Origin of the sequence: Rhizobacter sp. Root1238 (assembly GCF_001425825.1) — a bacterium.
GTDB lineage: Bacteria > Pseudomonadota > Gammaproteobacteria > Burkholderiales > Burkholderiaceae_C > Rhizobacter.
On the sequence record NZ_LMDM01000020.1, the window covers coordinates 1 to 115,343 of the forward strand.

Sequence of the window (115,343 nt, forward strand, 5' to 3'; positions counted from 1 at the left end):
GGCGGCGACTACCGCTTCGGCCAGAACCTGGTGCGCGCGCAGTACGTGCAGAACAAGGCCAAGAACGTCAACGAAGGCAAGACGCAAGCCTTCGGCGTCGGCTACCAGTACGACCTGTCCAAGCGCACGGCGCTGTACAGCGCGGTGACCCGCTTCAAGAACGAAGGCGACGGCTACGCCGACCGCTGGGCCAGCGCCGTCCCGGCCGGCCTGACGACTGCCNGCACGGCGCTGTACAGCGCGGTGACCCGCTTCAAGAACGAAGGCGACGGCTACGCCGACCGCTGGGCCAGCGCCGTCCCGGCCGGCCTGACGACTGCCGACGACCGCAACATCACCGAGTTCACAGCGGGCATCCGCCACAGCTTCTGATGTCCCACCCCCGAGGCGCTCACGCGCCTCCCCCTCAAGGGGGCGCCGCCAGCGGCCCGGCAAAGCCGGTTCCGCGGCGGCCGCTGGGGTTGTCTCGCTGAACGCTCGACAACAAAAAGCCCGCTCGTTGAGCGGGCTTTTTGCTGGTCACCGTGGTTCGAGTCGGTCGGGTTCCGCCTCGCGTGCGAATTGGGCAAGCACGTCTTCCTTGACCCGCGAGAACGCGAGGCCCACGCGGTCGCGCGGATGGTCGAGCTCCACCGGCACGATGCGGCGGATGCGGCCCGGCCGCGGCTCCATCACGACCACCTTGTCGCCGAGGTAGACGGCCTCCTCGACGTCGTGCGTCACGAGGATCATCGTGATCCCCTCGGCCTGCCAGATGCGGTGCAGCTCCTGCTGCAGGTGGGCGCGCGTCAGCGCGTCGAGCGCGCCGAAGGGCTCGTCGAGCAGCAGCACCTCGGGCCGGGTGACCAGCGCGCGCGCAATCGCCACGCGCTGCGACATGCCGCCCGACAGCTGGTGCGGCCACGCCGTCTCGAAGCCGCCGAGCCCGACCAGCGCGATGTGCTCGCGCACCGTGTCGGCCTTCTGCTTCTCGCCGAGCTCGCCGTTCAGCAGCCCGAGCCCGATGTTCTGTTCCACCGTCAGCCACGGGAACAGCCGGTGCTCCTGGAACACGATGCCGCGGTCCAGGCTGGTGCCGACGATGCGCTCGCCATCGAGCAGCACCTCGCCCTGGTAGTTCTCCTCCAGCCCGACGATCAGCCGCAGCAGCGTCGACTTGCCGCAGCCGCTGCTGCCGACGATGCTGACGAACTCCCCCGGATTGACGGTCAGCGTGATGTCGTCGAGCACGGGCAGGGGGCCGCCCTGGACCTCGTACTGCTTGCTCAGGTGCTGGATTCGAAGGGTGCCGGTGTGCGCCATGTGCAGGATCCTGGCGGCAGCGGCAGTCGCCGTGAACTGCGCTTTTCGCGTTTGCTTATCTGCGCGGCGCGTCAGGGGCGCGAACCCGGCCGCATCCGTCCCATCAGCGGATCGCTGATGCTGTCGTCGCCGTTCTCGATGTGGCCGGCGAAGCGCGCGGCGAAGGCCGCATCGCCGTCGACGGTGATCTCCAGCTCGTACCAGCCGCGGCTGCGCTCCAGCGGCCAGTACTTCGAGGTCGACTGGTTGACCTGGAGCCGGTCGCCCCAGCGGCCGTCGCCGTGGCCATCCTGGTGCTCGTGGTGCTCGCCGCCGGCATACGCGTCGCGCATCCGCAGGCTCACCGGCTGCAGCCCGAGGTTGGTGATCGTCAGCGTGATGCCGAGCCGTCCTTCGTCGTAGCTCGCGCGAACCAGCAGCTTGCTGCTGTCGGCCCGCACCTTGCCCTTGAACGCGCGCAGGAAGCCGTTCGGCCCGCTGACCGACAGGTCGTAGGAGCCGTCATCGGTCGCCGCCGCCCAGCTGGCCGACAACAATCGCTGCGGCTCGACCGTGAAGTTCCGCGGCGCCTGCGACGCCAGCCCCGATCGCACATGGAACACCGCGGCCGCCTTGCCGGTGTTGCCGAAGTTCAGCTGGAACGACGCCGCCGCGGTGTTCGCCGCGCCGTCGGCATGCAGCACATACGGCAGCGCGCGCGCCGGCCGCACGCCGGGCTCCTGCACCGGCAGCACCGGCGAGGCCGGCGGCACGATCGTGTAATCCGGATGCCGCACCAGGTCGGCCGGCATCAGCCCGGCGGTGCTCGGCAGCCGCACGCGGTCGCGGTCGGGGCGCGAGAAATCGAGCGTCGACGTCAGGTCGCCGGTCACCGCACGGCGCCACGGCGTGATGTTGGTCTCGACCAGTTGCGGATGCGCCTTCGCATGGCGCGCCTCGATGAAGCGGATCACCGACGTGTGGTCGAACACCTGCGAGTTGACCCAACCGCCCTTGCTCCACGGCGACACCACGATCATCGGCACCCGCATGCCGAGCCCGTACGGCGCGCTCGGGTGGGCGGCATCGCCGGCCGGGTAGATCTCGTTGATCGTGTCCACCGTCGACCCGCCATGCCCGGCGAACGGCGGCGTCGGCGGCACCATGTGGTCGAAGAAGCCGCCTTCCTCGTCGTAGTTGATGAACAGCACCGTCTTGCCGAAGACGTCCGGGTTCGACGCCAGGATGTCGATCACCTGCGAGCTGTACCAGGCGCCGAAATCGGCCGCGTGGTTCGGGTGCTCGCTGAAGGCCTCGGGCGCGACGATCCACGACACCGCCGGCAGCCGGCCGCTGCGCACGTCCTCGCGCAGCGTGTCGAACAGGCGCGCCGGGTCGCGGTTCAGCGCGTTGACCTGCGTGCCGGTGCGCGCCCCGAGCGCCAGCGGCGAGCCCTCGGCGGCGTTCTGGTACTGGTGGAAGTACAGCAGCGCGTTGTCGCCGTAGTTGCCGATGTACGCGTCCGAGGTCCAGCCCCAGTAGCCGGCAGCGTTCAGGCCCACGCCGATGTCCTGGTAGACCTTCCAGCCGATGCCGGCCTGCGTCAGCCGCTCGGGGAAGGTGGTCCAGTCGTAGCCGGCTTCGGCGTTGGTGATGACCGGCCCGCCTTGCCGGCCGTCGTTGCCGACCCAGCCGGTCCACAGGTGGTAGCGGTTCGGATCGGTCGGTCCCATCACCGAGCAGTGGTAGGCGTCGCAGATGGTGAACGCATCGGCCAGCGCGTAGTGGAACGGGATGTCGCGGCGCGTGTGGTACGTCATCGTCACCGCGCCCTTGTTCGGTACCCACTGGTCGAAGCGGCCGCCGTTCCAGGCCGCATGCGTGTCGTTCCAGCCATGCGGCGGGTCGGGCAGGAAGGTCAGCCCGACATCGGCCACCGGCGGGCGGAACGGCAGCAGCGTGCCGGTCGGTGTCGGCTGGTACCACACCGGCTTGCCCGACGGCAGCGTCACCGCCCGCGGATCGGCAAAACCGCGCACGCCGCGCAGCGTGCCGAACAGGTGGTCGAACGAGCGGTTCTCCTGCATCAGGATCACGATGTGCTCGACGTCTTCGATGGTGCCGGTGCGGTGATGGGCCGGCACGGCCAGTGCATTCGCGATGCTGCCGGGCAGCGCGCCGCCGAGGCCGCTGGCGCCGATGAGCTTGAGGACCTGGCGTCGATCGATGTCTGTCATGCGGAGGGTCTCCTGGAAGGGACGCTCACCGTAAGCGGGCCGCATGACAGCACGGTGTCGTGCCGGGTAGCTGATCGGATCAGTCGATCAACGGGCCGTCATCGTCGTGAAACGAGGATGTGCCCGCGTCATGGGATATGCAAAGGTTGCATCTGATGGGGCTAACCCGGATGCCGCGACCGCACGACCCGTCGCACACTGGTTGCGTTGAAATCGATTTCAACAGCAGTTGTAGACAGACCGTCCAGAACATCAACGGCGCGCCGTCGCGAGACCGCCGCGCCGAGGAAAAGGAGACACGGAATGATGCAGTTGCAGTCCCCCCGCCGGCCATCGGCCACCCCAGAGCGCCCGGGCATCCCCAGCCCGTCCTGACGCGCTCGAACGACCCGCGAATCGTTGTACCCGCCGCTGCGCCCTGGCGCCGCGGCGGCGCTGTGCGCTTGACCGCAGTTTCATTGCAGTGAAAACGTTTTCACAACAGGAGACATTTCGATGAAAAGCAGACTTCCCTTTCTGTCGGCCATTGCGGCCGCCGTGCTGGCCCTGTCGCTCGCCGCGCCGGCGCGCGCGGCCGATGCCGAGTACACGCAGCGCTTCCTGACGCAGTACAACAAGATCAAGGACCCGGCGAACGGCTACTTCAGCAGCGACGGCGTGCCCTACCACTCGATCGAGACGCTGATGGTCGAGGCGCCGGACTACGGCCATGAGACGACCTCCGAGGCCTACAGCTTCTGGCTCTGGCTGGAGGCGCAGTACGGCCGCGTCACCGGCGACTGGGCGCCGCTGAAGGCCGCCTGGGCGAAGATGGAACAGACCATCATCCCGCCCACGGCCGACCAGCCCACCAACAGCTTCTACAACCCCGCCAAGCCGGCCACCTATGCCGGCGAGTTCCCTCTGCCCAAGGACTACCCGGCGCCGCTGGACAACGCGGCGACGGCGGGGCAGGACCCGATCGCCACCGAACTCGCGACGGCCTATGGCACGCGCGACATCTACGGCATGCACTGGCTGACCGACGTCGACAACTGGTACGGCTACGGCCGCTGCGGCGACGGCAGCACCAAGCCGGCCTACATCAACACCTTCCAGCGCGGGCCGCAGGAATCGGTGTGGGAGACGATTCCCCATCCCTCGTGCGAGACCTTCCGCTGGGGCCGCAGCGGCGGCACGCAGGGCTTCCTGAGCCTGTTCATCGGCGACCAGAGCTATGCGAAGCAGTGGCGCTACACCAATGCGCCGGATGCGGATGCGCGCGCGATCCAGGCCGTCTACTGGGCCTCGGTGTGGGCGAAGGCGCAGGGCAAGGGCGCGGACGTGGCCGACCTCGTCAAGAAGGCGGCCCGCATGGGCGACTACCTGCGGTACTCGATGTTCGACAAGTACTTCAAGAAGATCGGCAACTGCGTCGGCGCGCAGACCTGCGCAGCCGGCACCGGCCAGCCGGACGCGAACGGCTTTCGCGACAACCAGACCTACCTGATGAGCTGGTACTACGCCTGGGGCGGCGCGACCGACACGAGCGCCGGCTGGGCCTGGCGCATCGGTTCCAGCCACAACCACTTCGGCTACCAGAATCCGCTCGCGGCCTGGGCGCTGTCGACGCAGGCCGATTTCAAGCCGGGCTCCCCGACGGCGGCCGGCGACTGGGGCAAGAGCCTCGCGCGCCAGCTCGAGTTCTACCGCTGGCTGCAGTCGGCCGACGGCGCGATCGCCGGCGGTGCCACCAACAGCTGGGGCGGCAACTACGGCGCGCCACCCGCCGGCACGGCCACGTTCTACGGCATGGCCTACGACGAGAACCCGGTCTACCACGACCCGGGTTCGAACGAATGGTTCGGCATGCAGGTGTGGTCGATGCAGCGGGTGGCCGAGTACTACCGCGCGAGCGGCGATGCGAAGGCGAAGGCGCTGCTCGACAAGTGGGTGGCCTGGGCCTCGGCGCAGACGCTGCTGAACGCCGACGGCAGCTACGCCGTCCCGAGCACGCTGAAGTGGAGCGGCCAGCCCGACACCTGGAATCCGGCGGCGCCGGGCGCGAACGCCAACCTGCGCGTCACGGTGGCCGATCGCACGACCGACATCGGCACCACCGCGGCCTTCGCGCGCACGCTGATCCACTACGCCGCGAAGTCGGGCAACGCCGCCGCCAGGACGCTGGCGAAGGAACTGCTGGACCGCGCCTGGACGCGCTACCAGGACACCAAGGGCATTGCCATCGCCGAGAAGCGCACCGACTACCTGCGCTTCGACGACGCCTACGACGCGGCCACCGGCTCGGGCGTCTACGTGCCCTCCGGCTGGACCGGCACCAACGCGCAGGGGGCGACCATCGATTCGAACGCGACCTTCCTGAGCCTGCGGCCGAAGTACCAGCAGGACCCGCAGTGGCCGAAGCTGCAGGCCTACCTGGCCGGCGGCGCGTCGCCCGACTGGGTCTACCACCGCTTCTGGGCGCAGGCCGACATCGCGATGGCCTTCAACGACTACGCGAACATCGACGGCGACGGCAGCGGCGGTACACCGGCCATCGTGCTGAGCGCCGGCACGCTGAGCGTGGCCGAGGGCGCCAGCGCGAGCGTCGGCGTCAGCCTGTCGCAGGCGCCGGCAGGAACGGTCACGGTGACGGTGAGCAAGGCCGTCGGCGGCGACGCCGACCTGAGCACCGCGAGCACCGCGCTGACCTTCACGCCGGCCAACTACAACGTGCCGCAGAACCTGGTGATCGCCGCCGCCGAGGATGCCGACCAGGCCAACGGCAGCGCGAGCTTCAACCTGGCGGCGACTGGCCACACCGGCGCCGTCGTCACCGCCACCGAGGTCGACAACGACGTGGTGGTGGCCGACTGCACGATCAGCTTCGACACCAGCAACGACTGGGGCGCGGGCCAGGTGCCGACGGTGAAGCTGGGCAACACCGGCACGACGCCGATCACCGGCTGGTCGCTGAGCTGGACCGAGTCGAACGACTTCACGCTGTCGAATTCCTGGAGTGCCACGGTGACGAAGAACGGCCGCGGCGTGGTGGCCACGCCGGCCGGCTGGAACGGCACGGTGTCGCCGAACGGCAGCGTCGAGTTCGGCATGCAGATCGGCTACAGCGGCGCCAAGCCGATGCCCACCGGGCTGGCGCTGGCAGGCCACAGCTGCACGGTCACCATCAAGTGACGACAGGGGGATGCGATGAACCACCTTCACACCGCATCGCCCCCAGGCCTGTCCCGGGGCCGGTTCGCCGCGCTGGCCCTCGGGCTGGCGCTGGCGGCCGGCGCCACGGCCTGGGGCTCGCGCCTGGTGATCCGCCTTGGCGAGGCCCGCACGGCCAGCACGGCCGCGTGGGACGAGATCGGCGGGATCTACGCCGAACGCCACCGGCTCGCCGTACCGGCGCTGCAGGCGGCCGGCCACGCGCCCGACCTCGACCCGCAACTGGTCGAGGCGGCACGCGGCGCGCTGGCGCGTGCGGCGGCGCTGCCCGGCAGTCCGGGCCTGCTCGACGACCCGCGTGCACTCGATGCCTTCAAGCGCAACCAGGGCGAACTGACCGGCCTGCTGTTCCGGCTCGTGCTCGCGGCGCAGCGGCAGCCGGCGCTGCGCGATGACGCCGCGGTGCTGGGCCTGCACCGGCAGCTGCTGGAGTCGGAACCCCAGCTGGCCCAGGCGCGCGAGCGCTACAGCCGTTTCGCCGACCACTACAACGCGCTGACCCGGTCGATGCCGGATGCCATCGCCGCCCGCCTGGCCGGCTATGCCAGCGTGCCCACCCACCTCTGACCTGATCCAGGGAGACGACCATGAACGAGAACCTCTTCCAGCGCCCGCGGCGCGCGGCCCTGACCCGCAGCGCCGCGGCCGCGATCGCGCTTGCCTTGAGTGCCTGCGGCGGCGGCGACGCCCCCGCGCCCGACGACACGGCAACGCGTGGTGAGTCGCATGCCCGCGCGATGGCTGCCCCGTCGGCCGCGCCGCACTTCAACTATGCCGAGGCGCTGCAGAAATCGGTGCTGTTCTACGAAGCGCAGCAGTCCGGCAAGCTGCCGGCCTGGAACCGCGTCACCAGCTGGCGCGGCGATTCGCGCCTGTCCGACGGAAGCGACATCGGCCGCGACCTGACCGGTGGCTGGTACGACGCCGGCGACCACGTGAAGTTCGGCTTCCCGATGGCCTTCAGCGCGACCCAGCTCGCGTGGGGCGGCCTGCGCTTCAAGGCCGGCTACCAGGCCGCCGGCCAGTACGACGCGCTGCTGGCCAACCTGCGCTTCGTCAACGACTACTTCATGCGCGCGCACACCGCGCCGAACGAGCTGGTGGTGCAGGTGGGCAACGGCGGCACCGACCACAGCTGGTGGGGCCCGGTCGAGGTCTACCCGCTGGCGGCACCGAGCTACAAGATCACGGCCAGCTGCGGCGGATCGGACGTGGCGGCCGAGACCGCGGCAGCCATGGCGGCCGCGTCGATGCTGTTCTCGCCCAGCGACCCCACCTACGCGGCGCAACTGCTGACGCATGCGCGGCAGCTGTACACCTTCGCCGACACGGTGCGCGCGAAGTATTCCGACTGCGTCACCGACGCGGCCAACTACTACAACTCCTGGTCGGGCTACTACGACGAGCTGGCCTGGGGGGCGGCCTGGTTGTACCGCGCCACCGGCGAGGCGGCCTACCTGCAGAAGGCCGAGTCGTTCGTGAGCAGCTTCGGCACCGAAGGGCAGACCGCCTACCTGCCGTACAAGTGGACGCTGGGCTGGGACAGCAAGCTCGTCGGCGTCTACCTGATGCTGGCCGAGAGCACCGGCAAGGCGCTCTACAAGGACGCGCTGGAGCGCAACCTCGACTACTGGACCACCGGCACCTCCGACGGGCAACGCGTGACCTACACGCCGGGCGGCCTGGCCTGGCTGGACCAGTGGGGCTCGCTGCGCTATGCGATGAACGAGGCCTTCATCGCGCTCGCCTATGCCGACGTGGTGGGCGACGCGGCCAAGCAGCAGCGCTACCGCGACTTCGCGACGCGCCAGGTCAATTACGCGCTGGGCGACAACCCGCGCCAGGGCAGCTACCTGATCGGCTTCGGCGCCAACCCGCCGCAGCATCCGCACCACCGCACGGCGCACGGCTCGTGGCTGGACAGCCAGGCGACGCCGGCGAAACATCGCCACCTGCTGTACGGCGCGCTGGTGGGCGGGCCGGGCGCCGACGATTCGTACAGCGACGACATCGGCAACTACGTGTCGAACGAGGTCGCGACCGACTACAACGCCGCGTTCACCGGCGTGCTGGCGAAGATGAACGAGCTCGCGCCCGGCGGTGCGCCGCTCGCGGACTTCCCGCCGCGCGAGGTGGCCACCGAGGACGAGTTCTTCGTCGAGGCTGGCATCAACAGCTCGGGCGGCATCTACACCGAGATCAAGGCGCTGTTGAACAACCGCTCGGGTTGGCCGGCGCGCCACGGCGACAAGCTGTCGCTGCGCTACTACGTCGACCTGGGCGAGGTGATCGCCGCCGGCGTGCCGGCCTCGGCGATCGCGTTGAGCACGAACTACTCGCAGGGTGGGACGGCGAGCGGGCCGTTCCGTTGCGGCAGCAGCAACGTCTACTACGCCGTCGCCGATTTCACCGGCACCGACATCTACCCGGGCGGGCAGTCGGCGCACCGCAAGGAGATCCAGTTCCGCTTCTCCGCGCCCTCGGGAACGGCGTACTGGAACCCGGCGAACGACCCGTCGTATGCGGGGCTGGCGGCCGGCAGCACGGTCAAGACGCTGGCGATCCCGGTGTACGCCAATGGCGTGAAGATCTTCGGCAATGAACCGCCGGCCTGCGGCGGCAGCCCGGTCCTCCCGCCGGCCGCGCCGCAGGGGCTCACGGCCACCGGCGGGGCCGGGTCGGTGACGCTCGCGTGGACGGCGGTGGCGAACGCGACGAGCTACTCGGTGAAGCGCTCGGCCAGCGGGGCGGCGGGCAGCTTCAGCGCCGTCGGGTCGCCCACCACGGCGGGCTACACCGACACCGGCCTCGCGGCGAACACCACGTACTGGTACCAGGTGACGGCCGCGAATGCGGGCGGGGAGGGCGCCGCCAGTGCCACCGTGTCGGCCACCACGCAGCAGGGGACGACGCCGCCGGTCGGCTCGTGCGCGGTCAGGCTGGACGTCAGCAACGACTGGGGCGCGGGGCAGGTGGTGGCGATCCGCCTGAGCAACACCGGCACGCAGGCCTTGAGCAACTGGCAGCTGTCGTGGACCGAATCGAGCGACTTCACGGTGACCAACTCGTGGAGCAGTGCGGTGACGTCCAGTGCGCGCACCATCACCGTCCGGCCGGCGGACTGGAACACGACGGTGGCGGCAGGCAGTGCGGTCGACTTCGGGATGCAGCTCGCGTACAGCGGCGCACGGCCGATTCCATCGAACGTGCAGGTCCAGGGGCGCGACTGCAGCATCGCCGTGGTGACGGCGCAGTGACGCGATGCCCGGCGTGACGGCTGGATGACAAACGCCCGGTTCGGCCCGTCGACGGCCGACCGGGCTTCGCATTCGCGACAGGGGCTTCGGCGCGCCCGGAAAGGTGACACCGACGCCCGAAGACAGTGCGTCCATTCGATCACTCTCGCGTTCCACACCATGTCGATGCCGACGCTCCCGAAGCTGACCGCCACGCCCAGCCGCGCGCCCTCGGTCAGGACCCCGTCCGACCAACCTCATCAACCCGACACCGGCACGCGGTCGTCCCCGCGATCGCTCGACGGCGACCGTCCTCCGGTCTCGCGTCCACCGCGCGCCCCTGCAGGCACGCGCCCGCGCCAGGCAGCCAACCTGGCCGCGCTGGGCACGATGGGGTCGCCGCCCGTGGACGTGAGCCTCGCGCGCAACCTGCCCGATTTCGAATGCAAGCTCGCCGCGCAGCGCGCGACCACGCCGGGCGACGCGCAGTTGAGCGCCGCCGCGACCCTCGTCAACCAGGTGCGCCACAACCCGCTCGCGTCCGGCAGCGGCGACGGCACGACGCCTTCGCACGACCAGCTGGCCCAGCTGCTGTCGCCCGCGGTGATCCGCCGGTTCCTGAAAGAGGCGTTGCAACTCTCCGACGCGAAGATCCAGGCCATGGACGACATGGCGACGAAGGGCGGGCGCTACATCCCCAGCAGCGGCTCGCTGTTCCAGGCGGTGCTGTACGGTGCGATCCCGTTCGCGGCGCTGGAGAGCACGCCGACCAAGGTGCTGGGCGGCAGCGTCGCGGCGCTGGCGGCGCAGCCCTTCGTGACGGCGGGCCTGCAGACCCCGATCGTCTCGGCCATCACCGTGATGCGGCAGAAGGGCGGGCCGATGGGCAAGATGCCCGGCAACATCAAGGCCAGCACGACCCTGCAGCAGATCGAGGCCGATCTCGTGGCGCTGAAAGCCCTGGCGCAGAAGGATGCCACCGCGATGGGCGACCTGCTGCGCGACCTGGCGAGCCGGCATCCGGAGCACGCGCTGCCGGCCGATGCGGCACCCACCGAAGAACAGCTGCGGAACTTCCTGCGCGCGCTGACCCCCGACGAACACCGGGACCTGGAGAAGATCCAGAACGACCAGACCGCTCGCGCCGTGCAGGCGGCCGGGCTCGTGCTGGACGGCCTGCGCCTCGAAGGCATGCAGAAGCGCCAGAAGAACTCGACGGACGCGCAGGTGTTCTGGCGCACCTTGCGCGGCCTGAGCGGCATCCTGGCGCCGGCGATGCAGTCGAAGCACGTGCCGGCGGCGGCCATCACCGGCGTGTCGGTCGCGATCGCGCTCGGCGCGCTGCTCGGCCAGCACGTGGGGGCCGGCCAGGACGAGCGCACCGCACAGGCCGATGAAATGCGGCTGGGCATCCTGTACGGCGACATCTTCAACGCCGAAGGGCAGGCCGACTGGAACGCCGGCCAGCCGATCCGGCCGACCGGCATCGACCCGAAGAAGCTGCAGGGCCTGGTCGTCGAGCCCGAGATGCTGATCGCCGGCCGCGTGAGCGCGATGGTCGACAGCCACCGCAAGGAACTGCAGGCACGGCTTGCGGCGCGCCAGGCGCAGCCGCCGGCGCCGGGCACCGATCCCGAGGCCGGCGACCGCGTGGCCACCGACCTCGCGGCGGAGATCGCCGACTGCGACAGCGATCTCCAGAAGATCGCCGACGGCAACCTGGGCGGGCTGGAGGAGAACGGCTTCGCACGCCAGCTGTTCGGCAAGGCGATGCAGAACACCGCGGTGGCTTTCGCGTGGTCGGAGGGCTGGGCCAAGCTGCGTTCGCCGCTGGAGTATTCGGCGCAGGTCGGGCAGCGCCTGTCGCAGCAGTTCACCTTCGGCGTGCTGGGCGGCGCCGGCGCCTTGCTGCTCGGGCGCGGCGTGAACATGGCGGTGTACGAGGTCAACAAGCACCTGGCCGCGCAATCGCACGACCGCGCGCAGGCCCACAAGCCGATCAGCGGCACCAGCAGCCTGCCGGCGTGGGGGCAGGTGATGCTGGCGGCCGGTGCCGGCGGCATCGCCCTCTATTCGGCAATGACGCAGTACAGCGCGGTGAACGTGAAGAACGCGCGCCGCGACATCCAGGGTGGCAAGGACAACGACCCGGGCCTGGGCGACCAGATGGGCAAAGGCTGGATCAGCCCGCTGTGGCAGCGCCGGGCGAACAGCGCCGGCGCGTCGGCCAAGGCCGCCGGCAACGACGTGCTGCAGTCCGACTGGCGCAACACGGCGGCACTGCGCTCGGCGCTGGCGGCCGACGCTGCGCTGGCCGGCGACGACTGACGCCGGTTCGCGCTACTGAAGGCTCAGCGTCAGCGTGTACTGGTCGCGCGTCTCGAAGTCGAGCGGGCCGCTCGACAGCCGGATCCAGACGTCGCGCGCGGCCGCGCCGTTCGTGTACGCCACGCTGACCTCGCCCGAGCTGGGCCATGCGGCATCGCCGGAGAGCTTGTCGCCGTTCGCGTCGACGATGGAGACGGAGAAGAACTGGTGCTGCGGTGTCAGCATGCGCACCGTCAGCGTCTGGCCGGCCGGGATCGTCAGCTTGTAGTAGTCGCTGTCGGTGTGCACGATCTTCGTGGATCCGACGAGTTCGGTCTCGTTCTTCAGCGTGCCGTAGATCGGGAGCTGCACCGACGCCACCGCGTTGGCGGTGGCCAGCGTGTTGTTCGGCTCCGTCTCGGCGAGGCCGGCGGCCGGGTCGACGTTCAGCACGAGTTCCGCCAGCGTCGCGTGGTTGGCGTTGTCGCGCGCGCGGGCGACGACGGTGTGTGCGCCGGGCGACAGCGTCGTCGTGTCGAACAGCACGTAGTACTGGTCGGCCGGATCGGTGCTGATGTAGTGCAGCGAGGCCCAGGAGCCGGTGAGCTTGCCGTCGACCATGAAGTCGACGCCGAACAGCCGGGTTTCGTCCTTCGCGATCGCCGTCAGCTTGACCAGGCCGAAGTTGCCTTGCACCGCGGCGGTGATGGTGGGCGGCACGGTGTCGTTGCTGCCGGGCGCGCTGACCGGGTTGCCGACCGTGAAGCCGGCCGCGGCCGAGGTGGTGCTGTTGCCGGCGGCATCGACCGCGACCGCGACGAAGCTGTGCGTGCCGCTCGTGATCAGGCCGATCGGCAGCGACGACGTGTACGAACCGTCGCTCGGCGACTTCTGCACGCTGCCGGTCTGGATAGCGCTGCCATCGACGAGGAAGCTGACCGACGCGATGCCGACGTTGTCGGTGGCGAGCGCGGCGAGGACCACGGCGTCGGTGGACACGGTGGCCGATGCGGAGACGACCGGCGGCTGGGTGTCGGCGGTCGACGGGCTGGAGGCCGACAGGTCGGGTGGGGCGGGCTTCTGGGCGTTGTCGTTGGTGCTGTCGCCACCTCCGCCGCCACAGGCGACGAGCAGCAGCGTGAGCAGCAGGGCGGGCAGGGCGCGGGTGGCGCTGACGGTTCGGGTCATGGGCGGGGGCATGTTTTGCGACGGGCGATTCTGTCACCTTGGCGACAACCTGTCTGACACGCTGACGGGCCGTTACGCTTTGATCGGCGAGCCGCAGCGCCTAGACTGGGTCGGCACCCCTCAACCCGAACAGGAGCCCACGATGAGCATCTTCAGCAAGATCAAGGACGCGATCTTCGGCAAGAAGGACGAGGCGCCCGCGGTGGCGCAGGCGCCGACCCCGGCCACACCGGCCGCCGCGGCACCCGTCGCGATGAGCGAGGTCGATGTGGAGGCGGTGCTGACGAAGCTGGCCGCGGCCTCGTCGCAGAAGCTGAACTGGCGCACGTCGATCGTCGACCTGATGAAGCTGGTCGGCATGGAATCGAGCCTGGCCGAACGCAAGCAGCTGGCCGGCGAACTCGGCTACACGGGCGATACCGGCGACACCGCGACGATGAACATCTGGCTGCACAAGCAGGTGATGAAGAAGCTGGCGGAAAACGGGGGGAAGGTGCCGGCGAGTTTGCTGGGGTGAGGGCGGCGCCGCTCCCCGGATTGGCATCCGGGCGACATGACGACCCCTCGTCCGGCGGGTACGCCGGCCGGCCCCCCGGCGGGGACGCCCGACAGGGAACCTACAGCAATCGCCAGTCGTGATCGACCGTGCCGCTGTCGGCGAACTGCTCGACGTTCGCCGAATCCGCCGCCGACATCGCATGCACCGCCAGCACCTTGCCGCTGTTCACGTTCTGCAGCCGCAGCGTGCCGGGGTTCGCGGCGTTCACGCGAATGCGCCAGTCATGGTCAGCGGTGCCGTTGTCGGTGAACTGCACCACCTGGGCCGAGTCGGCGAGCGACATGCCGGCCACCGCGAGCACCTTGCCGCTGTTGACGTTGCGGATGCGGAAGCTGCCATCGGCATTCGGCAGGAAGGTCCACGCATGGTCCGGCGTGCCGTTGTCGGCAAACTGCTGCACGCGCACCGAATCGGTGGTCTGCATGTTCTCCACCGCCAGCACCTTGCCGCTGTTCACGTTCTGGATGCGCAGCTCGCCGTTCGGGACGAGCCGCCAGTCGTGATCGGCTGAGCCGTTGTCGGCGAACTGCACCACCTGCGCCGAGTTGTTCAGCGACATGCCAGCCACGCCCAGCACCTTGCCGCTGTTGACGTTGCGGATGCGCAGCCAGCCATCCCCCAGGTCGATCAGCTGCCACAGGTGATCGGCCGTGCCGTTGTCTTCGTACTGCTGCACGCGCGCCGAATCGGCCGTCGACGCCGCCTCCACCGCGAGCAGCCGGCCGGAGTTCAGGTTCTGGATCTTGACCCGGCCGCTGCCGGCATCGACCAGCCGCCACAGGTGGTCCTGCGTGCCGCTGTCGTCGAACTGCACCACGTTGGCCGAGTTGGCGAGCGACATGCCGTCCACGCCCAGCACCTTGCCGGAGTTCCGGTTCTGGATGCGCAGCGATGCGCCCGGCGGCAGCCACGGCCGCGTGCCGCCGGTCTGCGGGAACGAGGTGATGCGCAGCCGCGCCGCGCCCATCGGGATCAGCGTGACCTGCTCGACCGCGGCACTCGACGCGACCGGCCCGTCCTGCAGTGGCGTCACCACGTGTTCCGCATCCGCCTGCCAGCCACCGATCTTCTGCGCCGACGCCAGCAGCCGCAGCGGCGCGTTGCCGGTCATGAACGGATCGGCCAGGTTGCCGCCGGTCGTCACCGTGATGGCGGTGTTCGGCACCAGCCCGTAGTTCCAGGTCGAGCCGGGGTGCACATCCCATTCCGGCCATTGCGCGTTGCCGCCGGTCTGCACCCAGTTCTCGCCGATCTGCAGCGAGAAGGCGAGGGCTCCCTGGTGCACCGACACCGCGTTGTGCTGCGCCGGCCAGCGCTTCACCACCGGCTGCGCCGGAAAGCGCAGCGTCACCACGTCGCCGTTCGCCCACAGCCGGTTCACCGTGACGAAGCGCGGCCCGGCGCCGGCCGCGACCGGCGCGCCGTTGACCCGCAGTTCCGGCGCCGCGCACCAGCCCGGCACGCGCAGCACCAATGGGAAGGTCACGGCCGCGGGCAGTTGCAGCCGCAGCGTCACGCTGTCGGTGAACGGGTAGTAGGTGGTCTCGGTGATCGTCACCCGCGTGCCGCCGGCCACCGATGCGCTGACGGTGCAGGGCCCGTACAGCGCGGCGCACAGGCCGCCATCGGGCGTCGCGAGCCACATCTCCTCGACGTAGTACGGCCAGCCCATGCCGTAGTTGTGCGGGCAGCAGCGGTACTGGTCGATGCCAGCGCGGTACGACTGCATCGCGAAGCCGTTCTGGAACTGGCCGCTGCGCTTCGGCACGTTGTCGAGGTCGACGCTGTTCGCGCTGGTCACGTAGTGCACCGAACGGCCCAGCGGGTCGAGCGCAGCCGGCAGCGAATTGAACGCGAGTTCTTCGGTGCGGTCGCACCAGGCGGCGTCGCCGGTGATGCGCGCGAGGATCTCGTGGCTCATCATGTACTCGACGATGCCGCAGGTCTCGAAGCCCTGGCGCGGGTCGCCGAAGCCCGGCCGGGCGTTCTCGTCGCCCGCGAAACCGCCGCCGGGGAACTGGCCCCACGCGGCCTGCACGCCGTCGTAGCGCGCATAGGTCGCGTTGCGGTGCGCCGCATCGCCCGACAGCACGCCGAACTGCGCCGGCTCGCGGAAGCCCTGCGCGATGTTGACGTTGTGGCGGTCCGGCAGCCCGCCGACCCAGTCGGCCGAGTTGGCGTGGATGCGCCGCACCAGGTCGAGCAGGAAGGCCTCGCCGCTGCGGTTGTAGAGCCAGTAGATCGAATCGATCGCATCGCCCCAGCGCCAGGTGCCCCAGCCGTCGCTGAAGACGCCGTTCGGCTGCGTGGTCAGGAAGCGGAAGAAGCGCGTCAGGAACGGCGCGACGCGCGCATCGCCGGTGTACTCGGCATGCGAGCGCAGCGCGTGCAGCATCGGCAGGTGCGGCCAGACGTCGGCGTGGCCGTTCAGCGCGCTGCGCAGCGCGGTCGGGCCGAAGAAGCCGTCGGACGCCTGCGTCGCGAGCACGCCGTCCATCCAGCGGCGCGCGGTGGCCAGCGCCGCCGCGTTGCCGGTCACGTAGGCGAGGTCGACGAAGCCGCGCAGCCAGTACGGCACCTCTTCCCAGCCGCCGCGCTCGGGGTGGATCCAGCCGGTGCTGTCGTAGCCGAGGAAGTGCGACACCTCCGGGAAGCGCCCGCACAGCCCGTTGAGCTGGCGCTCGAGCTGCAGTTGCAGCCAGTCGCGCGCCTGCACCGCACCGGGCGGCAGCCGCAGGAAGGCAGCCGGCGCAAGCGGGCTGCGGTTCTGTGGGTAGGGGGCCACGGCGGCCTGGCCGGGCAGCGGGCTCAGCGCCACGGCGGCCACGGCCGCTTCGCCGGCGACGGCGACGCTGCCGCGCAGGAAGTCACGTCGATCGAGGGTCATGTCTGTCTCCTGGGGTGGTTCGTCGGAACGCGGGCAGAGCGCTCATCGCCACGACAAACCCCACAACGAGACCTCGCCCTGCGCGGATTGCATCCGAACCGGGCGAGTTGCGGTACTAATAATCAGGTAACAATCGGTAAATTAATGCCGGGCGCCCTGGTTGGTTTCGCAAGAAGAATTAGTAATCTCGCTAGGCCGGCTGCGGCTGCGCGCGTGCCTTCAGCAGGAAGGCCGCCAGCTGCCACGCGATGAACACCGCGATCAGCCCGATCAGCGTTGCGCTGATCGGCCGCGTGACGAACGCGCTGAAGCTGCCGCGGCTCAGCAGCATCGCGCGGCGGAAGTTCTCCTCCAGCATCGGCCCGAGGATGAAGCCCAGCATCAGCGGTGCCGCATCCATGTCGAGGCGCGAGAACAGGTAGCCGCCGAGTCCGAACGCGGCCGTGATGAAGATGTCGTCGAGGTTGTTGTTGACGCTGTAGGTGCCGATGCAGCAGAAGAACAGGATCGACGGGAACAGCACGCTGTACGGGATCTTGAACACCGACAGCCAGTAGCGCACCAGCGGCACGTTCAGGATCAGCAGGAAACAGTTGCCGACCCACATGCTGGCGACCAGCCCCCAGAACAGGTCCGGGTGGCCGGCGATCATGTTCGGTCCGGGCTGGATGCCCTTGATCACGAAGGCCGCCATCATCAGCGCCATCACCGCGTTCTCCGGAATGCCGATGCTCATCAGCGGGATGAAGCTGGTGCGGGCCGCGGCTTCGTCGGCCGCGGCCTGGCCGGCCACGCCCTCGATCGCGCCGGAGCCGATCTCGTGGCGGTACTTGCTGACCTTCTTGTCGACCGCATAGGCAGCGAACTGCGCGATCACCGGCCCGCCGCCCGGCAGGATGCCGAGGAACGACCCGATCACGCTGCCGCGCAGCGCGCTCGGGATGATCCGCTTGAACTCGGCCCAGGTCGGCATCAGGTGGATGGTGCCGTTGAACGGCGAGCGCTCCTCGCGCGAATCGAGGTTCTTCGTGATCTCGGCGATGCCGAAGCAGCCGAGCGCGACGCTGACCAGGCCGACGCCGTCGGCCAGCATCGGCAGGTCCCAGGTGTAGCGCGCCACGCCGCTGTTGACGTCGGTGCCGATCTGGCCGAGCAGCACGCCGATCAGGCACATCGCCATGCCGTTGAGCAGGCTGCCGGTGGTCACGAAGCTGACGCAGACGAAGCCGACCAGCATCAGCGCGCAGTAGTCGGCCGGGCCGAACAGGAAGGCCACCTCGCCGAGGCTGGGCGCGAGGAAGGTCAGCACCACGATGGCCACCGTGCCGCCGATGAAGCTCGACACGCCGGCGGTGAACAGCGCCAGGCCGGTCTTGCCCTTCAGCGTCATCTGGTAGCCGTCGATGCAGGCCACGATGCTGCTGGCATGCGGGATCTTCATCGTGATCGCGCTGACGCTGTCGCCGTACTGCGCACCGTAGTAGATGCCGGCCAGCATGATCAGCGCGCCGTTGGTGGGGATCGAATACGTCAGCGGCAGCAGCAGGCTGATGGTGGCCAGCGGGCCGAGGCCCGGCAGCAGGCCGACCAGCGTGCCGACCGTGCAGCCGATGGCGCAGAACAGCAGGTTCTGCATCGTCAGCGCGTGGCTGAAACCGAAGGCGAGGTTGTGGAGGAGGTCCATCGTCGTCGGCTCTCAGTACAGGTTCAGGCTGAGGCCGAGCAGTTTCTGGAAGGCGAGCGCCACCAGGAACAAGCCGACCGACACCTTCAGGTTGCGGACGATCGAGTATTTCGCCGTGCCGGCGAAGCCCGAGATGAACACCAGCGCGACGATGCCGGCCGTCATGTTCAGCACCCGCGACACCAGCGCGAACGCGCACAGGCTGGACAGCAGCAGCGCGATGTTGACCGGGTTGAACGCGAACGGCGGCCCGTTCCCGGCGAGCCGCGACCGCACGACGGTGGCGACGGCGATCAGCAGCAGCAGGCCGCTCATCATCAGCGGGAACAGCCCGGCACCGGCGCGGCTGAAGTCACCGATCGGGTAGCGCAGCGCGCCGAGTCCGAAGGCCAGCGCGATGGCGGCCAGGAAGAGTCCTCGGGCAAGGTTTCTGTCGATCATGGTGGCTCCGTGAGAGGAGGCCCACTCTAGGCAGTGCGCCCTCCGCAGACGCCATCGGTTTTTACCTACGACAGGTTGGCGACAGGTTCGGGGCTGCAGGGCAGCGTCACGGTGGCGGCCACGCCACGGCCGTCGATGCCGGGCTGCAGCACGGCATCGCCGCCATGCAGGCGGGCGATGTCGCGCACGATCGCGAGGCCGAGGCCGGTGCCCAGGCCGCCGGCCGCGGCGCCGCGGCGGAACCGGTCCCACACCTGCGGCAGCTCGTCGGCCGGCAGGCCGCGGCCGTCGTCGATGACCTGCAGCAGCGACTGCGCGGCTTCCGCGCGCGTGCGCACGGTGATGCGCGACCCCGCGCCGGCATGCTCGACCGCGTTGTGGATCAGGTTGCCGAGCAGCTCGCGCAGCAGCAGCGCATCGCCGTCGACCCAAGCGGGTTCGAGGTCGAAGCCCAGGTCCTGCCCGGCGGCGAGCGCGGGGCGCAGCCAGTCGTCGGCGGACGCGGCGGCCAGTGCCGCGAGGTCGACCCGCGCGAGCGGCGTGCCGGCGCCGAGTGCCGCGCCGTCGGCGCGCGCCAGCGTCAGCAGCTGCTGCACCAGGTGCGCACCGCGTTCGGCGGCCGCGTGCAGCCGCAGCAGCGTCGGCTGCAGCTCGGGCGGGCAGGGCTGCGCCAGCGCCTGGGCCGACTCGACGCGCAAGGTCGACAGCGGCGTGCGCAACTGGTGCGCAGCGTCTTCGACGAAAGCACGCTGTGCCGAGGCCGCCAGCCGCAGCCGCGCGAACAGGTCGTTCAACGCCGCGACGAAAGGCGCCACTTCGCGCGGGACGGAACCGGGCTCGATCGGGTCGAGCCGCTGCAGCGAGCGCGAGCCGATCTCGACCGATGCCCGTTGCAGCGGACGCAGCCCGCGCCGCACCGCCACCACCGACAGCAGGCCGAGCGACAGCGCGAGCAGCACCGCCGCGGCCAGCGCGGCCCAGGCCACGGCGCGTTCGGCATCCTCGCGCTTGCCGAGCGATTCGGCGACCAGGATCGTGCAGACCTGCGCCGGTCCGCCGCAGCGCGCGCCGAAGGCGGCAGCCCGCATGTGCCGGCCGCGCAGCGTGGCATTGAAGAAGCGCCACTGTTCGGCCGCCAGCGGCGGCGCCAGCGCGAGCAGCGCGCCGTCGCCACCCAGCGGCCGGCCCTGGGCATCGCCGACGACGAAGGCCACCTCGTCGATCAGGTCGGCGCGCAGCGCGCGCAGGGTCTGCGCACTGAGCGGCAGCGTGGCCTGGCCGTCGTGCACTTCGAGGATGCCGTTCAGCGCGACCGCGGTGTCGGTCAGCGCGCGGTCCAGCCCGTCGAGCGCCGGGCGCACCGCGAGCGCGTAGACCACTGCGGCCGACAGGGGCACCAGCGCGACCAGCGGCAGGATCAGCCAGCGCAGCAGCGTGCGGCGCAGGCTGCTGGCCGGCAGCGGCGCCTCGGTCATGCGTCGTCTCCGGCGTCGAGCAGGTAGCCGAGCCCGCGCACGGTGCGCAAGCGGACGCCGGCGGGTTCGATCTTCGTGCGCAGCCGCGACACCAGCAGGTCGAGCGCGTTGTCCGACGTGGCGCCGCTCCAGCCCGGCACCAGCGCCACCAGCTGCTCGCGCTGCACCACGCGGCCGGCCTTCAGCATCAGGTACTGCAGGATGTCGCACTCGCGGCGCGACAGCTTCACCGGCTGGTCGCCGACGCAGGCGCGCAGCGCCTTCGGGTCGAAGCGCAGCGTGCCGACCGACAGCACCTCGGCCATGCGGTTCTCGTGGCGGCGGGTGAGGGCGCGCAGCCGCGCCACCAGCTCGACCGGCGCGAACGGCTTGACCAGGTAGTCGTCGGCACCGACCTCGAGCCCGTGCACCCGCTGCTCGACGGTGTCGCGCGCGGTCAGCATCAGCACCGGCAGGCGCGAGCCTTGCGCGCGCACGCGGCGCAGCGTCTCCAGCCCGTCGATGCCGGGCAGGCCGATGTCGAGGACCAGCGCGTCGTAGTCGTCGCGCAGCAGCGAGGCCGGCACCGGCTCGCCGAGCGGACTGATGTCGACCCGCCAGCCCTGCGCGCCGAGCGCGCCGGCGATCGACGCGGCGAGCGGCTGGTCGTCCTCGACCAGCAGGATCAGCATGGGGGCGGGGCGCCGTCGTCGTGGCGTGGGCGGCTCGTGTGGATCGGTGTCTTGCCGACCATGTCGTGTCTCCTGCGGATTGGGATCCTCGGGTCGCCGAGGCGGACAGTATCTCTTCCCGCGCTGCGTCCTGCAGAGGGCGCGCGACTGTTGTTGAGTCGACGAGATCGACGGCACGCGGCCGGCGGCGTGGTTTGCGCCTCTGGAGCGGGGTCGGCGTTGTTGCAGAAGCCGGGCTTGCGCGATCGCGCCAACTTGGCGAGGGGGTGGCTGCGGTGGCGGGCCCCCTTGATCAGGGCCGCGGCGCTGCCGCCGGGACTGCCTCAGCGCCGGCGCCTGCCGGCCAGCACGGCCGCCAGGCCGACGGCCGCCGCGGCACCCAGCGTCCACACCGGCAGCAGCTCGGGCTGCGGCACCGGCGCGAGCGTGCCGCCGGTCTGCGTTTCGAGCCATGCCAGGAAGCGCGGATCGCTGAGCAGCATGCCGCCGCCGATCGTGCCGAAGCGGAAGTCGACGGCCTGGCCGGGGGACGCCGACAAGGTCACCGTGCTGATGCCGAGCAGCCAGCGCCGCCCACCGATCTCGGCATACGCCGCAGCGCCCGAATCGCCGCCGGCGACGCCCGTCTCGACGGCATTGCCGAGGCCCGGTCCGCCCAACGGCCCGGTGCCCGACGGCCCGTCGAAGTCGTACAGGAAGAACAGGCTCTGGCGGCCCGAGCCGTCGACCCGCTTCTGCACTTCATCCAGCACGTTCCGGCCGACGCGCTTGATGCCGGCCGAGGCTCGCACGCCGATGCCGACGTCACCCTGGCCGCTGGCGCCGTAGCCGACCAGCGTCAGCACGGGGCGCGTCGACGGCGCCTCGCGGTAGATCGGCAGGATCTCGACGCCCTCGGGCACCGGGCTGGCCAGCGTGATCAGCGACAGGTCGTCGTACGGGAACGAGGCGCCGGGGAAGGGGGTGACGGCGGCGGCACCGATCTGCAGCGGCGTGGCCTCGTGGTTCAGCTGCACGCTGACCGTGCCGGGTGCCGCGCCGCCCGTCACGTGCGACGCCGTCAGCACGAAGCGCGGCGCGACGACCACGCCCGAGAAGACACCGCCGGGCGTCAGCACCGCGACCGCCGCGGTCCACGGCGACGAGGGCGTGTTCGCATCGATGCGTGCTTCCGGCGAGTCGGGCGCGGCGCCGGCCATCAGTGCATGGACCGGAGCCGCCATCGCCAGCCAGGGAACGGCCGCGAGCAACCGGCGTCGGAGGAGTTCCATCGGGCAAGGGTAGCCCATCATGTTCCGGCCGGCAGCGCGGTGAAGCGGTTGCCGGAGGCCAACAGCGTGGGGAGCCTGGTCAGACCGCGGTCGGCGCACCGCCTGCCGTCGCGCCGGAGGCCTCGGGCGGATGCGTCACGATGCTCTTCAGCTCGGGCCGTGGTGCGCGCAGCGCGTCCAGGTCGGGCCGCGGCCGGCGCAGCGCAGGGCTTGCCTCGAAGCAGTGCTCGAGCGCCTGCGCGGCCGCGAGCAGCGAGGCATCCCCGCGCAGCCCCCCGATCACCTGCAGGCCGAAGGGCATGCCGTGTTCGTCACGCCCGCAAGGAAGCGACAGCACCGGGTTCGTCGCCAGCGTGACCACATAGGTCAGCCCGAGCCAGTGGTAGTAGTTGCGCATCGCCTGGCCGTCGATGCGCCGGGCATACAGCTCGGTCCATGGGAACGGCGTGACCGGCGTGGTCGGCGCGATGATCAGGTCGTAGCGCTCGAAGGCGTGCGCAAAGCGCCGTGCGATCCGCGTCTGCTCCAGGTGCGCCCAGGCGCGGTCGGCGAGCGTGATCGACGCCGCCATCTCGACATTGGCGCGCACATTGGGTCCGAGCGTCTCGGGGGCGCTGCGGTAGGTGTCGGCGAAGGCGGCGACGAAGCTCTCGGCGCGCAGCGTGTCGAACGCCCGGTCGGCGTCGCCCAGCGCGAGGTCGACCGGCTCGCAGCAGGCCACCCACGGCCGGATCGCTTCGACGCGGGCTCGAAACACGCGCCGGATCTCCGGGTCGACGATGCACAGGCCGAAGTCTTCGGTCGTGCCGACACGAAGCCGCGCCAGGTCCACCCCGGCGAGCGGCCAGAACGACGTGCCGTGCTCCGCATGGGACAGCGGGTCGCGTGCGTCGAAGCCGACCGTGGCGGCCAGCTGCAGCGCGGTGTCGCCGACGTCGCGGCCCATCGGCCCGAGCACCGAGAGCACCGACCAGCCGAGCGGCCGCGCATCGTTGGCCACCAGGCCGGGCGACGGCCGCAAGCCGACGACGCCGCACAGGGCTGCCGGGATGCGCAGCGAACCGCCGGTGTCGGAGCCGGTCGCGATCGGCAGCATGTCGACCGCCAGCGCGGCCGCCGAGCCGCCCGACGAGCCGCCGGCATTCAACGCCGGGTCGAAGGGGTTGCCGGTCGCGCCCCACACCGCATTGCGGGTGTTGGCGCCGGCGCCCATGTCGGGCACGTTGGTCTTGGCGGTGACGATCGCTCCGGCCGCGCGCAGCCGTGCGACGAGCGCGTTGTCGTGCGTCGGCACATGGGCACGCCGGCCGACGTTGCCGTGGGTGGTGAGCAGCCCTGCGGTGTCCAGCAGGTCCTTCACGCCGAGCGGCAGGCCGTGCAGCAGGCCCAGCGGCGCACCGCGCATCACGTCGGCCTCGGCCTGGCGGGCGCTCGCGCGGGCGCGCTCGAAGTCGGTGGCGGCGATCGCGTTGACGGCCGGGTTGAACGCTTCGATGCGCGCGATGCAGGCGTCCATCAGCTCGACCGGCGAGAGCTGCCGGCTGCCGATCAGGCGGCGCAGCTCGACGGCGGAACGCTCGGGCAGCGTGGGGTCGTGGCTCATGGTGCTCACTCCAGCGGAATGTTGGCCTTGTGGACGTAGGCCCGCAGCAGCGGCAGCTCCTTCGCCACGCGCGCATCGTAGAACGAGCCCGGCTCGTACGACACGTCGACGCCGGCCTTCTCGAGATCGGCCCGGATGGCGGCGTCCGCCAGCGTGTCGGCGAGCGCCTTGCCCAGCGTCTTCTGCACCGCAGGCGGCAGCCCGCGCGGCGCGACGATGGTGATCCACGGCAGCATCTCGAAGCCGGGGTAGCCGGCCTCGGCGATGGTCGGCACCTGGGGCAACGAGGGCGAACGCCGCGCCGACGTGACGGCCAGCGCCTTCACATGGCCGGCCCGCAGCATCGGCAGCGCGGCGACATTGGTGTCGAAGCTCAGCTGCACCTGGCCACCGATCAGGTCCGTCATCGCCGGCGAGCTGCCCTTGTACGGCACGTGCAGGATGTCGACGCCCGCCACCAGCTTGAACATCTCGCCGGCCAGGTGCGCGGTGGTGCCGTTGCCGAACGATGCGTAGGCCAGCTTGCCGGGTTGCGCCTTGGCGAGCGCGACCAGCTCCTTCACGCCGTGGGCCGGCAGCGACGGATTGGCCAGCAGCACCAGCGGCGAGGTGCCGATCAGCCCGATCGATTCGAAGCTCTTCTGCGCGTCGTAGGGCAGCTTCGCCTTCAGCGCCGGGTTGACGGTGAAGGTGGTGTTGGAGCTGATCAGCAGCGTGTAGCCGTCGGCGGGCGCCTGGGCCACCGCGCCCGCGCCGATCGTGGTGCCGGCGCCGGCCTTGTTGTCGACGATGACGGTCTGGGCGAGCCGCTGCGCCATGCCCTTCGAGATGATGCGAGCCATGGTGTCGGTCGCGCCACCCGGCGGGAAGGGCACGACCAGCGTCAGCGGCTTCTCGGGAAAGCCGGCCGCCAGCGCCGGGCTGCCACCCAGGGCAGCGAGCCATACAGCGAACAACGGGGCGAGGCGGGTGGTGGTACTCGACATGGACGGTCCTTTCGGAGGGTGGTCAGCGCAAGCGTTGCGGCGCCAGTGCGCGCGGGTCGACGCCCTGCCGCACCAGCTCAGGCGGCAGCGCGGCAGCGCGCAGCAGCGAAGCAGCCAGCGCCGCGGCACCGGCCGCGCTCTGGATGCCGTAGCCGCCCTGGCCGGCGAGCCAGAAGAATCCGGGGCAGTGCTCGTCCCAGCCGATCACCGGCTCGCCGTCGCGCACGAACGAGCGCAGGCCGGCCCAGGTGCTGGCGGGCCGGCGGATCGTGAGCGTCGTGACGGCCTCGATCTGGTGGATGCCGAGCGCGATGTCGAGCTCCTCGGGCACCACGTCGTGCGGCACGGTCGGGTCGGCATTCGCCGGCGAGCCGAGCAGCCGGCCGGCGTCGGGCTTGAAGTAGTAGCTTTCGTCGACGCCGACCACGGCCGGCCAGCCCGACACGTCCGATCCTTCGGGCGCGTTGAACGTGAAGGCGCTGCGCCGGTGCGGCACCAGGCCGATCGGCGCCGCGCCGAACACGGCCGCCACGTCGTCGGCCCAGGCACCCGCGGCATCGACCACGGTCCGCGCCTGCACCGCCTCGCCGTCGGCCAGGCGCAGCGTCCAGTGGTCGTTGCTGCGCTGTGCGGCGATGACCTCCGCATTGGTGCGAAGCTCGCCGCCGCGGGCACGCATGCCGCGCAGGAAGCCCTGGTGCAGCGTGTTCACGTCGATGTCCTGCGCGCCGGGCTCGTGGAGCGCACCGTGCACCACCTCGGGCCGCAGGCAGCCGACACGGGCCAGCGCTGCATCGGCGCCGATCCGCTCGAGCACGCTGCCGCTGGCGGCCAGCGTGCGCTGCATGGCGTCCAGCAGGGCTTCCTGGCCGTGCGTGGCGAGGTACAGCACGCCGCGCGGTGCCAGCAACGGGGCGGAGGCGAAACCGTCCGGCGGCGCCTCGTAGAACGCCCGGCTGGCCCGCGTCAGCGCGCGCACGGCCGGCGGGCCGTAGCTCTCCATGAACATGGCGGCCGAACGGCCGGTGGCGTGGTAGCCGGGCTGGCTTTCGCGCTCCAGCAGCAGCACGCTGCGCTCGCCGGCCAGCTGCCAGGCAAGCGACGCACCGGCGATGCCGGCGCCGACGATGGCGACATCAAATTCTCTCATACGAGAATTCTCACATGCGAGAATCGTGCCCGCAACCCCTTCGACCGAAACGATGCCCAAGCTTCGAACGACGAGCCGCCCGCCCGCGCGCACGACGGCAGCCGCCTTGCCCGACCGCGAGCGCGTCGGCGAACGCCTGCGAGCCATCCGCAAGCGGCACGGGCTGACGCTGGGGGCGCTGTCCGCCCGCTCGGGCGTCGCGCTGTCGACCTTGTCGAAGATCGAGCTCGGGCAGATCTCGGTGAGCTACGAGAAATTCGCGGCGGTCGCGCGCGCGCTCGACGTCGACATCGCCTCGCTGTTCGATCCGGGTGCCGACGCGGCGCCGGCCGCGGGGCGCGGGCCGGTGGTCGTGCGCACCACGCTGGACGCGGCGCCCCGCTACGACGCCGAGAACTACGACTACCGCATGCTCGCCACCGGGTTCCCGGCCAAGCGCATGACACCGCTGCACGGCATCGTCGTCGCGCGGCAGATGGCGCAGTTCCCCGACTACATCCGGCACCCGGGGCAGGAGTTCGTGATGGTGCTGTCGGGCCGCGTTCGCATCCACTTCGAGACCGGCGAGGTGATCGACCTCGCGCGCCAGGAGTCGGCGTATTTCGACAGCGGCGTCGGCCACGTGTACCTGTCCACCGGCAAGGCGGACGCGCGCGTCGTCGTGGTGATGGCGGAGTGAGGAACGGCGTGACGGGCGAGACGGAACCCGGCCGGGCTCATCGTCATTCGTGTGGATGGCGTCGCCCCGCAGCGTGAGCAGAATGGGGCGCTTGCAGGGAGAGCTTCCACATGAGCCATGACATCGCGTCGCAGCGCCGGCGCCTGCTGCTGTTGTCCGGCCTGGGCGGATCGGCCTTGGCGGCCGGGCCCGCCCGTGCCGAGGCCCAAACGGATTGGGCCCACGGCGGCCACCACCCGCCCAGCCTGGAGACCCGGCTCACGCGCCACTACGGCGTGCGCCATCCCTTCGTCGGCGCCGGCATGGGCTTCGTCGCGCTGCCGTCGCTGGTGGCGGCGGTGTCGAACGCCGGCGGCATCGGCGTGCTGGGCAACGGCATCGAGCCGCCGCCCGGCACGCAGGCGCTGATCCAGTCGATCAAGGCCACGACAGCGCGGCCCTTCGGCGTGGATTTCATCTTCGACGACTCGGCGTTCGGACCGCTGGTGACGCAGGCGCACATCGATGTCTGCATCGCCGAGCGGGTGCGCCTGGTGGTGTTCCACATGAACGTGCCGCCGCGGGCCTGGGTCGACCGGTTGCATGCGGCGGGGGCCCGGGTGTGGATGCAGGTGGCCTCGGTGGCGCAGGCGCTGGAGGCGGCAGCGGCCGGGATGGACGCGGTGATCGCCCAGGGATCGCAGGCCGGCGGCCACAACAAGAGCACCACGCGCACGCTCCAGCTGCTGCCGCAGGTGGTCCGTGCGGTGCGGCCGTTGATGGTGCTCGCCTCGGGCGGCATTGCCGATGGGCGGGGCGTGGTCGACGCGCTGTCCCATGGCGCCGATGGCGTCTGGGTGGGCACGCGCCTGGTCGCGTCGAGCGAGGCGCATGCGCATCCGGAGTACCAGCGCCGCATCGTCGAAGCCCGCGGGCATGCCACCGTCACGACCACGCTGTTCGGGCCGGAGTACCCCGGGCGGCCGTACCGCGTGCTGCGCAACCGGGTCGTCGACGAATGGGCCGGCAGGGAAGGGCAGGTGCCGAACCCGCCACCGCCACCCGCCGTGATCGGCAGCACGCTGCTGTTCCCGCTGACGCTGAAGCAGAACTACAGCATGCCCAAGTTCAGCGCGATCGTGCCGACACCGGAGACGAGCGGCGACTTCGAGGAGATGGGACTGCCGGCCGGCTCGGAGAGCGTGAAGTTCATCAAGCGGGTGCAGCCGGCGGCCGAGATCGTGCGGGAGATGATGGAAGAAGCGCAGGCGCTCATCCGCGTGGCGTGACGCCAGCACCGGGATGCCCGGCGATCTGCCGCGTTGTCTGCCCGAGGAATCGCTTCAGCTAATGCGTCAGGTGGGCCTGGTCGGTGAATTCGAGCTCGGCGGCCACTTGCGACGGCGCCAGCCCGCGCACCAGCGCCAGCGCCAGCGACTGGCCACGACCGAAGCCCGGGTCCACCGGTTGCGGCCAGCGGGTGGCTGCGAGGCGGCGCTGCAGCTCGACGATCTGCGCTTGCGCGATCTCGATGCGGAACGGGCGGATCGTCGTGTTCATGTCAGCGGGTTTGACACGTGCATTTACTGTAGCTACAGTAAACGATGCGAATCGAGTTCGATCCGTCCAAGGACCGCGAGAACAAGGCCAAGCACGGTGTCTCGTTGGCCTTGGCGGCTGAACTCGACTGGGACGCCGCACTGGTCTGGGTCGATGATCGCTTCGAGTACCTCGAACTGCGCATGATTGCGCTGGCCCCTGAGACCAACACGCTCTACTACGTTGCCTTTGTCGATCGTGGAGACGTGCGGCGCATCATCAGCTTGCGCAGGGCCAATCGCCAGGAGGTCAACCACTATGTCGAAAGCAGTTAAGCGACCCGTGATTGCAGTTCCGACTGCAGCAGAAGACAGGGCCATCACCGCGGCGGCCAAGGCCGACCCTGATGCGCAGCCCCTGACGACCAGGCAATTGAAGGCCATGGTTCCGTTGCGAACCCTGCGCGGTCGGCCGAAGGTGGAGAACCCGAAGCAACTGGTGTCCGTTCGCTACAGCCAGGAGGTGCTGGCGTTTTTCAGGGCCACCGGCGACGGCTGGCAGTCACGCATGGATGGGGTGCTGCGCGAGTACGTGACGCGCCAGTCGCGCAAGGCACAAAGGTAGCGCCCGGTATGCGGGCAGGCTGGGGAAGGGACGAGTTGTCCCGTGGATCGCTTCTTGCTACCGTCTCCAGCTTCACTGACCACGGACTGCAGAGCATCACATGCCAGGAAGTATTTCCCTCGGGCCCGTCGGCCGATCGCTGCTGGCCGCCACCGCGATCGTCGCGGGCGCCTCGTTCGCAAGCGGTGCCGCGGCCCGCGACCTCGTGGTGGCGCTGAAGACCGAGCCCACGTCGATGGACCCGCAATACCACGCGCTGACGCCGAACATCCAGCTGTCGCAGACGCTGTTCGAACCGCTGGTCTGTGTCGATGCCGACCTGAAGCCCGAGCCCTGCCTCGCCGAATCCTGGAAAGCCGACGGCAAGGTCTGGACCTTCAAGCTGCGGCCCAACGTGAAGTTCTCCGACGGCTCGCCGATGACCTCGGCCGACGTGCTGTTCACGATGGACCGCGTGCCCAAGGTGCCCAACAGCCCGTCGTCCTTCAAGGTCTACCTGCAGAAGGTCGAGAAGATCGAGGCCCCCGATCCGCTGACGGTGCGCATCACGACGACCGAGCCGTACCCGCTGCTCGCGATCAACATGGTCGGCCTGCCCATCATGTCGGCCAAGGCCGCCGCCGGCTCGGCCCCCGAAGGCAAGACCACCACCGAGCTGAACGCCGGCAACGGCCTGGTGGGCACCGGCCCGTACAAGTTCGTCTCGTGGAAGCGCGGTTCCGAGGTCATCTTCGAGCGCAACCCCCACTACTGGGGCAAGGCACCGGCCTGGGACAAGGTCATGTACCGCCCGATCAGCAACCCGGCCGCGCGCGTCGCGGCGCTGCTGGCAGGCGACGTCGACCTGGCCGAAGACCCGCCGACCGACGACCTGGAGCGCCTGCGCAAGGAACCCAAGCTGACGGTGGAGACCAAGGCGTCGAACCGCATCATCTACGTGGCGCTCGACCAGAACGGCGACACCACGCCCGGCATCACCGCCACCGCCGGCGGGCCCGTGGCCAAGAACCCGCTGCTCGACAAGCGGGTGCGCGAAGCGCTGTCGCTGGCAGTCGACCGCACGGCGCTGGTCTCGCGCACGATGGGCGGCGTCGCGACGCCTGCCGCGCAGCTGCTGCCCTACCCGATGTTCGGTGCGAGCAAGAACCTCGTCACCGCCGCGAAGCCCGATCCCGAGAAGGCCAAGGCGCTGCTGAAGGAGGCCGGCTACCCCGACGGCTTCACGCTGGTGCTGGGCACGCCGAACGGGCGCTACATCAACGACAGCAAGGTGGCGCAGACGCTGGCGGCGATGTGGACGCGCATCGGCGTGAAGACCTCGATCGATGCCAACGCGCCGGCGGTGTTCTTCAAGAACCGCGACACCTACACCTACAGCGCCTACCTGGCCGGCTGGGGCACTGCGACGGGGGAGATGTCGAACACGCTGATCGCGCTGCTGGTCACGCCCGACAAGGACAAGGGCCTGGGCACCACCAACCGCTCGCGCTATTCGAACCCCGCGATGGACAAGCTGGTGGCCGACGCCTCGTCGCAGATGGACGACGCCGCCCGCGCCGCGACGCTCGCCAAGGCCAGCGAACTCGCGATGGCCGATTTCGCGATGCTGCCGATCCACTTCGAGCACTCGGTGTGGGCGATGAAGAAGAACGTCAGCTTCAAGGGCCGCGCCGACCAGCAGACGATGGTCCAGTACGCGGTGCCGGCGAAGTGACCGGCGTGCGAGCAGGGCAGTACCGGGCACGCTGATGTCGGCTTTCATCATCCGCCGCCTGCTGCAGGCGGTGCTCGTCATGGCCGTCATGTCGGGCCTGGTGTTCGTCGGCCTCTATGTCGTCGGCGACCCGGTCTCGATGATGGCCAGCGCCGAAGCCACCGAGCAGGACCGCGCCGAGATCCGTGCCAGCTTCGGCCTCGACAAGCCGCTGTGGCAGCAGTACGGCATCTTCATGTCGCATGCGCTGCGGCTCGATTTCGGCAAGAGCTTCCTGACCGGGCAGTCGGCGATGGGCCTGATCCTGGAGCGCATGCCGGCCACGCTGGAGCTCGCGCTGGTGTCGATGGGGCTGTCGGTGGGAGTGGGCATCCCGCTCGGCATCTGGGCCGGCCTGCGGCCGCAGGCGATCAGCACGCGCGGCATCATGGCCGGCTCGGTGCTCGGCTTCTCGCTGCCCAACTTCTGGGTCGGGCTGATGCTGATCATGGTGTTCGCGGTGCAGCTCGGCTGGCTGCCGGCCAGCGGGCGCGGCGCCACGGTGCACCTCGGCCCGCTCGACCTCAGCGTGCTGACGCTCGACGGCTGGTCGCGCCTGCTGCTGCCGGCGGTGACGATCGCGCTCGCGAAGACCGCGCTGATCATCCGCGTGACGCGCGCCGCCACGCGCGAGGCGCTGCCGATGGACTACATCAAGTTCGCACGCGCCAAGGGCCTGGGCTGGGGCCGCATCCTGCGGGTGCACCTGCTGAAGAACATCATGGTGCCGATCGTCACCGTCGGCGGGCTCGAATTCGGCCAGGTGGTCGCCTTCGCGGTGGTCACCGAAACCATCTTCGCGTGGCCCGGCATGGGCAAGCTGCTGCTCGATTCGATCATCACGCTCGACCGGCCGGTGGTCGTCGCCTACCTGATCCTGATCGTGTTCTTCCTGGTGATGCTGAACCTCGTGGTGGACGTTCTCTATTCGGTGCTGGACCCGCGCGTGCGGCTGCAAGGGGTCAAGGCATGACGACCGAAGCCTTGGCACCTCTGTTGCCGCCGCCCGAGACACCGTGGCAGCGCCTGCGCCGCGAGTTCATGGCCGACCGGCTGGCGGTGCTCGGGCTGGTGCTGCTGGCGCTGGCGCTGTTCGCCGCGGTGTTCGCGCCGTGGATCTCGCCGCAGAACCCCTACGACATCGGCAAGCTCGACATCTTCGACTCGAAGCTGCCGCCCGGCAGCCGCGACGCTGCCGGCACGATGACCTACTGGCTGGGCACCGACGGCCAGGCGCGCGACCTGCTGTCGGCCATCCTCTACGGCCTGCGCACCAGCCTGCTGGTGGGCGGCGTCTCGGTCGCGGCGGCGCTGGCGATCGGCAGCGCGGTCGGGTTGGCAGCGGCCTATTTCGGTGGCTGGATCGACGCGCTGCTGATGCGCATCGTCGACATCCAGCTGTCGTTCCCGGCGATCCTGGTCGCGCTGATCCTGCTGGCCATCCTCGGCAAGGGCGTCGACAAGGTGATCCTCGCGCTGGTGATCGTGCAATGGGCGTATTTCGCGCGGGCCGCGCGCGGCGCGGCGCTGGTGGAGCGCGCGAAGGAATACATCGAGGCCGCGCAGTGCATGTCGCTCGGCTGGCCGCGCGTGCTGTTCCGCCACATGCTGCCCAACTGCCTGCCGCCGCTGATCGTCATCGCCACCATCGACCTGGCGCATGCCATCGCGCTGGAGTCGACGCTGTCGTTCCTCGGCGTCGGCGTGCCGGTGACCGAGCCGTCGCTCGGCATGCTGATCGCCAACGGCTACGAGTTCCTGCTGTCGGGCAACTACTGGATCTCGTTCTTCCCCGGCATCGCGCTGGCGCTGGCGATCGTCGGCATCAACCTGGTGGGCGACCACCTGCGCGACATCCTGAACCCGCGCAACGCGCATTGACACGATGACCGTCCTCGACGTCCAGGGCCTGCAGACCCATTTCTTCACGCACGGTGGCGTCGTGAAGGCGGTCGATGGCGTCGACCTGCGCATCGGGGCCGGCGAGATCCTCGGCCTGGTCGGCGAATCGGGCTCGGGCAAGAGCATCACCGGCTTCTCGATCCTCGGGCTGATCGACCCGCCCGGGCGCATCGTCGGCGGGCACATCCGCTACCTTGGCGAGGAACTCGTGGGCGCGCCGGAGCGCCGGCTGCAGGCGCTGCGCGGCAAGGAGATCGCGATGATCTTCCAGGACCCGATGATGACGCTGAACCCGGTGCTGCGCGTCGACACGCAGATGGTCGAGGCGATCCACGCGCACGAGAAGGTGACGGCGAAGGCGGCGCTCGCGCGGGCCCGCGATGCGCTCGCGATGGTCGGCATCCCGTCGCCCGACGAGCGGCTGCAGGCCTACCCGCACCAGCTGTCGGGCGGCATGCGGCAGCGGGTGGCGATCGCCATCGCGCTGCTGAACCACCCGCGGCTGCTGATCGCCGACGAGCCGACCACCGCGCTCGACGTGACGATCCAGGCGCAGATCCTGTACGAGGTGCAGAAGCTGTGCCGCGAGACCGGCACCGCGATGGTGTGGATCACGCACGACCTGGCCGTGGTGTCGGGCCTGGCCGACCGCATCGCGGTGATGTATGCCGGCCGCATCGTCGAGAGCGGTGCGACGGCCGACGTGATCGCCACCCCGTCGCACCCCTACACGCGCGGCCTGATCGATTCGATCCCGACGCGGGCCACGCATGGCACGCTGCTGCGGCAGATTCCCGGCATGACGCCGTCGATGCTGCAGCTGCCGCAGGGCTGCGCGTTCCGGCCGCGCTGCGGCCGCGCCACCGAGGCCTGCCTCGCGGTGCCGCAGGCGGCGCCCGGCCCCGACGGCAAGACGGTGCGCTGCTGGAACATGCTGACGCCCGAGCCGGCCTGAGGACCGCATGGACACCGTTCTCGACCCCATCCCCGTGGACCACGCCGGCACCGCCGCGCCGCTGCTGCAACTGCGCGGCGTCTCGAAGCGCTTCGTGCAGGACATCGACCTGGCAGCGCGCATCGCGAACCTGCTGGGGGCCGGCCACCGCGCGTCGGTGGTGCAGGCGGTGGCCGGTGTCGACCTGGAGATCCGGCCCGGCGAGGTGATCGGCGTGGTCGGCGAATCCGGCTGCGGCAAGTCGACGCTGGGCCGCGTGGTCGCCGGCATCACGCCGCCGACCGAGGGCAGCGTCAGCTTCCTCGGCAAGCCGGTGGACGCGATGGATGCCGCCGAGCGCCGTGCCTGGGGCCTGGGCGTGCAGATGATCTTCCAGAACCCGATGGCCTCGCTGAACCCGCGCATGCGGGTGATGGACATCGTCGGCGAGGCGCCGGTGGTGCACGGGCTGGTGAAGGCATCGCAGAAGGGGGAGTACGTCGAGGGCTTGATGCGCCAGGTGGGGCTGGACCCCGGCTACGCGCAGCGCTACCCGCACCAGTTCTCCGGCGGGCAGCGCCAGCGCATCGGCATCGCACGTGCGCTCGCCCTGAAGCCGCGGCTGATCGTCTGCGACGAGGCGGTGGCGGCGCTGGACGTGTCGATCCAGGCGCAGGTGCTGAACCTGTTCCTCGAACTGCGCCGCGAGTTCGAGCTGACCTACCTCTTCATCAGCCACAACCTGGGCGTGGTGGGCCACGTGTCGGACCGGGTGGTGATCATGTACCTGGGCCGCATCGTCGAGGTCGCGACGACCGAGACCATCTTCAGCGCGCCCAACCATCCGTACACGCAGGCGTTGCTGTCGGAGCTGCCGACGCTCGAGACCGCGCGCCGCGCCTACCTGCCGATCCAGGGCGAACTGCCGTCGCCGCTGGCGCCGCCCCCGGGCTGCGCCTTCCACCCGCGCTGTCCGCATGCGATGCCGCGCTGCAAGGTCGAGGCGCCGGTGCTGCGCCCGCTGCAGGCGGGCCACACCAGCGCATGCCACCTCAACGATCCCCCGCCATGACTGCCGTCCTTCCAGGCGTTCCGACGCCGTTCCCGCCGTTCACGCTGCGCCTGCCCGAGGGCGAGCCGGTGCCGCTGGTGTGCGACTCGCCGCACAGCGGCGTGTTGTACCCCGACGACTTCGGCCACGTCGTGCCGTTCGAGCAACTGCGCGGTGCCGAGGACACCGACGTGCACGCGTTGTGGCAGGCGTTGCCGTCGGTCGGCGCGACGCTGCTGGCGGCGAATTTCCCACGCGCCTACATCGACCCGAACCGCGACATCGACGACATCGACCCCGGCATGCTGGCCGAGCCGTGGCCGACACCGCTGCACCCGAGCGAGAAGACGCGCCTGGGCATCGGCCTGATCTGGCGCGATGCGGGCAAGAACGGCACGTGGCCGATCTATGCGCGCAAGCTGCCGGTGGCCGAGGTGCAGCGGCGCATCGCGACCTGCCACGCGCCGTACCACGCCGCGATGCGCGAGCAGATCGAGGCGGCGCATGCGCGCTTCGGAGCGGTGTGGCACCTGAACCTGCACTCGATGCCCGCCGATTCGTACGAAGGCCTGCAGATCCGGAGCGACCATCCGCTGGCCGACTTCGTGCTGGGCGACCGCGACGGCAGCACGGCCGCGCCCGAGTTCACCGCACTGGTGGCCGAGGCATTGCGCCGGCGCGGCTTCAGCGTGGCGCTGAACGACCCGTTCAAGGGCGTCGCGCTGATTGCGCGGCTGGGCCGGCCGGCCGAGCGCCGCCACAGCCTGCAGGTGGAGATCCACCGCGGGCTCTACATGAACGAGACCACGCGCGAGCGCAGTGCCGGCTTCGCCGCCTTGCAGAATGCGCTGACCGCCGTCTCCCGAGAGATTGCCGACTACGTGAAGGACCAGGTCCCATGACGCTCATCGCCGAAATCGAAGACAGGCACGCCGAGTTCACCGCGCTGCGCCGCGACATCCACGCGCACCCCGAGCTCGCCTTCAAGGAGACGCGCACCTCCGACCTGGTGGCCGAGCGGCTGGCCGCGTGGGGCATCGAGGTGCACCGCGGCCTCGGCAAGACCGGCGTGGTCGGCGTGCTGCACGGCACGCGCGGTGCCGGCGAGCGCGCGATCGGCCTGCGCGCCGACATGGACGCGCTGCCGATGCCGGAGCACAACCGCTTCCTGCATGCATCGAAGGAGCCGGGGCGCATGCACGGCTGCGGGCACGACGGGCACACCGCGATGCTGCTGGGTGCAGCGCACTATTTGTCGACGCACCGCGATTTCGAGGGCACGGTGAACTTCATCTTCCAGCCGGCGGAGGAGGGTGGCAATGCCGGCGCGAAGGCGATGATGGACGACGGGCTGTTCGCCCGCTTCCCATGCGAGGAGATCTACGGCATCCACAACATGCCGGGCTTCGAGGCGGGGCATTTCGCGTTCCGCAAGGGGCCGACGATGGCGTCGAGCAACCGCTTCGACATCGTCGTGCGCGGCACCGGCGGGCATGCGGCGCAGCCGCACAAGGCGGTCGACACGATCGTGATCGCGGCCGAGATGGTGGGGGCGCTGCAGACGCTGATCTCGCGCCACAAGAACCCGATCGACGTCGCGGTGGTGAGCGTGACGCAGATCCATGCGGGCGATGCGTACAACGTGCTGCCGGGCGAGGCGGTGATCCGCGGCACGGTGCGCACCTTCAGCACCGAGGTGCTCGACGAGATCGAGAGCAACATGCGCCGCATCGCCGAGCTGCTGCCGCAGGTGCACGGCGGCGCCGGCGAGCTGAAGTTCCACCGCGCGTATCCGCCGCTGGTGAACTGGGACGCGCAGACCGATTTCGCGATGAAGGTGGCGCAGGACACGTTCGGTGCCGACAAGGTCGACGGCAACACGCCGCAGCACGGCGGCGCCGAGGATTTCTCGTTCTACCTGCAGAAGGTGCCGGGCACCTACCTCTTCGTCGGCAACGGCGGCGGCGGGCACCGCGAGGCCACGTACCACGGCATGGGGCCGTGCGAGCTGCACAACCCGAACTACGACTTCAACGATGCGCTGCTGCCGGTGGGCGGGACGTATTGGGTGCGGTTGGTGGAGGCGTTTTTCGCGCGGGGGTGAGAGGGCTTCGGGTCAGTGACGCAGCGGGTGATGCACCACAGCAAAGCGCTCCGACAAGGCCGCCAGCCGCTTGTCCAGCGTCCACAACTCGGTGCCCGGCATCATCAGGGTCGATGCCAGGAGCGTGATGTCGATCAGCCCGCAACCCAGCCCGAACAGACCTTCACTCTCCACGAAGGCCAGCACCTCCCGCATGCTGGCCTGCTGAGCCGGCTGTAGCCGCGCCAGGTCGGCAAGAGTTTGCGCTCGAGACGGCGGTGTTCCGCAGGCCAGTTCGCCCAGGATCATCGGATGGATCAGCACCAGGTCCATCGCAAGCAGGTTCATCAAGGCAGTGTTGCGCTGCCGAAAATGGGCGACCCACACCGATGTGTCGACGAGCACCCGCGTCATCGGCGGGCGCCCTCTCGTTGCCGGGGAATGTCCGGCATGTCCGGCATCGTCGATCCGAGCGCGGAGAGGCGCTTGGCGGCCTGCACCCTCACAAAGGTCTTGATGGCTTCGCGGAACAGGTCGGCCTTGTCCATGTCCGGTTCGGCCACTTCAAGGGCCTCCTGGTACAGCGCATCGTCGATGGTCACGGTCGTTCGCATGGCAGCCTGTCAGCATCAAAAACGATGCCATTTTGAATCAAAAAGTACATCAATTCAACGGGTGCCGGCACCGCTCGACGAGCCCGATCGCGTTCGACGCGCAGCTCCCCAACCCTGTGGATGCGCACGTGCACGGCCTTGCCTACGATCTCGTCAACAAGATCCTCAAGAAGGAGCCGACGATGCAAACCATTGCCCTGGGCTCTCGCTGGCTGAGCCTGGTGTTGCGGATCAAGCAGCCCATCCAGCTGACACAGGGGATGGTTGCCGACGTTGAGGCCGGGCAGCGGACGCTGCAGGTGCTCGGAGTGGCTTAGCTCGGGCTCGCATGCGAATCGCAGTCTGGATCGCCGTCACGTTGCTGGCCGCGACGGGCCTCCCGGCTGATGCGCAGGAACGCCCGCAGCCAGCAAGCACACCGGCGCAGACGCGCGTGGGCGTCGGGCAACCTGTCGCCGTCGTCGCCGCGAACAGCGACGAGGCTGTCGTGCGCGTCGTGTTGCGCGATACGGACGGCGAGCCGTCGAACGAGGATCTGTCGACCGGACTCCTGGTGGCGGCTGGTCAGCCGGGCCTGGTTGTCCGGCCCGGCGTCGTGCTGCTCGACAAGGAGCGGGTGACTGCGACGAAGGGCGATTTCGCCGTGACGCTGCGCGTGACAGGCCTCTTCGCCTTCGGCGAGAGCAGCGCCTCGTTGCTCTACAAGGGAAGGCAGGTCGAGGTGCTGCGCTTCTCGAAGGTCGGGCTTGCGCTCAAAGCCGCGAATCCGCCGCCGTACATCGCGCACGAAGACCACGCGCTGATGCTCTCGCTCGAGAACCCTTCGGGCTTCGAGTACCGGACGGTACGGGTGCGCCTGCGGGTGGCGGACAAGGACGCTTGCCGTCTCGAAGCCGATGCCTTTCCAGGTCTTGTGCCTCAGGGTGCAGCACAGGCGCCGAGCCCGGCGCCAGGGGCCTCGTCGGCTCCGCACCCGGAGTCGGCTGCGTTGTCGGCCGCGGGCGACGATCCCTGCAAATCCCATCTCGCCTGGAACGCCTTCTCGGTACCGCGCTACGCCGCGATGACGCTGCGGGTGCAGCCGCCGGCGGAATGGTTCGTCGACCCGGCCACCGGGTATCTGCGCAGCGCCAAGCGCAATGGCTTGCTGACGTTGCGCTTCGAAGGCGGCACGGGCGGCCTGATTCACGAGCAGAACCTGCCGATCGAGGTGCAGTTCGAGCCGTCGCCGTGGTCGCTGTCGAAGACGCTGGCGCGAGTCGGTGCCTTGTTGCTGGCCGGTGCGGTGCTGTCGCTGTTCCTGCACGTCTCGGTGCCGAACATCAAGCGCAAGAACCTGTTGAAGGACCAGCTGACAGAGGCCGCGAAGCTGACGACCACGATTTCGAGCGAGGTCGACAGCACGCTGCGGGTGCTGCTGCGCGTCGAGCGGCTGGCGCTCGACGAATTGCGGCAGTCCGAATGGCCGATCAGCCCGAGCTATGCCCAGTGCGCCCGCCGTGTCGAGCAGGCGTTGCCGACGCTCAAGCGCCGCATCGATGCCGTGCGCCGCCTCGACGCCACGCTGATCCGCCTGAAGCTGGCAACCACGCAGAATCCGGCGCCGACGCGCATCGAGCAGATCGAGTCCTACATCGCATCAGTGTCCGAGGTGCTGAAGCAGGACAGCCTTTCCGAGGAGGAATGGGTCTTCCTCAACCAGCGGCTGGAGGCGGCCCAGAAGCTTCTCAGGGAGCCCACGCAAGCAGAGAAGGAGGCCTTCGAAGCACTGCTGTCAGGGCGATGGAAAGCGATCAAGGCGCACTTTCAAATCGACGAACCCGGCAAATTCCATCTGTCGTCCAACCTGACGCAGAGGATGTCGGCATGCGTTCCGGACGCGCGCTTGTTGCCCAACGCGGACGACCTGGATGGCATCAAGTGGATTCGGGAAGTCGGGCCGACGCGTGCAGACCTGCAGCTGTACGCGCTGAACCTGCTGTGGGAGTTCGAGTTCCTGTTGCCGACCCAGGCGAAGGACCATTGGCAGAAGGAGCAGGGCGAGCTTGCAGACCTGCTGGCGACGCCGGTGCTGGACAACCTTCGCAAGGCCAAGTCGTTGCTGCGCGAGTTGGCCGAGAACGTCTCGGAAGAGACGGTCGTCGAGGCGCTTCAGACCGGGATGGCCGACATCGCGATGGATCCGGCGATTCCGCGCCCGAACCAGCGCATCCGCTTCAGCGTCCGGTTCCGCGATGCACGACTCAACACCGCGGCGGCCCGTGGGCAGGTGACCTGCCATTGGACGTTCTGCGACCGGCGGCGGTGGAGCCTGGGCAGGGCCATGTCGAGGCAGTTGCATCGGTTCGGGGGCTGGATGGTGGGCATGGAGGCGCCGGTGCCGGAGAAGCCGCTCGGCGAGCAGGGTTGGTCGGTGCACCACTATGTCGAACGCGACATCAAGCGCAGTGACATTTCGGTCAGGTTCAGCAAAGCGAGCGGCAAGTTCATCGACCTTTCGCCCGCAGCCCCGCCCGCCGGGCCGGTCTGGCACACGCAATCCGAACCCGTCTACCGCAGCCGCCGGTCGCGCGAAGGCTCGCAACGCTTCTGGATCGAGATGCTGCAGATCGGCGCCGCCCTGCTGGTGCCGCTCGCTACGCTGGCGTCGCAGACCGTCAGCGAGGGCAGCACCGGCGGGAGCTGGTGGCAGCTGGTCGTCATCGGCTTTGCCTCCGACACGATCAAGAGCATTCTCGTCGGCCGGCAAGATCCGCCGGCCGGTTCCACCCCATGAGTCCAAGGAGGGAGCCGTGAGCCTGCACCCCATCATCTACATTCGTGGCTATGCGATGACCGAAGCGGAGCGCAACGAAACGGCGGCGGACCCGTTCTGCGGATTCAACGTCGGCTCGACCGTCTACCGCGCCACGCCGGACAAGACTGCCCGCGCCGACAAGTTCGTCTTCGAGTCTCCAGTGCTGCGTCTCGTCACCGACTACGGCTATCGCCACGTCTACCAGAATGGCGCGGACATCCTCGACCCCGACTGGGCACCGGCACCCGGGCCGAATGGCGAGAAGCGAGAGGGCATTCCTGCGCAATCGGTGATCGTCTATCGGTACTACGACGACGGATCGGGCGTGCTCGGTGACGGCGAGGCCAAGAGCATCGAGACCTATGCCCAAGGGCTGAGCGACCTGATCCTCAGGATCAAGGACTTGGTGGGCGCCTGGCGCAACGCCGATGGCACGATGATCGCCCCGGAGAACTTCCGCTGCTACCTGGTGGCGCATTCGATGGGGGGCCTGGTGGCGCGGGCATTCCTGCAGAACCCGCAGCTGGGGCACCGCGACGCGCGACGCAGCGTCGACAAGCTGTTCACCTTCGCCACGCCGCACAACGGCATCGACGTCGGCGGCTTCAATGTGCCGTCCTGGTTGTCAGCCGCCGAATCGAACACCTTCAACCGCACGCGCATGGCCGACTTCCTGGACATGGCGGACGTCGCCGAGGCCAACGGCAATCGCGTCGACTTCATCCCCGAGGATGTGCTGAGTGCCGACCGGACCTTCTGCATGGTGGGCACCAACCGGGGTGACTACGAGGTGGCCCAGGGTGCCGTGCGTGCCTTCGTGGGCCACGGCAGCGACGGGTTGGTGCGCATCGCCAATGCGTCGTTGTGGGGAGTGGACCGCGCCACGCTGCGGCCGACACGGCCCGTCGCCACGGCGTACGCCTATCGCTCGCATTCGGGCCACTTCGGGATCGTCAATTCCGAGGAGGCATTCCAGAACCTGGTGCGTTTTCTCTTCGGAGATCTGCGCGTGGATATCTGGGTGGACATCGAAGCGCTGAGGTTGCCGGCCGGGCTGGAAGACCAGGCCGAGAAGGTCGATGCGCTGTACCAGTTTGAACTGCTGGCGGCGGCGCGTGGCAAGCGCTGGTTCCTGAGCCGCAGGGTTGCCGAGGAAGACTCTCCAGCGTGCCGTACGCAACGCCAGCTCGCCGCACCCGAGCGGCCCGAGGACGCGTCGATCTACATGTCGACGGTCTTCCTGTCGAACCGGGCACGGGTCAACACGGACCGCCCCTCGCTGGCCTACGCGATGACGTTCGCCGCCCGGGTGCCCGACTACCAGGTCGAGAAACGCTTCTGGCCCGACCAGCACTACGAAGGCGGCAACCTGTTTCGCGACACCGCGATCATCGAGATGACGCCGCCGCAGGCTGCCGGCGACGGATGGGCGGTGAAATACAACTGGCTCAGCAAGTCGGACGGCGTTGCCACGAAGAAGCTCAGGTATTCCGAGCTGGTCGGCAACGCGGTGCAGATCGAGATCCCGTTCGACAACCCGAAGAAGCCGGGCATCAAGGGAAAGATCAGGCTTGTCGTTCGCCCGTGGAACACTGCGTGAACACGCATCTGTCGGATGAACTCGCGATGGCGCCGACCGGCCACCTGCACCTGCCGATGCCGGTCGATGCCCGGCTGCGCAGGATCGTCGAGATGATCATCGATGACCCGGCCGACCGCGGAACGACGCAGACCTGGGCGCAGCGCGCCGGCCTGAGCGAGCGGACGATGGCGCGCCTGCTCGCGAGGGAAACCGGCATGAGCTTCGGCCGCTGGCGCCAGCAGCTGCACCTGATGCTGGCGGTGAAATGGCTGGGCATCGGCTCGTCGGTCCAGCAGGTCGCCGATCGGCTGGGCTACGAGAGCTCGGGCAGCTTCGTCACGATGTTCCGCAAGGCGATGGGGACCACGCCGGGGCGCTACATCGCGCCGTGAGCCCGGATCGCCGGATCGCCTTCGCGCGATGTGCCCGACCCCCACGGAGGTCCGCCGGTCAGGCCGATGGATGGAGCGCAGGATCGGCGCGCAGCCCCTCGATCAGCAGGTCGAGCAGCGCCCGGACCTTCGCGTTCGGGCGCCGGCCTTGCCGGTGCAGCACGTGGATCGGGACCGGACCGGTCTCGTACGCCGCGAGGATCAGTTGCAGCCGGCCGTCGCGCAGCGGTTCGCGCACCTGGTACGACATCAGGCGCGCGATGCCGAGGCCGGCGGCCGCGGCCGTGATGGCCGCGTCATTGGAGGTCGTCATCAGCGTCGGGCGCAGGTCGCAGACCAGCGTGTCGTCGCCGTCGGCGAAGCGCCAACGCGTGGTGGCGGTCAGGCCGGTCGAAGAGATGATGGTGTGGTCTGCCAGCTCGCGCGGGTGCTGCGGCATGCCGCGGCGTTCGAGGTACGCCGGCGAGGCGCACAGCACGCGGCGGATCGTGCCCACGCGCACGGCCTGCAGCGACGAGTCGGGCAGGTCGCCCAGGCGCACCGCCACGTCGACGGCTTCGTCGTCCAGGTTGACCACGCGGTCGACGAAGAGGCACGCCGCCTGGGTGTCCGCGTGGCGGCCCAGGTAGTCGGTCACCAGCGGGGTGACGTACAGGTTGCCGAACATCGCCGGTGCGGTGATCGTCACGCGGCCGCGCGGCGTGCCGTGCACGCCGGTCACCGCGCTGTCGGCGTCGTCCAGGTCCGAGAGCAGGCGCCGGCCGTCCTCCAGGTAGCTCGCGCCGGCGTCGGTCAGCCGCACGACCCGCGTCGTGCGCGTGAACAGCGGAACGCCGAGGTGCTTCTCCAGGTCGGCGACGGCGCGCGTCACGCTGGCCGGCGAGAGATTGAGCTTGCGTGACGCGCCGGCGAAACCGCCGGCCTCGGCCACCGCGACGAAGACACGAAGTGAATGCAGCTGGTCCATCGCGCCAAGGATAAACATCAACTCGATCGGATCGGCACCGAACCCGAGGGTTGCCGCACCGAACCGCGGCGGGTCGGACCCTAGACTGGACGCGTTCCAACTTCCCGTCCACCGGTCCACGACATGCTTTCAAGCCCGACCCGTCGCACGCGCCCGTTGCCCGACGGTGCCGACCTGGCGCGCAGCCTGCACGTCCGCCCCGGCGTGGGGATCGCTGCCCACGTGCTGCAAGGGCAGGGCCTGCAGATCCTGCGCATGCGCGTGGACCAGCCCGCGCTGATCGTCGTCGACCGCGGCGTCAAGGCCATCCGCACCGAGCGCGGCGCCTCCGTCGAGGCCATGCCGGGACAGGCCGTGGTGCTCGGCGGCAACCAGACCGTCGACTTCACGAACTCGGTGCCGGACGGCACGCACTACGAGGCGCGCTGGCTGCTGTTCGACGACGCGCTGCTGGCCGATGGCCACTACGCCGGGCTGGCGTCGCAGGTCGGCCCACGGGGCAAGCCGCCGGCACCGGTGCACCTGCTGCGGCGGGTGTCGGCCCACCTGGCCGACGCGTTCGAACGAGCCGGTCACGCGCTGGCGCTGGGCGAGGAACTGCCCGCCGCAGTGACGCGCCTGCGCATGCTCGAGGTGATGCAGTGGCTGCTGGAAGACGGCATCGTGCTGCGCCGCGCACCGGTCGATCCCGGTGTCTCGATCCAGCTGCGTGCGTTGATTGCCGGCCGCCTCGACGAGGCCTGGCCGGCGGGCAGGGTGGCCGGCGACCTGGCGCTGTCCGAGGCCACGCTGCGCCGGCGCCTGGCCGCCGAAGGCACGTCGCTGACCGATCTGCTGGCCGACACGCGGATGGCCACCGCGCTGACGATGCTGCAGGCCACGACGCAGCCCGTCTCGCAGATCGCGCTGGCGGTCGGCTACGAATCCCCCTCCCGGTTCGCGGTGCGCTTCCGGCACCGCTTCGGCTTCGCGCCGACGGCCGTGCGCGGCCATGACCGCGCCGGCTGAAGCTTTTCAAACCCCCAGGTCCATCGACGCCCATGATCACGATCCACCACCTCGGCCATTCCCAATCCGAACGCATCGTCTGGCTCTGCGAAGAACTGGGCCTGCCGTACGAGCTGCGGCGCTACGCCCGCGAGCCGGTGTCGCTGCTGTCGCCACCCGAGCTGAAGGCGCTGCATCCGCTCGGCTCGGCGCCGCTGATCCAGGACGGCGCGCTGTGGCTGGCCGAATCGGCGGCCATCGTCGAATACCTCATCGTCAGGCACGGCAGCGGCCGCTTCAAGCCCGGACCGGCGCATCCCGACTTCGCGTCCTTCCTGTACTGGTTCCATTTCGCCAACGGCAACCTGCAGCCGGCGATGGTGCGCATGATCTTCCTGCGCCGCGTGAACCTTCCCGCCGACCACCCCGTGCTGGTGGCGCTGCAGGGGCGCCTGGCCCGGATCTTCGCGCTGGTGGAAGCGCGGCTCGGCGAGGCGCCCTGGTTCGCCGGCAGCGAATTCACCGCGGCCGACATCATGAGCGTGGTGTCGCTCACCACGATGCGCCTCTTCCAGCCGGTCGATCTGGCGCCGTTCCCGAACATCCGGGCGTACCTGCAGCGCATCGGCGAACGGCCGGCCTACCGGCGCGCGATGGCCCACGCGGATCCGGATCTGACGCCGATGCTGGACTGAAGCCAGGCCCGCTCACACCCGCGAGCGCAGCGCCCCGGCGTTCGGCGGGATGTCCTTCGGGTAGGTGAACGGCGTGAACGGCACGCCCCAGTTGACGGCCATGTCCATCACCTCGTGGAAGCGATGCACCCAGGTCGACGAGGTCGGGTAGCACTGGTTCCAGAACGCGAAGATGCCCCAGGCCAGCGCCTCGTACTCCTGTGCCGAGGCGCCGGCCCATTCGGCCATGCGCATCAGCCGCCCGGTCGTCAATGACGGCCCGGCCCACAGCGGGATGCCCTGCACCCGCGCGGCCATCACGAAGCCGCTGTGCTCCTTCAGCGTGTAGCGATCGGGATCGCTCTCGTCGCCCTTGTAGCGGAAGGCCTCGGTGCCTTCGATGCGGCGGCGGCCGTATTCCGGCTTGCCGAAGTCGTTGATGCTGAACCAGGTGCCGTAGAGCTTGTCGCCGGGCACCTTCACGATGTCGGCCTGCTTCTTCTTCATCAGGTCGGACACGTCGTGCAGCGTCACCACCAGGTCCTGGAAGTAATGCGCATCGGGCGCCTGCAGCACCCGCGCGAGGTTCGCGCCCGGCTTCCTGAACAGCGGCTGGTAGGGACCGGCGCCGCAGGTCTTCTCGTCGAGCAGCGTCTTCAGCGCCGACGAACCGGACGGGCCGCGGATCTTCAGCCGCAGCTTGTCGACCAGCGCGGCAAGGTGGGCCGCGATGTAGCGCGAGTTGACCGTGTCGCGCGCCAGACGGGTCTCGGTGCCGTCGAGCGCTTCGCTGGCCAGGAACTCGCCCATCACCGCACGCGCGATGTTGGTGTAGTCGCCGAAGGCCAGCAGGTGGCGTTGCTGGCCGGCCGCCTTGCGCGCGTCCCAGTCGGTCGGCGTGTCGCCCGGCAGCGCGGCGATCCAGGTCTTCAGGATCGGGATGATGTCGCGCTTCGCGTGGATGAAGAAGACCTTGAAGCCGCCCGAGACGTTGTCGCGGATCGCGGCGTAGGCTTCTTCGGCATCGGTGAACTGGAGGGTCTGGCCATCGGCCCCGCGAAACTTCAGCATCCAAGGCTCCTCGATTCGTCGAAGGGTAGGGAAGGTGTCGGCTGCGACCTGGTCCGCCGCATTCTGACCCGAACCACCGATCGAACACAGCCTGCGCTTGCAGGCCGGTCCCCAACTCTGGGGATGCGCATGCGCAGGGCCGTGTCTAGGATCGCGTCGACACGATCTTCGAGGGAAGGCAGACGATGCAAACCGTTGTCCCGGGCGCTCGCTGGCTGAGGCTGTTCGCGGCCGCCGTGCTGGCCGCCGTGCTGGCCGGCATGCTGGCCGCGTGCTCGGGCGTCAAGCTGGTCGCCGACCATGACGCCGACGCCGCCAGGTCGATCACCGACACCTCGGCCGAGGTGTTCGCCTTCTACGATCGCCTGATCGAAGCCAAGGCCCGGGCCAGGACCCAGAAGCTCGCCTACAGCGGCTTCAACGAGGACTGGGGGAAGATCGAGACGCGGCTGCGGGTGCTGATGGTCCGCGAGGAATCCCGTCCGCTGAACAGCGAGTCGCAGCGGATTGCCGGCACGATCCTCGAGTTCTGGCAGAAGTACCGCGAGGCGCATCGCAGGAACGACGACTATGCCGCGGCGCTGCTGCCGATCCACCGGGACCGGTTCCAGCGCCTGTTCACCGCCGCGCTGCTGGCCGAGAAGGCCAAGCGCCTGGCCGACCCGGACAGCAATCCGAAACTCGACGGCAATTGAGGCCGAGGAGACGCGTCCATGAGCATCGACATCGGGGCCATCCTGGAAGGCGCGGTCGGGGCGGCCGCAGGTGCGGTCCGCGAGACGGCACCCCAGGTGGAAGACTTCCTGCGCGAGATCGGCCGCGGCCATGAAGCCGCCATCCGGGCCGTCGCCGAGGCGTTTGCCGTCGGCGACATCGACGAGGACACCTTCGCGTCCGAGATGGACGACGAAGCGAAGACGCTCGAAGCGGAATTGCAGGCGGTGGCCGTGCTCACCAAGGCGATCGCCCAGCGCGCGATCAATGCGTTCCAGCGCGCCCTGGTCGACGGCGTCAAGGCCGCGATCGCCACCGTGGTTTGAACGACAGGAGACGCGACGATGGCAACGGGCAACGAAGTGCTGGCACTGGCGGCGCGGCATGTCGGCGACGCCTATGTGCTGGGCGCGAAGGTGCCGAAGGACAACCCGGGCTGGACCGGCCCGTGGGACTGCGCCGAGTTCGCGTCGTGGTGCCTGTTCCAGGTGAGCGGCCGCCTGTTCGGCTGCGACCAGGACCGCGATCCGCGCACGGCCGACGCCTACACCGGCTACTGGCGGCGCGACGCCGAGGCCAGCGGGCGCGGCACGGCGCTGGTGGTGGCGAAGTCGATCCCCGGCGCATTCCTGCTGCGCTTTCCGGCCAGCAACCTGATCGGCCACATCGCGATCTCCGACGGCACCGGCGGCACGGTGGAGGCCCATTCCAGCAAGACCGGCGTGATCCGCGGCCAGGTCGATGGCCGGCGTTGGGACATCGGCGTGCTGCCGCCGATGCTGCAGTACGCCGAGCCGGACCTGATGCGGCCCGCGGCGCCGCCGGGCCTGGTGCTGCGGCTCAAGCAGCCGCCGATGAAGGGCGCGCTGGTCGAACGGCTGCAGCGGCGGCTGGCCGAACGCGGCTTCTCGCCGGGGGACGTCGACGGCAGCTTCGGCCCGCACACGGCGGCAGCGGTGCACGCCTTCCAGTTGACACAGGGGATGGTGGCCGACGGCGAGGCCGGGCGGCAGACGCTGCAGGCGCTCGGGTTGGCGTGACGCGGCTGCAGCCGCCCGCGACGGGCGCGCTGCGCTGGTGTCGGATTTCTACAAGATCGGAATGCGCTTTTGCCGGACAGTGAAGGCCTCATCACTGATCACGACCAGGAGCCACGATGAACACCACCATCCGCCCGTTTCGCATCGACATCCCGCAGGCGCAGATCGCCGACCTGCGGCAGCGCCTTGCCGCCACGCGCTGGCCTCAGCCGGTGGACCCCGGCTTCGGGCAAGGCCAGGCCTTGTCGCTGGTGCGCGAGCTCGCCGCCTGCTGGGCCGACGGGTTCGACTGGCGTGCGCAGGAGGCCCTGCTGAACCGCCACCCGCAGTTCGTGACCGAGATCGACGGCCAGACCATCCACTTCATCCACGTGAAGTCGAAGGAGGCCGACGCGTTCCCGTTGATCCTGACGCACGGCTGGCCCAGCTCTCCGGCCGAGTACCTGGACCTGATCGGACCGCTCACCGACCCCCGCGGCCACGGCCTCGGTGCCTCGCCGGCCTTCGACCTGGTGATCCCCTCGGTGCCGGGCATGGGGCTGTCGTCGCCACTGGCCGCCACCGGCTGGGACGCGGCGCGCTGCGCAGCGGCCTGGGACACGCTGATGAAGCGGCTCGGCTACACCCGCTACGGCGCGCAAGGCGGCGATGCGGGCGCGCTGATCGCGCGCGAACTGGGCATCCTCGCGCCCGACGGCCTGGCCGGCATCCACGTGCAGCAGATCTTCGCGTTCCCGCAGGGCACCCCCGGCGAGATGGACGCGTTGTCTCCCTTCGAGATGGAAGGCTTCAAGAACCTCGACTACTTCCGCAAGTACGCCGGCTACGTCGACATCCAGTCCAAGCGCCCCGGCACGCTGGGCTACGGGCTGGTCGATTCTCCGGCCGCACTGCTGGCGTGGAATGCCGAGCTGTTCTTCGGCTTCGAAGGAGAGCGCGCCGCGGAGGTCGACCGCGATCGCTTCCTCACGCACCTGTCGCTCTACTGGTTCACCGGCACCGGCGGCCAGGCCGCGGCGTTCTACCTGGCCAACGCGGCCAGCGGCGCAGGCTATCGCGAGCTGCCGAACCCCACGCCGACCGCCGTGGCGGTGTTCCCGAACGACTTCCGCTCGGTCCGGTCCTTCGCGGCGCGCTCGCACACCCGGCTGGTACAGTGGTCCGAGATGCCGCGCGGCGGCCACTTCGCCAACGAAACCGATCCCCGACTCGTCGCCGACGAGCTGCGCCGCTTCTTCGGCGGGCTGCAGGGGCAACAGGGCTCCGATGGAAGGAACGATCACTGAGGAACAGCGCGCGGCGGACTCGCCCCTGGTGGCGAAGGTCCGCCGCGCCCGCTACGACGCGGATGCGCGCGAAATGGCCGTGCCCGACGGCTCGTGGGACCTGCTGTTCCTGCGCCGCGCTGGCGGCCCGCTGATCGTCATCCAGACCGGGCAGATCGCGGCGCCGCTGGCCGTGGACGGCCAGGCCGGCGACGAGATGCTGACGATCGCGTTCAAGCCCGAGGTCTACATGCCCCGCCTGCCGGGGCGACTGACGTTCAACCAGGGCGTGGCGTGCCCGGTCGAGGCCGATCGCCGTTTCTGGATCGGCCCGGAACGCTTCGAGATCCCGAGCTTCGACAACGTCGAACACCTCGTGTCGGCGTTGGCGCGCAAAGGCCTGCTGGAGCGCGATCCGGTGGTCTCGCGCGCGCTGCAGGGCGTGCGGCAGCGGCTCGACGAGCGCAGCATCCAGCGTCACTTTGCCGAGGTCACCGGCCTCGGCCTGAAGGTCTTCCAGCAGATTGCCCGGGCCCACGAGGCGGCGCGGCTGCTGCGCGAGGGCCGGACGCCATCGCAGGTCGCCGCCGAGCTGGGGTTTGCCGACCAGGCGCACCTGACCCATTCGCTCAGGCGGTTCCTTGGGCAGACGCCGCGGCAGGTGGCGCGGCCCGCGGGTCCTGCGCAGCGATGAGCGCGCCGCCCGTGCCGGGCGGCGACCCGCGCGGTTCCCTCCGGCGCCGAGGCCGAGCCGACGCGTTCCTCACGCGACCGTCAGCACGATCTTCCCCTGGATGTGCCCGCGGGCGGCCCGCTCGTGCGCCTCGCGGGCCTGCGCCAGCGCGAACGTGCTGTCGATCGCGACGCGGACCGTGCCGGCGTCGAGCAGTTGCCCGAAGGCCGCGAGCTGCACGCCGTTCGAACGCACCTGCGTCATCGACACGGTGACGCCCCTCTCGTCGGCCTGATCGGCGTCGCGGAAGCCGATGAACACCGGGAACAACGCGCCGCCGCGCTTCAGCGTGCGCAGGAAGCGGCCCGTGGTGGCCGCCGACGGTGTCGACGACGAGGTCCAGCTCGCGCACCGCGTCCTCCGGCGCGCGCCGGGTGTAGTCGATGACATCGTCAGCGCCGAGCTGGCGCAGGAACGACTCGTGGGCGCCCGACGCGACCGCGATGACGTGCGCGCCTTGCACTTCGCCAGCTGCACCGCGAGGTGCCCGACGCCGCCCGCCGCGCCGTTGACCAGCACCTTGCGGCCGGCCAGCGGCACCGGGCGATGACGCTGCGCTTGCAGCGGGTTGGGGTGATCGTGTCCCAGCTCGATCAGGTACTGCCAGGCGGTGAGGCCGGCCATCGGCGCCGCCGCGGCCTGCAGGTGGTCGATGCCGGCGGGCTTGAGCGCCAGGTGCGACGCCGGCGCGGCGACGTACTCGGCATACGCCGCGCTCTCGCCGCCCAAGCTCGGGAACCGGACCATGCCGAACACCTCGTCGCCCACCGCGAAGCCGGTGGCGCCGGGCGCGACGGCCTCGACGACCCCCGACACGTCCCAGCCCGGAATGGCGGGGAAGGGCACCGGCGGCCTCCAGTCGGCAGGCAGGCTCCGGTGGCGGCATCGGCATGACGGCGTCGTGGATCGCGGCGCCCTATGTGGAGCGCGGCCTGCTGGTGCCGGTGCTCGGCGAGTTCTCGGTCGACCGGTCGGCGATCACCGCCGTCTGGCCCGAGAGCCGGCGCGGCAGCCCGAACGTCAAGGCGTTCATTTCGTTTCTGGAAGAGGTGTTTCCGCGCGCTGCAACCTGAGCGGGCCCGGTGGCGACGGCTCAGGCGCGGACCAGGCCCGCCAGTTCGTCGACCAGGATGTCCAGCGCGCGGCGGTCGAGCGCCTGCAGTGCGGCGCGCTGCGTGCCGTCGTCCGGCAGCAGCGATGCCGCCCCCAGATCGCTGAGCAGGGCGCGGCCATCGCCATCGACCAGCAGGTTGTGTGCATAGAGATCGCCGTGGCTGAGCCCGCAGGAATGCAGGTGTTCCAGCGCAGCGGTCGCCGCCCGGGCCACCGACCTGGCGTGGTCGACCGGCAGGCGCTGGTCGACGCCATACACGTCGCGGCTGCAGCTGGCCATGCTGGGCGGGGCGGCCAGCGGCTTCCAGTGCGGCGCCAGGCGCGGCAGCACCAGGCCGGGCGTCCCGTGCGGATGGCCGGCGAGGGCGCCCAGCACGCCGACGAGGTGCGGGTGGCGGCCGGCCGTCAGCGTCGCGGCGATCTCGCAACCAGGCAGCCCGTCGCTGGTCACCGCCCCCTTGAACAGCTTCACCGCCACGTCCCGGGCCGGGCCGTCGGCCGGCTGCCACTGCGCGGCATGGATGTGGCCGGACGCGCCTTCGCCCAGCAGCGCCTGCAGCCGCAGTTCGTGCCACGCGATCGGCTCGACGGTCGCCAGCGCCTGTGCGGCCTGTTCGCGCGCGGCGCTGAACGGGTTGCCGGCATGGGCCAGCCAGGCCAGTCGAGGCAGCGCCAGCAGTTCGTCGGGCAGGGCATGGTCGGCACGCTCGAAGGCGTTGGCCGACAGCCGCAGCAGCTCGAGCCGCTGCAGGCGGCCGATGCCGGCCGGCAGCCGCGCGAGCCGGTTGCCGGCCAGCATCAGCTTCTGCATCCGCCTGCAATCGGTCAAGGTCGACGGCAGGTCCGCGATGCAGTTGTCGGTCAGGATCAGCCAGCGCAGCGTCGGCGCGAGCGACGCGGCCGGCACGTCGGCAATCCGGTTCGCCTTGAAGCCCATCGTGTCGAGCGACGGCAGGCGGCCCAGCACCGGCGGCAGCGCGCCGAAGCGGTTGAAGGATGCAAACAGCGTGTGGAGCCTGGCCAGGCGCGCCAGCCCGTCGGGCAAGGTACTCAGCGCGTTGCCGGACAGGTCCAGCACTTCGAGCGTGTCGGCCAGCGTCAGCACCTCGGGCGGCAGCTCGGTCAGGCCGCAGCCGCGCAGGTCGAGCCGGGTGCAGCCTTGCAGTTCGCCGGCGCGCAGGCGAGCGAGGGTCTGGATCGGGGTGAGGGCGGGCTGGAGGGCGGTGGGATGCATCGGGCGGGTCGTGCAGGCGACCCGCATTCTCGTCGACCGCTCAGGGCGGCTCGCGGTCATCGTTAATCGCCTTTGCATCTGAGCTTCGCTTCGTTGTGCCGGCCGGGGTCGGTGCGTAGCCTGCAGCACCTCCGATTCATCCGACCGAACCATGCCCACCGCTGCGACAGCACGAACCGTTTCGACCCCCCCTGTTTCCACGCTGGCCGCGGCACTGCTGCTGGCCGGGCTCGTGCCGCTGCCGGCCGCCGCGCAGGACGCGGTGACCACGCCCGGCGTGCAGGTCACCGGCTCGCGCCTGCTGCGCGCGCAGGCCGAGGGGCCGAGTCCGGTCACCGTGATCAAGGGCGACGACATCGAGCGCCTGGGCTACAAGAACGTGTTCGACGCGTTGGCCGGCCTGACGCAGAACACCGGCTTCACGCAGGGCGAGGACTTCGGCAACACCTTCACGCCGGCCGCCAACGCGATCAGCCTGCGCAGCCTCGGGCCGAACCACACGCTGACGCTGATCAACGGCCGCCGCGTCGCCGACTACCCGACCGCCTACGACGGCGAGGTCAACTTCGTGAACCTCGCCAACATCCCGTCGGTGCTGATCGACCGCATCGAGATCCTCGACGGCGGCGCTTCGGCGATCTACGGGTCCGACGCGATCGCCGGTGTCGTCAACATCGTCCTGAAGAAGCAGCTCGACGGCCTGCACCTGAACGTGAAGGCCGGCACCACGCAGCAGGGCGGCGGCGAGAACCTGCGCGTGCAGCTCAGCGGTGGCCTCTCGGGCGACGCCCTGACCGGCGTGTGGGGGCTGGAACTCGGCAAGCGCCAGCCGATCTGGAGCCGCCAGCGCGACTTCATGGCCGACACCACGCGGGCCGGTGCCGCGCCGACGGCGATCGCCTCGCGCCGCAACGCCGACACCGGCGCGTATGTCGACCCCGGCACCGGCTGCGACGCGCTCGGCGGCCTGTTCGCCGGCAGCACGCAGCACTACCAGGCGGGCAGCCGCAACTACTGCGCAAGCGGCCGGGCCCAGCCGACCTACTGGACCACGCAGACCGGCAACGAGACCGTCAACCTCGGCGGCCTGTTCGACCTTGCACTGACGCCGAAGACCACGCTGTTCGCCGAGGCCCTGATCGGCGTCGCGAAGACCGAGAACAACACCCGCGGGCCGAGCTGGACCTCGCTCGGCGCGACGAGCAGCTACTTCCGCAACGCCAACACCGGCGACCTGGAGACCTGGACGCGCCGCATCGCCCCCGAGGAACTGGGCGGCGTGACGCGCTTCAACCGCGAGTGGCGCGACAGCACCGGCAACCTCGCGCTCGGCGCGCGCGGCGAACTGGTCGACGGCTGGAACTACGAGGTCGCCTACAACGCGTCGGGCTACCGCAGCAAGACCGTCACGCCGCGCCTGCTGTCCTCGGTCGACAGCTTCTTCCTCGGGCCGCAGCAGGGCACCGATGCCGACGGCATCCCGATCTACGCACCGGATCCGGCGCGGCTGTACACGCCGCTGACGGCCGCCGAGTACGGCGCGATCAGCGGGGCGAGCAACGGCGACAACCGTTCATGGAGCCACGCGCTGAGCGCCAGCGTGCATGGCGACCTGCTGCAGTTGCCGGCCGGCCCGTTGCAGCTGGCGGCGGTGGCCGAGCTCGGCTCGCAGGGCTTCAGCAACCGCGCCGATGCACGGCTGGGGCAGGGCGTGTTCTACAACACCAAGGAGGTGGCCGAGGTGAAGGGCACGCGCCAGCGCCAGGCGCTGGGCGCCGAGCTGAACGCGCCGCTGTCGCGCCAGCTGACCGCCACGCTCGCCGGCCGCTACGACGACTACGCGTTCGCCGGTCGGCATGACGACAAGCTGACCTGGCAGGCCGGGCTGGAGTTCAGGCCGACCCGCGAACTGCTGCTGCGCGCGAACCACGCGACCAGCTTCCGGGCGCCGGACATGAACTACATCTACACCGCCGAGAGCCGCGGCTACTACTCGTCGTCGACCGACTACCTGCGCTGCGCGCAGGCCGGCCAGCCGGTGGCGACCTGCGAGTTCGCGAACGTGTCGCCAGGCTTCAACTACGTCAGCAACGGCAGCGCCGACCTGAAGTCGGAGAACGGCCGCAGCTGGGGGCTGGGCGCGTTCTGGTCGCCGAGTTCGCAGTTCGAGGCGTCGATCGACTTCTGGAAGATCGAGATCGACGACCTGGTGACGACGCTCGATGCCGACAAGCTGCTGCGCGACGAGGCCGATTGCCGCAGCGGTGCGCGGGACCCGGCGAGCCCGAGCTGCGTCGACACGTTCTCGCGCGTGCGCCGCAACCCGGCGAATGTGGTGGTGCGGCCCGGCGAGGTCTACGAGATCGCGGTCAACCCGATCAACGCGGCGCAGGAGAGCACCCGCGGCTTCGACCTCGGCGTGCGCTACCGGTGGGCGACCGACGGCTGGGGCCGCTGGCAGGTGGGGGCGAAGTACACGCGGGTGCAGAGCTTCAGGTACCAGCAGTTCGCCGGCGACGCCGCGATCAACCAGATCGGCACGCGCGATTTCGCCGGCTTCCCGACCAAGCTGATCGCGACGCTGGACGGCAGCTTCGGCGACTGGGGCGCGACGCTCACATCGAGCCGCTACGGCCGCATCGCCGACGGTGACGAAGGGTTCGTGCCGCCGCAGTGGTTGCACAACGCCAGCGGAAGCTACCAGTTCGCGAAGAACACGCGGCTCACGCTGATCGTCAACAACGTCGCGAACAAGACGGTGCGCGACGACACCGGCGGCTGGCCGTTCTACCCGGTGGGCTTCTACAGCCCGCACGGGCGGCAAGGCTGGCTGGAGTTCGAGCACCGGTTCGGCGGGAGCTGAGCCCCGGCGGGTCGGCTCGGCGCGCGCAGGGCCCGCCGGCAGCGGCACGCCGGCCTGCACCGGGTACGGCGTTTGCCCACGCAGGCATGCGCCTCATCGAGGTGACAAGGAGCATCGATCATGAGCAAGTCCCCCGGCCACCGGCAGCATCCCGAGCACAAGGTGCTGGAGTCCCGCGTGCCGCACACGATGAAGGTCGAGGTCGACGGCGTGACGGTGGCGCAGTCCGCCGACGTCGTCCGGGTCGACGAAGACCAGGCGCCGGCACGCTATTACTTTCCGCGGTCCGATGTGCGCATGGAGATGCTGGCACCCTCCAGCGTGACCAGCGACTGCCCGTTCAAGGGCCATGCCACCTACTTCGATCTGAAGGCCGGTGCGAAGCCGCTGGAGGGCGCGGTGTGGACCTACGAATCACCCTACGACGAGCACCTCGCGTTGCGCCAGCGGGTGGCCTTCTACGACGACAAGTACCCGCAGATCCGGGTGCAGGGCGGGTAGCAGGTCAGGCGGCCGAGTGGGGCGGTGGCGCCGTGGTTCCGCGCACCAGCAGCCGCAATTCCAGCGAGCCGATCGGCGTGTCGTTCAACTGCTTGACGCCCAGCAACCGAAGCAGCTCCCGGGCGGCGGTACAGCCCATCTCGTAGATGGGTTGCCGGACGGTGGTGGTCGGCGGCACGGAATACTCGGAAGCAGGCAAGCCGTCGAACCCCACCAGCGAGACCTGCCCCGGCACGTCGATGCCTCGATTGAACAAGACCAGCCGCGCGCCGTTCAAGCTCTGGTCGTTCGCCGCGAAGACCGCCGTCAACCCGATGCCGGAATCGAGCAGCGTCTGCATCGCCTGCATGCCACCCACCTCGGAGAAGTCGCCGCGCACGATGAGACGCTGGTCCACCGGGAGACCGACGTCGCGGTGCGCATCCATGTAGCCCTGCATGCGGGCGGTCGCGTCGGGCTGGTACTCGATCCCCGAGATGTGGGCGATGCGCCGATGCCCCAACTCGATCAAATGACGGGTTGCCATGTAGCCGCCCTGGCGCTGGTCGACATCGAGTGAACGCAGGCGGGGGCCGTGGCATTCGCGGCCGATGACGACAATGGGCTGCTGCTCGGAGAGATCCAGCAACTGCTCGTTGCTGAGCCGTCCGCCGATGACCACGATGCCATCGATCTTGCGCGACATCAGCAGGCGCACGCGGTCGGTTTCGTCGGCGGCGCGGTTCCAGTGGCCCGAGATCACGATGGGGGTGTAGCCACCGCTCATCAGCTCGTCTTCCACGCCTTTGGCTGCACGCGACGCATAGGGGTTGTCGAAATCCTGCGTCAGCACGCCGATGGCCATGCTCACCCCACTGCGCAGGCTTTTCGCCACCAGGTTCGGCTTGAAGCGCAGCTTCTTGATCGCGGCGTCGACGGCCTCGCGCCTGGGCGAGTCGACGTGGCCGTTCAGGATGCGCGACACGGTGCTGGCCGACACGCCGGCCAGCCGAGCCACATCCTGCAGGGTCGAACTTTGCTCCGAGGCGCCCCGGTTCACCAGGGCGCCGGGCCTTCCTTTGGTAGGGCTGGTCATTGAAATGCGTGCCCGGACGGGCGCTCCTTAGCGGTTCCTGGAAACGATTGCACTAGGCATCTTCCACGAACTGTTGCTTCCGTTTCGCAAGTCGGTGCCGGCATGGCGGAAAGAGTCGCCCGCTGCCCAGTAATTCACGGTATCCCGATGATAGGGCACTGCCCCGTTGACACCAGCAGTAACTTCACTGCAACATCCTCTTCGCTTGCAATCGATTGCAGACCATTTCAAATCTCATTGACCGGAAGTTGAACGAATGATGAAGACCGATGTAGTCTCGACTTGCGGCCGCTCTGGCAGTCCTGTTCCGGGTTTTCCCTTCCCCTCCGTGCAATCGATTGCACGACTCGCCCTGACCGCAGCCCTGCTCTCGGTGGGGCTGTCGGCCTGCGGTGGCGCGGGCGGGGCGACGGCTTCCGATGCGGGGTCGCTGGCCGACTATCCGGCAGCGGCCACCGGCACGCCCCCTGGCGCCTCGGCGCGAGCCAGCGCCGCTGCGGCAGCGTTCGGTCGCGGGGTGAACTTCGGCAACATGCTCGAGCCGCCGAGAGAAGGCGACTGGGGCCTGACCGTGGAGCAACGCTTCATCGATCTGCTCGACGGCAGCACCTTCGACAGCGTCCGGCTGCCTGTCCGGTGGAGCAACCACGCCTCGGCCGATGCTGCTGCAGTGATTGACCCGGCCTTCTTCGCACGCGTGGACAGCGTCATCGACCGCCTGCTGGACAAGGGTGTCTACGTGCTGCTGGACATGCACCACTATCGCCAGCTGGACGGCGACGTGCTGGACGCCAACGAACGCTCGGTGGACCCCGCCGTCGTGGAAGTGCGCTTCCTCGCGATGTGGCGCCAGATCGCGGCTCGCTACAAGAACCGCAGCGACCGGTTGATCCTGGAGGTCTACAACGAGCCGCACGGCAACCTGACCGATCGCTGGAACGATCTGATGGCGCGAGCGGTCGGCGTGATCCGCCGCGACAACCCGCAACGCCTGATCGTCGTCGGCCCGACCAGCTGGAACAGCGCGGCCGACCTGTCCAGGCTCGTGCTGCCCAACGACGCCAACCTGATCCTCACGGTTCACAACTACGAACCGTTCAACTTCACCCACCAGGGTGCCACGTGGGTCACCCCGGCGCTGCCTGTCGGGCAGGACTGCTGCACCGCGGACCAGCTGTCGCGCATGACCTGGGGGCTGGACGTCGCGAAAGCCTATGGCGCCAAGGTCGGCTACCCGGTCTTCGTCGGCGAGTTCGGGTCGTACTCGGCCGCGGACAACGCCGCACGGGTGCGCTACTCGCGCGCCATGCGCGACCTGATCGAGGCCCGCGCCATGAGCTGGCATTACTGGGAGCTGGCCTCCGGCTTCGGCGTCTATGACCCCTCGGGGGCCGGCGCGTTCCGTGCCGACCTGCGAGATGCCCTCTACGGCCGATGAGCACGCGCCGGGCCGTCCACGCCGGCAGGGCCCGGCGCTTTCGTGTCCATCGTCTCCCTGTTGATTTCCCGCGTTCGCCACGTCGTGGCGCAACGCTGATCCGTCCGCCCGCCCTGTGCAGGCAATCGTCTACCACCCCCACAGACAAGAAGTCCCCATGAACATCGACAACTCCCATCGCATGGCCGCCATCTCGACCCTGTTCCTTCTGCTGGCAGGCTGCGGCGGCGGCGGAACCCCGGTGCCGCCCGCCGGCGGCGCGCCTGCGCCTTCCACGCCCGTCACCATCAATGGCCAGGTCGTCGCGTCGTTCACCGCGGCCGACGGCAGCACCGACCAGGGGCGCACGGCCTCGGCATTCGCCTATGCCGAAAAACCGGGCGACCTGCCCGTCGTGCCGACGCTGGGCGTCGCCGGCAACATCCTCAACGTCAGCAGCAGCTTCAGCAACACCGGCGGCAGCACCTTCGGCGGCGTGGGCATCGACATCCCGCTGCGCGACGCCGATCGCAACCAGGTGCAGGCCGGCGCGACCAAGGTGCAGTTCTCGCTGGCGTCGACCGGCACCAACAAGACGCTCAAGTTCAAGATCAAGGCGCTGGGCGCAACCCCCAACGGTTGCGTGCCGGCGGCCAGCGTGACCGTCACCGCCACCCAGACGAACTACGAGCTGGCGCTGACCGACGCCAACTTCAAGCTGCCCGACTTCTGCACCGGCCCGACCGTCACCAACCCCGCGCTGGCCGGCACGCTGGCCAACATCGGCGCCCTCGAGGTGTCGGACGAAGCCTTCCCGACCACCGGTTCCGCCACCGTGGGGATCCATGTGGGAAGCATCGCCTTCGCGCCCAAGCCGGCGACGCCGGCCACGTCGGCCCTGTCGATCACGGGCCCGTTCGCGTTCGAGTACGGCACCGGCGCCACGGGGAGCGCTCTTGCTGAAAGCAACTCGGCGTACACGCTGACCGGCACCCGGACTGCGGCCACCGAATCGTGGGCGGCCACCGTGGCCGTGCTGCCCCTCGCCGCCACGAGCGACGTGTCCGGCTGGCCCGCGCTCAGCATCAACCTGGCCTCCACCAGCAACAGCCAGGTCGTGGTCATGCTGCAGTCGGCCGACGCCGTGGATGACGGCTGCTTCCCGAGCTATGTGGTCACCGGCCTGAGCGGCACCGCCGCCACGCGCGTGATCCCGTTCTCGTCGTTCAGCTTGGCCAACAACCCCGATGCCAACTGCGCCGCTGCCAGCGCCACGCGTCCCGACACCGCGCTGGCGCTGACCAAGCTCAAGCAGTTCCAGATCCGCGAACTCAAGGGCAGCGCGGGCCTGGATGCGGTATCGGTGGTCATCGGCAAGCCCGTCCTGCTGTCGGGTCAGTGACCGGCGTCGACCCACGCAACAAGGAGACAACATGAAGTTCGGCACCTTCCTCGCCCTTGGGGCGTGTGCCCTGCTGGGCGCTTGTGCCCGGTTCCAGGCCGGCTCGCCGGCCGAGCCGGCACCCAGGCTCATGGTCGTGCCGCTCGCGTCGCAGCCCGCGCTGCCCAGCGTGCAGGCCGACCCGGGCGATCGTCTGTGGGCGACGTTCAAGAACCCGTCCCGCACGCCGGAGGGCGGGACGATCGCCGCCTTCACCTTTTCCGAGAAGCAGGGCGATGCGGTGGTATCGCCCCTGGCGGTGCAGGGCGACGTCCTCGCCGTGGCCGGGCAGTTCATCGCCAAGGGCGCGAGCCAGTGGGGCGGTGTCGCGGTCAACATCGGTGCGCCGAAGGCGATACCGGTGAAAGCCGGCGACTACAAGTTCCTGACGATCAGGCTCAGCTCGGCCACCAGCACCCGGCTTCGCGTGCGGGTTGTCGGGCCGGACGAGGCCACCCAGAAGCTGGGCTGCTATCCGATGGTGATGCAAGCCGTGAAGCCCGAAGTGGCCGAGTATCGGATTGCACTGGAGCGCTTCGCGCCCGATGGCTATTGCGGCACCAAGGGCATCACGATCAAGCCGACGCTGCAGAGCGTGACAGCCATCGAAGTGACGGACGTCGCGGCGCCGGTGCGCGATCGCGCCGTGAGCTTTGGCGTGGGCACCATCGGTCTCGCACGCTGAGTCGAGGAGGCAAGCCATGCGCCATCTGAAACGCACGCCCCTTCTCAGCTGCGGGCTGGCCACCGTGTTCGCTGCGCTGGCCCTCGAGGCGACAGCACAGGTGCCGGCCCACATGCCGGATCCGGAAAAGGCCGATGAGCAGGCCAAGCGGCTGGCCATGAGCCCCTTCCGCCGCATCCTGGAAGCGGGCCGGGTCGAGGTCAAGCTGCGCCGGGAGACCGAAGCGCCCGCTCCAGCGGTTCCGGCACCCCGGCGCGTCACCGCTGCAGCGCCGCCGGCACCGAAGCCGCACCTGTCCCGCGCGGCGCCGGCCGAGGCACCGGCATCGGCACCCGCGCCGGCCCCGTTGTTGGCACTGGCGCCGGCGAGCACCGCGCCGGCGGTGTCCCCCCTGCCAGTGACGGTGGCCGCAGGCGAGCGCCTCTGGACCGCATTCAACGCCACGACGGCGGCCGTGGAGGGCGGCACCATCGAGGGCCTCGTCTATGCCGAGAAGCCGGGCGATGCGGCGTTGGGGGACATCACGGTTCGCAACAGCGGCGTGCTCAACGTCACGGGGCAGTTCACCGCCCGCGGCGGGAGCCAGTGGGCCGGCGTGGGAATCGTGCTGGTCGCGCCGGGAACCGTGGTGGCCACCGAGTACAAGGCGTTGAGGATTCACCTGGCGGGCCATACGGTGAGCAAACTGCGCCTGCGCCTGGTGGGCGACAACCCGGCCGTTCAGCAACGGGGCTGCTACCCGATCCTGATGCTGCCCGTGAAGCCCCAGGTCACCGAATACCGCATCGAGTTTTCGCAGTTTGCAGCGCCGGAGTACTGCGGGGCCGACGGCGTCGACGTCAAGTCGACGCTGGGGGCGCTCACCGCCATCGAGATTGCCGACGCGCCCGAACCGGTGGCGGATCGCACGGTGAGTTTCAACGTGGGAACGCTGTCGTTGCTGAAGTAGGGAACCTGCAGCACGCGCCCGCCGGGAACGCCAGAGGACTCGACCCAGCATGAGCGTTGCCGACGACATCCCACGTCTCTACGACGCCGCGCTGGCGCAACGGGTGCGGCAGGGCATCGGCCAGGTGCCCGGCGGGGGCGGCGTGCACGGCGGCGTCGGCCTGGTGGCCCAGCGACTGGCGCAGGTCCAGGGGTCGGCCCTGCCGCGGCTGGAGAGGCCCCAGTTGGTGGTCTTCGCCGCCGACCACGGCATCGCGGCGCGGACGGATTCGGCCCCCCTGGTGGATGCAGCGGCGCTGCGGGTGCGCAACCTGCTGGCCGGCCGCACGGCCGCGTCGATGTTTGCACGCCGCAACGGCCTGTCGTTGACGGTGATCGACTGCGGCTTGCGCGCCGACCTCGATCCGCACTTGCAGCTGGTCCGCATCAAGATGGCGCGAGGCACGCTGGACAGCAGCCGGGGTCCCGCGATGACCGTCGGGCAATGCCGTGCCGCCATGGAGCGCGGCACGCGCCTGGTCACCCGGCTGCCCGGCAATGTGCTGCTGCTGGGCGAGACCGGCATGGGCAACGAGGCGGCTGCGTTGTTGATGAGCCGGCTGACCGGGATCCGGATCGCCGAATGCGCCGGCTTCGGCAGTTCCGGCCGGGCGAGGGAGTGCACGGCGCTGCAGGGCGCCCTCGATCTGCATGTCGACCTCGCGAACCCGGTGGCCATCCCGGCGGCACTGGGCGGCCTGGAGATCGCCGCGCTCGTCGGGGCGGTGCTTCAGGCCGCGCGAGAGCGCCGCGTGATCGTCGTCGGCGGTTTCGTCACGACGGCCGCCGTGGCGCTTGCCGCCAGGCTGGCCCCGGCACTCCTGGAGCGCTGTGTCTTCTCGCACGGCTCGCAGGCCAACGGACATGCGCGGTGGCTGCAGTCGCTGGGTGCCGAGCCGCTGCTCGATGCAGCGCTGTGCACCAGCGAAAGCTGCAACGCCGTGCTCGCCTGGCCCTTGCTGAAATCGGCGGAACAACTGCTCGCGGCCGCGGCATGCGCCGAGCAGGCCCGGGACTCGGCCTGACGACGAGCGCACGGTGCGGCCGCGCGGCACGCTGCCGTCAGCCTCCGACCCAGCGCTCCTCCGACATCTTGAGGTGCGTGTGCATCGCGGACTGGGCCGCCAGCGGATCGCGCGCCTCGATGGCCCGAAGGATGGCCTCGTGCTCCTTCAGCGCGAGGTTCCAGGTGCGCGAGTTTTCGTAGCGCGAACTGATCTTGGCCGAGATCGGGCTGTGGCGTTCGTCGAACAGCTCCGCCACGATGCGCACCATCACCGAGTTGCCGCTCATCTCGGCGATCGTCAGGTGGAACTGCCGGTCGTGGTCGATCGGAATGCGCCGCCGGGCGACCTCGCTGCGCATGCCCTCGACGATGTCGCGCAGCCGCACCAGGGCAGGCTCGCTCGCATGGGCGCACGCGAGCATGATCACCGACCCCTCGAACGCAGCCCGCGCCTGCATCAGCTCGCTCGGGCTTTCGCCCAGCGCGGCGGTCGTCTCGGGTGCCCGTTCCGCCCGGGGGCACACATACACGCCGGATCCGCTTCGAATCTCGACGCTGCCTTCGACGTCGAGGGCGATCAGGGCTTCACGCAGCGAGGGCCGCGACACACCCAGCTGCTGCGCGAGATCGCGCTCCGGCGGCAGCCGCATGCCGGTGTCGAAACCGCCTTGCTGGATCAGTTCGCGGATCTGGTCGGCGATCTGTTGGTAGAGCCGGCGGGGCTCGACCTGCTTCAACTGGAGGGTCATGGCGGGTCCGGCGAAATTGGCCTGACCATGATAGCCACATCGCGTCGCATGCCGCCGTTCTCCACGACGGAACGGCAGGGACCTTCACTCGTGTTCAGGGAATGTCCCAGGTTTCCTTGCCAGTTTTGGTCAGGCCAAATTGCTTTTGCTTGGTAAGGTGGACTGACCAAGCGATGCCCGCCCAGATCGCCAACTCGACAGGAGACACGACTTGCAGCTTCACGCAAAGCCGGCCGGGGCCATGGACTCGCCGGGCCCCGCATCGCCCGAACCCTTGCTGAGCCTGCACGGCATCGGCAAGCGTTTCCTGGCGGTGACCGCCCTGAGCGATGTGAGCTTCGACCTCCGTCGCGGCGAGGTGCATGCCGTGTGCGGCGAGAACGGCGCCGGCAAATCGACGCTGATGAAGATCGTCAGCGGACAGCTGCAGCCCGACGACGGCCACATCGCGTTCAAGGGCACGCGGACGCGTTTTGCGTCGACGCGCGAGGCCGAGGCAGCCGGCATCGCGATGATCCACCAGGAGCTCAATCTCGTGCCCCACCTGTCGGTGGCCGAGAACATCTTCCTGGCCCGCGAGCCGCGCCGCGGCTGGTGGATCGACCGGGCGAGACTGCATGCCGACGCCCGGGCCTGCCTGCAGCGGCTGCGCGTGGACATCGACCCGACGCACCCGGTGCGCACGCTGTCGGTGGCGCAGCGGCAGATGGTCGAGATCGCCAAGGCGCTGTCGCTGGAGGCGGAAGTGCTCATCATGGACGAGCCCACCTCGTCGCTCACCGAGGCAGAGACCGAACAGCTCTTCAAGGTCATCCACGAGCTGAAGCGCGGCGGTGTCGGCGTGGTCTACATCTCGCATCGGCTCGACGAGATGGCGCACATCGTCGACCGCGTGACGGTGCTGCGCGATGGCCGCCACGTGAGCACCGACGACTTCGCCGCGACGACGGTCGACAGCATCGTTGAGCGGATGGTCGGCCGCCCGCTGGAAGACAAGTTTCCGCCCCCGACGCGCGTGCCGACGACCGAGCCGCTGATGCGCGTGCGCGACCTGACGCGCAAGCAGGTGTTCGAAGGCATCGGCTTCGAACTGCGGCGCGGCGAAATCCTCGGCTTTGCGGGGCTGATGGGGGCCGGCCGCACCGAGGCCGCGCGCGCCGTCTTCGGCGCCGAGCTGCCGGACGCCGGCGTCGTGCAGCTGGGCGACGAGGTGCTGCGCATCCGTTCTCCGCGCGACGCGATCCGCCACGGCATTGCCTACCTGTCGGAAGATCGCAAGCACGACGGCCTCGCGATCGACATGCCGCTGGCGCACAACGTCAGCATGGCCAACATGGCCGCCGTGTCGGGCCGTGCCGGCTTCATCCGCTTCAAGGACGAAGAGGCGTGCGCGCGGCGCTTCGTCGACACGCTGGCCATTCGCACGCCGTCCGCGCGCCAGCTGGTGCGGCTGCTGTCGGGCGGCAACCAGCAGAAGGTCGTGATCGCCAAATGGCTGTTCCGCGACTCGCGCGTGCTGTTCTTCGACGAGCCCACGCGGGGCATCGACGTTGGCGCGAAGTACGCCATCTACCAGCTGCTCGACGAACTCGCCGCGCAGGGCATCGGCGTGGTGCTCATCAGCTCGGAGCTGCCCGAGATCCTGGGCATGACCGATCGCGTGGCGGTGTTCCATGCCGGGCGCATCACCGGCACGCTGGAAACGCGCACGACCTCGCAGGAAGAAATCATGCATTTCGCGTCGGGGCGGTCGCTGCGCGCGGCCGCCTGACAGAGACAAGCACCCCATGACCGACAAGCAGAAAGACCTGTTCCAGAAATTCGCGGCCCTCGCGAGCCTGATCGCGCTGACGGCCGTGTTCTCCTTCGTGAGCGACTCGTTCTTCTCCGTCGGCAACGGCATGACCGTCGCGCTGCAGGTGACGTCCATCGCCTACCTCGGCATCGGCGCGACCTGCGTGATCATCACCGGCGGCATCGACCTGTCGGTGGGCGCCATCCTCGCGTTGTCGGGCGTCGTCGCCGCGATGGCGGTGAAGGCGGGGATGCCGGTGGCGCTGGGCATGTCGTGCGGACTGGCCGTGGGGGCCATGTGCGGCCTCGTCAACGGCCTGTGCGTGACCTGGCTCAAGCTGCCGCCGTTCATCGCGACCCTGGGCATGATGCTGGTCGCGCGCGGCGTGGCGCTGCAGATCACCGATGCGAAGGCCATCGGCGGACTCGGCGACGGCTTCGCGGCGCTCGGCAACGGCTCGCTCGGACGCGTCGTCAACATCGGCGCCGACGGCTTTCCCGATGTGGTGTTTCCGGGCATTCCGTATCCGGTGCTGCTAATGGTCGCGCTGGCCGTCGCGGTGGCGGTGCTGCTGAACCGCACCACGCTCGGCCGCTACATCTATTCGGTCGGTTCGAACGCCGAGGCGGCACGCCTGTCGGGCGTCGACGTGCGCGGCGTCACCGTCTTCGCCTACGTGCTGTCGGGAACGCTCGCCGGGTTGACCGGCTGCGTGCTGATGTCGCGCCTCGTCACGGCGCAACCGAGCGAGGGCCTGATGTACGAACTCGACGCGATCGCCGCCGCGGTGATCGGCGGCACCTCGCTGTCGGGCGGCGTCGGCACGATCTCGGGCACCGTCATCGGCGCCTTCGTCATCGGCATCCTGCGCAACGGCCTGAACATGGGCGGCGTGTCGGCCTTCACGCAGCAAATCATCATCGGTCTGGTCATCCTGCTCACCGTGTGGATCGACCAGATGCGTCATCGCAGATGACACCTCACCGGCGGGTCCGCCCGGGAATTGGAGAGAGACAAGCTCGTTCACCACAAGAGGACTGACATGAAAAAACTTCTGACCACCCTGTTCGCATCCATGTTCCTGTTCGCCGCCTCGGCGGCATCGTCCGCCGACAAGGAGATCGCCGTCATCGTGAAGACCGCGAACTCCGATTTCTGGCAGAACGTGAAGAAGGGGTCGACCGCGGCCGCCGGCGAGCTCAAGGGCTACACCGCGAGCTTCCAGGGCGCGGCGTCCGACACCGATCTCGCGGGCCAGGTGGCGCTGGTCGAGAACGCGGTGAACCGCAAGGTCGCGGCCATCGTGCTCGCGCCGTCCGACCCGGACGCGCTGATCCCCGCGATGAAGAAGGCCTGGGAAGCCAAGATCCCGGTGATCCTGATCGATTCCGCGGCCAGCGACGCCGGCAAGAGCTACTACCAGTCGTTCCTGGCGACGGACAACCAGAAGGCGGGCGAGCTGTGCGCGCAGGCCTTGATCGACAAGGTCGGCACCACGGGCAAGGTCGCGATCATGTCGTACACGGCGGGCTCCGGCTCGGAGATCGGCCGTGTCGGCGGCTTCCGCAAGTACATCGAAACGCACTCCAAGCTGCAGATCGTCGGCCCGTTCTATTCGAACTCGCAGATGGGGACCGCGTTGAACCAGACGACCGACGTGCTCGCGGCCAACGCCGACCTGAAAGGCATCTTCGGCGCCAACGAGCCGACCGCGATCGGCATGGGTCGCGCGCTCGTGCAGTCGGGCAAGGCCGGCAAGGTGGTGGCCATCGGCTTCGACGGCAACGGCGACCTGCAGGGGTTCATCAAGGACGGCACGCTCGAAGCGATCGCCGTGCAGAGCGCCTACCAGATGGGTCACCTGGGCGTGAAGACCGCGGTCGAAGCGATCCAGGGCAAGTCCGTGCCGAAGTTCCGCGACACCGGCGTGGTGATGGTGACCAAGAAGAACATCGACTCCACCGAGGCGAAGAACGTCTTGTACTGACCGACAGGAGCGTCATGCTGACCGTGATCTGCGACACCCCGGGCACCTTGCGTGCCGTGGAAAGAGCGATGCCCCTGCGCGGCGAAGCGGAGGTGCTGATTCGCGTGCGACGGGTGGGGGTGTGCGGCACCGACCTGCACATCTTCACCGGCACCCAGCCGTATCTCGACTACCCGCGCGTCATGGGCCACGAGTTCTCCGGCACCGTCGCCGAGGCGCCCGCCGGCAGCGCGCTGGCGGTCGGCGATCCGGTCTTCGTGATGCCCTACCTGTCGTGCGGCCGCTGCATCGCCTGCCGCCAGGGCAAGACCAACTGCTGCGTGGCGATCCAGGTGCTGGGCGTGCACCGCGACGGCGCCTTCACCGAGTACCTCAGCGTTCCGCAGGCCTTCGTCCACAAGGCGGAAGGCGTCACGCTCGACCAGGCGGCCATGCTCGAGTTCCTGGCCATCGGCGCGCACGCGGTGCGGCGTGGCGACGTGCAGGCCGGCCAGCGCGTGCTGGTCGTCGGCACCGGGCCCATCGGCATGGCGGCGCTGACCTTCGCCGTGCTGCGCGGCGCGACCGTCACCGCGCTCGACACGCGCCGCGAACGGGTCGACTTCTGCTGCCGGCACCTGGGCGCCCATGCCGGCGTGGTGATCGGCGACGGCGATGAAGCGGAGCTGGCGCGGCTGACCGACGGCGACTTCTTCGACATCGTGTTCGATGCCACCGGCAACGCCCGCGCGATGGAGCGCGGCTTCGGCTTCATCGCCCACGGCGGCAAGTACGTGCTGGTGTCCGTCGTGCGCGACACCATCGCGTTCGCCGATCCCGAGTTCCACAAGCGCGAGGCGACCCTGCTGGGCAGCCGCAACGCCACGATGGAAGACTTCGACACCGTGCTGGCCGCGATGCGCGCGGGCCGGATCCCGCACCAGGCGCTGAACACCCATCGGCTCGCCCTCGCGGACCTGCCGGCGGACTTCGCGCAGCTGCTCGACCCGTCGCGAGGCGTGGTCAAGGCCATCGTCGAGTGCTGAGGCGTGGTTCCATGGCGCCCCCCATTCTTCAATTCGGCACCGGGCGATTCCTGCAGGCGCATGTCGACCTGTTCGTGTCGCAGGCGCTCGCGCGGGGCGAGGCCCTCGGCGGCATCGCCGTCGTGCAGACGACCGGCAACCCGCAAAGCAGCGCGCGAACGGCGGCGCTGGCGAACGGCGCCGGCTACCCGGTGGAGATCCGGGGCCTGCTGGCCGGGCGCCGCGTGAACGAGACCGTGCACGTCGATTCGGTGCGGCAGGCCTGGCATGCGGACACCCATTGGCCGCAGATCGCGGAGGCCGTCGCCACCGACGTGCGCGTGATCGTGTCGAACACCGGCGATCGCGGCTATGCGCTCGATCCCGCCGACGGCCCGTCGCTGCTGTCCGGCGGCACGGCCGCGCCGCGCAGCTTCCCGGCGAAGCTGGCCGTGCTGCTGTATCGCCGCTGGCGACAGCAACCGGGTGGCGGCCCGTCGCTGTTCCCGTGCGAGCTCGTGCCGGGGAATGGCGATGCGTTGCGCGCGGTCGTCTGCGAGCTCGCGAAGTCGTGGCAGGCGCCGGCGTCCTTCATCGACTACCTGCACGACGAATGCGTGTGGGTCAACTCGCTGGTCGATCGCATCGTGTCGGAGCCGCTGGATCCGGTCGGTGCGGTCGCCGAGCCGTATGCGCTGTGGGCGATCGAGCGGCAGCGCGGCATGGTGCTGCCGTGCACGCACCCGGCCATCGTGCTGACCGACGCCCTGGGCCGCTTCGAGCGATTGAAGCTGATGCTGCTGAACCTCGGCCACACGTTCCTTGCCGAACGCTGGCTGGCCGGCGGCCGGCCGCGCGACGAAACCGTGCTGCAGGCGATGGGCGACGCGTCGTTGCGCGCCGAGCTGGAAGCGGTCTGGAACGAGGAGGCGATGCCGGTGTTCGACGCGCTCGGCGAAGGCCGCGAGGCGCGCGACTACCTCGTCGCGCTGCGCGATCGCCTGCTCAACCCCTTCCTGGCCCACCGCCTGGCCGACATCGCGCAGAACCACGCCTCGAAGAAGCGGGCGCGCATCGGCCTGCTGCTGTCGCATGCGGACCGGCTGGGGCTGCCGCCGACGCAGGCGCGGTTGAGGGCGGCGATGGCCACCGACGAGGAGCTGCATTCATGAAGCGGGCAGGCGAGGGCAGGGGACGGATGCTGGTGACCGGCGCGGCCGGCAAGGTGGGGCAGGCGTTTCTCGCTCGCGTGCTGCGCGATCCGGCGTTCGACCGCTTCGTGTTCCGCGCCCTCACGCACCGGCGCGCACTCGCTGCGCACGATCGCCTCGAATGCGTGCAAGGGTCCATCCAGGTCCGTGCCGACGTCGGCCGCGCGATGGACGGCGTGACCCATGTGCTGCACCTGGCCACCAGCAAGGAGACGCCCGACGACGTGATGGACGTCGCGGTGAAGGGCATGTTCTGGATCCTCGAGGCCTGCCGCAGCAGCCCGGACTTCGAGCAGTTGCTGCTGGTCGGCGGCGACGCAGGCATCGGCCACTTCTTCTACCCGCACCCGGTGCCGGTCGTCGAAACGCAGCCGCACAGCGCCTACCCGGGCTGCTACGCCCTGTCGAAGGTGCTCGAGGAAGTGATGCTGCAGCAGTACTTCGTCCAGTACGGCCTCAACGGCTGCTGCCTGCGCGCGCCGTGGATCATGGAGAAGGACGACTTCAGGTTCCAGCTGTCCTTCGGCCCCGATGTGTTCGGCGGACCGCGCTGGTGCGACCTGGTCGGCCCCGAAGCCGCCGCCGCCCATGTCGCCAGCGGCGCGGTGCCGGTGATGCTCGACGCGGCGGGCGTGCCGCTGCAGCGGAACTTCGTGCACGTGGACGACCTCGTCGACGCCATCTGCCTCGCGGTCGACCACCCCCGGGCGCGCCAGCAGCTGATGAACATCGCGATGGACGAGCCGGTCGACTACGGCGTGCTGGGCGAGTACCTCGCTCGCACGCGCGGCCTGCCGCTCGTGCCCGTCGGCACGCCGTACCACTCGACCTGGCTCGACAACACCAAGGCCAGGTTCCTGCTCGGCTGGCGTCCGGCCTACGACATGGCCAGGCTCGTCGAGGACGCGTGGTCGTATCGCCGCAGCCCGGACGACCCGCGCTTGGTCTGGTACCCGGGCTGATCTAGAGCCGGGTGGCATCCCGCCGCACCGGCGTCCTGTGGTCCATCGGAAGGAGACATCATGCAGATGAACAAGAGAACGCTGGTTGCCACCTTGCTCGCCGCAGCCGGCTCGACGCTCGTGCCCGGCTGGTGCGCCGCGGCAGGCAAGCGGCTGGTGATCGGCTTCGCGCAGACCGGCGCCGAGAGCGAATGGCGAACGGCGAACACCGACTCGGTGAAGTCCGCGGCGAAGGCCGCCGACGTCGACCTGAAGTTCTCCGACGGGCAGCAGAAGCAGGAGAACCAGATCAAGGCGATCCGCGCCTTCATCGCGCAGAAGGTCGACGTGATCATCCTCGCGCCGCTGGTGACGACCGGCTGGGACACGGTGCTGAAGGAAGCGAAGGCCGCGAAGATTCCGGTCATCCTCGAGAGCCGCAACGTCGAGGTCCAGGATACGACGACCTGGGCCTCGTTCGTCGGCTCGGACTTCGTCGACGAAGGGCGCCGCGCCGCGCACTGGCTGCTCGACCACACCAAGGACACGCAGGGCGACGTCAACATCGTCGAGCTGCAGGGCACCGTCGGCTCGGATCCGGCGAACGACCGCAAGAAGGGCTTCGAGGAAGTGATCCGGACGAACCCGCGCTACAAGATCATCCGGTCGCAGACGGGGGACTTCACGCGCTCCAAGGGCAAGGAGGTGATGGAAGCCTTCCTGAAGGCCGAGGGCAGGAAGATCAACGTGCTGTACGCGCACAACGACGACATGGCCATCGGTGCCATCCAGGCGATCGAGGAGACGGGACTGAAGCCGGGCAAGGACATCCTCGTCATCGGGGTCGACGCGGTGAAGGGCGCCTTCGAAGCCATGATGGCCGGCAAGATGAACGTGTCGGTCGAATGCAGCCCGCTGCTCGGGCCGCAGCTGATGGAGGCCGCCAAGAAGGCGGCGGCCGGTGAAACGCTGCCGCGCTGGATCAAGACCAACGAGGGGGTGTTCCCGCAGGAGGTCGCGGCCAAGGAGTTCCCGAACCGGAAGTATTGAGTCGCCGGCCGCCGGCGCGGTGAGCGCGCCGGCAGCCGATCCGCTCAGCGAGGAAACGGGGCCGGGTTGGCCAGGTAGGCCTGGAACAGGCGTGCGAACTGCCCGCCGTCGGTCGAGATGCTGGCCGAGGTACTCCCGCCGCCGCTGAACACGATCGCGAACACGCCGGCCGCGGTGTACTCGGTCGGGTGCGTCAGCATGTAGCGCACGTGGTTGTCCCGGTAGTGACCGGAGGTGCCGCCCGGGGTGGCCGAGGGCACGCCCATCGGCGTCTGCCAGAACAGGACCGGCAGGTTGCCGAGGATGGTTCGCACGGTGCTCCACTGGCCCAGGTCCTGGTGGAAGTTGGGTGTCGCGACGTTGTTCTCGTCCCAGTAGAACGGACCGTTGCCGCGTCCCGCGCACTCGGCCACCGGAGAAGCGAGCTCGAAGCAGCCGGCATCGCGGTCGCTCGTCTGCCCCACCATGAAGTCGGCCTTGTCGGCACCCAGCTTCAACATGAAGTTGCCGACGGTGGTGGCGTCACGTCCCCAGAAGGACGGCGGAAACCCGATCTTCGCCTTGGGCGCATGGGTTCGCCCGAGCAGCAACAGGCATTGCGCGAACCCCACGGCGTTGTCCGGCTGGCCGNAGAAGGACGGCGGAAACCCGATCTTCGCCTTGGGCGCATGGGTTCGCCCGAGCAGCAACAGGCATTGCGCGAACCCCACGGCGTTGTCCGGCTGGCCGGCGCACTCGCTCACCATGCTCACGCGCGCCGGCACCTTCGTCGGGTCGCCGCCGGGAGCGCCTGTCATCAGGAAGCCCCAGAAGTCCGGTTCGAGGTTGACGAGCGTGGGCTGGCCCGTCGCGCCGATCTTCTGGTACATCAGCTTGACCTGCGACCAGTAGCTGGTCATGAAGCTCGCGTCGTTGATGGCGCCGAGGTTGCCTTCGCCCGGGGAGGCCATCTGGTAGAGCGTGAACATCGGGACGGCGCCGGCCGCCTTGACGTTCGCGGAGACATAGATCAGGTCGACGTATTCCTGCATCGCCTCGTCCTGGTCATGAAGCTCGCGTCGTTGATGGCGCCGAGGTTGCCTTCGCCCGGGGAGGCCATCTGGTAGAGCGTGAACATCGGGACGGCGCCGGCCGCCTTGACGTTCGCGGAGACGTAGGTGACGTAGGCCCCGTCGGGGCTGTTCCAGTACGGCCACGAGCCGCCTCCGACCCCGACCAGGTAGGTGTCGATGATGTCCGGGTGGATCTGCTGGCTCGTCATGTCGGCGATGGGGTTGCCGGCGCCCAGGCCCGCCAGCAGCCGGCCGGGCATGCCGAGCGCGGCGTTGATCGACGAGCCGGATGCGGGCGCAGGCGACGGCGATGGCGACGGCGATGGCGACGGCGATGGCGATGGGGCGGCAGGGGACCCCGCGGAGGTCGTCACCGCGGCGTCGCCTGAACCGTTCGATCCTCCGCATGCGGCAAGAACGGCGGCAGACAGGGCCGCGACGAGGCGCTTGGTGCCCGTGCGAGTCAAGGTTGACATGTGATGTGCAAAAGGTGGGAGTCGTTTGCCGATTTCAGTTGCTGTAGAGCACGCCTCGGCAGCTGCCACCCAGGTAGATCCGCCCATAGGTGTTCTGATCGGCCGCCATCACGCCGGGGCCGGCGAACTGGTGGGCATCGTCATTGAAGCGCGCCCAGGTGGTGCCGCCGTCGTCGGAGCGGTACACGCCCCACACGTTGTTGATCACGCCGATCACGTAGATCGCGGCCGAGTACGGTGCGCCGGCCTTCGCCTTGCCCAGCGAGACCACGCTCGCGCCTTGGACGTCGGGGTATTGCGAGGTCGGCCGGCCGCCCCAGATGGACGCGAAGTTGTTGAGCTTGGTCCAGCTCGCGCCCGAATCCACCGAGTGGTACGCGGCGTTGCCGTCGACCAGCCAGAGGTCGCCCTCGACGTACGGGTTGACCGCCATCGACGTGGCCCAGAAGGGGTTGGCGCGCAGGTTGGCGGACACCGAGCCCTGGCTCAGCGTGAAGGTGTGACCGCCGTCCGTCGACACGTACACCTTGCCCGGGGAGTTGCTCCACCATGCGCCGCCCGAGTCGTAGGCATAGACCTTGTTCGGATTCTTGCGGTCGGCCACCATGCGGTAGCTGCGAGGCGAACCGGAGATGGCAGTGAGCGCGGGCAGGTTGGTCGCGGTCCAGGTGGCGCCGTTGTCGGTGGTGTACGACGGCACCGAATCGGCCGGCGCCCACACGGCCTTGTTGCGCGCGGTGACAGCGATGTTGGTCGATCCGGAGGTGTTGTCCAGGCCGCCGGCCGGCAGCGTGGCGAAGGTCGCCCAGGTCTGGCCGCCGTCACCGGACCAGTAGCCGGTGCCGCCCGCCTTGCCGGTGCCATTCACGACGCCGACCGCTGCGATGTACTTCGAGTCGGACCAGTCCGTGTCGGCCGAGTTGCCGCTGCCCCAGCTCTTGTAGGGGCTCAGGGTCGGCTTCTTCGAGAGGTCGGTGTGGATCCAGGTGCCGACGTCGCCCGAGCTGTTGAGCAGCAGGTACGGCGCGCCCGCAGGCGGCGTGTTGAGTGCAAGGGTGCAGGTTTCCTCCAGGCCGTCCACCGCGGCGGCCCAGGTCGGCGTGGCAGAAGAGGCGTTGCGGGTCTCCACGATGCCGCCGCCGTGCACGTGCAGGACGTGGTCGCGGTTGGACGGATCGATTTCGACATCGTCGACCCAGCCGGACGCGGTTTCCCCCGGCATCGTCGCTTCGATCTCGCGCCAGGTCTTGCCGCCGTCGTCCGACAGCTGCACGATCTGCTGGCCGCTGTAGTTGCCCCAGGTGCCGCTCACGCCCAGCGCAATGCGCGTGGTCGAGCCCGTGCCGTAGACCGACAGACCGCCGTAGCCGGCCGAGCTGTTGCTGGCGAGCAGGGTCCAGGTGCTGCCGTCGAACTTGTAGAGACGAGCCGGTCCGCTGTCACCGGGCCCTGCGCCCTTGGTGAAGAGCACATAGAACATGCCGTCGGCCGCGCGCACCATGTGCGGAATGTGGTAACCGGACACCGGCGTCGATACCGCGGCCCACGATGCGCCGCCGTTGGCGGACTTGTAGAGATTCGACGTCAGACCCGCGACATTGACGTAATCCGGGGCAATCGCGACGTAGAGGGTTGGCGTCGCGGTTCCGGTCCCCTTGGTGCCCGTGTCGTAGACCGCCAGCTCGACGCCCATGGCGTGGCCGCCCACGGCACTGATCTGGTCCGAGCTCATCTTCACCGACGACAGCGAACTCGCCTGCGACCAGTTGCGGCCCGAGTCGGTGCTCTTCCACAAGCCCGCCGTGCGCGAGCCGTAGAACAGCGTCGACGGCAGGTTGGGATCGAGCGTCAGGCGCTCGCCGATGCCCCGGCCATTGTTGTTGCCGCCCGCCGAGAACGGCAGGCTGACCGAGGTCCAGCTGTTGCCGCGGTTGCTGGAGCTGTACAGCCTGGCGGTGGCGTCCGCCGAGTTGTACATGCCGGTGACCATGTACACGAGCTGGTCGTTGTTGGGGTCCAGCGCGATGCTTTCGACGCCGTGCTGGAAGCTCTCGGCCGCGCTGAAGCCGTCGGTGACAGGAATCCACGACATCGTGGCCTGGTTCCATCGGTAGGCGCCGCCGACATCGGTGCGCGCGTACAGCAGGTTGGCCGTCGTGGGATGGAAGACGAGACCGGTGACGTAGCCGCCGCCGCCGTACTTCACGTTGCTCCAGGCGGTGCCGTGGGGCGCAGGCGCAGGCGCAGGTGCAGGTGCGGGTGCGGGTGCGGGTGCGGGTGCAGGCGCGGGTGAAGGTGCAGGCGTGGGTGAAGGTGAAGGTGCAGGTGCGGGTGCGGGTGCGGGTGCGGGTGCGGGTGCGGGTGCGGGTGCGGGTGCAGGTGCGGGTGCAGGTGCAGGTGCAGGTGCGGGTGCAGGTGCAGGTGCAGGTGAAGGCGCGGGTGAAGGCGCGGGTGAAGGTGCAGGTGCGGGTGCAGGCGCCGGCGCAGCAGGCGGCGCAGACGTGGCCGAGGGGGCGTCGCCTCCGTTGCCACCACCACAGCCCACCAGCAGCGCCACGAGGCCAGCCGACAGGCAGCGTGTCGCGGTTGGCACCACATCCGCAAGCTCGGCCTGCAGCATCCGGGTCACGAGGGGAGTCGACTCAGGCAAGGGCGTGTCGACGCGCTGCCGCGAAGTGAAGTGTGATGGGTTCATGGCGTTGCAGTCTCGGCACAGCTCGGCCCGCATTCCTGATCGAACCGTGACGGGCCGGGCGCCGAAAAGAACTGTTACTGACATGGGTGCGATCCGCCCAGGCCAATGACGTGCTTGCGCAACAATTCAACCTTCACTTTCTGCCAACGATGCCCAGCCTCTTCCTCCCCGGGTTCCGATCTGCCCCCCTGCGGCCGATGGCAGTGCGACGCCCGCACGGGCACGCACCGGCGCGATGAGCGAGCTTGTCATCGAACTGCCTGGCGGGTCGCTCGACCTGCTCGGAGGGCGCGTGCTGCGCGACGGCGAAGCGGTGAAGGTGGAGCCGCGGGCGTGGCGCGTGCTGGAGCGGTTGGCCCGCTTCCGCCACCGCGTGGTCACGAAGGAAGAGCTGGTGGCGGCGCTGCGCCCCGAGGGCACGGTCTCCGAAGCCGCGCTCCGGCAGGCGATCCGCGCAGCGCGACGGGCCATCGGCGACGACGGGCCGCAGCCGATCATCCGCTCGATCCCGCGGGTCGGCTACATCTTCGACGTGCCCTCGGCACCGGCGTCGCAGCCAGCCGCGGCGGGTCGGCCCCGGAACGACGGCGTCCCCTCGCTGATCATCGGCCCGTTGCGCGATCACACCGGCCGTCCGGGCCTGCAGTGGGCGACGCAGGGCCTGGTCGCCTGCATCGCGCACGGCCTGTCGATCGACGGACGCATCCAGGTCCAGGACGCGCTGTCGCTGGAGACCTGCTGGCCCGACGAGCCGCGCCGCAGGCTGCAGATGTTGCGTGCCGCCGGCGCGCGCCATGCCGTGGTCGGTTCGCTGACGCTCGCCGGCGGCGACCTCGTGCTCGAGCTGGACCTCCACGACCAGGACGAGAAGCGCGTCATTGAGATCCGCGCGGCTGCGCCTGCCGGGCTCGTGCTGCCCGCCATCGCAGCCTTGCGGCAGGCGGTGCTGGGCGTCGGCAAGCGCCAGGCGCTGGTTCACGGGATTCACGGCATGCACGGCTGCTCGCCGCTGTCGATCGAGTTGTTCGCGCGGGCCAAGCACGCCGCGGCGATGAGCCGGCACCCGGCGGCGCTGCGGGCCCTGGCGCTGCTGCAGCAGCTGGAGCCGGGCTTTCCCCGCCTCGACCTGGAGCTGCTGCGGGCCCAGGCCTTCTGCGGCAGCGACGATGCGCCTGGCAGCGCGGCGCGGCTGCTGGAAGCCGCGCGACGCGACGGCGACCGGTGTCTCGAAGCGCAAGGGCAGCAGTGCCTCGGCACGCTGCACCACGTGAAGGGCCGCCTGCGCGAGGCGGCGCAGAGCCTGGAGCACGCCCTCGTGCTGGGCCGCAGCTGCATGCCGGCGCACTGGCAGGGTTCCACGTTGACGCTGCTGGCCTCCGTCGAATGCCGCCTCGGCGAGCTGCATTCCGTCGCGGCCCGCCTGAACGAGGCACAGGCCGTCTTCACGCGCACCGGCAGCCACTGGGGCTTGCTGAAGGTGCTGTGGCTGCGGGCGATCATGAGCTCGCTGTCCGGCCATGCCGAGCAGTCCATCCGCTGGAACAGAAAGCTGGCCAACGTGGCCCGCCGGCTCAATGCCAACACGGCCCTGGCGAGCGTGTGCCTCAATCTCGCGGGCGAACTGGTCTACGCGGACCAGCTCGACGAGGCGCGGGAGTGTGCAGAGGAGGCGACCGCCACTGCGCTGGCGATCGAGGCCGACCCCGGCCTGTTGAGCACGGTGGCTAACATCCATTGCCTGCTCCATCGCCTGCAAGGCCGCCCGGACGCCGCCGCGGAGCTGCTGTCGTTGCTGCCGGATCCCGCCGGGGTGCAGGACGACGGCTTCCTCTGGCAGGCCCACGGGCATGCCGCGATGGCGGCCGGGCGCATCGACGACGCGGCCGACTGTTTCCTGCGGGCGGCGACCGAATGCCGTGGCCAGGGCAACCGCGCGGGCGAGGTGCCGCTGCTGCCGTGGCTCGTCGAGGCGCTCGTGCGCAGCGGGCGCCTGTCCGTCGCGCAGGCGGAACTCGAGCGCGCCGACACCCAGGCCCATCTGCAGGACGAGACCACCACCGCGAACCTGCTGTACCCGCGCGCGTTGCTGGCACGCCGGCGCCAGCAGGAACCCGAGGCGCAGGCGCTGCTGGCGCGGCTCGCCACGGCGCCGGCAGCGCTGCCTCTGTTCCGCCGGCTGGGGCAGGGGCTGTCGGCGGTGCCCGGCGACCCGCAGCGCGAGTCCCCGACGCCGATGGCGCCGCCCAGCGGCGCGATGCGGCGGGAGTACCGGTTCGCCCACTGCCTGCTCGACGTGGAGCGCCGGGAGCTGTGGGTCGACGGCCGGCGCCACGCACTCGCACCGCTGCCGTTCGACGTGCTCGTGCACCTGTACCGCAATCGCCATCGCGTGGTGACGCAGGAGGAGCTCCTCGACACCGTGTGGCGCAAGACGTCCGCGTCGCCGGAAGTGGTCGCGCAGGCGATCGCCAAGATCCGCCAGGCGATGCGACGCAGCAAGACGCACACGGTGCGCGTCCAGACCCTGTACGGCAAAGGCTACCGGCTGCTGGCCGATGCGCACGTGGAGCCGGACGACGACGCGGCCGCGGCGCTGCTGTCGGACCTGCGCGCGGCGCAGGAGCACCCGCTCGCCATCGTGCCGCTTTTGACCGGCACGCCGGGCGCCGGCACCGACGATGGCGACCTGGGCTACCCGCTGGAGGTGCTCGGGCACGCGCTGGCCGTGCACTCGCGGCTGAAGCGCCTGTCCGCCGCCGAGGTGCAGGCGGGCGTCGATGCCGCTTCGGCCGCGACGCCGGAAGCGATCGCGGATGCGCTGCGCACCCGCAGCCCCGGCGTGCATGTCCTGTTCGCCCGGCTGGCGCGCCATGCCGATACCCTGGCACTGGACTACATGTGGGTGTCGCCGGAGGCCCGGGCCGAAGGCAGCCTGCGCGACCGGTCGCCGGCCGCACTCGGCCGGCGGCTGGCGTCCAGGCTGCTGCGGCCGCAGGCCGATGCCGCGGACGAGGGGGCATGGACGACGCAGATGCTGGACCTCGCATCGCGCGCCGCCGAAGAACACCGCTGGAGCGCCGCGCTGCACATCCTCGAGGTGGTGCTCGACCAGGATCCCGACCATGACCTGGCGGCGCAGCTCAAGGCGCGCATCGGCGCCCCGTGTTATCCAGGGCAGGACAATGCGCGCGGGGAGCGATACTAGCCGCCGGAACCGGAGCTGCCAGAGTGCGGAAAGGTGCGCGGCGTATGAAGCGGTGGATCGGAAAATTCGTCGCACTGTCCGCCGCTCTTGCCTCGCTTGCGATCTGCGGGCTTGCCCGATCGCAGGAGATCCCCGTCGTCGACCTGGCTCTCGTCGCGGCCGCACCGATCCAGTTCCACCCGCTGCAGCCGCCCCCCGTGTCCCAGGCGGTACAACGGCTGGCGCAGGACCGGTACGGGTTTCTCTGGCTGAGCGCCGCCGACGGATTGCAGCGCTACGACGGCTACGGATTCATGAAGGTTCCGGACGGCCGGAACGCGAACAGCGTCGGCTACATCATCGGCCAGTCGCTGACGGCAGACCGGGCAGGCCGGCTGTGGATCGGCGCCGACAACTCGCTCAATCGCTACGACCCCGCGACCGGCAGCTTCACGCAATACCGGTCGCCGAACGAGGCCTGCGGCACCGTCGCGATCGCCCACGACATCACCGAGGACCAGGACGGAATCATCTGGCTCGCGACGGACGACGGCGTGACGGCCCTGGACCCGGTCACGTCGAAGACGACCTGCCATCGGCCACGCCACACGCCCTCTGTCGGCGAGACGCGCGTCATCGCGACGCTGCCCTTGAACGACGGCACGCTGTGGGTCACCAGCAGCGAGGGGCTCTACGCGCTCGACCGGCGCTCGGGCAAGGTCATCCGGCACATCAAGCTCTCGTCGCCGTCCGGACGCAAGTTCGTCTGCACCGGCTTTCCGTCGCGGCCGTTCCTGGACAGCCGCGGAACGCTGTGGGTCGGGCTGTCGTCCGGCGGCGACCTGGCCTCGGTCAACGTCGCCAGCGGCGAGGTCACGGTCCATGCCTTCCGGGGCGCCGGGCTGGCGCCGAACGTGTCCTCCGGCGTCGTGTCGATCCAGGAGGATCGCGAGGGGGCGCTCTGGCTCGGCACCGACAAGCTCGGCCTCGTGAAGTTGTTGCCGGACCGCACGCAGGCGATCTGGTACCAGAGCAACCCCGACGATCCCGACGGCCTGCGCGGCGACCTCGTCGTCGGCCTGTTCAAGGACCGCGACGGCAGCTTCTGGGCGACGACCAGGGCAGGGGCCGTCCATCGCTTCGACACCGAGCGTCCGCGCTTCCGGTCGTACCGCCACCAGCAGACGGGGCCGCAGGGCCTGGGCAAGGGCTCGGTGATCGCGGCCTATGCGGAAGATCCCGACACGCTGTGGATCGGCACGGACGGCGGCTTGAACCGTGTCGACCGCACGACGGACCAGGTCACGCAGGTCGACCAGCCGGTCTTCGCGCGAGGCGTCAGCGCGATCGCGCGCGACCGCTCCGGCACGCTGTGGCTCGGCACGAAAGGCAACGGCCTCGTTCGCTTCGATCCGGCCTCGGGCGGGTACACGACGTACACCCACAATGCGTCCGACCCGCGGTCGCTGAACCACGACCGCATCACCGCGTTGCGGATCGATCGCGGCGGCAGCCTGTGGGTCGCGACGGATTTCGGCCTGAGCCGCTGGGAGCCGGCGACGAAGGATTTCACGACCTTCAGCCCGCAACCGAAGAGCCTGCTGCAGTACCGCTCGATCGCCGAGGACGCGAGCGGCGCGCTGTGGCTGGCGACGTCGTCGAAAGGCGTGCACCGCTTCGACCCGCGCACGAGCAGCTTCAGGGTCTTCGAAGCCGAGCTGCGCGCCGCGCATCCCCCCGGCCATGAGCGCGTCAATTCGGTTTATGTCGACCGCGCCGGGATGGTGTGGGCCGCGACGTTCCGCGGGCTGGGCAGGCTCGATCCCCGCGACGCGACATTCACGTCGTACGGCTCGCGCTCCGGGCTTCCGGCGGACACGGTGGTCGGCATCCTGGAAGACGACGACGGACGCCTGTGGATGAGCACCCCGAACGGGCTGTCGCGCTTCGACCCGCACACCGGGAGCTTCACGAACTACCACGCGTCCGATGGCCTGCTGACCGATCGGTTCGCGGCACCCGCGGTTGCCGCCAGGAGCTCGAGCGGGGAGATGTTCTTCGGCTCGCAGAAGGGGCTGGTGGCGTTCTTCCCCGGGCAGGTCGTCGAGCGCAAGCTCGCGCCGCCGGTGCTGCTGACCGACTTCCGCCTGTTCGGCGAGCCGGTGCTGCCGGGCAGCGCGCCGCTGAAGCAGCCCATCTGGTCGGCCGCTTCGCTGGCGCTGGAGCCGCGCAGCATCGTGTCGTTCGACTTCGCCGCGCTGAACTACGTCGACCCGGCGCGCACGCGCTACCGGTACCGGCTCGACGGGTTCGAATCGAAATGGAACGAGACGGACAGCGCCCGGCGCAGCGCGACCTACACGATGCTGCCGACCGGCGACTACACGTTCAGGGTGCAGGCGCGCGGCGCCCGTGGCGACTGGGACGACAGCGCGCTCGCGCTCGGCATCCGCGTTCCGCCGCCGTGGTATGCGACGTGGTATTTCCAGGCCCTGGTCGCGGCCTTGCTGCTCACGGCGCTCTGGCTCGCGTACCGCTTGCGCGTCCGCCAGTTGCACCGCCGGTTCGATCTCGCGCTCCATGCGCGGCTCGACGAGCGTGCACGCATCGCGCGCGAGGTGGCCGAAGGGCTGGAGCAACGCGTGCTCGAACGCACCGAAGAGCTGGCCCGCGCCCGGCACGCCGCCGAGGCCTCCACGCGCGCCAAGAGCGAGTTCCTGGCCAACATGAGCCACGAGATCCGCACGCCGATGAATGCCATCCTCGGCATGTCGTACCTGGCGCTGCAGACCGGGCTGGACGCGCGCCAGCGCAACTACGTCGACAAGGTGCACCGCGCCGCCGAGTCGCTGCTGGGGATCATCAACGACATCCTCGATTTCTCGAAGATCGAGGCCGGCCGGCTGGAGATCGAGGACATCCCGTTCAAGCTCGGCGACGTGCTGGACCAGCTCGCCACGCTGGTCGGCATGCGGGCCGAGGAAAAGGGGCTGGAGCTGCTGTTCGCGCTGCCGCCCGGGCTGCCGACCGCGCTCGTCGGCGACCCGTCGCGGCTGGGCCAGGTGCTGCTGAACCTGAGCAACAACGCGGTCAAGTTCACCGAGCGCGGCGAGGTCACGGTGGCGGTGACCGAGCAAGCGCGCGAAGGCCAGCGCGTGACGCTGCACTTCGAGGTGCACGACACCGGCATCGGCCTCACGCCCGAGGCCCGCGCGGGCCTGTTCCAGCCCTTCACGCAGGCCGACGCCTCGACCAGCCGGCGCTACGGCGGCACCGGGCTCGGGCTGGCGATCTGCCGCCACCTGGTGCAGCGCATGGGCGGCGAGATCGGGGTCGACAGCGCGCCGGGGCGCGGCAGCTGTTTCCACTTCAGCATGCCGTTCGGACTGCAGTCCGAGGCCGCACCGGCGCCGCAGGACGCCGAGCTTCGCGGCATGCGGGTGCTCGTCGTCGACGACCACCCGGCGGCGCGCGAGCTGCTGCGCACGCTGTCGACGGCCTTCGGCCTGGAGGCGCAGACCGCGGCCGATGGTGCAGCGGCGCTGCAGGCGGTGGCGCAGGCCGACGCGGCGGACCGGCCGTTCGGGCTGCTGCTGCTGGACTGGCACATGCCGGGCCTGGACGGCATCGGCTGCCTGGAGCGCCTGGGGCGCACGGCCGGTCGGCATGCACCGCCGACGGTGCTGATGGTGACGGCCTTCAGTCGCGACGAGGCCGAACGCCAGCTCGCCGCGCGCGGGCTGCGGGTGGCCGGGCTGCTGCCCAAGCCGGTCACGCCCTCGGGGCTGCTGGACGCCTGCGCCACCGCGCTGGGCCGTGCGCGCGTGGGGCCGAGCCGCAACGAGCAGCGCCAGGAACTGCTGCAGGCGCGCCAGGCGGGACTGGCCGGCGCGCGCATCCTGCTGGTCGAGGACAACCCCATCAACCAGGAGCTGGCGCGCGACCTGCTGAACCGCGCCGGCATCGTCGTCAGCATTGCCGGCGACGGCCGGGAGGCGCTGGCGATCCTCGCGCGCGAGCGCTTCGATGCCGTGCTGATGGACTGCCAGATGCCGGTGCTGGACGGCTACGAGGCGACGCGCGCGCTGCGCCTGCGCCCCGAACTGAAGGACCTGCCGGTGATCGCGATGACGGCCAACGCGATGGCCGGCGACCGCCAGAAGGTGCTGCAGGCGGGCATGAACGACCATGTGGCCAAGCCGATCCGCGTCGACGATCTGTTCGGCACGCTGGCGCGCTGGGTGCATCCGGCGCTGCCCGCGCCGGCGCCCGAGGCGCAGCCGCCATCGCTGGACATGCGGGCCGGCGTGGCCGCGCTGATGGGCGACGAGGCGCTGTACCGGCGGCTGCTGGCGCTGTTTCGCGAGCAGGAAGCCGATTTCGTCGCCCGCTTCCGAGCCGCCTGCGAGCAAGGGGACGGCCGCGCGCCCACGCGGTACGCGCACGACCTGAAGAGCGTCGCGGGCACCCTGGGCATGCCGGCGCTGCAGCGCGCCGCCGCGGCGCTGGAGGAAGCCTGCAACCTGCGCAGCGATGCCGCGGCGCTGGAGCCGCTGCTGCTGGCCGTGCAGCGCCAGCTCGCGCCGGTGCTGGCCAGCGTGCAGGAGGAGGGCCTGGCCTGAACGCGCCGACCTCGCGCAACGGCCTGCGTCTTCGCGGCGATCCCGCGTTCGCGTCCCGGAGGGAACCGGTCAGCAGGGCGAGTTCGTCTGCGTGAGCACGCCCAGGCGGTAGGGCAGCTTCTCGTAGCTGTCCTTCGCGCCAGGCGTCAACCCCTGGTAGAGGAAGCGCATGTTGCACGCGCTGATCTCGACGTTCTGGTCGTACCCGGTGCGCAGGATCTCGCCATGGCTGATGCCCTGGCTCCACTTGCCGGTCGGGAAGCTCACGTTGGCGTCGCCGGCAAACGGGTTGGCTTCGGTGGCCGCCAACGGCGTCCAGCTACCGCCCAGGCTGCTCGCGGTCCACGAGCGGAAGTACCGGCCGCTGCCGCCGATGGCCTCGACGATCAGCAGGTACTGCCCGGTCTCGCGCACCTTGTAGACCTGGGGCGCCTCGAAGACATTGTTCGGGTTGGCGTCCTGCACGGCGATCACCGTATCGCCGAAGCCGTTGGGGAAATTCGCCAGCGTGGTCTGCGAGCGGTAGATCTGCCCGTTGTCGCCGGCGGAGAACAGGTGGCAATTGGCCGCATCGCAGGCCACGGCGAAGTCCAGCCAATTGCCACGGCCGTTGGCGGTGTTCTGCTGGACGATCGCCGGCACGCTGCCGTAGAAGGTCTTCAGCGGGCTCCATCCGCCCGGGTTGGCGATGTCGGGGTTGGTCGAGTACGCGGCATTGCCGTTCTGGGTCACCAGGTACCACAGCCGCCCCGGGTTGGCGATGTCGGGGTTGGTCGAGTACGCGGCATTGCCGTTCTGGGTCACCAGGTACCACAGCCGCGAAGGCGCATGGAAGAACACGAACGGGGCGGCCCGGTACCCGCCGCCGATCGCGGTGGAGTCGAGGAAGTAGGGCGTCGCGGCCCCGGCGTTCGACCAGTCCGTGAACGAGCGGTATTCGAGGCCCCACCCGTTGCCCTTGGCCTGCGTCGAGAACACGTGCCACAGCCCGTTGTAGTACACGACCGACGGGTCCTTGATCGCCACTTCCGGGAATTGCGCCGCGGGCTTGGCCACCATCAGCGCCGCGCTCGAGGTCCAGCGGAAGCTGGTCGGGAGCTTCACCGCCCCCGTTCCGCCACCGGGCGGCGCAGGCGCAGGCGCAGGAGCGGGAGCGGGAGCGGGAGCGGGAGCGGGAGCGGGAGCGGGAGCGGGAGCGGGAGCGGGAGCGGGAGCGGGAGCGGGAGCGGGAGCGGGAGCAGGAGCAGGAGCAGGAGCAGGAGCAGGAGCAGGAGCAGGAGCAGGAGCAGGAGCAGGAGCAGGAGCAGGAGCAGGAGCAGGAGCAGGAGCAGGAACGGGCGCTGGCGCTGGCGCTGGCGCTGGCGCTGGCGCTGGCGCTGGCGCGGGTGCGGGTGCGGGTGCGGGTGCGGGTGCCGACCCAACCGGCGCGGCCGCGGTTCCCGAATCGCTGCCGCCCCCACAGGCAGACAACACCATCGCGCACAGCAGTGCACTCGTCGCAGTGGCGCGTCGGGGGCGGTGGTTCGGCATGCTCATCGTGAAGATCCTGTTGCGTCAAATCATCATCACCAGCCGAGCCGCACGACAGCCGCGAGCAGGTCGCGGTGTCGTGGCCGGCTCGTTCCCCCACAGGGGATTCAGCTCAGCAGGGCGAGTTGGTCTGCGTGAGCACGCCCAGGCGGTAGGGCAGCTTCTCGTAGCTGTCCTTCGCGCCAGGCGTCAGACCCTGGTAGAGGAAGCGCATGTTGCAGGCGCTGATCTCGACGTTCTGGTCGTACCCGGTGCGCAGGATCTCGCCATGGCTGATGCCCTGGCTCCACTTGCCGGTCGGGAAGCTCACGTTGGCATCGCCGGCGAACGGGCTGGACTCGCTCGCGGCCAACGGCGTCCAGGTGCCCGCCAGGCTGTTCGAGGTCCACGAGCGGAAATACCGGCCGCCGCTGCCGATGGCCTCGACGATCAGCAGGTACTGCCCGGTCTCGCGCACCTTGTAGACCTGGGGTGCTTCGAAGACCTTGTTGCGATCGGCATCCTGCAGCGCGATCACCGTGTTGCCGAAGCCGTTCGGGAAGTTCGCGAGCGTGGTCTGCGAGCGGTAGATCTGCCCGTTGTCGCCGGCGGAGAACAGGTGGCAGTCCGCCGCATCGCAGGCCACGGCGAAGTCCAGCCAGCTGCCACGGCCGTTGGCGGTGTTCTGCTGGACGATCGCCGGCACGCTGCTGTAGAAGGTCTTCAGCGGGCTCCATCCGCCCGGGTTGGCGATGTCGGGGTTGGTCGAGTACGCGGCATTGCCGTTCTGGGTCACCAGGTACCACAGCCGNGTAGAAGGTCTTCAGCGGGCTCCATCCGCCCGGGTTGGCGATGTCGGGGTTGGTCGAGTACGCGGCATTGCCGTTCTGGGTCACCAGGTACCACAGCCGCGAAGGCGCATGGAAGAACACGAACGGCGCGGCCCGGTACCCGGCCCCGATGGCGCTGGCGTCGAGGAAGTAGGGCGTTGCCGATCCGGCGTTCGACCAGTCCGTGAAGGAGCGGTATTCAAGGCCCCACCCGTTGCCCTTGGCCTGGGTGGAGAACACGTGCCACAGGCCGTTGTAGTACACGACCGACGGGTCCTTGATCGCCACTTCCGGGAACTGCGCCGCGGGCTTGGCCACCATCAGCGCCGCGCTCGAGGTCCAGCGGAAGCTGGACGGCAGCGCCACGTTGCCGGTGCCGCCGCCCGGCGGCGGTGTGGTGGTGGTGCCGACGGGCACGAGCGCCCAGGTCTGGTTGCGGCCGCTGAAGTCGGTGTACTGCGTGACGTCGCCACCATCGGCGGTGGACGCGCCGGCGACCTCGAGCGCCTTGCCCGAATTGCGGTTGATGAAGCGCACCGCGTTGTTGTCGGTGCCGACCAGCTGCCACTGCTGGTTGCTGCCGTCGTGGTCGGTGTACTGGTTGACGGCGGCCCCGTCGGCGGTGGAGAAGTTCCACACGTCGACGACCTTGCCCGAGTGCCTGTTCTTCAGCCGGTAGCTGCCATTGCCGGAACTCACCAGCTGGAACTGCTGGTTGGCGCCGTCGTGCCGGCTCCACTGGCGGAACTCGGCGCCGTCGCCGGTCATCCAGTTGTAGAGGTCGAGCGCCTTGCCGCTGTTGGCATTGACGACGACGTACCAGGTGTTGGCGTCGACCGTGACGGCGGCCTGTGCCGGGGCGGCCACCAGCGCGCCCGCCGACAGCACGAAGGCCGCCAGCGTCGACAGCGTGTTGCGAAGTTGCATCGTGTTCTTCATGACATGTCTCCGTTCAGGTGAGAGGGGCTCACAGGTCACCGAATCCGATGGCGCCATTGCAATGCAGCCATTCGCTGCGGCCGCTGCCGCCGCCGCACCGGCCGTTCTGGTACACGCCGGTGTTGTAGGTCTGGTTCTCGGCCTGCCGCACATTGCCGTTCACGCTCAGGTAGTCGACCTGGACGTCACGGCCCGCGGCGTCGTTGGTGAACTCCACCGTGCTGCCGCCCGACAGGCTGGTCGTGAAGGTGTAGTTGGTCATGGTCCTGCCGAGCGTCCAGCTCTGCACCGCGGTGCCGCCGATGCGCAGCGTCACGCGTTCCTGGCCCGAGGTGCCGCGTGCGCGCACGACGATGGACTTGGTGGTCGTGCCGCCGCCGCCGCCGGGATTGCTGCTGCGCACGTAGTTGGCGAGCCAGGTCAGCGCCGGCCGCTCGCTGCCGTCGCGGCGCACGAGGTGGGAGTTGGCCACCCAGGTCTGGCCTTCGATGTAGCCCCACAGCGTGACGCCGGCGACGGCCGGGTGCGTCCACAGCAGCGGGAACTTCTCCCGATAGCGCGCCAGCTGCGTGGCGTCGTCACCGGTCATGTCCAGCTCGGACACGTAGATCGGCAGGCCGGCCTGGGCCAGCGAGTCCAGGTTCTGCGTGATCGTCGCCGGCGCCAGGTTGTCCATGCTGAAGTAGTGCGACTGGATGCCCACGCCGTCGATCAGGCCGCGCGACTTCAGGATGTTGACGATGCCCTTGTAGCGGTTCACCGCATTGGCGTCGTTGATGATCCCGTACTCGTTGATCAGGAGCTTGGCGTTGGGGCAGTGCTGGCGCGCCTTCTGGAACGACCAGACGATCCAGTCCCAGCCGGTCGCGCCCGCGCCGCCGAGGGCCTCGCGGTAGCTGGCCGGCTGGTGCAGCGGCTCGTTGACCACGTCGATGTACTGCGTCTGCGGGTAGCGCTGGCAGTACTGCCGCATGAAGTCCTCGACCTCTTCGGCCTGTTGCGCGGGGCCCAGGCTGCCGATCCATCTCGGCTCCTGCGAACCCCACACGAAGGTGTGCTGCTTGAACGCGAAGCCGTTCGAGCGGGCGTAGTTGTAGGCCTGGTCGAGCTGGCCCCAGTTCATCTGGCCGCGCGCCGGCTCGACCGACTCCCACTTGCCGGCGTTCTCGGGCGAGACCTGGTTCCAGTAGGCGCTGAAGTTGCCGGGCGGGTTGCCGGCAATGATGTTGCCCAGGAACTTGGGCTTGCCGACGGCGATCTGTGCGTGCGCCAGGCCGGCTGAACCCAGCAGGCCGAGGGTGGCCGCGGTGCAGATCGTGGTGCGGCCCATGGCCGTGAAGATGCGTGAGGTGTTCACTGTTCGTCTCCCTTGATGTGTTGAACGGATCGGATCGACTTTCTCAGTTGACCAAGGTCGTGATGCTCTTGGCCGGCAGCGAAATGGAGAAGGTGTTTGCACTGACGCCGATGGCGGGCTGCCGCTCGAACGTGGCGTTCGCGGTGGTGCGGTACGGCGTCAGGCTGGTCAGCGATCGACCGGCGGGGGCGATCGAGGTCGTGAGGGTGACGTCGGCCGCGTTCTCGTTCACGAGCACGACCACCGCCTTGCTGTCGGCCGCGCCGGGCGGCGTTCCGAACGCCGAGACGCGGACGCCCTTTTGCGGCAGCGAGGTCGCGTCGTAGTGGACGTAGCCCGGACGAATGAAGTACGAGAAATGCTTCAGGCCGATGCCGAAGTAGGTCGGCTTGTTGTTCGTGCCGATCAGGCCGGTCGGCGTCGCGTCGTTGGAATTGACGAGCCACCAATGGACGTAGGCGTTGTACTGCGACAGCGTCAGGCCGTCGTGGACTTCCTTGGCCATCGCGATGGCGTCGTCGACGCTGGTCGGCCATGACGTCTTGCCGTCGGCCTTGTTGACCGAATCGAGGAAGTGCTCGGTCATCCAGACCTCCTTCCCGAGCTTCTGGGCCGCGCCGGAATAGTTCGGTGTGCCGCCGTACAGGTGACCGCCGACGATCGAGAGGGCGCTGGCGGCCTTGGCGTCGGCCAGCAGCGTGTCGGTGGTGGCCTGCGAGTAGTAGAACGACTCCGGCGCCATCAGCTTGGTCGTCGTGCCGGAGATGGCCGCTGCGCCGTAGCCGCCGACCCAGGCCGTCATCTCGTCGGCGTTCCACAGACAGGACTCGTAGTCCTTGGGATCCCAGTCGGGCTCGTTCTGCAGCGAGACGGCGTAGAGCTTCACGTTGCGGCTGGCGGCGTACCGGATGTAGGCGTTCAGGTACTGGGCGTAGTCCGCGTACTTCGCGGGATCGAGGCGCCCGCTGTAGAGCGGGTTCGTGCGATCGGCGTTGACGATCTTCAGGCTCGCGGGCGGCGACCACGGCGAGGCGAAGACCAGGGCGCCGCGTGCCTGCGCGGAAATGCCGTTCTCGAGCTCCGCGGTCCATTGACCGGTATCGGCCGTCCTGGCGGAAGCGTTCCAGTCGGCGGGCGCGATCCGCAGTCGAAGGATGCTCAGCCCGAGGCTGTCGGCGCCGCTGGTGCCGAACAGGACGTTCATGCGGTCGTCCGTCATCTTGTTGTAATACCAGGCCGCCGAGCCGCCGAACCCCTGGACGGTCTGCTTCGCATCGCCGAAGTCGATGGCCGCCATGGCCGGGGCGGGCGCGATGGTCAGCGTGGTGCTGATCACCGACGAGATGTAGTGCGCGCTGTCCTTCGGGACGAACGTCGCCTGGACGAGCGCCGTCCCGGCGGCGGCCGTCGTCGCGGTGCCCAGCGGCTTGCCGTCGGCGGTCATGTAGGAGGCTGGATCGGCGGTGCCCTGGATGCCATAGATCGCGTACGGCGCGGTGGTGATCTGCGAGGACGTGAGCGCGGTCCCCTGGAGCACGGCCGACGGAAGGTCCCAACGGACCGGCGGCTGCGCCTTGTGGACCGTCAGCTTGCGCACGACGGTGGTCGTCGGGTACTTGGTCTTGTCCTGCGGCGTGAACGTGAGCGACAGCGTCTGGACGCCGACCTCGGGCTTCGCGCCAACGGCGGGTGCATAGGTGAACGTGCCTGCGACGCTCGCCTTCGCGTTCAGCTGGGCCGTGCTGAGGGCCGTTCCCCAATCGATGGCGGCTGGATCGGGCCAGGTGATTTGCACAGCGGGCGCAGGCGCAGGCGCAGGCGCAGGCGCAGGCGCAGGCGCAGGCGCAGGCGCAGGTGCAGGTGCAGGCGCAGGCGCAGGTGCAGGTGCAGGTGCAGGTGCAGGTGCAGGTGCAGGTGCAGGTGCAGGTGCAGGCGCAGGCGCAGGCGCAGGTGCGGGTGCGGGCGCAGGTGCGGGCGCAGGTGCGGGTGCGGGTGCGGGCGCAGGTGCGGGTGCGGGTGCGGGTGCGGGCGCAGGCGCAGGCGCAGGCGCAGGTGCGGGCGCTGACCCGACCGGTGCGGCAGCGGTGCCCGAGTCGTTACCACCACCGCAGGCAGACAGCACCATGGCGCACAGCAGTGCACTCGTTGCAGTGGCGAGTCTGGGTCGTTGGCTGGGCATGCTCATCGTGAAGATCCTGTTGCGTCAAAGTGCGGGCGCCATCTCTTTCGATGTGCAACGCCCCCGATTTCCGGCGCGATTGTGTGAGTCGCGATGTGAGGAAAATTGACGAAACTTGCGGAAACGATGGATGCCCACGCAGGGCGTTGGCGCTGCGAGACGCAGTGCAACAGAGTGCAATTTCAACGCATCCGATTTACATCGAATCGGGTCGATGCCCCGGATGCACCGGCCCGCGTACTCATGCAGATCGGCGAGGGCGGCGAGGGCGGCGCATCGAGATCATGAATCGATCGACAGCCGATCATTTCTTCGGTAGGCGCGACCGCCAGACTTCGGGCCTTTGGCGGAGTCCAGGTCATGTCTTCATTTCAGCCCCGCGCGTTGCTGTGCCTGCTGCTGCTTGGTTCCACCGGCGCCGCGTGGTCGCAATCCCAGGGCGACACCCTGGCCAGGATCCGCGACAGCCGGACCATCACCATCGGCGTGCGCGAATCGGCCCGGCCCTTCTCGTTCCTGAACGCGCAGAAGCAACCCATCGGCTACTCGGTCGAGTTGTGCATGAACGCCGTCGAGGAGATCAAGCGCGAGCTGAAGCTCGGCGAACTCAAGGTGCAGTTCAAGGTCGTCAGCGGCGCGGAGCGCATTCCCAAGCTGCAGAGCGGCGAGATCGACCTCGAATGCGGCTCGACGACCAACACGCAGGCGCGCCAGCAGAAGGTCGATTTCAGCTACTCGTTCTTCGTGGCCTCGATGCGCGTGCTGACGCCCCGAAGCATTCGCGTGGAGTCCGTGAAGGACCTGAACGGATTGCCCATCGCGCTGATCAAGGGCACCACTTCGGAGAAGCTGTTCAGGCAATTGGCCGATGGAGAACTGCGTGCGGAGTTCCAGTCCTATGCCAGCAATGCCGAGGCGTACCAGGCGCTGAAGGAAGGCCGGGCCCGGGCCTTTCCGCAGGACGACTCCTTGCTGCTCGGCCTGGCGTCTGCCGACAGGGCGCTCGATTCGCTCGAGGTGAGCCCGCTGGCGCTGTCGGTCGAACCCTATGCGGTGATGGTCCGAAAGGGCGACAAGGCCTTGCTGGCGGCCGTGGACCGCAGCTTGATGCGGCTCTACGCGAGTGGCGAGATCAACGCGCTGTACGACAAGTGGTTCATGACCGACACGCTGACGATCCGGATGAGCCGGCTGACGCGCGACGGTTTTGCACGCCCCAACAAGGAGGCTGGCGTCGCGGCGCTGCTCGGCTTCTCGCTCTGATTCCGACGCCGTTCAGCGACCCAGCGCGAGGCGCCCCACCTGGAAGTCAACGTCGCGCTTGCCGCCACCCACCTTGGCGTCGGCCACTTCCACGGCCGACAGGGCGCCCTGCGTGACCGCGATGGTTCGCGCATTGGCACCGCAGTACGACTCGGAGGCGAACCTGGCCAGCGGGATGCTGTACTCGCGCAGTTCCGGCGTGACCGGCTGCAGCACGACGGGGTAGCAGCCGGCATCGCGAATGGCCTTCTCGTCGCCGAGCACGCGGATGCGCAGCACGCCCGGCGTGCTGGCGGCGAGTTGCAGCGTCAAGGTCTTGTAGGCCGAGGCGTCCACCGGTTTGCCTGCGCGGCCCACGCCGACGGTGAAACCGACCCCGGCCCAGGTGCTGCCCTTCTGCGGCCAGATCACCCCCGTCACGCGGGCGACCCCATCGGCGGCCGCCAGCTTGCCGACCGAGGCATCGCCGGCCTTCTCGGCATACGCGAAGGCATCGGTGGAGCCGCCTTGTTCGGTCCCGGCGCCGGCCTTCATGGTCGCCAGCACGAGGCGGGTGCCGTCGACCGCCGGCTCGGCGGCCGTGCTGGTCGGTGCGCGCGCGGCGTCGTTGCTTGCGGCGGCCGTCGGTGCGCGCGCCGTGGTGCAGCCCGCGGCCAGCACGGCGACGATCAGGGTGGCGAGCGCTGCAGGGCCCGTGGCGCTTCTGGTGTTCATGCCGGTTTCCTCGTGGTGGTGATGGACAGCAGCGCGTTCCCATTGCCGCGAATGGACGCGCGGCGAAGGCCCTGGATGGCGGCGCGCCAGCAGTCGTTGCTGGAGGTCAGCGCCCAGCTGGTCTCCTTGACGATGTCGAACCAGGTGAAGGCGCGGACGTTGGGCAGCGTCTCGATGTCGCTGAACATGCGCTCGATCCACGCGACCTTGTCGCCGCCGATTTCCGAGCAGCCGAGTTCGGCCAGCACGATGGGCTTGGACGGCGCGATCTCGCGCGCCATGGCGACCGCAGCGCCGAAGACCTGGCTGAAGGGCTTCCAGTGCGACCAGCTCTGGCTGGTGCCGAAGTTGTAGCCGTCGATGCCGATCCAGTCGACGTACTCGTCGCCGGGGTAGGCGGCGCGCGGGTCGTTCCAGGACTCCGCGGGCGTGCTGTCGTTGTTGAAGCACCAGACCCAGCGGACCTTGTGGGCGCCGGCCGCGCGAAAGCGCTCGACGATGTGGCGATGGGCCCGCGCAAAGAGCTGGGGCTGGCGCCCGTTCTTCACCAGGCACCAGGGGTACCAGTCGCCATTGAATTCATGGCCCACGCGCAGCATGAAGGGGTGGTCGATGCGTGCCGCGCCCTGCGCCCACGCGTCGATGGTGGCATCCCACTTGCCTGCGACGATGTCGGCGAGCGGCACGGGGCTGTTGTCGAAGCCCCAGGGCTCCCAGGTCACTTGCGCCGCCACGCCGTGCTGCGCGAGGAACCGGATCTGCGACTCCGGAAAAGCCGCGCCGAAGCGGGTGAACCACATCGCGGCCGCCGGCTGGCGGCGCAGGTCGGCTTGCGCGTCGTCCAGCAGGTCGGGCAGCGCGCTCTCGCGGAAGAGGCCGAAGAAAATGCCGCGGGCGCTGTCCTCGTCGCGGTCGACGATGACCGGCAATGCCAGCGCATCGTCGAGCCCCGACGCCTTCTTCGGCGGACTGCCGCAGGCCGGCAGGCCCAGGCCGAGCGCCGAGGCGGCGAGCAGGCGGCGGCGCAGGCGTTGATCGGGCCTCATGGTGCCAGCTCCAGCCGGACGATCGCCATCGAGCGGGCGGGCAGGGTGATCGTGCGCTCCGCCTGTGCGGCGAGCGGCTGCAACGGCTTCTCGTCGTCCGCGATGCCCGCGTCGAAGAAGCGTGCGTCCTTCAGCGTCAACGCGGCCTGGCCGTCGATGCGCACCGGACGGGCCTGGGTGCCGGTGTTGAACAGCACGAGTTGAAACTGCGAGCCTTTCTTCGTCGCATGGGCCCACAGCATCGGGTCGCTGCTGGTCGCTTCGACGAAGGCGCCGTCCAGCTCGCCCAGCATGCCGAAGCCGTAGTAGGTCGGGCGCGGCACGCCCGCGGTGTCCAGCAGCCCGTGGAAGCCGGTGCCCATGTAGGCGAAGTAGTGGGCCAGGCTCACCCCTTGCTGCGCCATGCGCAAGGCCGATTCGGCCGCCCACATCGCACCCACCTGGTCGGACAGGAAGCGCGGCCGGTCGGTGTGCCACGACAGGCCGTATTCCGTCACGCCGAACCGGATGCTTCGCTTGTGGCCGAGCGGGTTGCGTGCGCGGTCCTTCCACAGGGCGGAGAAGCGTGCGGTCAAGCGGTCGACCTCGGTCACCGTGGCGAGCGCGGCCTCTTCGGTGCCATCGCCTCCGGTGGGGTAGATGTGCCAGGTGAGCACGTCCACGGCGTCGCCGCAGAGTTCGACGAAGCGCTCGAGGAAGAGCGGGGCGCCGGGCTGGTCACCCGAGACGGCGGGGCCGGCGATCAGGGCCTTCGGGTCCTCGCGGCGAATCGCCGCGGCCTGCTCACGAAAGACGTCGCAATAGCGCCGGACCGTCCAGCTCGCGTCGCCGCGCACGGTGCTGAACAGATCGGGCTCGTTGCCGATCTCCCAGATCCTGACGTCCAGCCCGCGGGCGCGGGCCAGGCGCACGGCGCGGGCCGCGTCCTGCGGCGTGTTGGCGCCCGGGCGGTCGGGTCGCCCCTGGAACACGCGCGTCTGCACGAGCAGCTCGCGTTCGCCCGCGACCTGCGACAGCAGCGACTTGAACGCGTCCAGCGTCGGCTCGTCCATGTCGTGGTCATCGCCGACGTTGCCGCCAGGAAAGCGCAGTGCAGCGGCCGGAACCTTGGCCAGTTCATCGCGGAATTCCGTCACCGACATCCAGTTGCCGAAGTTGAACCCGGACAGCACCTGCCGATTGACGGGTGGACCGGCGCGCGACGGGTCGATGCGCACCGTGGCGACCTGCGCGTTCGCCCAGGTCGCCACCGTGACGGCGAAGACGCCGACGCAGCGCGCGAGCGAGCGGAGGGGGAGGGGGTGAGGGAGGGCTTTCGGCTTCATGGCCGGCACGATAGCGCGCCGTGCAAGCGCTTGCAACAGAAGGGCCTGACCGTTCTTGCGAATCGTCGGATGCAAGCGGGAAACCCCGTGGTTTGCCGGGCGTCATACCCCGACCCGCGCGGCCCTTTTCCTTCCATGCGCCAGAAAGTCAAGCGCTATCATCGAGCCATGCCCATCGAAAACACCAGCGTCACGCTCGAAGAGGTGGCGCGCCTGGCCGGGGTTTCCACGAGCACGGTGTCGCGCTACCTGAGCGGCACCCATGTCGTCGCCGAAGAAAAGGCGGCGGCGATCGAGAGCAGCATCAAGCGCCTGAACTACCGGCCCAACCTGGTCGCGCGCGGCCTCGCCAAGGGCCGCACGATGACGGTCGGCGTGCTGACGCAGGAGATCTCCAGCTCGTTCTTCAACGAAGCCATGCGCGGCGTCGAGGACGGGTTGGCCAGCCACCGCTACGAGGCCATTTTCGTGAGCGGGCACTGGAACAAGGTCGAGGAAGAGCAGCGCTTGATGTCGCTGATGGGCCGCCGGGTGGACGGCGTGATCCTGCTGGTCGGCGACCTGGACGACGAACTGCTGGACCACCATGCGCGCGGCGTGCCCACGGTGCTGCTCGGGCGGCTGTCGGCGTCGATGCGGGTGCATTCGCTGTGCTTCGACCACCATGCCGGCGCCAGCGAGGCGGTGCGCCACCTGCTCGAACTCGGCCATCGCCGCATCGCCTTCATCGCCGGCCCGCCGGGACGCCAGGACGCGGAAGAGCGCCTGCGCGGCTACCACGACACGCTGGTCGCGGCCGGGCTGCCCTTCGACGAGCGGCTGGTGGCGCCGGGCGGCTACGTCGAGACCGGCGGCGTGACGGCGATGAACATGCTGCTCGATCGCGGCCTGCCGTTCAGCGCGGTCTTCGCCGCCAACGACGACTCCGCCTACGGCGCGATGCTCGCGCTGTACCGGCGCGGGGTGCGCGTGCCCGACGACATGTCCATCGTCGGCTACGACGACCTGTCCCATTCCTCGTTCTCGCTGCCGCCGTTGACCTCGGTGCGGCAGCCGCTGCGCGACCTCGGCCGCGAGGCCGCGGGGGCCGTCGTCGCGCTGATCGAGGGCCGCAAGCCGCCGCGCGCGACGATGGCGAAGCTGGAATTGATCGTCCGCGAATCGACCAAGGCGGTTCCTGTCACAGGTTGACGCAGGGCGCCCCGTCCCGGTGCACCCCGGCCGCGAAACCGCAAGATCGGTCAGGTCCGTTCAGGGTTCCTCCCTGGGCCGGCACCGGCAGACCGTTCATACACTGGCCATGCAAGCGCTTGCATGAACGCTGCCACGGACATGACCATGACCCACCCGACTTTCCACGGCATCGAGAGGCCATGCGGCCCGGGCCTGCCACCTGTTCGCCCGCGCGAGCAACCGTCGCTGCGCAGCCACCACCTGCGGCGCATGGAGCAGGTGCTGGACCACGTCGAGTCGCACCTGTCGAAGGACCTGAGCCTGGAGCGGCTGAGCGATTGCGCAGCGTTCTCGCCCTTCCATTTCCACCGGCTCTTCCTCGCCTGGAGCGGCGAGACGGCGAAGGAGTTCGTGCGGCGGCGCCGGCTCGAGACGGCGGCCGGCCGGCTGCGCCACTGCCCGAACGAGAAGGTCACGGCCGTCTCGCTCAGCTGCGGCTTCGCGTCGCCGGAAGCCTTCGCCCGGGCCTTCCGCGAGCACTTCGGCATGACGCCGTCGCGCTGGCGTTCGGGCGGGTGGAACGACTGGCGGACGCCGGCCGACGAGGGCCGGACCGCCACCAGCGGCCGTGTCGAACTCAGGCACTTCGAGGCGAAGGAATACCTCTACATGCGCGAGCGCGGCGACTACGGCCACAGCTCGGAGATCCTGCGCATGCGCTTCGTGCCCTGGGTCGACAGCCTGGGCCTGTCGGACCGGCCGATGCTGTCCATCGGCCTCGACGACCCGGCCATCACCTGCGCGGCGCATTGCCGCATGGACGCCTGCGTCGAGCTGCCCGCGGGCTGGCAGGACCCCGGCCTGAGGGCCATGCGAAAGAGCCTGCCGGCGCACTGGGCGGCCTGCCTGCGCTACGAGGGCCCGTCGAGCGAGATCGGGCGCGGCTGGAACACCTTGCTCACCGAATGGCTGCCGACCTCTCCCTTCGCGCTCGCGGAAGGACATTTCATCCAGCGCTGCGAACCCGGCTCGCCGCCGCCCGGTTCGCCGTTCGTGCGCTGCGAGCTGTGCATGCCGGTCATTGCGCAATGAAGCGCGCACCGTGGTACCTGGCGGCGCTTGCCGCGGCATGGCTGTCCGTGCCGGCCCGGGGCGCCGACGCACCGTCGGTGGTGTGGGCCGATTTCAGGACCGCTCCGGCCGGCCGCGCGCGCCCGCCGGTGAATCTTCTGCAGATCTCCGAGAAGCCCGGCGATGTCGCGGCCGATCCGCTCGGCGTCCACGACGGCGGAGTGCGGGTGTCCGGCCGCCTGAGCCGTGCGCACGGCAGCACCTGGAGCACGCTGGGCGTGGACGTGGGAGCAGCTCGTGGCGGGGCGGCGATCGACCTCTCCGCGTTCCGCAACCTGCGCATCCGGCTCGTGTCGCCGACCGAACAGGTGCTTCGCATCCGGATCAAGGGCACCGACACGAGGCTGCAGAACACCGGCTGCTACCCGGTGCTGCTGCAGAAGGTGCGGGGCACGATGGACATCGACATCCCGCTCGCGGTCTTCGAGCCCGAACCCTATTGCGCCGGCAACGGCGCGAGCATCGCGCAGACGCTGCCGGCCGTCGCGAGCGTGGAGGTCACGGCCAACGAACCGTCGGACGAGCCGGTGCGCTTCGAGGTGGGACGCATCGAGTTCTCGAATGCCGCGAGCGAGGCGGCGGCCGTTCCCCGCGAGACGCGGGACGCGGCGTGGCGGCTCGCCTGGGCCGACGAGTTCGATGCGGCGGCCACGGGGCGGGTCGACGAGAAACGCTGGCGCGTGCACAAGGCGCCCGGCGGCGCAGGCCCGCAGCTCGACGGCGCCGGCCACTTGCTGCTGCCGCCCGCGAGCAGCCTTCGCGTGCGTCCGACGGGCGCGATGGTCTACGGCCGCATCGAGTTGCGCGCGAAGCTGCCGGCCGGCAGCGCACGCGTCTCGCTGCAAGGGGCCCCGCTGGCATCGCTCGACTGGCTGGAAGCCGGCGAGATCGCACTGGTCGAGAAGGAGGGGGCCGACCTCGGCCTCGGCCTGAATGCGCCGGGCATCGGCGACGAGCCGGCGTTCCATGCGTCGGTGGCATTGACGCCTTCGGATGACGGCTTCCACCGCTTCTCGCTCGAATGGGACCCGGTGAAGATCCGCTGGGCCGTCGACGACGTGGCGGTGAAAGCAGTGCTGCGCGCCGACGTGCCGGCCGGCGCGCGCGATGTCTTCGAGCAATGGCCCTTCCTGCTGAACCTGGAGGTCGGACCGGGCGCCGAGCCGATGCTCGTCGACCAGGTCCGCATCTACCAGAAGGACGAGCTTGCTGCCGTGTCGCGCGCGCGGGTGGCGGCCTGGAAGACGGCCTACGACTCGTTGAACGTCGCGGCGCCGGTCGCCCGTCCGGTGGCGAAGCCGACGGCGCCGCGCGCGGCCGCCGAGCCGGCCGCACGCACGCGCGTCGTCACCTGCGAGCGCAACAAGTTCGGCTTGATGATGTGCTACTGAGCAGCGGGCGCTGAGCGCAAGAACGGCACGGTCAAACGCAAACCCACGACGGCGCCGCAGGCAGCGCGAGAACACCATCCACGTGTCACTTCAGGAGACACCAGTGGATCAGATGGTTCGGCGTTCAATTCGACATTCATGCACCGCCTTGACCGCGCTCTTCGGCGCGGTGGCGCTCACGGCTTGCGGCGGGGGAGGGTCCAGCGTCCCCACCTCGGCCGCCCCCACACCGGCCGCGTCCGCGCCGCCGTCGGCGCCCGTGCCGGCATCGCCCGCCGGTCCTTCGGCGGGCGATGTCGCGTTCGCCACCCCGGCCAGCGCGACGGACACCAGCGAGGCCGGCAAGATCGAGACCTACTTCTTCGCGGAGAAGAGCAGCGAGATCGTTGCCGGTGCGGTGACCCAGGCAGCGGGCGAGGTGGACTTCAGCGCGTCGCTGTCGGGCAACCAGGCCTATGCCGGTACCGCGATCCGCGTCTATGCGCCCGGCAACACCGGCGTGGCCCCGGTCAGCGCCTTCAATGCCTCGGGGTTCACCAAGCTGAAGATCCGGTTGAAGTCGTCGAGCGACGGCGTCCTGTCGATCAAGCTCCAACCGAGCCCGGTGGCCGGCGACGGCTGCACGGCGACGGCCCAGGCCATCGTCGACGCGACCTTGTCCGAACTCGTCATCGACCTGAACGACGCGATGTTTGCGCTGCCGGACTACTGCAACGGCACCGGCTCGAAGGTCGGCACCGTCAAGGCCGGTCTCTTCGCGATCGACGTGATCAACGGCGCCACCACGACGGGCTCGCACAACCTGGGCGTGGGCACCGTGAAGCTCGCCCCCTGATCGCGCACGACAACCACAACGAGGAGACAAGCATGATCAATTCCATCGTCAAGGGCGCCTTCGCCACGGTGCTGGCCATGGGCCTGCACCTGAGCGCGCAGGCCACCAATTTCTTCGACGGGTTCGACGGCACGGGCGGCCCGAACGGGTCGGTCTGGGAGACCGCCAATTGGGCCAACGGCGACATCTTCGGCTGCACCTTCGCGTTCAGCGAAGCGTGGCTGACGGGGTGGGGCGGGCTGGACCTGAACGTCAACGGCAGCAACCGCAACGCGGTGAAGTGCGCCGAGGTGCGCACCTGGCAGAGCTTCCAGTACGGCAAGTTCGTGACCCGCCTGCAGCCCGGCACCATCCCCGGCGGCAACAGCTCGTTCTTTCTCTACACCGGCAACGCGGGCACCTCCAACCACTTCGAGATCGACCTCGAGTTCATCAAGGGCGGCACCGTGCTGCACACGAACGTGTGGACAGGCGGCCGGCAGAACTTCCAGCAGTTCGCGATCGCCACCGGCTGGCGGACCATCGGCTTCGAATGGCGGCCGACCTACGTGCGCTGGTTCCACGTCAACGATGCCGGCGCGGAGATGGAGTTCCGGCGCGTCAACACGGCCTTCTCGGCCCCGATGCGCCTGATGCTGAACCACTGGGTCGGCAACAACTCGTCGGGCGCGGTCGGCTTCGTCGGAACCTACAACGGCGGCGGCGGTCCGGCCTACTACGACTGGGTGAAGGTGTCGGACTGACATTCCGACCGGCTCAGCGGGGGAACGGAGCCGGATGGGTCAAGTAATCCTGGAACAGGCGTGCGAACTGCCCGCCGTCGGTCGAGATGCTGGCCGAGGTACTCCCGCCTGCGCTGAACACGATCGCGAACACGCCCGCCGCGGTGTACTCGGTCGGGTGCGTGAGCATGTAGCGAACATGGTTGTCCCGGTAGTGACCGGGGGTGCCGCCCGGGGTGGCCGAGGGCACGCCCATCGGCGTCTGCCAGAACAGGACCGGCAGGTTGCCGAGGATGGTTCGCACAGTGCTCCACTGGCCCAGGTCCTGGTGGAAGTTGGGTGTCGCGACGTTGTTCTCGTCCCAGTAGAACGGGCCGTTGCCGCGCCCCGCGCACTCGGCCACCGGAGAGGCGAGCTCGAAGCAGCCGGCATCGCGGTCGCTCGTCTGCCCCACCATGAAGTCGGCCTTGTCGGCACCGAGCTTCAACATGAAGTTGCCGACGGTGGTGGCATCACGTCCCCAGAAGGACGGCGGAAACCCGATCTTCGCCTTGGGCGCATGGGTTCGCCCGAGCAGCAACAGGCATTGCGCGAACCCCACGGCGTTGTCCGAGAAGGACGGCGGAAACCCGATCTTCGCCTTGGGCGCATGGGTTCGCCCGAGCAGCAACAGGCATTGCGCGAACCCCACGGCGTTGTCCGGCTGGCCGACGCACTCGCTCACCATGCTCACGCGCGCCGGCACCTTCGTCGGGTCGCCACCCGGAGCGCCCGTCAGCAGGAAGCCCCAGAAGTCCGGTTCCAGGTTGACGAGCGTGGGCTGCCCCGTCGCGCCGATCTTCTGGTACATCAGCTTGACCTGCGACCAGTAGCTGGTCATGAAGCTCGCGTCGTTGATGGCGCCGAGGTTGCCTTCGCCCGGGGAGGCCATCTGGTAGAGCGTGAACATCGGGACGGCGCCGGCCGCCTTGACGTTCGCGGAGACATAGGTGACGTAGGCCCCGTCGGGGCTGTTCCAGTACGGCCACGAGCCGGCTCCGACCCCGACCAGGTAGGTGTCGATGATGTCCGGGTGGATCTGCTGGCTCGTCATGTCGGCGATGGAGTTGCCGGCGCCGAGGCCGGCCAGCAGCCGGCCGGGCATGCCGAGCGCGGCGTTGATCGACGAGCCGGATGCGGGCACAGGAGCGGGTGCTGGACCGGGTGCTGGAGCGGCGGGGGACCCGTTGGCGGTCGTCACGGCAGCGTCGCCCGAATTGCTCGATCCACCCCCGCACGCGGCCAGGACGGCGACAAACAGGGTCGTGGCAAGCGGTCTGATGCGGGCAGGGGTCAGGGTCGGCATGGTGGGGGTCTGTGGGAAGGGCGGGCGGGCCGACGCGAGGCGAGGCGTGCGGAGTCCATGGCGCCGCAGTGTTCACAAGCGCCGGCGCGCCGTCTTGATCGATTTGTGACGGCGCCGAGGTCTCGACATCCACCGACGCGCCTGCGCAACAGTCCGGCGTGTCCGGGATGCCGCCGGCTTGAAGCGTCGTCGCGCCCATCACTCCACCTCGACAGTGCGAAGCCGCAGCGCGTTGGCGACCACGCTGACCGAGGACAGCGCCATGGCGGCTGCCGCGACGACGGGCGACAACAGCAGCCCGGAGAAGGGGTACAGGACGCCTGCCGCGAGCGGGATGCCGGCCACGTTGTAGGCAAAGCTCAGGAACAGGTTCTGGCGGATGTTGCGCATGGTCGCGTGCGACAGCGTGCGGGCGCGAACGATGCCCATCAGGTCGCCCTTGAGCAGCGTGATGCCGGCGCTCTCCATCGCCACGTCGGTTCCGGTGCCCATCGCGACCCCGACCGTCGCCTGCGCCAGGGCAGGGGCGTCGTTGACACCGTCGCCGGCCATGGCCACCACGCGCCCCTCGCCCTGCAGGCGCTTCACGACGGCGGCCTTGTCTTGCGGCAGCACATCGGCCACCACGTCGTCGATGCCAAGCTGGCGGCCGACCGCCCGTGCGGTGGTCTTTCCATCGCCGGTGAGCATCACGACGCGCACGCCGGCGGCCCGGAGCGCCCGCAGCGCCTGCGGTGTGGTTGCCTTGATGGGGTCCGCAATCGCGACGAAGCCGGCGAGCTTCCCCCCGACGCCGACGAAGATGACCGTCGCGGCCTGTTGCCGCAGCCCATCGGCGTTCTTCTCCAGCGCAGAGGTGGGAATCGAATGTTCCGCCAGCAATGCCGCGCTGCCCGACACGACGGGCACGCCCGCCACCGTCCCGACGACGCCCTTGCCCACGGGCGAGTCGAAGTCCGTCACCGGCGACAGGGCCAGCCGGCGCTGCTGCGCCTCCATCACGATGGCCATGGCCAGCGGATGCTCGCTGGCGCGCTCGACGCTCGCGAGCTTCTGCAGGACCTCGTCGGCCGTGAAACCGGGCGCCGGCTCGATGTGGACGACCTTCGGCCGGCCCTCCGTCAGCGTGCCCGTCTTGTCGACCACGAGCGTGTCGACCTTCTCCATCTTCTCGAGCGCCTCGGCGTCGCGGATGAGCACGCCGTGCTGGGCGCCCTTGCCGACACCGACCATGATGGACATCGGCGTGGCCAGGCCCAGCGCACAGGGACACGCGATGATGAGCACCGCCACCGCGGCGACGAGTGCATGGCTGAACGCCGGCGCAGGGCCCCAGACCCACCAGGCGACGAAGGTCAGCATGGCGACCAGGATGACCGCCGGCACGAACCAGCCGGCGACCTGGTCCGCCATCCGCTGGATGGGCGCGCGGCTGCGCTGGGCCGCAGCCACCATGTGGACGATCTGCGAAAGCAGCGTGTCGGCGCCGACCTTCTCGGCCCGCATCACGAAGCCGCCGGTCTGGTTCAGCGTCCCCGCAGTGACCCTGGAGCCGACGGCCTTGGCCACCGGGATGGGCTCGCCGGTGACCATCGACTCGTCGACGTTGCCCTTGCCTTCGGTGAGTCCACCATCGACCGGCACCTTCTCGCCGGGCCGCACGCGCAGCAGGTCGCCCACCTGGATCGCGTCGACCTGCACGGTCTCGTCGTTGCCCTGTGCGTCGACCTTGACCGCCGTCTTCGGTGCCAATCCGAGCAGCGCCTTGATGGCGCCGGAGGTTTTCTCGCGCGCCCGCAGTTCCAGCACCTGGCCGAGCAGCACCAGCACCGTGATGACGGCGGCTGCCTCGAAGTAGACCGCGACCGCACCGTCCTCGCCTCGCAGGTCCGGCGGGAACCAGCCCGGCGCGAGCGTCGCGACGATGCTGTGGAGCCACGCAGCCCCCGTGCCGAGCGCGATCAGCGTGAACATGTTCAGGCTCCGGTGCCTGACCGAAGCCGCTGCGCGAGCGAAGAAGGGCCAGCCGGCCCACAGCACCACGGGTGTCCCGAGCAGCAGTTGAACCCAGTTCGACGCCTGTGGGGCGACGAGGCGGTGGATGTCGACGAGATGGCCGCCCATCTCCAACGCGAAGACGGGCGCCGTCAGCACCGTGCCGATCCAGAACCTGCGCGTCATGTCGCGCAGTTCCGGACTTTCTCCCTGGTCCGCCGTCGCGACGACCGGTTCGAGCGCCATGCCGCAGAGGGGGCAGTGGCCGGGCCCCCGCTGTCGCACCTGAGGGTGCATGGGGCAGGTGTATTCGAGGTCGTGCATTCCACCGGGCTTGTGCATCTCATCGTGCATCGGCTTCTCCTTTCAATCGGTGCAGCGCACTGTGGGCCTTGATATCGTTGGAAGGTCAAGGGGGTGACCGTCGCGACCTGACCCGGCGCACGGCACCTTGGTGGAGGGAAGCCGGGGCCGGACGGCCCGGCATCCCATGAATATGTGAGGCCGCAGGCCCGGCCTGCCGCCAGGGCGCGTCCGCGCCTTAAGCTCCGGCCCTTGAACCAGTCGAAGGTCTAGCCATGGCAACACTCAGTTGGCGGGTTGCGCTGCTTGAAGACGACGCGGAAATCCGCGGCTACTTCAAGGAATGCATCGCCGGCCACCCCTCGCTGCAGTTGGTGGCGTCATTCGGATTGCTCGCGCATGCGCGCAGCTGGTTCGACTCGCACACCGCCGATGTGCTCCTGACCGACCTGGGCCTGCCGGACGGAAACGGCATCGACCTGTTGCGCCACCTGGCGACGACGCAGCCGGCTTGCGAAGTGATCGTGGTGTCGGTGTTCGGCGATGAGGACACGGTGCTGGCCTGTGTCGAGGCCGGCGCGGTGGGCTACATCCACAAGGACGCCACGCCGGCCGATGTGGCGCAGACCATTCTGGACGTCAAGGGCGGCGCCTCGCCGATCTCGCCGATGATCGCCCGCAAGGTGCTGGACCGTGTGCGCCAGGCAGCCGCGCCGCGTGCCCAGGCGCCCGATGCGCTGAATGCCGACCTGCTGTCCCCGCGCGAGGCCGAGGTGCTGGAGCTGATCGCCCGCGGCCTGTCGTACGCCGAGATCGCGCAGCTGAAGGGGGTGACGATGCACACCGTGCAGACGCACATCAAGAACCTGTACGGCAAACTGGCCGTTCATTCGCGCAGCGAGGCCGTCTTCGAGGCCGGTCGCATGGGCTTGCTGAGCAGCCTGAAATCCCGGGACTGAGCCGGTGCTGCTCCATCGGGTCCTTCGGTGCCTGGTGGCGTCGGCACTCCCTTTGTGCGTCGCGATCTGTTTCACGATGTGCGTCGCGACGGGCGCGACGGCGCGGCCTGCGGGCAGCACGGCCATCGAACCTGCATCGGCACCGGTTCTTGTGCTCGGCGGTGGCCTGTCGCCCGTGCAGGTCACGCGGGTCGATGCGCTGGTCAGCGCCTCGCGCACCCCACCCGGCGGCGATGCGTCCTGGGCCGCTGCCAGCCTGCCCGATGCGTGGGCGCAGACGCGCCCGGCTTCAGCGGGCACCGTCTGGTATCGCTTCAACGTGCGTTTCGCGGGCTCGCCGGACGGGCCATGGGCCTTGATGCTGCCAGGCGTCAGCATGAACGCCGACATCTGGGTCAACGGGGTCCTGACGGGGCGGTCCGGACGCATGGACGCAGGCCTCACGCGGCACTGGAACACGCCCTTGCTGTTTCCGATCCCCGACCGTGCCTGGGCCGCGGGCGACAACGTGGTTCACGTCCGCGTGCGGGCGGCCGCCGAGCACCGCGCCGGCCTGGCGCCGATGCTGATCGGGAGCGTCGACGCCATGGCGCAGCGACATGCCGAACAGGTGTTCTGGCAGAACAGGCTGGTCAGTGCCGCCAATGCGTTCGTGGTGGCCCTGGGCTTGTTCATCCTGTTCGTCTGGCTGCGCAAGCGCGAATTGACCGACTACGGCTACTTCGCGGTCGGCACCATTCTCTGGGGCTTCAGCAATGTCGACATGACGATGCAGGACCCGCCGATGCCCGACGCGGCCTGGCAGTGGTTGATCGTCGTGACGAGGATGTGGTCGGTGGTGCTGATCAACCTGTTCTGCCTGCGCTTTGCCGGGCGGCGCATCCCGAGGCTCGAAGCAGCCGCATTGGCGTTCTCGCTGATCGCCGCGCTCGTCGTGGCCGTCGCGCCTGCCCATGGCCAGGGCGTCAACCCCCTCCATGCGCTGTTGATGGCGCCCGTGCTCGGCACCGGCGGCTGGGTGCTGGTGGTGATGCTGCGCAGTCTGGTGACGGACCCGAAGCGCGACGATCTCCTGCTCGTGCTGGTGGTGATGGCCACCTGGCTGGCCGGACTGCACGACATGATGGTCGCCGCAGGGCTGCTGCCGTTCGGGCACATCCATGCGCTGCCTTACGTCGCGCCCGTGCTGGTGTCGGCACTGGGCTGGATGATCGCCGGCGAATACAGCCGTGCACACCGCGCGGTCGACGCGCTGAACGGCGACCTGACCGCACTCGTGCACGCACACGAGGCCCAGCTGCATGAATCGCTGGACCGACTGGCGCGCAGCGACCGCACGCTGGCCGTGGCCGCCGAACGTGCGCGCATCCTGCGCGACATGCACGACGGCGTGGGCTCGCTGCTGACGAGTGCCGTGCGCCAGCTCGAAGGCGGGCGCATCTCCACCAGCCGCGTCCTGGAGTCGCTGCGCGAGTCGATGAGCCAGCTGAAGTTGTCCATCGACGCCATCAACCTGCCGGTGGGCGATGTCAATGCCTTGCTGGCCAGCCTGCGCTACCGGCTCCAGGCGCGCATCGAGGCCTCCGGCGTCGAGCTGCACTGGGATGTGGGGCCACTGCCGCTGTGGCCGACGGGAACCCATGACGCGATGCGCCACCTGCAGTTCCTGTTGCTCGAAGCACTGTCCAACGTGATGCAGCATTCCCAGGCCACCGCAGTGACCCTGGCCGCGCGAGGCGTGGCCGCGGGCATCGAGGTGAGCCTCAGCGACAACGGCCTCGGCACGTCCGGCGACGAAGGCAACGGCCTGCGCTCGATGCGCGAGCGTGCCGCGGCGCTGTCGGCCCGGCTGAGCGTCGTGGCGCGCGATCGCGGTACGCGCGTCGAGATCCTGTTGCCGGTGCCACCGCAGGCGCAGGCGGTTTCGACGCCCTGGCCCCCCTGAGGCGCGCGGCCCGGGCATCGCTTCCCATGTTCATGGGAAGCGCGTGCCGCAACGACTCCCTAGCATCAGGCCGCGCTACGCCGCCTCGGCCATCCGCAGTCGAGGGAGGCGTCCACGGACCCACCATGCGCGACGATGTTGCGCGAAGGAAGCCTGACGATGTCGCAGCAATGCCAGTACGTCTTCCCGCCGTTCCGACTGGATCCGCTCGACGCGACGCTGTGGCGCGATGACGAACGCGTTCCGTTGACGGCGAAGAACTTCGCGTTGCTGTCGTACCTGGTGACGCACGCGGGACGGTTGGTCACGCACGATGAGATTCTCGACGCTGTCTGGGCCCATCGCTGCGTCAGCCCGTCCGTGCTGAAGGGCGCCGTCGCGAGACTGCGCGCGGCCCTGGCAGACGATGCGAAGCAGTGCCGCTTCATCCAGACCGTCAACCAGCGCGGGTATCGCTTCGTGGCGAACGTGGACGTCTGCCCGCGTGGCGAGTCTCGGCCGCAGCCCGGGACCGATGACGCCGGCGCCGCCGCAGGTCCATCGAATCGGTTTCGGCACGAGGCGCCGGGCCGGGAGCTCGAACGTGTTCTGCAGGCAGCCCCGCACGCGGGTCCGCGCATCGTGGTCCTGACGGGCGAAGCCGGCTCCGGCAGGTCGGCCCTGGTCGAGATGCTGCTGCGCGATCCGATCGGCATCCCTGCGCCCTGGGCTGCGCTCGGCCTCGGCGACTGGTGCTCGCTCATCGAAGCGCTCTGTCGCGAGCAGCGGCTGATGATCGTGATCGATCCGGCTCACTGGAACGGCGCCGGCGGAAGTTCGATCGGCGCGACGCGGTGCCCGCCACAAGGGTCGGGACTCGGACGGCACGTCGAATGAACCCAGATGTGACGTCGACGAGACCACGCGGCGCGGCTCGCGGCCTATCGTTCCTGCACGCCCAGCGCCAGCGCGCCGGGTCCCAACCGCGAGGAGTCACCATGTCGAACAAGAGCTACGCGCTGCAAGACGTGCAGGACTGCGTCATCCAGGCCCTGGCGAAGCAGGCAGGCTGCGAGGCGCGGGCCATCGGCCCGCAGCATTCGTTGAAGCACCTGGGCCTCTCGTCCATCGAGGCCACGGCGTTTGTCGGCCACATCGAGGAATCCCTCGACCTGATGCTGGACCTGACGATCCTGTATGACCATGCCACGGTCGAAAGCCTCACCCGATACCTGTTCGATCGGCTGGTGGCCAAGACCGCCGCCACCGCCGTGGCCGTGCCGGCCGGCCTGGACTGATGCGGCGTCCACGCCATCCCCTTCACGACCCGGGAGCCACCGATGCCGATCGTTGAACCGAATCGCGATCTCTACGTCGTCCTGCGGCCACAGGCCCACCGGAAGGAGCGGCTGGCGATCGCGGCAGCCGTGCTGGTGTCGACGGTCATGGGCCTGGCCGCGATTCCGTGCGCCTTCGTGTGGGGGGTGTCCGGCCTGGATGCGGGACTCTTCGTCCTCTTCTACCTCGCCAGTGGATTGGGCATCACCGTCGGCTATCACCGCCTCTTCGCGCACCGCAGCTTCCGAGTGGGCCCGTTCTGGCGCGCGCTGCTGGCGGTGTTGGGCTACACGGCGGGGCAGGGGCCGGTGGTGTACTGGGTGGCCCACCATCGCCTGCACCACGCCCGCACGGACACCGACTCCGATCCCCACAGCCCCATCGACCAGACCGGCGGCGTCAGCGCGCGATCGTTCCTGCACGCCCATGTCGGCTGGATGTTGATGAACAGGAAGGCCAACGCCGGCGCATTGGCGCCCGACCTGCTGAGGGATGCGGCCCTGGTGCGGCTGGAGAAGCACTACCTGCGGATCCACGTGGCGTCGATCCTGTTGCCCGGCGTCATCGCGGCACTGGTGACCGGGTCGCCGGCGGCCGCCGCGAGTGCCGTGCTGTACGCCGGGTTCTTTCGGCAATTTGCTGTGCTGCAAGTGGTCTACGCGATCAACTCCGTCTGCCACGCCTTCGGACGGCGCAGCCACGAAACGGATGACGCCAGCAGAAACGTCTGGTGGTTGAGCGTGTTGTCGCTGGGCGAGTCCTGGCACAACAGCCACCACGCGAACGCCGGGGCGGCCAATTTCGGCCGGCACTGGTACGAGATCGACATCGGCTATGCCGCCATCCGGTTGCTCGCCGCACTGGGCGTGGCGACGGAAGTCGTCCGCGTCAAATGAACATCGGCGGACATCGATTCGTGGAGCCCAAGATGCCCATGCGCCATGCATTTGCCGAATCCCTGACCCAACTGCTGGCCGCACGAGCATTCCAGTGCGGTGGTCGCGTGGCCTATCGCTTCCTGGCGCGCGATGCCGACGGCGATCCGTCGATCACCTACGGCGAACTGCATGAACGTGCGCAGCGGGTTGCGGCTTCGCTGCAGGCCGCCGGCCTGCGCGGCGAACGCGTCCTGCTGTACGTCGGCACCAGCGTGGACTTCCTCGTCTCGTTCTTCGGGATCCTGCTGGCCGGCGCCGTCGCGGTCCCGTTGAGTCCGCCCCACTTGTCGCGCGCGCTCGCGCGCTCCGAATCCATCGTGCGCAACGCCGGGGCCAGGATGGCCATCGTGCCCGGCACGATGCTGAAGCGATTCGTGCAACTGCAGGCGAGCAACGAAGCCTTTGCCGCGCTGCAGTTGACAACGCCGGACGAGCTCGCCGCCGGCACCTCCGGCCGCTGCATCGACGCGACGGCCTCCAGCGAATCGCTGGCCGTGCTCCAGTACACCTCCGGATCCACCGCGACGCCCAAGGGCGTCTGCATCAGCCACGGCAACTTCCTGCACAACGCGGCGATGATCAGTCGGGCGATGGGATTGAGCGAGCGCACCGTGGGTGTCAGCTGGTTGCCCCTGCACCACGACATGGGCCTGATGACGGGCGTGATCGGTCCGCTCTTCAATGGCTGCCTGATGACGCTGATGCCGGCCAGCGCATTCGTGTCCGACCCGCTGGCGTGGCTGAAGGCCCTGACGCGGCAACGGGCCACGGTCACCGGTGCGCCGAACTTCGCGTACGAGTTGTGCCTCGAGAAGGTGCTCCCCGAGCAACTCGCCGACCTCGACCTGAGCAGCCTCGAAGTGGCCTTCTGCGGTGCCGAAACCGTGTGCGCCGACACGTTGACGCGATTCGCATCGCGTTTCGAGGCCTGCGGTTTTCGCAGCCGTTCGTTCTTTCCATGCTACGGGCTCGCCGAGGCGACCTTGATGGTGTCGGGCGGGCCTGCAGGCGAGGCGGCACGCTTCGTCACCGTGGCCACGTCCGCACTCGGGCAGGGCCGCGTCGCCGCCCCCCGGGCCGACGAGCCGGCGCAGCGGCTGGTGAGTTGCGGACAGGCGCTGGCCGGCCTGGATGTGGCCATCGTGGACACGGACACCCTGCGGCCGTGCCCCGCGGACCGGGTGGGCGAAGTCTGGGTCCGTGGCAGCAGCGTCGCGCGCGGCTATTGGGGCCTGCCGTCGGAGACCGAGGCGGTCTTCAACGCCCGGATGGCCGGGGAGGGCGGCGCAGGGTTCCTGCGCACCGGCGATCTCGGCTTTGTTCGGGACGGCGAACTGACGATCGTCGGGCGCCTGAAGGAATTGATCGTCATTTGCGGCGTCAACCACCACCCGCAGGACATCGAGGCGACCGTCGAGACCTGCCATCCGGCGATCGGCCGGCATGCCGGCGTCGCGCTGCCGTTGGAAGAGAACGGGCGCGAGTCGCTGCTGATCGTGCAGGAGATCAAGCGGACATGGCGCAGCGATCCCCAGCCCGTCCTCGACGCCATCATGGCCGAGGTCGCGCAGCGGCACGGCATACGTCCCGCCGTCGTGGTGCTGGTCAGCCACGGCAGCCTTCCCCGGACCACCAGCGGAAAGCTCCAGCGCTGCGTCGCGCGCGCAGCCCACCTCGGCGGCCGCCTCGATGTGGTGGCCCGCAGCGACGTGCCCGCGCCCGGGCCGGGCCCCTTGCATCCCCAACCGGTCGCCGCCTGAAAGGAGCTGCACGTGCTGGATCAATCCGAGAACTGCGACAACCCGGTGGCCACGATGACGCACGCTGAGCACGCTGAACACGAGCGTCGCACGACGACCCGGGGCCCGATCGACTCGCGGCATTCGAGCCTGTACGAGTTCCTCGTCGCGTCGCAACAGGATGCCTTGGCATTCACCGAGCGCTTCGACCAGTTGTCGGAGTACGTCGACGACCTGATGCGCCGCAGGCACTACCACTACCGGCGCGTGAGAACCAGCGGCTCGTCCGGGTTCGCCACGCTGCAGGACCGCGACAGCGGGCGCGTCGTCGAGGTGGTCAACCTGGCGTCGAACGACTACCTGGACCTGTCCCAGCACCCGGCGACCATCGCGGCCAGCATCGCGGCGACCCGGCGCTACGGCGCCGGAACCAGCGCGTCGCCCGCCGCCATCGGCAACACCGACCTGCACGAGAGGCTGGAGCGCGAGCTCGCCGACTTCACGAACTGCGAAGCCGCGCTGCTGTACAGCTCCGGCTTCGGCATGAACTGCGGCGTGCTGTCGGCGCTGTTGCGGCGCAACGACCTCGCCATCGTGGACAGCTGCGTGCATGGCAGCGTCATGGAAGGTTGCCGCGGCGCGCCGATGCGGATCTTCGAGCACAACGACCTCGACTCGCTCGAGCGCATCCTGGTGCGCTCGCGAGGCCAGTACGTCAATCGGCTGGTCGTCGTCGAGGGCGTGTACTCGATGGACGGCGACCTGGCGCCGCTGGCGGACATCGTCGAGCTCGCACGCCGCCACGGCGCGATGCTGATGCTCGACGAGGCGCATTCCACCGGCGTGTTCGGCGCTGAAGGGCGAGGCACCGCCGAGCACTTCGGCATCCTCGGCCAGGTCGACATCGTGGCCGGCACCTTCAGCAAGAGCCTGGGCAGCGTCGGCGGCTTCGTGGCGGGGTCGCGCCGGCTGATCCGCTACCTGCAGATGGCCAGCCGGCACTACGTGTTCTCGGCATCGGTGCTCCCGTGCGTCGCGGCTTCGGTCCTGGAGGCCCTTCGCATCCTCAAGGACGAGCCCGCGATCCGCGAGCGCCTGTGGCGCAATGTCGAGCACTTCGGGCGCGGATTGCGTGCCCACGGCTTCGACATCGGGGCCGGCGCCTCGGCCATCTTTCCGGTCATGGTCCGCGACGATCTGAAAGTCAAGGCGCTTTGCAGCTGCCTCTATGACGACGGCATCGTCGTCACACCGGTCGTGTTCCCGGGGGTGCCCGAGAAGCAGTCCCGCATCAGGCTGAGCGTGACCAGCGGACTGGAGCTGCAGCACATGGACCATGCCCTGGAGCGCCTGGCACACCACGCCAAGGCACTGCAGATCATCTGAGCACGTGCAGACACTGCACCAAGGAGACGTCGATGGGTCGAATTCGCAATTCAGACACGGTCCTGATCGTCGGGGGGTCGCAAGGCATCGGCCTGGCCATTGCGCGGCGGCTGTGCGTGTTGGACTGCCGGATCGTCATTGCCGCGCGGCACGTCGCGGCCCTGGACCAGGCGCGCGCCGAGCTGGCCGGCATCGCCGGCAGCCGCGCCACCATCGAGACGCTGGTGGTCGATGTCTGCCGCCACGACAGCGTGCTGGCCCTGCGCGATGAGCTGATCGCCCGGATCGGCACGCCCACCCATGTCATCAATTGCGCGGGGAGGGCGGTCGCCGCCTATCTCGAAGAGCAGCCGCTGGAGGACTATCGCTCGATGATGGACCTGAACTTCATGGGCACCGTCCACCTCAGCCATGCGTTCCTGCCGCTCTTCCGCGCGCGAGGAAGCGGCCATCTGATCCATGCGTCCTCGATCCTCGGTTTCGTGGGCTCGTTCGGTTGGGCCGCCTATGCCGCGACCAAGTTCGCCGTGGTCGGCTATTGCGAATCGGTCTACTCCGAGTACCGCAGGCACGGCGTCGAGGTCTGCGTGCTGTGCCCACCGGCCACCCTCACGCCGGGATTCGACACCGAGAACAAGACCAAGCCGGCCGCGGTGCGCGAGGCCGAAGCCTGGATCGAGCCGGTGACGGCAGACTACGTGGCACGCGCTCTCCTCAATGCCATCGCCCGCAAGCGCTTCATGGTGGTTCCCACGCTGAAGGGGCGCTTCCTCTACCGCGCCACGCGCTGGTTGCCCGGTCTCGTGCGTCACCTGGCGGCAGCCCGCTGATCCCGATTCCCCGGTCGCTCGCGATCGAAGGAACGGAAGGAACTGAAGGAACCCAACGACGTAACAGGCCGTAAAACACTCGCGAAGCGGCCGTTCCTGCATGTCCCCCGCAGGCGGCGCGCGGCTGATGTCGCGGGGCAGCGACGTCCCAACGCGTCCCGCGAACATGTGAGCGCAGGGTGCAAGGTGGGGACGGACATCGGCTGACTTCGGGCTTAAGCTCCCGTCATGCAGTACGCCGCGTGGTCCTTCTCCGAATCGCTTTTGATATTTCGATGGGGTCGGCGTCACCGCACGCACCGGACCTGTTGATGACGATGGGACGCCGCCTGCGCGTGCTGATGGCCGCGTGGTTGCTGGCTGACGCAGCGCATGCCGCTGGCGTCGTCGCGCTGTCGCCACCGAAGAACGTCGTGTCCATCGCGGACCTGGAAGCCGTCGTGTCCGTGAGCGAACAGCCACCACCCGACACCGCGGACTGGCGGCCGGTCCGGCTGCCTGACCGCTGGGCAGAAAACGGCCGGGCGCGCGCAGGGACCGTGTGGTACCGGCTGCGCGTTCACATCGATCCCGGGCAGCGCGACCTGTGGGCCTTCGAAGTGGCCTACGCGACGATGAACAGCGACCTGTGGGTCAACGGGATGCTGGTCGGGAGCGCCGGGCGCATGGAACCGGGCAACCTGACGCGTCACTGGAACACACCGCTTCTGTTCACGGTTCCGTCATCGGCATGGACGGCAACGGACAACCTGGTCTACCTGCGGGTGCGCTGCGGGACCAGCAGCGACGGCGGCCTGGGCCACCTGTTCGCGGGGCCGGCCGATGAGCTCTCGAAGGTCCATGAGCAACGCGTCTTCTGGCGAACCGGCCTGCTGACCGTCGCCGACGCCTACATCTTTGCGCTCGGGGTGCTGTTCGCGATCATCTGGTTGCGCCGCCGCGAAGCCCTGCAATACGGCTATTTTGCGGCGGCGACTCTGTTGTGGGCCGTCTGCACGAGCAACGACCTCCTCAGCGACCCGCCGTTGTCGCAGCATGCCTGGCAGGTGTTGATCTTCGTCTGCAACATCTGGACAGCGCTGTTGTTCGCGCTGTTCTTCCTGCGTTTCGCGGGCCGGGTATTGCCGCGCCTGGAGCGCGGCGCGATCGGCTTCGTGCTCGTTGCCAACGCGGTGCAGATCCTGGTCAACCCGGACTGGCAGCAGATCGCCTTCGCGGTGGCGATCCTCGGTGTGCTGCTGCTGTGCGGCTGGGCGACCGTCGTGCTGCTGTCCGATGCGCAGGGCCGGTCGCGGCGCGACCGGCTGTTGCTGGGCATCGCCGCTGCCATCGGGATGGTCGTCGGAGCCCACGACTGGCTGCTCACGATCTTCGTCCTGCCGTTCGACGGGACTCACCTGGTGGCCTACGCCGCTCCGCTGGTGCTGTCGATCTCGGCGTGGGTGATTGCCGGCGACTACACCCGCGCCCAGGAGGACCTGGCACGGTTGAATCGCCAGCTCGCCGATCGCGTGCGGCAGCGCGAGGTGGAACTGCGCGCGTCCTTCGCCCACCTCGCCGAGGCCGATCGCGATTTCGCGGTGGCGACCGAACGGGCGCTCGTGCTGCGCGATCTGCATGACGCCGTCGGCACCCGCCTGGCCATTGCCATGCGGCAACTCGAAGAGGAGCGCGCCGCACCGCTGACGGTCGCCCAGACGCTGCGCGAGACGCTGGACCGGCTCAAGCTGCTGATCGATGCGCTGACCATGCCGCCCGGCGACGTCAATGCGTTGCTGGCCAGCTTGCGCTATCGCCTGCAAAGGCGCATCGAAGCCGCCGGACTGGACCTGCGCTGGGAAGTCGATCGGCTGCCGCACTGGGAAGCCGGCGAGCATGGCGACACGATGCGCCGCCTGCAGCGGCTGTTGCTCGAGGCGATATCGAACACCCTGCGACACTCGCAGGCCACCGAACTGCACCTGGCGGCGAGCGCCACCGATGGCGGCATCCGCGTCGCGCTCACGAACAACGGACGTGGCCTGGACGACGTGCCGGTCGCAGGGCTGCGAACGATGCACGAGCACGCGGTCGGGCTCGGTGCCGTGCTGGAGATCGGCTCGACCGACCTCGGCGGTTCCATCCGGCTGATGCTGCCGCCGACCCGTTGAGCCGGTCATCCGGGTCGCACCCGGGTTGGCGTCACACCGGTCCCTGCTGCAACTCCCTGCGGAGCTTCGCCCGGTCGACGCCATCGGCACTTTGCACGACCAGCAGATGGAAGAACTCCGCCCGGGTGTGCGCCCGGCCGGCGGCCCTCTTGACCACCACCGCGGCAATCGGCCCCATCTGGCTCGCCAGCACGCGGCATGCGTGGGCCAGCACATCAGGGCCCAGGGGTTCGCTGCCGGTGACGTCGGTGGTGCCGAAACACGAGTCCAGGCCCGCCCACGATGTCGTGATGGTGGCGTCGGCGAACCACGGCGCGGCCAGGGCCTGCACCTCGATGCCATCGACGCAGGACGAGATCGCGGGCGCCACCTCGGAGCGTTTCGACAGTGCGTCGCGAAACTGCGCGGCGCTTGCGAACCGGGCGCCCGGGTCCTTGGCCAGGGCCGTCGAGACGATCGAGTCGTAGAAGGCATGCCGGGTCGTCGTCGCGGTCGCGCTCGGCACCGGTGGATCGTCGTCCAGCGTTGCGCGCATCACCGACCGCGAGCGCCCCTTGAACGGCACCTCGCCGGTCAGCAGCCGGTACAGCAGCACGCCGGCGGCGAAGATGTCCACGCGATGGTCGAGCCCCCCTGCGGTGTACTGCTCCGGGGCCATGTACCCCGGCGTTCCGACCCCGGGGCTTCCCTGCGTCAGTGCGACGTCTTCGACGCGCGCAATGCCGAAGTCGGCGAGCTTGACCTCGCCCCGCGGCGTGACGATCAGGTTCTCGGGCTTGATGTCCCGGTGCCAGACGCCGTGCCGGTGCACGCACTCCAGCGCGTCCAGCAACTGGTCCATGATGCGCAGCACCTCGGCCTCGGACAGCAGCGGCGTGTGCGACAGGATCCGTCCGAGGCTGCGCCCTTCGACCAGTTCCATCGCGATGAAGGCGCAGGCGTCGTCCTCGCCGTATTCGTAGATGGCCACGATGCCGGGGTGGGACAGCCGGCCGACCGCTCGCGCTTCGTTCCTGAAACGCGCCGCGACGAGGGCTGCCGTCCGGTCGTGATCGAGGAGCTTCCGCAGGATGACCTTGATGGCCACCGGCCGCTGAATCGCCGGATCGAAGGCTCGATAGACGACGCCCATCGCGCCATGTCCCAGTACGCCGGTGATGGCGTATTTGCCAACGTGCGCAGGGTGAAGGGCACGCCGGGGCGCATCAGCAAAGTCGATCATCGAGCGTCCAGCAGTGGGGGCCGTGGTCCGATGGTAGGGAGTCGCCGGCGCTCGCACCTGCCATGAATATGGGAAGCGACGCGTGGGAAAGGCTGATGAAATGGCCGCCACTGCAGCTTCACCGTTGCCGACCTGCCCGCAAC

94 protein-coding genes and 2 pseudogenes are annotated in these 115,343 nt (G+C 69.4%); 62 read left to right on the forward strand and 34 right to left on the reverse strand.

Going from position 1 to position 115,343, the window contains the following annotated elements:
• On the forward strand, positions 1–222 hold a 222-nt coding region (locus ASC98_RS31725), incomplete at both ends, for a porin (RefSeq protein ID WP_235581285.1).
• A 297-nt stretch (positions 223–519) separates the two neighbouring features.
• On the opposite strand, the gene ASC98_RS15645 is transcribed toward ASC98_RS31725, so the two are convergent.
• On the reverse strand, positions 520–1,302 hold the full coding sequence (locus ASC98_RS15645) for an ABC transporter ATP-binding protein (protein WP_056809162.1): 783 nt from the start codon (positions 1,300–1,302) through the stop codon (positions 520–522).
• A gap of 71 nt (positions 1,303–1,373) precedes the next feature.
• Positions 1,374–3,518, reverse strand: a complete 2,145-nt coding sequence (locus tag ASC98_RS15650; protein ID WP_056809160.1) for a phosphocholine-specific phospholipase C — start codon at positions 3,516–3,518, stop codon at positions 1,374–1,376.
• A 495-nt stretch (positions 3,519–4,013) separates the two neighbouring features.
• Between ASC98_RS15650 and ASC98_RS15655 the strand changes: the two genes are divergently transcribed.
• The 4 genes from ASC98_RS15655 to ASC98_RS15670 all read left to right on the forward strand — a co-directional run bounded on the left by ASC98_RS15655 (position 4,014) and on the right by ASC98_RS15670 (position 12,295).
• Entirely contained in the window at positions 4,014–6,692 is a 2,679-nt protein-coding gene (locus tag ASC98_RS15655) for a glycoside hydrolase family 48 protein (protein ID WP_056809158.1), read from the forward strand.
• 15 nt (positions 6,693–6,707) lie between these two features.
• Complete coding sequence (locus ASC98_RS15660; protein ID WP_056809156.1) at positions 6,708–7,298, forward strand: LemA family protein; 591 nt, start codon at positions 6,708–6,710, stop codon at positions 7,296–7,298.
• A gap of 20 nt (positions 7,299–7,318) precedes the next feature.
• On the forward strand, positions 7,319–9,988 hold the full coding sequence (locus tag ASC98_RS15665) for a glycoside hydrolase family 9 protein (protein WP_056809154.1): 2,670 nt from the start codon (positions 7,319–7,321) through the stop codon (positions 9,986–9,988).
• 369 nt (positions 9,989–10,357) lie between these two features.
• Complete coding sequence (locus ASC98_RS15670; RefSeq protein ID WP_157597973.1) at positions 10,358–12,295, forward strand: hypothetical protein; 1,938 nt, start codon at positions 10,358–10,360, stop codon at positions 12,293–12,295.
• Positions 12,296–12,307: 12 nt separating this feature from the next.
• On the opposite strand, the gene ASC98_RS15675 is transcribed toward ASC98_RS15670, so the two are convergent.
• Entirely contained in the window at positions 12,308–13,462 is a 1,155-nt protein-coding gene (locus tag ASC98_RS15675) for an Ig-like domain-containing protein (RefSeq protein ID WP_056809150.1), read from the reverse strand.
• A 142-nt stretch (positions 13,463–13,604) separates the two neighbouring features.
• Between ASC98_RS15675 and ASC98_RS15680 the strand changes: the two genes are divergently transcribed.
• On the forward strand, positions 13,605–13,979 hold the full coding sequence (locus ASC98_RS15680; RefSeq protein ID WP_056809147.1) for a DUF3597 domain-containing protein: 375 nt from the start codon (positions 13,605–13,607) through the stop codon (positions 13,977–13,979).
• A 100-nt stretch (positions 13,980–14,079) separates the two neighbouring features.
• Here ASC98_RS15680 and ASC98_RS15685 read toward each other — a convergent pair whose 3' ends face one another.
• The 9 genes from ASC98_RS15685 to ASC98_RS15725 form a co-directional block, all read right to left on the reverse strand.
• Entirely contained in the window at positions 14,080–16,908 is a 2,829-nt protein-coding gene (locus ASC98_RS15685) for an RICIN domain-containing protein (RefSeq protein ID WP_056809145.1), read from the reverse strand.
• A 190-nt stretch (positions 16,909–17,098) separates the two neighbouring features.
• Positions 17,099–18,592 (reverse strand): tripartite tricarboxylate transporter permease, encoded by a 1,494-nt coding sequence (locus ASC98_RS15690; RefSeq protein WP_056809143.1) that lies wholly within the window; start codon positions 18,590–18,592, stop codon positions 17,099–17,101.
• 12 nt (positions 18,593–18,604) lie between these two features.
• Positions 18,605–19,033, reverse strand: a complete 429-nt coding sequence (locus tag ASC98_RS15695; RefSeq protein WP_056809141.1) for a tripartite tricarboxylate transporter TctB family protein — start codon at positions 19,031–19,033, stop codon at positions 18,605–18,607.
• Positions 19,034–19,098: 65 nt separating this feature from the next.
• The gene (locus ASC98_RS15700) at positions 19,099–20,508 is read right to left on the reverse strand and encodes a sensor histidine kinase (protein ID WP_056809139.1); all 1,410 of its coding nucleotides are present in this window, start codon (positions 20,506–20,508) and stop codon (positions 19,099–19,101) included.
• A complete protein-coding gene (locus ASC98_RS15705) occupies positions 20,505–21,179 on the reverse strand; it encodes a response regulator transcription factor (RefSeq protein ID WP_056809137.1) in 675 nt (224 codons plus the stop codon). Before ASC98_RS15705 ends, ASC98_RS15700 begins: the two co-directional genes overlap by 4 nt.
• Positions 21,180–21,502: 323 nt before the next feature.
• Positions 21,503–22,450 carry a trypsin-like serine protease gene (locus ASC98_RS15710; RefSeq protein WP_162249289.1) on the reverse strand — a complete coding sequence of 316 codons (948 nt, stop codon included), beginning with the start codon at positions 22,448–22,450 and terminating at the stop codon, positions 21,503–21,505.
• A gap of 79 nt (positions 22,451–22,529) precedes the next feature.
• On the reverse strand, positions 22,530–24,053 hold the full coding sequence (locus tag ASC98_RS15715) for an amidase (RefSeq protein ID WP_056809132.1): 1,524 nt from the start codon (positions 24,051–24,053) through the stop codon (positions 22,530–22,532).
• 5 nt (positions 24,054–24,058) lie between these two features.
• Positions 24,059–25,039 carry a tripartite tricarboxylate transporter substrate binding protein gene (locus tag ASC98_RS15720; protein WP_056809130.1) on the reverse strand — a complete coding sequence of 327 codons (981 nt, stop codon included), beginning with the start codon at positions 25,037–25,039 and terminating at the stop codon, positions 24,059–24,061.
• A 22-nt stretch (positions 25,040–25,061) separates the two neighbouring features.
• On the reverse strand, positions 25,062–26,189 hold the full coding sequence (locus ASC98_RS15725) for an FAD-binding oxidoreductase (protein ID WP_056809129.1): 1,128 nt from the start codon (positions 26,187–26,189) through the stop codon (positions 25,062–25,064).
• 52 nt (positions 26,190–26,241) lie between these two features.
• On the opposite strand from ASC98_RS15725, the gene ASC98_RS15730 reads away from it, so the two are divergent.
• Both ASC98_RS15730 and ASC98_RS15735 read left to right on the forward strand, forming a co-directional pair.
• Complete coding sequence (locus tag ASC98_RS15730) at positions 26,242–26,868, forward strand: helix-turn-helix domain-containing protein (protein ID WP_056809127.1); 627 nt, start codon at positions 26,242–26,244, stop codon at positions 26,866–26,868.
• 110 nt (positions 26,869–26,978) lie between these two features.
• Positions 26,979–28,136, forward strand: a complete 1,158-nt coding sequence (locus tag ASC98_RS15735; protein WP_082541969.1) for a nitronate monooxygenase family protein — start codon at positions 26,979–26,981, stop codon at positions 28,134–28,136.
• 58 nt (positions 28,137–28,194) lie between these two features.
• Here the strand turns inward: ASC98_RS15735 and ASC98_RS15740 are convergent, their stop codons facing one another.
• Positions 28,195–28,407, reverse strand: coding sequence for a hypothetical protein (locus ASC98_RS15740; protein ID WP_056809125.1), 213 nt, complete (start codon positions 28,405–28,407; stop codon positions 28,195–28,197).
• A 44-nt stretch (positions 28,408–28,451) separates the two neighbouring features.
• On the opposite strand from ASC98_RS15740, the gene ASC98_RS15745 reads away from it, so the two are divergent.
• The 9 genes from ASC98_RS15745 (at position 28,452) to ASC98_RS15785 (ending at position 36,754) form a co-directional block, all read left to right on the forward strand.
• Positions 28,452–28,721, forward strand: a complete 270-nt coding sequence (locus ASC98_RS15745) for a BrnT family toxin (RefSeq protein ID WP_056809122.1) — start codon at positions 28,452–28,454, stop codon at positions 28,719–28,721.
• A 7-nt stretch (positions 28,722–28,728) separates the two neighbouring features.
• A complete protein-coding gene (locus tag ASC98_RS15750; protein WP_235581286.1) occupies positions 28,729–29,010 on the forward strand; it encodes a BrnA antitoxin family protein in 282 nt (93 codons plus the stop codon).
• Positions 29,011–29,110: 100 nt separating this feature from the next.
• Entirely contained in the window at positions 29,111–30,724 is a 1,614-nt protein-coding gene (locus ASC98_RS15755) for an ABC transporter substrate-binding protein (RefSeq protein WP_235581287.1), read from the forward strand.
• 34 nt (positions 30,725–30,758) lie between these two features.
• Positions 30,759–31,736 (forward strand): ABC transporter permease, encoded by a 978-nt coding sequence (locus ASC98_RS15760; RefSeq protein ID WP_056809117.1) that lies wholly within the window; start codon positions 30,759–30,761, stop codon positions 31,734–31,736.
• Entirely contained in the window at positions 31,733–32,644 is a 912-nt protein-coding gene (locus ASC98_RS15765; protein WP_056809115.1) for an ABC transporter permease, read from the forward strand. The genes ASC98_RS15760 and ASC98_RS15765 overlap by 4 nt, the downstream gene beginning before the upstream one ends.
• A gap of 4 nt (positions 32,645–32,648) precedes the next feature.
• The gene (locus tag ASC98_RS15770) at positions 32,649–33,620 is read left to right on the forward strand and encodes an ABC transporter ATP-binding protein (RefSeq protein ID WP_200953035.1); all 972 of its coding nucleotides are present in this window, start codon (positions 32,649–32,651) and stop codon (positions 33,618–33,620) included.
• A gap of 7 nt (positions 33,621–33,627) precedes the next feature.
• Positions 33,628–34,671 carry an ABC transporter ATP-binding protein gene (locus tag ASC98_RS15775; RefSeq protein ID WP_056809112.1) on the forward strand — a complete coding sequence of 348 codons (1,044 nt, stop codon included), beginning with the start codon at positions 33,628–33,630 and terminating at the stop codon, positions 34,669–34,671.
• Positions 34,668–35,552 carry an N-formylglutamate amidohydrolase gene (locus ASC98_RS15780; RefSeq protein WP_056809110.1) on the forward strand — a complete coding sequence of 295 codons (885 nt, stop codon included), beginning with the start codon at positions 34,668–34,670 and terminating at the stop codon, positions 35,550–35,552. The genes ASC98_RS15775 and ASC98_RS15780 overlap by 4 nt, the downstream gene beginning before the upstream one ends.
• Complete coding sequence (locus ASC98_RS15785; RefSeq protein WP_056809108.1) at positions 35,549–36,754, forward strand: M20 aminoacylase family protein; 1,206 nt, start codon at positions 35,549–35,551, stop codon at positions 36,752–36,754. Before ASC98_RS15780 ends, ASC98_RS15785 begins: the two co-directional genes overlap by 4 nt.
• A gap of 12 nt (positions 36,755–36,766) precedes the next feature.
• Here the strand turns inward: ASC98_RS15785 and ASC98_RS15790 are convergent, their stop codons facing one another.
• Complete coding sequence (locus ASC98_RS15790) at positions 36,767–37,147, reverse strand: type II toxin-antitoxin system VapC family toxin (RefSeq protein WP_056809106.1); 381 nt, start codon at positions 37,145–37,147, stop codon at positions 36,767–36,769.
• Complete coding sequence (locus tag ASC98_RS15795) at positions 37,144–37,347, reverse strand: type II toxin-antitoxin system VapB family antitoxin (RefSeq protein ID WP_056809104.1); 204 nt, start codon at positions 37,345–37,347, stop codon at positions 37,144–37,146. Before ASC98_RS15795 ends, ASC98_RS15790 begins: the two co-directional genes overlap by 4 nt.
• Positions 37,348–37,379: 32 nt before the next feature.
• On the opposite strand from ASC98_RS15795, the gene ASC98_RS15800 reads away from it, so the two are divergent.
• The 4 genes from ASC98_RS15800 to ASC98_RS15815 are packed head-to-tail and all read left to right on the forward strand — an operon-like array spanning position 37,380 to position 42,118.
• The gene (locus ASC98_RS15800) at positions 37,380–37,664 is read left to right on the forward strand and encodes a hypothetical protein (RefSeq protein ID WP_157597971.1); all 285 of its coding nucleotides are present in this window, start codon (positions 37,380–37,382) and stop codon (positions 37,662–37,664) included.
• Positions 37,665–37,675: 11 nt separating this feature from the next.
• Positions 37,676–40,123 (forward strand): hypothetical protein, encoded by a 2,448-nt coding sequence (locus tag ASC98_RS15805; RefSeq protein ID WP_157597970.1) that lies wholly within the window; start codon positions 37,676–37,678, stop codon positions 40,121–40,123.
• 16 nt (positions 40,124–40,139) lie between these two features.
• Positions 40,140–41,744 (forward strand): esterase/lipase family protein, encoded by a 1,605-nt coding sequence (locus tag ASC98_RS15810; protein WP_369820454.1) that lies wholly within the window; start codon positions 40,140–40,142, stop codon positions 41,742–41,744.
• Complete coding sequence (locus ASC98_RS15815) at positions 41,741–42,118, forward strand: helix-turn-helix domain-containing protein (protein WP_235581288.1); 378 nt, start codon at positions 41,741–41,743, stop codon at positions 42,116–42,118. Before ASC98_RS15810 ends, ASC98_RS15815 begins: the two co-directional genes overlap by 4 nt.
• A 58-nt stretch (positions 42,119–42,176) precedes the next feature.
• On the opposite strand, the gene ASC98_RS15820 is transcribed toward ASC98_RS15815, so the two are convergent.
• Positions 42,177–43,103, reverse strand: a complete 927-nt coding sequence (locus tag ASC98_RS15820; protein WP_235581289.1) for a LysR family transcriptional regulator — start codon at positions 43,101–43,103, stop codon at positions 42,177–42,179.
• 105 nt (positions 43,104–43,208) lie between these two features.
• On the opposite strand from ASC98_RS15820, the gene ASC98_RS15825 reads away from it, so the two are divergent.
• A complete protein-coding gene (locus ASC98_RS15825) occupies positions 43,209–44,093 on the forward strand; it encodes an AraC family transcriptional regulator (protein ID WP_082541968.1) in 885 nt (294 codons plus the stop codon).
• A gap of 32 nt (positions 44,094–44,125) precedes the next feature.
• Positions 44,126–44,767 carry a glutathione S-transferase family protein gene (locus ASC98_RS15830; RefSeq protein WP_056809095.1) on the forward strand — a complete coding sequence of 214 codons (642 nt, stop codon included), beginning with the start codon at positions 44,126–44,128 and terminating at the stop codon, positions 44,765–44,767.
• A gap of 12 nt (positions 44,768–44,779) precedes the next feature.
• On the opposite strand, the gene ASC98_RS15835 is transcribed toward ASC98_RS15830, so the two are convergent.
• A complete protein-coding gene (locus tag ASC98_RS15835; protein ID WP_056809093.1) occupies positions 44,780–45,817 on the reverse strand; it encodes a hypothetical protein in 1,038 nt (345 codons plus the stop codon).
• A gap of 236 nt (positions 45,818–46,053) precedes the next feature.
• On the opposite strand from ASC98_RS15835, the gene ASC98_RS15840 reads away from it, so the two are divergent.
• The 5 genes from ASC98_RS15840 to ASC98_RS31730 all read left to right on the forward strand — a co-directional run bounded on the left by ASC98_RS15840 (position 46,054) and on the right by ASC98_RS31730 (position 49,530).
• Positions 46,054–46,512 (forward strand): hypothetical protein, encoded by a 459-nt coding sequence (locus tag ASC98_RS15840; protein ID WP_157597969.1) that lies wholly within the window; start codon positions 46,054–46,056, stop codon positions 46,510–46,512.
• A gap of 18 nt (positions 46,513–46,530) precedes the next feature.
• Positions 46,531–46,857, forward strand: a complete 327-nt coding sequence (locus ASC98_RS15845) for a hypothetical protein (protein WP_056809090.1) — start codon at positions 46,531–46,533, stop codon at positions 46,855–46,857.
• An 18-nt stretch (positions 46,858–46,875) separates the two neighbouring features.
• Positions 46,876–47,571 carry a peptidoglycan-binding protein gene (locus ASC98_RS15850; protein WP_056809088.1) on the forward strand — a complete coding sequence of 232 codons (696 nt, stop codon included), beginning with the start codon at positions 46,876–46,878 and terminating at the stop codon, positions 47,569–47,571.
• Positions 47,572–47,687: 116 nt separating this feature from the next.
• Positions 47,688–48,857: an epoxide hydrolase family protein gene (locus ASC98_RS15855; protein WP_056809086.1), complete on the forward strand. Its 1,170-nt coding sequence runs from the start codon at positions 47,688–47,690 to the stop codon at positions 48,855–48,857.
• The gene (locus ASC98_RS31730) at positions 48,838–49,530 is read left to right on the forward strand and encodes a helix-turn-helix domain-containing protein (RefSeq protein ID WP_082541967.1); all 693 of its coding nucleotides are present in this window, start codon (positions 48,838–48,840) and stop codon (positions 49,528–49,530) included. The genes ASC98_RS15855 and ASC98_RS31730 overlap by 20 nt, the downstream gene beginning before the upstream one ends.
• 69 nt (positions 49,531–49,599) lie before the next feature.
• On the opposite strand, the gene ASC98_RS32350 is transcribed toward ASC98_RS31730, so the two are convergent.
• The gene (locus tag ASC98_RS32350) at positions 49,600–50,415 is read right to left on the reverse strand and encodes an NADP-dependent oxidoreductase (RefSeq protein WP_369820453.1); all 816 of its coding nucleotides are present in this window, start codon (positions 50,413–50,415) and stop codon (positions 49,600–49,602) included.
• Here ASC98_RS32350 and ASC98_RS15870 point away from each other — a divergent pair.
• Positions 50,385–50,642 (forward strand): annotated as a pseudogene (locus ASC98_RS15870) (LysR substrate-binding domain-containing protein); the annotation flags it as partial. The gene ASC98_RS32350 and the pseudogene ASC98_RS15870 sit on opposite strands and share 31 nt — an antisense overlap.
• Before the next feature lie 20 nt (positions 50,643–50,662).
• Here ASC98_RS15870 and ASC98_RS15875 read toward each other — a convergent pair.
• Positions 50,663–51,916, reverse strand: coding sequence for a leucine-rich repeat-containing protein kinase family protein (locus ASC98_RS15875; protein WP_162249288.1), 1,254 nt, complete (start codon positions 51,914–51,916; stop codon positions 50,663–50,665).
• A gap of 151 nt (positions 51,917–52,067) precedes the next feature.
• Between ASC98_RS15875 and ASC98_RS15880 the strand changes: the two genes are divergently transcribed.
• Both ASC98_RS15880 and ASC98_RS15885 read left to right on the forward strand, forming a co-directional pair.
• On the forward strand, positions 52,068–54,779 hold the full coding sequence (locus tag ASC98_RS15880) for a TonB-dependent siderophore receptor (RefSeq protein WP_082541965.1): 2,712 nt from the start codon (positions 52,068–52,070) through the stop codon (positions 54,777–54,779).
• Between the two features lie 120 nt (positions 54,780–54,899).
• Positions 54,900–55,280, forward strand: coding sequence for a DUF427 domain-containing protein (locus ASC98_RS15885; protein WP_056809075.1), 381 nt, complete (start codon positions 54,900–54,902; stop codon positions 55,278–55,280).
• Positions 55,281–55,284: 4 nt separating this feature from the next.
• Here ASC98_RS15885 and ASC98_RS15890 read toward each other — a convergent pair whose 3' ends face one another.
• Complete coding sequence (locus ASC98_RS15890; protein ID WP_056820164.1) at positions 55,285–56,355, reverse strand: substrate-binding domain-containing protein; 1,071 nt, start codon at positions 56,353–56,355, stop codon at positions 55,285–55,287.
• A gap of 256 nt (positions 56,356–56,611) precedes the next feature.
• On the opposite strand from ASC98_RS15890, the gene ASC98_RS15895 reads away from it, so the two are divergent.
• The 5 genes from ASC98_RS15895 (at position 56,612) to ASC98_RS15915 (ending at position 61,910) form a co-directional block, all read left to right on the forward strand.
• Positions 56,612–57,793 (forward strand): glycoside hydrolase family 5 protein, encoded by a 1,182-nt coding sequence (locus ASC98_RS15895; protein ID WP_082541964.1) that lies wholly within the window; start codon positions 56,612–56,614, stop codon positions 57,791–57,793.
• 157 nt (positions 57,794–57,950) lie between these two features.
• Positions 57,951–59,174, forward strand: a complete 1,224-nt coding sequence (locus ASC98_RS15900; RefSeq protein ID WP_056809069.1) for a hypothetical protein — start codon at positions 57,951–57,953, stop codon at positions 59,172–59,174.
• Positions 59,175–59,205: 31 nt separating this feature from the next.
• Positions 59,206–59,898: a hypothetical protein gene (locus ASC98_RS15905; protein ID WP_157597968.1), complete on the forward strand. Its 693-nt coding sequence runs from the start codon at positions 59,206–59,208 to the stop codon at positions 59,896–59,898.
• 16 nt (positions 59,899–59,914) lie between these two features.
• Positions 59,915–60,847 (forward strand): hypothetical protein, encoded by a 933-nt coding sequence (locus ASC98_RS15910; RefSeq protein ID WP_056809065.1) that lies wholly within the window; start codon positions 59,915–59,917, stop codon positions 60,845–60,847.
• 49 nt (positions 60,848–60,896) lie between these two features.
• A complete protein-coding gene (locus ASC98_RS15915) occupies positions 60,897–61,910 on the forward strand; it encodes a nicotinate-nucleotide--dimethylbenzimidazole phosphoribosyltransferase (RefSeq protein WP_056809062.1) in 1,014 nt (337 codons plus the stop codon).
• A gap of 37 nt (positions 61,911–61,947) precedes the next feature.
• On the opposite strand, the gene ASC98_RS15920 is transcribed toward ASC98_RS15915, so the two are convergent.
• Complete coding sequence (locus ASC98_RS15920) at positions 61,948–62,640, reverse strand: FadR/GntR family transcriptional regulator (RefSeq protein WP_056809060.1); 693 nt, start codon at positions 62,638–62,640, stop codon at positions 61,948–61,950.
• 241 nt (positions 62,641–62,881) lie between these two features.
• Between ASC98_RS15920 and ASC98_RS15925 the strand changes: the two genes are divergently transcribed.
• From ASC98_RS15925 to ASC98_RS15955, 7 genes are all read left to right on the forward strand, one after another.
• Complete coding sequence (locus ASC98_RS15925) at positions 62,882–64,411, forward strand: sugar ABC transporter ATP-binding protein (RefSeq protein ID WP_056809058.1); 1,530 nt, start codon at positions 62,882–62,884, stop codon at positions 64,409–64,411.
• 16 nt (positions 64,412–64,427) lie between these two features.
• Complete coding sequence (locus tag ASC98_RS15930; protein ID WP_056809056.1) at positions 64,428–65,411, forward strand: ABC transporter permease; 984 nt, start codon at positions 64,428–64,430, stop codon at positions 65,409–65,411.
• A gap of 66 nt (positions 65,412–65,477) precedes the next feature.
• Entirely contained in the window at positions 65,478–66,422 is a 945-nt protein-coding gene (locus ASC98_RS15935; RefSeq protein ID WP_056809054.1) for an ABC transporter substrate-binding protein, read from the forward strand.
• Between the two features lie 14 nt (positions 66,423–66,436).
• A complete protein-coding gene (locus tag ASC98_RS15940) occupies positions 66,437–67,447 on the forward strand; it encodes a zinc-binding alcohol dehydrogenase family protein (protein WP_056809051.1) in 1,011 nt (336 codons plus the stop codon).
• 11 nt (positions 67,448–67,458) lie between these two features.
• On the forward strand, positions 67,459–68,598 hold the full coding sequence (locus tag ASC98_RS15945) for a D-mannonate oxidoreductase (protein WP_056809050.1): 1,140 nt from the start codon (positions 67,459–67,461) through the stop codon (positions 68,596–68,598).
• Positions 68,595–69,599, forward strand: coding sequence for an NAD(P)-dependent oxidoreductase (locus ASC98_RS15950; RefSeq protein ID WP_157597967.1), 1,005 nt, complete (start codon positions 68,595–68,597; stop codon positions 69,597–69,599). The genes ASC98_RS15945 and ASC98_RS15950 overlap by 4 nt, the downstream gene beginning before the upstream one ends.
• 60 nt (positions 69,600–69,659) lie before the next feature.
• Complete coding sequence (locus ASC98_RS15955) at positions 69,660–70,628, forward strand: ABC transporter substrate-binding protein (RefSeq protein WP_056809047.1); 969 nt, start codon at positions 69,660–69,662, stop codon at positions 70,626–70,628.
• Positions 70,629–71,637: 1,009 nt separating this feature from the next.
• Here ASC98_RS15955 and ASC98_RS15965 read toward each other — a convergent pair.
• Positions 71,638–72,054 carry a hypothetical protein gene (locus ASC98_RS15965; protein WP_157604819.1) on the reverse strand — a complete coding sequence of 139 codons (417 nt, stop codon included), beginning with the start codon at positions 72,052–72,054 and terminating at the stop codon, positions 71,638–71,640.
• A gap of 136 nt (positions 72,055–72,190) precedes the next feature.
• The gene (locus ASC98_RS15975) at positions 72,191–74,362 is read right to left on the reverse strand and encodes a hypothetical protein (RefSeq protein WP_056820178.1); all 2,172 of its coding nucleotides are present in this window, start codon (positions 74,360–74,362) and stop codon (positions 72,191–72,193) included.
• 41 nt (positions 74,363–74,403) lie between these two features.
• On the opposite strand from ASC98_RS15975, the gene ASC98_RS30480 reads away from it, so the two are divergent.
• The 3 genes from ASC98_RS30480 to ASC98_RS15985 all read left to right on the forward strand — a co-directional run bounded on the left by ASC98_RS30480 (position 74,404) and on the right by ASC98_RS15985 (position 82,657).
• Positions 74,404–74,835: a hypothetical protein gene (locus ASC98_RS30480; protein ID WP_157597965.1), complete on the forward strand. Its 432-nt coding sequence runs from the start codon at positions 74,404–74,406 to the stop codon at positions 74,833–74,835.
• Between the two features lie 251 nt (positions 74,836–75,086).
• Positions 75,087–78,056, forward strand: a complete 2,970-nt coding sequence (locus ASC98_RS15980) for a winged helix-turn-helix domain-containing protein (protein WP_056820181.1) — start codon at positions 75,087–75,089, stop codon at positions 78,054–78,056.
• Positions 78,057–78,253: 197 nt separating this feature from the next.
• Positions 78,254–82,657, forward strand: coding sequence for a response regulator (locus tag ASC98_RS15985; RefSeq protein WP_057480047.1), 4,404 nt, complete (start codon positions 78,254–78,256; stop codon positions 82,655–82,657).
• Positions 82,658–82,726: 69 nt separating this feature from the next.
• Here ASC98_RS15985 and ASC98_RS15990 read toward each other — a convergent pair whose 3' ends face one another.
• The 5 genes and pseudogenes from ASC98_RS15990 to ASC98_RS16015 form a co-directional block, all read right to left on the reverse strand.
• Positions 82,727–83,761 carry a non-reducing end alpha-L-arabinofuranosidase family hydrolase gene (locus ASC98_RS15990; protein ID WP_056820189.1) on the reverse strand — a complete coding sequence of 345 codons (1,035 nt, stop codon included), beginning with the start codon at positions 83,759–83,761 and terminating at the stop codon, positions 82,727–82,729.
• Positions 83,762–84,299: 538 nt separating this feature from the next.
• A partial coding sequence (locus ASC98_RS31095; protein WP_235581290.1) for a non-reducing end alpha-L-arabinofuranosidase family hydrolase occupies positions 84,300–84,977 on the reverse strand: 678 nt, incomplete at its 5' end.
• Between the two features lies 1 nt (position 84,978).
• A pseudogene (locus tag ASC98_RS32355) lies at positions 84,979–85,992 on the reverse strand (non-reducing end alpha-L-arabinofuranosidase family hydrolase); the annotation flags it as partial.
• Positions 85,964–87,292, reverse strand: coding sequence for an endo-1,4-beta-xylanase (locus ASC98_RS16010; RefSeq protein ID WP_082552767.1), 1,329 nt, complete (start codon positions 87,290–87,292; stop codon positions 85,964–85,966). The pseudogene ASC98_RS32355 and the gene ASC98_RS16010, both read right to left, overlap by 29 nt.
• Before the next feature lie 43 nt (positions 87,293–87,335).
• A complete protein-coding gene (locus ASC98_RS16015) occupies positions 87,336–89,087 on the reverse strand; it encodes a glycoside hydrolase family 30 beta sandwich domain-containing protein (RefSeq protein WP_056809030.1) in 1,752 nt (583 codons plus the stop codon).
• A 59-nt stretch (positions 89,088–89,146) separates the two neighbouring features.
• Between ASC98_RS16015 and ASC98_RS32130 the strand changes: the two genes are divergently transcribed.
• Together ASC98_RS32130 and ASC98_RS16025 are read left to right on the forward strand one after the other, a co-directional pair.
• Positions 89,147–89,482 carry a hypothetical protein gene (locus tag ASC98_RS32130; RefSeq protein ID WP_157597964.1) on the forward strand — a complete coding sequence of 112 codons (336 nt, stop codon included), beginning with the start codon at positions 89,147–89,149 and terminating at the stop codon, positions 89,480–89,482.
• A 349-nt stretch (positions 89,483–89,831) separates the two neighbouring features.
• Positions 89,832–90,734 carry an amino acid ABC transporter substrate-binding protein gene (locus ASC98_RS16025; RefSeq protein WP_056809026.1) on the forward strand — a complete coding sequence of 301 codons (903 nt, stop codon included), beginning with the start codon at positions 89,832–89,834 and terminating at the stop codon, positions 90,732–90,734.
• A gap of 12 nt (positions 90,735–90,746) precedes the next feature.
• Here the strand turns inward: ASC98_RS16025 and ASC98_RS16030 are convergent, their stop codons facing one another.
• Genes ASC98_RS16030 through ASC98_RS16040 form a run of 3 tightly spaced genes read right to left on the reverse strand, consistent with a single transcriptional unit; the run spans position 90,747 to position 93,819 of the window.
• Positions 90,747–91,448: a hypothetical protein gene (locus ASC98_RS16030; RefSeq protein WP_056809024.1), complete on the reverse strand. Its 702-nt coding sequence runs from the start codon at positions 91,446–91,448 to the stop codon at positions 90,747–90,749.
• Positions 91,445–92,494, reverse strand: a complete 1,050-nt coding sequence (locus ASC98_RS16035) for a glycoside hydrolase family 26 protein (RefSeq protein WP_056809022.1) — start codon at positions 92,492–92,494, stop codon at positions 91,445–91,447. The genes ASC98_RS16030 and ASC98_RS16035 overlap by 4 nt, the downstream gene beginning before the upstream one ends.
• Positions 92,491–93,819 carry a hypothetical protein gene (locus ASC98_RS16040; RefSeq protein WP_157604821.1) on the reverse strand — a complete coding sequence of 443 codons (1,329 nt, stop codon included), beginning with the start codon at positions 93,817–93,819 and terminating at the stop codon, positions 92,491–92,493. The genes ASC98_RS16035 and ASC98_RS16040 overlap by 4 nt, the downstream gene beginning before the upstream one ends.
• Before the next feature lie 168 nt (positions 93,820–93,987).
• Here ASC98_RS16040 and ASC98_RS16045 point away from each other — a divergent pair, with 168 nt between their 5' ends.
• The 5 genes from ASC98_RS16045 to ASC98_RS30495 all read left to right on the forward strand — a co-directional run bounded on the left by ASC98_RS16045 (position 93,988) and on the right by ASC98_RS30495 (position 99,092).
• Positions 93,988–95,010: a LacI family DNA-binding transcriptional regulator gene (locus tag ASC98_RS16045; protein ID WP_056809019.1), complete on the forward strand. Its 1,023-nt coding sequence runs from the start codon at positions 93,988–93,990 to the stop codon at positions 95,008–95,010.
• A 147-nt stretch (positions 95,011–95,157) separates the two neighbouring features.
• Complete coding sequence (locus ASC98_RS16050) at positions 95,158–96,084, forward strand: GyrI-like domain-containing protein (RefSeq protein ID WP_162249287.1); 927 nt, start codon at positions 95,158–95,160, stop codon at positions 96,082–96,084.
• Positions 96,081–97,514 (forward strand): family 16 glycosylhydrolase, encoded by a 1,434-nt coding sequence (locus ASC98_RS16055; RefSeq protein WP_056809017.1) that lies wholly within the window; start codon positions 96,081–96,083, stop codon positions 97,512–97,514. The genes ASC98_RS16050 and ASC98_RS16055 overlap by 4 nt, the downstream gene beginning before the upstream one ends.
• 148 nt (positions 97,515–97,662) lie before the next feature.
• Entirely contained in the window at positions 97,663–98,349 is a 687-nt protein-coding gene (locus tag ASC98_RS30490) for a hypothetical protein (RefSeq protein ID WP_056809016.1), read from the forward strand.
• A 32-nt stretch (positions 98,350–98,381) separates the two neighbouring features.
• Entirely contained in the window at positions 98,382–99,092 is a 711-nt protein-coding gene (locus tag ASC98_RS30495) for a family 16 glycosylhydrolase (protein ID WP_056809015.1), read from the forward strand.
• Positions 99,093–99,105: 13 nt separating this feature from the next.
• Here the strand turns inward: ASC98_RS30495 and ASC98_RS16070 are convergent, their stop codons facing one another.
• On the reverse strand, positions 99,106–100,416 hold the full coding sequence (locus ASC98_RS16070) for a hypothetical protein (RefSeq protein ID WP_157604822.1): 1,311 nt from the start codon (positions 100,414–100,416) through the stop codon (positions 99,106–99,108).
• Positions 100,417–100,614: 198 nt separating this feature from the next.
• Entirely contained in the window at positions 100,615–102,765 is a 2,151-nt protein-coding gene (locus ASC98_RS16075; RefSeq protein WP_056809011.1) for a copper-translocating P-type ATPase, read from the reverse strand.
• Between the two features lie 224 nt (positions 102,766–102,989).
• On the opposite strand from ASC98_RS16075, the gene ASC98_RS16080 reads away from it, so the two are divergent.
• The 9 genes from ASC98_RS16080 (at position 102,990) to ASC98_RS16120 (ending at position 113,978) form a co-directional block, all read left to right on the forward strand.
• A complete protein-coding gene (locus ASC98_RS16080; RefSeq protein WP_056809010.1) occupies positions 102,990–103,673 on the forward strand; it encodes a response regulator transcription factor in 684 nt (227 codons plus the stop codon).
• 76 nt (positions 103,674–103,749) lie between these two features.
• On the forward strand, positions 103,750–105,618 hold the full coding sequence (locus ASC98_RS16085; RefSeq protein WP_056809008.1) for a 7TM diverse intracellular signaling domain-containing protein: 1,869 nt from the start codon (positions 103,750–103,752) through the stop codon (positions 105,616–105,618).
• A gap of 159 nt (positions 105,619–105,777) precedes the next feature.
• Complete coding sequence (locus tag ASC98_RS16090; RefSeq protein WP_162249286.1) at positions 105,778–106,494, forward strand: winged helix-turn-helix domain-containing protein; 717 nt, start codon at positions 105,778–105,780, stop codon at positions 106,492–106,494.
• 101 nt (positions 106,495–106,595) lie between these two features.
• Positions 106,596–106,895, forward strand: coding sequence for an acyl carrier protein (locus ASC98_RS16095; RefSeq protein ID WP_056809003.1), 300 nt, complete (start codon positions 106,596–106,598; stop codon positions 106,893–106,895).
• Positions 106,896–106,937: 42 nt separating this feature from the next.
• Entirely contained in the window at positions 106,938–107,831 is an 894-nt protein-coding gene (locus tag ASC98_RS16100; protein ID WP_056809001.1) for an acyl-CoA desaturase, read from the forward strand.
• On the forward strand, positions 107,828–109,633 hold the full coding sequence (locus ASC98_RS16105; RefSeq protein WP_082541959.1) for a fatty acyl-AMP ligase: 1,806 nt from the start codon (positions 107,828–107,830) through the stop codon (positions 109,631–109,633). Before ASC98_RS16100 ends, ASC98_RS16105 begins: the two co-directional genes overlap by 4 nt.
• 12 nt (positions 109,634–109,645) lie before the next feature.
• Positions 109,646–110,998, forward strand: a complete 1,353-nt coding sequence (locus ASC98_RS16110; RefSeq protein ID WP_056808998.1) for an aminotransferase class I/II-fold pyridoxal phosphate-dependent enzyme — start codon at positions 109,646–109,648, stop codon at positions 110,996–110,998.
• Between the two features lie 32 nt (positions 110,999–111,030).
• Positions 111,031–111,828, forward strand: a complete 798-nt coding sequence (locus ASC98_RS16115; protein WP_082541958.1) for an SDR family oxidoreductase — start codon at positions 111,031–111,033, stop codon at positions 111,826–111,828.
• 311 nt (positions 111,829–112,139) lie between these two features.
• Positions 112,140–113,978, forward strand: coding sequence for a sensor histidine kinase (locus ASC98_RS16120; RefSeq protein ID WP_162252897.1), 1,839 nt, complete (start codon positions 112,140–112,142; stop codon positions 113,976–113,978).
• Between the two features lie 31 nt (positions 113,979–114,009).
• Here the strand turns inward: ASC98_RS16120 and ASC98_RS16125 are convergent, their stop codons facing one another.
• Complete coding sequence (locus tag ASC98_RS16125) at positions 114,010–115,200, reverse strand: serine/threonine-protein kinase (RefSeq protein ID WP_162249285.1); 1,191 nt, start codon at positions 115,198–115,200, stop codon at positions 114,010–114,012.
• Positions 115,201–115,343: the final 143 nt, after the last annotated feature.

Bases quoted from the DNA above. Each gene is read 5' to 3' on its own strand.
- ASC98_RS15645 (WP_056809162.1), bottom strand. From the start codon at position 1,302: ATGGCGCACACCGGCACCCTTCGAATCCAGCACCTGAGCAAGCAGTAC.
- ASC98_RS15650 (WP_056809160.1), bottom strand. From the start codon at position 3,518: ATGACAGACATCGATCGACGCCAGGTCCTCAAGCTCATCGGCGCCAGC.
- ASC98_RS15655 (WP_056809158.1), top strand. From the start codon at position 4,014: ATGAAAAGCAGACTTCCCTTTCTGTCGGCCATTGCGGCCGCCGTGCTG.
- ASC98_RS15660 (WP_056809156.1), top strand. From the start codon at position 6,708: ATGAACCACCTTCACACCGCATCGCCCCCAGGCCTGTCCCGGGGCCGG.
- ASC98_RS15665 (WP_056809154.1), top strand. From the start codon at position 7,319: ATGAACGAGAACCTCTTCCAGCGCCCGCGGCGCGCGGCCCTGACCCGC.
- ASC98_RS15670 (WP_157597973.1), top strand. From the start codon at position 10,358: ATGGGGTCGCCGCCCGTGGACGTGAGCCTCGCGCGCAACCTGCCCGAT.
- ASC98_RS15675 (WP_056809150.1), bottom strand. From the start codon at position 13,462: ATGACCCGAACCGTCAGCGCCACCCGCGCCCTGCCCGCCCTGCTGCTC.
- ASC98_RS15680 (WP_056809147.1), top strand. From the start codon at position 13,605: ATGAGCATCTTCAGCAAGATCAAGGACGCGATCTTCGGCAAGAAGGAC.
- ASC98_RS15685 (WP_056809145.1), bottom strand. From the start codon at position 16,908: ATGACCCTCGATCGACGTGACTTCCTGCGCGGCAGCGTCGCCGTCGCC.
- ASC98_RS15690 (WP_056809143.1), bottom strand. From the start codon at position 18,592: ATGGACCTCCTCCACAACCTCGCCTTCGGTTTCAGCCACGCGCTGACG.
- ASC98_RS15695 (WP_056809141.1), bottom strand. From the start codon at position 19,033: ATGATCGACAGAAACCTTGCCCGAGGACTCTTCCTGGCCGCCATCGCG.
- ASC98_RS15700 (WP_056809139.1), bottom strand. From the start codon at position 20,508: ATGACCGAGGCGCCGCTGCCGGCCAGCAGCCTGCGCCGCACGCTGCTG.
- ASC98_RS15705 (WP_056809137.1), bottom strand. From the start codon at position 21,179: ATGCTGATCCTGCTGGTCGAGGACGACCAGCCGCTCGCCGCGTCGATC.
- ASC98_RS15710 (WP_162249289.1), bottom strand. From the start codon at position 22,450: ATGGAACTCCTCCGACGCCGGTTGCTCGCGGCCGTTCCCTGGCTGGCG.
- ASC98_RS15715 (WP_056809132.1), bottom strand. From the start codon at position 24,053: ATGAGCCACGACCCCACGCTGCCCGAGCGTTCCGCCGTCGAGCTGCGC.
- ASC98_RS15720 (WP_056809130.1), bottom strand. From the start codon at position 25,039: ATGTCGAGTACCACCACCCGCCTCGCCCCGTTGTTCGCTGTATGGCTC.
- ASC98_RS15725 (WP_056809129.1), bottom strand. From the start codon at position 26,189: ATGAGAGAATTTGATGTCGCCATCGTCGGCGCCGGCATCGCCGGTGCG.
- ASC98_RS15730 (WP_056809127.1), top strand. From the start codon at position 26,242: ATGCCCAAGCTTCGAACGACGAGCCGCCCGCCCGCGCGCACGACGGCA.
- ASC98_RS15735 (WP_082541969.1), top strand. From the start codon at position 26,979: ATGAGCCATGACATCGCGTCGCAGCGCCGGCGCCTGCTGCTGTTGTCC.
- ASC98_RS15740 (WP_056809125.1), bottom strand. From the start codon at position 28,407: ATGAACACGACGATCCGCCCGTTCCGCATCGAGATCGCGCAAGCGCAG.
- ASC98_RS15745 (WP_056809122.1), top strand. From the start codon at position 28,452: ATGCGAATCGAGTTCGATCCGTCCAAGGACCGCGAGAACAAGGCCAAG.
- ASC98_RS15755 (WP_235581287.1), top strand. From the start codon at position 29,111: ATGCCAGGAAGTATTTCCCTCGGGCCCGTCGGCCGATCGCTGCTGGCC.
- ASC98_RS15760 (WP_056809117.1), top strand. From the start codon at position 30,759: ATGTCGGCTTTCATCATCCGCCGCCTGCTGCAGGCGGTGCTCGTCATG.
- ASC98_RS15765 (WP_056809115.1), top strand. From the start codon at position 31,733: ATGACGACCGAAGCCTTGGCACCTCTGTTGCCGCCGCCCGAGACACCG.
- ASC98_RS15770 (WP_200953035.1), top strand. From the start codon at position 32,649: ATGACCGTCCTCGACGTCCAGGGCCTGCAGACCCATTTCTTCACGCAC.
- ASC98_RS15775 (WP_056809112.1), top strand. From the start codon at position 33,628: ATGGACACCGTTCTCGACCCCATCCCCGTGGACCACGCCGGCACCGCC.
- ASC98_RS15780 (WP_056809110.1), top strand. From the start codon at position 34,668: ATGACTGCCGTCCTTCCAGGCGTTCCGACGCCGTTCCCGCCGTTCACG.
- ASC98_RS15785 (WP_056809108.1), top strand. From the start codon at position 35,549: ATGACGCTCATCGCCGAAATCGAAGACAGGCACGCCGAGTTCACCGCG.
- ASC98_RS15790 (WP_056809106.1), bottom strand. From the start codon at position 37,147: ATGACGCGGGTGCTCGTCGACACATCGGTGTGGGTCGCCCATTTTCGG.
- ASC98_RS15795 (WP_056809104.1), bottom strand. From the start codon at position 37,347: ATGCGAACGACCGTGACCATCGACGATGCGCTGTACCAGGAGGCCCTT.
- ASC98_RS15805 (WP_157597970.1), top strand. From the start codon at position 37,676: ATGCGAATCGCAGTCTGGATCGCCGTCACGTTGCTGGCCGCGACGGGC.
- ASC98_RS15820 (WP_235581289.1), bottom strand. From the start codon at position 43,103: ATGTTTATCCTTGGCGCGATGGACCAGCTGCATTCACTTCGTGTCTTC.
- ASC98_RS15825 (WP_082541968.1), top strand. From the start codon at position 43,209: ATGCTTTCAAGCCCGACCCGTCGCACGCGCCCGTTGCCCGACGGTGCC.
- ASC98_RS15830 (WP_056809095.1), top strand. From the start codon at position 44,126: ATGATCACGATCCACCACCTCGGCCATTCCCAATCCGAACGCATCGTC.
- ASC98_RS15835 (WP_056809093.1), bottom strand. From the start codon at position 45,817: ATGCTGAAGTTTCGCGGGGCCGATGGCCAGACCCTCCAGTTCACCGAT.
- ASC98_RS15845 (WP_056809090.1), top strand. From the start codon at position 46,531: ATGAGCATCGACATCGGGGCCATCCTGGAAGGCGCGGTCGGGGCGGCC.
- ASC98_RS15850 (WP_056809088.1), top strand. From the start codon at position 46,876: ATGGCAACGGGCAACGAAGTGCTGGCACTGGCGGCGCGGCATGTCGGC.
- ASC98_RS15855 (WP_056809086.1), top strand. From the start codon at position 47,688: ATGAACACCACCATCCGCCCGTTTCGCATCGACATCCCGCAGGCGCAG.
- ASC98_RS31730 (WP_082541967.1), top strand. From the start codon at position 48,838: ATGGAAGGAACGATCACTGAGGAACAGCGCGCGGCGGACTCGCCCCTG.
- ASC98_RS15875 (WP_162249288.1), bottom strand. From the start codon at position 51,916: ATGCATCCCACCGCCCTCCAGCCCGCCCTCACCCCGATCCAGACCCTC.
- ASC98_RS15880 (WP_082541965.1), top strand. From the start codon at position 52,068: ATGCCCACCGCTGCGACAGCACGAACCGTTTCGACCCCCCCTGTTTCC.
- ASC98_RS15885 (WP_056809075.1), top strand. From the start codon at position 54,900: ATGAGCAAGTCCCCCGGCCACCGGCAGCATCCCGAGCACAAGGTGCTG.
- ASC98_RS15890 (WP_056820164.1), bottom strand. From the start codon at position 56,355: ATGACCAGCCCTACCAAAGGAAGGCCCGGCGCCCTGGTGAACCGGGGC.
- ASC98_RS15895 (WP_082541964.1), top strand. From the start codon at position 56,612: ATGATGAAGACCGATGTAGTCTCGACTTGCGGCCGCTCTGGCAGTCCT.
- ASC98_RS15900 (WP_056809069.1), top strand. From the start codon at position 57,951: ATGAACATCGACAACTCCCATCGCATGGCCGCCATCTCGACCCTGTTC.
- ASC98_RS15905 (WP_157597968.1), top strand. From the start codon at position 59,206: ATGAAGTTCGGCACCTTCCTCGCCCTTGGGGCGTGTGCCCTGCTGGGC.
- ASC98_RS15910 (WP_056809065.1), top strand. From the start codon at position 59,915: ATGCGCCATCTGAAACGCACGCCCCTTCTCAGCTGCGGGCTGGCCACC.
- ASC98_RS15915 (WP_056809062.1), top strand. From the start codon at position 60,897: ATGAGCGTTGCCGACGACATCCCACGTCTCTACGACGCCGCGCTGGCG.
- ASC98_RS15920 (WP_056809060.1), bottom strand. From the start codon at position 62,640: ATGACCCTCCAGTTGAAGCAGGTCGAGCCCCGCCGGCTCTACCAACAG.
- ASC98_RS15925 (WP_056809058.1), top strand. From the start codon at position 62,882: ATGGACTCGCCGGGCCCCGCATCGCCCGAACCCTTGCTGAGCCTGCAC.
- ASC98_RS15930 (WP_056809056.1), top strand. From the start codon at position 64,428: ATGACCGACAAGCAGAAAGACCTGTTCCAGAAATTCGCGGCCCTCGCG.
- ASC98_RS15935 (WP_056809054.1), top strand. From the start codon at position 65,478: ATGAAAAAACTTCTGACCACCCTGTTCGCATCCATGTTCCTGTTCGCC.
- ASC98_RS15940 (WP_056809051.1), top strand. From the start codon at position 66,437: ATGCTGACCGTGATCTGCGACACCCCGGGCACCTTGCGTGCCGTGGAA.
- ASC98_RS15945 (WP_056809050.1), top strand. From the start codon at position 67,459: ATGGCGCCCCCCATTCTTCAATTCGGCACCGGGCGATTCCTGCAGGCG.
- ASC98_RS15950 (WP_157597967.1), top strand. From the start codon at position 68,595: ATGAAGCGGGCAGGCGAGGGCAGGGGACGGATGCTGGTGACCGGCGCG.
- ASC98_RS15955 (WP_056809047.1), top strand. From the start codon at position 69,660: ATGCAGATGAACAAGAGAACGCTGGTTGCCACCTTGCTCGCCGCAGCC.
- ASC98_RS15980 (WP_056820181.1), top strand. From the start codon at position 75,087: ATGAGCGAGCTTGTCATCGAACTGCCTGGCGGGTCGCTCGACCTGCTC.
- ASC98_RS16025 (WP_056809026.1), top strand. From the start codon at position 89,832: ATGTCTTCATTTCAGCCCCGCGCGTTGCTGTGCCTGCTGCTGCTTGGT.
- ASC98_RS16030 (WP_056809024.1), bottom strand. From the start codon at position 91,448: ATGAACACCAGAAGCGCCACGGGCCCTGCAGCGCTCGCCACCCTGATC.
- ASC98_RS16035 (WP_056809022.1), bottom strand. From the start codon at position 92,494: ATGAGGCCCGATCAACGCCTGCGCCGCCGCCTGCTCGCCGCCTCGGCG.
- ASC98_RS16040 (WP_157604821.1), bottom strand. From the start codon at position 93,819: ATGAAGCCGAAAGCCCTCCCTCACCCCCTCCCCCTCCGCTCGCTCGCG.
- ASC98_RS16045 (WP_056809019.1), top strand. From the start codon at position 93,988: ATGCCCATCGAAAACACCAGCGTCACGCTCGAAGAGGTGGCGCGCCTG.
- ASC98_RS16050 (WP_162249287.1), top strand. From the start codon at position 95,158: ATGACCCACCCGACTTTCCACGGCATCGAGAGGCCATGCGGCCCGGGC.
- ASC98_RS16055 (WP_056809017.1), top strand. From the start codon at position 96,081: ATGAAGCGCGCACCGTGGTACCTGGCGGCGCTTGCCGCGGCATGGCTG.
- ASC98_RS30495 (WP_056809015.1), top strand. From the start codon at position 98,382: ATGATCAATTCCATCGTCAAGGGCGCCTTCGCCACGGTGCTGGCCATG.
- ASC98_RS16070 (WP_157604822.1), bottom strand. From the start codon at position 100,416: ATGCCGACCCTGACCCCTGCCCGCATCAGACCGCTTGCCACGACCCTG.
- ASC98_RS16075 (WP_056809011.1), bottom strand. From the start codon at position 102,765: ATGCACGATGAGATGCACAAGCCCGGTGGAATGCACGACCTCGAATAC.
- ASC98_RS16080 (WP_056809010.1), top strand. From the start codon at position 102,990: ATGGCAACACTCAGTTGGCGGGTTGCGCTGCTTGAAGACGACGCGGAA.
- ASC98_RS16085 (WP_056809008.1), top strand. From the start codon at position 103,750: ATGTGCGTCGCGACGGGCGCGACGGCGCGGCCTGCGGGCAGCACGGCC.
- ASC98_RS16090 (WP_162249286.1), top strand. From the start codon at position 105,778: ATGTCGCAGCAATGCCAGTACGTCTTCCCGCCGTTCCGACTGGATCCG.
- ASC98_RS16095 (WP_056809003.1), top strand. From the start codon at position 106,596: ATGTCGAACAAGAGCTACGCGCTGCAAGACGTGCAGGACTGCGTCATC.
- ASC98_RS16100 (WP_056809001.1), top strand. From the start codon at position 106,938: ATGCCGATCGTTGAACCGAATCGCGATCTCTACGTCGTCCTGCGGCCA.
- ASC98_RS16105 (WP_082541959.1), top strand. From the start codon at position 107,828: ATGAACATCGGCGGACATCGATTCGTGGAGCCCAAGATGCCCATGCGC.
- ASC98_RS16115 (WP_082541958.1), top strand. From the start codon at position 111,031: ATGGGTCGAATTCGCAATTCAGACACGGTCCTGATCGTCGGGGGGTCG.
- ASC98_RS16120 (WP_162252897.1), top strand. From the start codon at position 112,140: ATGACGATGGGACGCCGCCTGCGCGTGCTGATGGCCGCGTGGTTGCTG.
- ASC98_RS16125 (WP_162249285.1), bottom strand. From the start codon at position 115,200: ATGATCGACTTTGCTGATGCGCCCCGGCGTGCCCTTCACCCTGCGCAC.